The following is a 115343-nucleotide window of genomic DNA, read 5'->3' as shown; positions in this document are numbered from 1 at the left end:
CTGATCCCAGCCACTCGTGTACGGCGCGTTCCGGGTGCGGCATCATGCCGAGCACGTTGCCAGCTTCGTTGCAGATGCCCGCGATGCGCTCGATGGAACCGTTCGGGTCGCACTCGAAGTAGCGGAACACGACTTGGTTGTTCGCGTTCAGTTTCGCAATCGTCTCTTCGTCGGCGTAGTAGCTGCCTTCTCCGTGCGCGATCGGGATGTTGATCACGTCGCCTTTTTTGTAATCGCTGGTGAAGGCGGTATCGGCATTCTCCACGATCAGCGGCGAGATTTCACAGCGGAATTGCAGGTGGTCGTTGTGGCGAAGTGCGCCTGGCAGCAGGCCCGATTCGGTGAGAATCTGGAAGCCGTTGCAGATGCCGATCACGAACTTGCCTTTCTCAGCTTCGCGCTTGACAGCCTCCATGACCGGAGAGAAGCGAGCGAGCGCGCCGGAGCGCAGGTAGTCACCGTAGGAGAAGCCCCCCGGCACGAGGATGCAGTCGTAGTCGGACAGGTCTGCGGTGGTGTGCCAAACCGTGTCGACCGGTTGGCCGAGCACGTCTTCCACCGCTTTGACAGCGTCGATGTCACAGTTGGAGCCCGGGAACACCAGTACGGCAAACTTCATTTTTTACGCCTCCATCAAAACGAATTCGTACTTCTCGATGACCGTGTTGGCGAGCAGTTTTTCACACATTTCCGTGATGCGTTCCTCTGCGACTGCCTTGTCGGTGGTGTCGATTTTGATTTCGAGGTATTTGCCGATGCGAACGTCCGTGACTTCATCATAGCCCAGCGCGTGCAGGGACTTGGTGACAGCAGAACCTTGCGGGTCGAGAACGGATGCTTTGAGGGTCACGTGGATGCGTGCGATCATCATACTTCTACTCCTCCCAGTCGGCGCAACATTTCTTGGTACGCTTCTTCCACTCCACCGAGATCGCGGCGGAAGCGGTCTTTGTCGAGCTTCTCCATGGTATCTGCGTCCCAGAAACGGCAGGTGTCCGGGGAGATCTCGTCGGCGAGGATCAGGTCGCCTGCCGGGGTGATGCCGAATTCAAGCTTGAAGTCGACGAGGATGACGTTGCGTTGCTTCATGTAGTCGACGAGGATGTCGTTGATCTGACGGCCATATTGCTCCATTTTTGTGGTGATGTCCTTGGTCGCGAGTTCGAGCACTTCGATGTGCGAATCGTTGATCAACGGATCGCCAAGGTCGTCATTTTTGTAGTAGAACTCGACGACCGTTTTCGGGAGGACTGTTCCTTCCGGCAGGCCGAGGCGTTTGGCAAGCGAGCCGGCGGCGACGTTGCGCACGACAACTTCCAGCAGGACGATCTCGACTTTTTTGACGAGCTGTTCGCGGTCGTTGAGCTTCTCCACGAAGTGGGTCGGGATGCCGCGGGAGTTGAGCATTTCCATGAAGATCGTGGAAATCGCGTTGTTCAGTTGGCCTTTGCCTGTGATCTGGCCTTTTTTCTCACCGTTGAATGCGGTAGCGTCGTCTTTGTATTCCACAATATAGAGATCGTCATGTTCGGTGACGTAGACTTTTTTCGCCTTGCCTTCGTAGAGCATTGCACCTTTAGTAGCCATGAGGGGAGAACCTCCTGAGTTTGAGTTAGGATGTCGTATGAGAAACTTGCGGGACTTTCCACCCTGTCCTTCCACGGTCAAGTAAGTTAGACAGCAGCAGGGAAAGTCCCAGGGAAAACGTCCCGGTTGCGTTGCGCTCCGGTTCGATCGATTCGCGGACTCTTCGTCGGAGTCCGTTTGTTGTACTTGGGTTAGTTCGACAGGTAGGCGTCTACGCCGATCGTTTGCAGTTTCTCGTCCTTGGCTTTCACTTCCGTCGCGAGTTGTTCGCGGTAGGTGAGGAGGCGTTCTGCGAGTGCGTCATCGCCCGTGGCGAGGATTTGCGCGGCCAGCAGGCCCGCGTTGAAGGCGCCGTTGATCGCGACGGTTGCAACCGGGATGCCCTTTGGCATCTGGACGATCGCGTAGAGGGCATCGAGCCCTTGGATCGCGCCGCCTTGGATCGGAACGCCGATCACAGGCAGTGTGGTGCAGGCTGCGACGACACCCGGCAGATGGGCGGCCAAGCCAGCACCTGCGATGATCGCGCCGAATCCGTTTGCTTTTGCCTCGCGTGCGAGGCCCATCGTTTTATCCGGCACGCGGTGTGCCGAGGAGATGCGCATCTCCGTCTCGACGTCCAGCGCAGTCAACGCTTTTGCCGCTTCGTTCATGATCTTGAGATCGGAATCACTGCCCATGAGAATCAATACTTTTTTCGCCATGTTGTTGTCCCTCCGTAGTCGCATCGTAAAGTATGGTCATGCAAAAAAGCCCAGCTGGGTAGACTTCGCTCTATTGTTCTACCATAGAGTGAAACCTACCCGCCTGGGCTTTTGTCCCTTCGGTGTCATGTCCGTCCATCACAGGCGGACATTCGAATCGCTCGGTCCAAGCCTTTGCCCATGCAGGCAAAGCGGAACCCTAGATTCGCTTTCAACTCGTAGTCCGGCAATTTCCGGTTGCCAGGTAGAGACGCTCGGGCCAGATTCCCAAGCATATACGAGATATTAAGTTTTGTTGTACTGTCTACTACAAGAATACCACTCTAGCATTTCACAGTCAACAAAAACCGAACATTACGTGTGAGGTTTTTCGTAACGTTCGATATTTTGCACCTTGCTCAAAACCCGTCATAGTGCGACGGGAGCTGCCATAGACTGTAGCACTACGCTTACGGAGTGATGACAGCATGACGCGCACCTTTCGAATCCGTGATCCGCAACGCTACTTGTTCCTGTCGCTTTTGTTCCCATTAGTCCCGATGACGCTGGCGATCATCCAACCAGCGTGGACATTCAATTTAATCGTATTGATCACGTTTTTCCTCGTGTTGATGTTTCGCACGGTGTTGCGCACGCGCGAGTTCGCGGTGGGCGACCAGCACTTGCGCATCGACCGCGGGCGTTTCCAGCAACGATACCACCACGAGGAGATCTACGAATTTTTTCTGGTCAAAAACAATGCCCTCGTGATCCGGCTGGAGCAACGCAATCGAGTCATCCGTTTGCATGTCGATGATTATGCAGCCGCCCTGCGCGCACTGGAAGAGTTTTCGCGCCGGCATGCCATCCCGCTGACCGATCGGCGGCCGCGGGCGCGGGTGGAGTATTGGCGATGAGTAGAAGTCGTTTTCCTGTCGATACTGCTAGGGATCGGGCCGGAACGGAGGGGCGAGATGTTTTGGAAGCGCATTGCGAGGAAAGCACAAGTTCTAGACCATCGGTTCCTTGAAATTGCAGACGGTCACGGGATTGAGATTCTCCACATTCAAACCAGCAAGTCGATCCTCCCCGCCAAGCCAGGCTACTCCTTTGAAATCGTAACAAAAAAAGAGCCCAAGTAAGGGCTCTTTTTGTTGAGTGCAAAGTAATCTATAGTATAATGTTATTTGCACTCATTCTGATGCGGGAGGCGCACTGATGAAGCCGTTTTTCACGAAGCTTTGGGGGTTGATCCAAAGTTCCCCCATACTGGCGATTTTCGTCGGAGAGGTGATCGCTTCCTTGATCGCAGATACGAAGTCGATCGCGACGTTGTTCGGGATTCCCTTCGCCTATCTAGGCGTGGAACTGCTTCCCGGAGATACGACCCCAGACATTTTGAAGATTCTCTATTGGGTGCTCTGCACGGCGATCTACTATGCTGTGTTGATGAGCCTCTACCGACTGTTTCGACTGCTCATCCCCCAAAAAGTCCCCCCGCAGCAGCAGCCTCTTGTGGCGCCGAAATTGGAGCTCTACATAAACGAAATTGCTACCGCGATGGAGGTCATCGAACGGGATGATGTCACAGATGATCAATCTGTGGCGGCCCTCGAAGACTTGTTAAGCCATGTAGGGGATATGATCTTGGATTCCTTCAAAGGGATTCCGTTACCTAAATTTCGGTACGCTTTTCTCGTTGGCGATGACCAAGACAAATTCACAATGGTGAGTGTTGGTAGACGAAGAACTCTGGTACACCATGACATGGACGCGATCGACTGGGTCTTAACACACTTCAACGGAACCCACTATCTCAAAGGCAATTTGATGCAATCGGTTCCAAGGCACGACATGGAAGCGATCGGTCTGGTCAGGAATCAAGGCACGCGGCTCCAATTCGGGTTTGTCATTTTCATTCCCAAAGCCGAGGCCTTGACCGAAGAAGCTGTCCTGAAGTTCTATGCCTCCGTATCTGCGGTTCAACTCATTACCTACATGGACAAGCTTATGAATATAATGGTAAAATACAAAGTAAGGATGGAAGGAGGACGATCGTCATGATGGTCATTAAAAAACATAACGGTACCACCGAGCACGGAACGGAGTACGCAGTTGTGGTTGCGAGAACGTCCAAGTCCATTCTTCCTGCCCGACACACCACCTTCACCACCTTCCTAGCAAACGTCCATGAGAACCACACACCAATACCGCCGAGAAAGTCTTGGCCGCTGTTACAATGGCTGGACCACTTCTTCCGGCTCTAATTCTTTCATTGCTCGCAAAGCCCCTCGTGGGCTTTTTTTACTACGCTTAAAAAGGCTGAGTGCGACGTGCGCACTCAGCCTTTTCTCGTTTCGACTTGCTACGCTCTACACCAAGTTGATCCCGCTGGCCTGCTTGTCGATGATTTTCCGCATCAACGCGCCCAGATGCGCACCCGCCTCCAACGGTGGTGTGCCCTGCTGCGAGATGTTCGAGATCACCATGCGCTCGGCTTCGATCGTGCCCTTGCGCGGTTGGTAGCAGAAGTATGCGGAGAGCGACGCCGGGTTGGCAAGTCCAGGGCGTTCCCCGATGAAGATCACCACCGCCTTGGGCTTCAACAACTCCCCGACCTCGTCCATCAACGCAACGCGTCCATTCTCGATGTAGAATGCCTGCGGTACGGACAGCCCGTATTGTTTGCAAGATTGCAAAAAAGCAGGATACACATCGGAGATGTTCTCATTGATCGCTTCCGAACTCAGCCCATTGGAGATCAGCACTTGCACATCCGCACCTTGGGTGCCTTTTTCCACCAGCAGTTCAGCACTGTCCGGGTGCAACAGGCGGCCTAAGTCTGGACGCGCCAGGTAGATTTTCTTGGTCTCGGCAGCACGCGACTGCAACCAGACGAGGTCGAACGGCTCTAACACCTGGGGATTCACATCACCAAACACCGTATCCATCGCCGCCGCATGGTCTGCCCACATCTTGAGCATCGCCTGCGTGCTCGGTCGCATCACAGACCCGCCCACATGCAGACGGGCTGGTGTGGACTTCAACAACTGTTCCAGTTGACTCGACATCCTCTTACCTCCCTCCGACCAAGACGCGCAGGTCGCCTGCCCGCTCGGACGGTCTGCCCTCATGGAACAGCCCGCGAGCGCTCAACCAACGCGCAAAGTCGTGACCCGGTTTCTTGCCAAGCGTTTGCCGCAACGACGCGATGTCTTGGAAGGACAGCGACTGGTAGTTCAACATACAGTCATCCCCCATCGGGATCGCGATCAGATATTGCACCCCTGCTGCTGTCAGCAACACGCCGAGGTTCTCCATGTCGTTCTGGTCGGAAGCGATGTGACTGGTGTAGCAGACGTCCGCGCCCATCGTCAGGCCGTGCATCTTGCCCATGAACACATCCTCCAGCGCATTGCGGATGATCTGCTTGCCGCTGAAGGTGTACTCCGGCCCCATAAAGCCTGTCACCGTGTTCAGCAGGAACGGATTGTAGCGTCTCGCCATCCCGTAGCAACGCGATTCGAGCGTCAACTGATCCACCCCGTGATGCGCCTCGGCCGACAACTCCGAACCTTGCCCCGTCTCAAAGTACATCCGGTTCGGCCCATACGTCCGCCCACGGCGACTGTGCGCCTTTGCCAACTCATACGCTTCGTCCATCATCGCGACAGAGATCCCAAACGACTTGTTCCCCGCTTCCGTACCCGCGAGACTTTGGAAAAAAAGGTCACAGGCCGTACCGGCTTCTGCGACTTTCATCTGGGTGGTGATGTGAGAGAGCACCGAGCATTGCGTCGGGATGCCTTCCTTCTCCACCACTTCGTTCATCACATCAAAAAGTCGCTTCACGCTCTCGAAGGTGTCGATGACCGGGTTGATCCCGATCAACGCATCGCCCACGCCAAAGGACAGTCCCTCATACATCACCGCCCGCACCCCATCCGGGTCATCGGACGGGTGGTTCGGCTGCAAGCGCGAGGCGAGCGTGCCCTTGTGTCCGATCGCCGTGCGGCAACTGGTGATCGCGTTGATTTTTCCCGAGACGTGGATCAAGTCGAGGTTCGACATGATCTTGGCCACCGCCGCGATCATCTCGCTGGTCAGGCCTTTGGAGATGTGCAGGATGTCCTTGCTGTTGGTCTCTGGATGCACCAACCACTCCCGCAGACCGCTGACCGTCGTGCCCGCCCACTGCCGGTAGACGCTCTCGTCGACCGCTTCCTCGATGAGACGCGACACTTCGTCCTGTTCGGGTGGGATCAGCGGGTTGTTGCGGATGTCGGAGAGGGTGATTTCACTGAGCAACCATTTGGCCGCGATGCGCTCCTGACTGCTTCTCGCGGCGAGTCCTGCGAGCTGGTCGCCAGATTTCTCCTCGTTGGCTTTGGCGAACAGGTCTTTGAGGTCGGCAAATGTATAGTGGGCTCCTTGCAGGGCGGTCGTCAGCTTCATCGTAAAACCCCTCTCTCTTCGCGTTGGGTTTCGCTTGGAAACACGAGCGTTTTCACGACGAGCGGCACGACACCGCTCTCCAGCGGGGCTCCGACGTCGATGTAATCGCCGTGACCGAGTTCCACTTGATCCAGACAGATCAGCGTCTGCCCCGTCCGCAACGCCGCAATGCTTTGTCCGAGCACCAGACCGAGGTCCTCCTCCATCGCGATGACCTCCCAACCGCTCAAGGAAGCGAGCGCTCCCGCCAACCGGGTAATTTTCGCAAAGGACATCCGCGCCGGCAGGTCGCTCACGTACAACGCCCACGGTGCGGGAAGCAATGCGTTGGAGACGACGCTTTCCAAGTAGGTCAGCAGTTGCTCCTCCGATTCTTCCAGCGTGAAGCCTGCCAACGAGCACGGCAGCACGGGGATGTTTTTGAGCGGCAGTTCTTCTGGTGTGAGGTACACGGTTGCGCCGCTGACCTCGATGCTTTGCACGCCCGCGCCGATGACGGTGGCACGTCCGGCGTTTTCAGCGACCCGGACGTTTTTGGCCAACAGTTCGGGAGCGGTGACCAGCGCCTCGGCCAACGGGCGACCAAAATCGGTGAACGCCAGCACTTGTTCCTCCAGACTCGCCGGAACGCCGCCAGACAGCATGACGTCCTGTACGTCATCTGGCCAGTTCGGTTCATGGCCGAGCAGCAGGAGGCGGTCGGTGTCGTTCATCTGCTTGCGGATGCAACGGATCAGGGTATCGCGAACCGGAGCGGTCAACTCGTGTAGCAGAGCATCCGTCAGTTCGGTTCCAAGGGGCACGGGCAGCCCCAGTCTATCGAGATAGCGTTGGAACGGCTCGGCGATCCGTGTGACGCGCTGGGTCGTCTCGTCCCAGATCAGCATCTTGCCGCCGATGTGCAGCGTGCAGGTGCCGACCACGACTCCGTTGGTAAACACTGCCAGATTCGCCGTCCCTCCACCAATATCCACATTGACCACCGTGCGTCGGGTGTCTTCGGACCATTGGGCCGCCCGAGCACCGCGTCCGGCGAGAATTCCTTCCAAGTCTGGACCTGCCGTGGCGACGACAAAAGCGCCTGCTCGTTCGGCAAGTGAAGCGACGACCGCTTTGGCGTTGGTGCGGGTCGCGGTCTCACCGGTGATGATCACCGCGCCACTGCCAACGTCAGTCGGGACGATGCCTGCCACCGCATACTCTGCGGCGAGCAACTCTTGAATTGCGGGGATGTCTACTTCATCCGGTGTGCGCAAAGGGGTTTGAAACATCCGGCTCTGGTGGAACACGGTGCGCTGAACAACTTGCACGCGCGGCATCCCGCCAAATCTCGCTACATTTTCCAAATACAATCGGGAGATGACTAGCTTCGTGGTGGAACTGCCAATGTCCAATCCGACAGAAATGATTTCGTCCAAATCGATTCCCTCCCTGAGGGCATTTTTGATCTCATTACCTGCGTTACTAGTACGAGTCTATTATATCATTCGATAAGCATCATCTTAATACAACAATGGGCAAATTGGAATATGTACATGTGTACATTAAAGTTAATCCGACATGATACGACTTACTACGACTTTCTCCTACATAATAAATGCCATCCTCAAAACGCTACTTGTTCTAAGCCCCCTACCCGACTCATAACATTCGAGCATAGAAACTTCCGCTGGAGGGGGTCTGATATGTTGCTCTCCGAGTATCTTCATACTTTGCCGCTGTATCACATCGCTGACCTCTATGACACGCTGTATCAGCCGAGCGTACCCCATGCGTACACGGAGGACGAGTACCGCCAAGCGGTGGTGAGCTATTGGAACAACCCGCAGAATTGGGATGCGCTGGTTGGCGCGCTGTCTGTGACGGAACGGCAGACGTTGACGAGGCTGGCGTTGCAGGAGCGCTGTGAGATCGATGCCTTTCTGGAGGAATTGAACAGCATCGGGCTGGTGGTGTTGCACCGGGAAGTGAACCGCTTTGTAGTGCCGGATGATGTGCGAGTCTGGCTGTTGGAACGGCTGCCGAGTTTGCAGGATCGCCTGCAAGCCCAGGAGCAGGCAGACCCAGATGGCACAACGCCGGTTTGATGGTTTGGAGGAGGCGAACGAGGATGAAGCGGCTTTGGATCGTGCTGGCCTTTCTGGTTGTGATCGGGGTGGCCTTTTATTTGTACTACCAACCTGCATAAAAAAATCGCCCGTCACGCTCCTCGGAGCGTGCGGGCGATTCTTTTTCAACTCCTACTGCCCAGCCAAGAACACATACCGAGCAACCGCCAACACCGCGATCACCCACATCAGCCAGTGTACTTCGACTTTCTGGGTCTTGTCCTTGCCAAACGCGTTGCGCGCACCGTTCAAGATCACAAAGGCAACTACACCGATCGAGATCCCGTTTGCAATCGAGTAGGTGAACGGCATCAGCGTGATCGTCAGGAACGCTGGCATCGCGATCCCGAAGTCTTCCCACGCGATGTGGCGAACCGAACTCATCATCAGCACCCCGACGATGATCAGCGCCGGAGCGGTTGCCGCATCCGGAATGATCGCCGCAAACGGAGCCAACACCACGATCGAGAGCAAGAACATGATCCCGGTCGTCACGGCTGTCAAACCCGTGCGTCCGCCCGACTCAATCCCCGCCGCCGACTCGATGTAGGCGGTCATCGGGGTGACGCCGAGCAACGCCCCGATCGAAACCCCTGCACCGTCGACGAACATCGCACGGGACAGGCGCTTCTCCCCATCCGGGCGGTTCAGCAGACCCGCACGTTGCGCGGTGCCGACCAGCGTCCCGAAGGAGTCAAACAATTCCACGAACACCATGACGATGACCACTTCCCAGAACAGTCCGCTGCCCAGCATGCTGAAGTCCAGCTTCCCGACCGCCAGATCGGAGAAATTCGGGAGGAACGAGGTCGTGGACAGCTTGTCAATCTGCGTCACGCCCATCGGAATCCCGATCAAGGTCGTGAGCACGATCGAGATCAACAGCGCCCCACGGATGCGCAGCGTGGTCAACACGCCCGCGATCAACAGGCCGATCACCGTCAGCGCCGCCGCTTTGTTCGCAACAAAATTGGCGATGCCAATGTTCCATTCAAAGAACAGCAAGTTCACAGCCGGCGCGCCTGCTTTGATCGCCTCTGTCGACGGACCGCCAATAAACGTCACGCCGGAAATTTCCCCAAGTTTCAAACCGATGAATGTAATGAAGAGACCGATACCTACCGTAATCGCATACTTCAAGGAATCAGGTAACGCTTTGACCAGCATCTGACGGAAGCCAGAGATCGTCAACAGGATGAAGAAGATCCCCGAGACGAAAACCGCCCCCAAGGCCACCTGCCACGTCATCGTGCCCCCCTGTGCCGCGACGACTGCAAAGTACGCATTCAACCCCATACCCGGTGCCAAGCCGACCGGGAAGTTGACGAACAGACCCATCATCAGCGTGACCAGACCTGCGCCCAACGCGGTGGCAAAAAACACCGCGTTCTCGCTCATCCCCGTGCCTTTGAGAATCGACGGGTTCAAAAACAGAATATACGCCATCGTGACGAACGTGGTGATCCCGGCGATGATCTCGGTGCGCGGGTTGGTGCCATGTTCGCCAAGCTTAAAGTAACGTTCGAACATTGAGTGTGCCCTCCTCGTAGATGCCTGTACCCGTTCTCTCTATTCCCACTCAATCGTAGCCGGCGGCTTCGACGTGATGTCGAGCACGACCCGGTTGATGTCGCCCACTTCATTGACAAGGCGCGTCGACAACCGCTCCAGCACATCATACGGAATCCGAGCCCAGTCGGCCGTCATGCCATCGCGCGAGGTCACAGCACGGATGCCGATCGTGTACGCATACGTGCGTTCATCCCCCATGACACCAACCGACTTGATGTCCGGCAGCACCGCAAAGTATTGCCAGATCTCACGGTCAAGCCCGGAGCGCTTGATCTCATCGCGCACAACCCAGTCTGCGTCGCGCAGGATTTCCAATTTCTCTGCCGTCACATCACCGATGATGCGGATCGCCAGACCCGGACCTGGGAACGGTTGACGCCAGACGATCTCGTCCTTGATCCCCATCTCAGAACCTGCTGCCCGCACTTCGTCCTTGAACAATTCCTTCAGCGGTTCGGTCAGTTGGAACTGCATGTCCTCCGGCAGACCGCCGACGTTGTGGTGCGACTTGATCGTTGCGGCTGTCGCGGTGCCCGATTCGATGATGTCGGTGTAGAGCGTGCCCTGTGCGAGGAAGTCAAAGTGTCCGAGCGATTTCGACTCTTCCTCGAAGACGCGGATAAACTCCTCGCCGATGATCTTGCGCTTGCGTTCCGGGTCGGACACGCCTGCCAAACGGTTCAGGAAGCGTTCACGCGCATCAATTTTCACCACGTTCATCTGGAACTCGCCTGCAAACATCTCCATCACTTGCTCCGCTTCATCCTTGCGCAACAGACCGTGGTCGACGAACATGCAGGTCAAGTTATTGCCGATCGCCCGATGGACGAGCACAGCCGCCACCGAAGAGTCGACGCCGCCAGAAAGTGCGCAGAGCACTTTTTTGTCCCCGACTTGTTCCTTGATTTTGGCGATCGCCATCTCCACGAACGAAGCGGACGTCCAATCTCCCGACACTTCGCAGACGTTATAGAGGAAGCGGCGCAATTGGTCTTGGCCGAATTCCGAGTGGTTGACTTCGAGGTGGTACTGCACCGCATACAGTTTGCGCGCCGCATCGCTCATCGCCGCGACCGGGCACGTTTCCGTGGTGGCATCGATGCGGAAGCCGTTCGGAACGGAGACGACCTTGTCCGAGTGGCTCATCCAAACCTGTTGCTTTTGCGGTTGTTCGTGGAACAGCACACCGTCAGTCGCAACATCGATCATCGATTTGCCATACTCGCGCACGGCCGCACGCTCCACCTTCGCTTCGAAGTGATGCGCCATCAGTTGCATCCCGTAGCAGATGCCGAGGATCGGTACGCCGAGTTCAAAAAGGGCCGGGTCGACCTTCGGTGCTCCCTCGCCATAGACGCTGTTCGGGCCGCCGGAGAAGACGATGCCTTTGAGGTTGTATTTCTTCAACTCTTCTGCTGTTGTCGAGAAAGGCAGCAGTTCTGAGTACACGTTCAATTCACGAATCCGTCTGGTGATCAACTGATTGTATTGCCCGCCAAAGTCGAGCACGATAACGATCTCACGGTTTTCCACTGGGCCAACTCCTATCCATATATCTAGCTACAAAAAAAACACCTGTCCTCAACTCGATCTACCTTAGTATGGGATTTTCACCCACAGGTATACGAGGAGAACAGGTGCAGATGTCCAGTTTCGGGCCTGCACGATGTCGAACCTCGTAGTCGGCACTTTACGGGAGCCGGTAGAGACTGCCGGGCCATATCCCCGACAATATACGAGACATCTTACTACTTCGACATCATTCTACTGCAAAAGACGAACAATCGTCAACAGTTAATGTTCCATTGTTCGTTATCTGACTATTTGCGGCGTTTTTGACGACCCGCTTTGCGCACCAGACGCGTCCAGAGTTCGCGGAGTTGTCCACGATCTTTGGCACTGACTTCCCGCGCCTGTCCATAGCGGACGCGCTCGAACAGCTTCGCGAGCGGCACCATCTCCCGGCCCCCAAACCCACGGTTGCTCGTCAGATGCTCCGCGTACTCGCGCAATGTCATGTCCTTCTGGCGACGCCAGCCCAGACGATCCAAGACATAAAACAGACGCGCCAGTGCGTTGAGCACGACATCCCCTTCGCCTTTGTAGGCGCGGCGCAAGTAGTAGGCGGTGACCAGACGGCGGCGGTTGAACACGGCAGCCATCAAGCCTGTCAGCAACGCATACCCCGTGTACTGACCCACTGCTTTCCAATCGATCTCGAAACTCGAAGCCGTTGCGTTGTTGGTGTCTTGCGTTTCTTCCTTGTCCCGCTTGGGCGTGGTGTCCGGCAGCGGGATCGGTGCCAGCGTCTCTTGATCCGGCTTGTAGTTGCGCTTCATGTTGAACGTAGCGGTCGGCTCGAACGCCACCCAGCCGATCTGGTCAAAGTACAACTCCGGCCAGGAGTGGGCGTTTTTGTTTTTCACAACGTACTTGTACTCGCCCTCGACGTCGCTTTTGTACGTCAGGTCGGCGTCCCCGTTGGTGAAGCCCTTGACCCAGCGCGCCGGCATCCCGAGCGTGCGGGCGAGCACGACCATCGAAGACGAGAAGTGGTCGCAATAGCCATGCTTGGAATCGAACAGGAACTGATCGACAAAGTCTTGGTTTTCCTTGGGCACTGGCACATTTTCCGTGTCATAGGTGTAGGTTTGGCGCAGGTAGGACTCGATGGCAAGCGCTCGCTCATACGGTGTCTTGGCATCCTTGGTGACGTCCTTCGCCAGATCCTTCACCCGCTGTGGCAACGTGACCGGCAGCGAGACGTAGGTTTCCATCGCGCGGGTGATCTGCGGAACGTTCGCCCCTCGCAAGACCTTTTCATCAAAAAACGGCACTTGCGAGTCGACCGTGTACTGGTCGCCTTTTTGCAACGTCGTCAGGTCGAAGCGTGAATCGATGCCGCTGTAGCGGGTCTGCTCCGACTGGTTTTGCATGTTCTCAATGTTCGTCATCCGGTACTGGTTGAACACCACCGGCACCATGTCTTGTTCAAAGGAGAAGGTCTGCTGAACCGTCTTGGTCTCGAGCGTCGTGAACTGCGTGCTCTCCGGGCCGCCGACCACACCCTTGAAGATGAGCGACGAACTGCCCGATTCATACGCCTGAAACTGACTCAAGTCCTGATTGGCGGAGATCGGAATGCCCAGCGAGCCAGACAGCCAGCCTTTGCCGGTGTAGGTTACTTTTGCTTCCCCGCGGAAGTAGCCCTCCGCCGCGGTCGTCACCGTGAAGACCTCGGTGTCGTCCATCTCAAACGGCCCGCCCAATTGGCGGTCATCGGTGCCATAGCCGATTTTTTGATGAACAGGCCCGTCGCCGGTCTTGCCTTTGATGTAGGCGACCGGGTCCGGCCAGGACGGGGTCGCTTTTTTCGGAGCAGCCGAAGCGGTGCCGACGACGACCAGCGAAATCACCAGCGTCCAGACCAGCCATTCGGCCGGCCAGCCCTTCAAGCGCAGCGGCATCCGGGCGATGCGCTCGATCAGCGGCAGTTGCATGAAGGCGAGCACCAGCAGGCCAATCAGCAGGAACAGCACGATCTGCCACTTCGCATCTTCGACAAAAAACGTATCCAACACGCCCAGCCCGACCGATCCGAGCAACAGGAACAAAAACATCCAGATCCGGTAGCGCAGGCACTGGCGGAACGTCGACTGCAACACCATCAGGGCAAGCAAAAAGCCGGTCGTCCGCGCCGACTCGGCCAACATCGGCAACGAGACCGAGGACAGTCCGCGAATCGCGTAATACAGGTCGCGCAGCCAAGAGTTGACCCACATCGTATCGAAAAACGAACCGCCGTAGTACGACACTTTTACAAACACGACGAACGCGACCAGTTTCCCCACCGCTCGCAGGAGCCAATGCCCGAACGCATAGTCGATGAGAAACAAGATGCCGAGGAACCAAGCGAATGGGGCAATACTCGGCATCAAGGTCGCTTCGCCAAACGGGATCAAGATCTGGAGCATCCACGCCCAGACCAGTGCAAACAGCACCAGTTCGCGCATCGAGCTGCCCGTGATCCACCTAGCCGTTCGAAGCATAGCCCATCGGCCCCCTTACTACATCGTCCAATTCGTTTTCGTCGCGGATCAGATGGGTAGCGACACCGAGCGTCGCCAGCTTGCCGATCCGCACATGGTCCGCCTCTTCCAGTTGGCGGCCGCCGATCAGATAGAACAGTTCGGCTTTGATCTTGCGGTGTTCGAGGAAGCCGATCACCTGCACCAGTTTGTCATCGACCACCGGGGTCAGCAACACAGCGGTGCTCCCCCGACTGAGGTAGTTGGCTTCGCGCAGCAGGGCGTCGTGAAAATCGTCTGCGCCATCCGGCTGGACGATCGCGAGGTGCTCGATGATCCGCATGTACTGCTCCAAGTTGCGGCTTTGTGGGATCGTCATGCGCTCGCGACCGTAAGAGACGAGGCCGACAGAGTATTTTTTCGTAATCGCGTATTTGGCGAGCGAGGCACAGGCGGTGACACCCGTTTCAAACAGTTGGTTGGAACTGCCGTGGTACGCTACCTCCGACCGATTCAGGAAAAACATCAAGTCGTTGGTGACATGCAACTCGAATTCCTTGGTCTTTAACTCGCCTGTTCGTGCGGTCGCTCGCCAATGGATGCGCGACAGGCGGTCGCCCGGTGCGTACTCGCGCACGCCGATGACATTGCTGGAATCCTGCGACATGCGGTTCTGGGCAAACGAACTGCCGGCGTTGAACTTGTTGACCGTGTACCAATGTTTGATCGGGATCACTTTCGGGTAGACGGTGACATCGTCGAAGCGGTGATGGACGATTTCTTTTTTGAAAAGACCGAACAAGTCGCCCGTCGTCAGGTAGGTGTCGCCTAGCGTGTACTTGCCACGCGGCATGTTCGGCAGGGTGTAGGTCAGACGGAGTTTCTTATGGAAGCCGGGGAAATGCAGTTCGCGGTTCGAGCTGCTCTGCAACAGCAGGCGGGTCGGCAACGCATCCTCGATCACCATCCACGGCAACGGCCAGCGGCTCTCGATCTCCACCATGATGTCGACTTCGAGCGACTGCCCGGCGGAGAGCTTATGCGAGGACAGGTTGCGCGTGCTCTTGGAGCGGCGCAGGGCGAGCCGCGATGTGCCCCACTCGTAGAACGCGAGCAGGAACACGCTGTAAAACAGAAACCACGGGGCGAACCCGCCTTGGAACTTCCCGTAGGCGAAGGTCACGGCGAGCAAAGTCAGCCAGAGGAGATAGCGTCCGGTTGTTTTCCACACAGCCTATCTCACCTTCTCGCGGGTCACTGGCACCGGGATGCCCTTCAAGATATCGACCAGCACTTGGTCGACCGTCTGCCCGCCGAGCCGGGCTTCTGACTTGAGGATGATGCGGTGGCCAAGCGTCACCGGCACGAGTTGCTTGATGTCATCCGGCACGACGTAGGTGCGTCCGAGGATGAACGCCAGCGCTTGGGCAGCGCGGAACAGGCCCAGCGAGCCACGCGGGGAGGCCCCGAGGTAGACCGCTTGGTGCTTGCGGGTTTCGGTGGTGATGGTGACGATGTATTCGCGAATCGATTCTTCGACATGGACTTCGCGGACTTTTTTCTGCAAATCTTGCAGGGTTTCGAGGTCGGTGACTTGCGAGATCGAATCGATCGGATGGGCGAGTTGTTGGCGGCCGAGCATGTCGATTTCATCCTGCTGCGACGGGTAGCCGAGGTTGAGTTTTAATAGGAAGCGGTCGAGTTGTGCCTCTGGCAACGGGAACGTGCCTTCATATTCAATCGGGTTCTGGGTCGCCATGACGAGGAACGGCGACGGCAGGCGGTAGGTGGTGCCATCGACGGTGACATTGGACTCCTCCATCGCTTCCAGCAACGCCGATTGCGTTTTCGGAGAGGTGCGGTTGATCTCGTCGGCGAGCACGACGTTCGCCATGATCGGGCCTGGACGAAACTCGAAGTCGGCCGTTTTTTGGTTGTAGATCGAGATGCCCGTCACGTCGGACGGCAAGAGATCGGGTGTGAATTGGATGCGCTTGAACGAGCAGCCGAGGGTTTTGGCCAGCGAGCGCACCAGCATGGTTTTGCCAACGCCCGGTACGTCTTCTAATAGTACGTGCCCGTCACACAACAGCGCGACCAGACACAATTGCACAGCGCGGGATTTGCCGACGATCACATGCTCGACATTGGTCACCACATCCGCCAACACTTGGTGCGGGTTATCAAATTCACGATTGACGAGTTCTTTGTCACTATATTGCATCATTCGCACAGTCCTCCAATTTAGAAAACTTCCAATATCATCCTGTTTTCTACTTCTGCACGCCTAAGTCTAAATCCTTCCGATACGAAGTCTACATAATCTAAGAGTATCAGAGCGAAAGTGCCTGTGTCGTTGCACAAGTATTGGATACTAGTATAGCCGGAAAAGTTACATGAAAATTCGAAAAATCACGAGCGGAGGAAGAAATATTATTCGACATATTCGAACCAACAGTCAAAGCCCACATGTGACTCCTATCGACAAATTACTTTTTAAAATGTGAATATTTGATATACTACAACTAGTAGAAGAACAGGGGTGATCCCAAGATGGACGTCTGTACCTTGCAAGTGTTCCACTGTGGAGATGTCAACATGGATCGAGCCTTGCCCTATCGTGAGAAAACGTGGCATCCGCTCCCGCACTCGGGGCTGTTGCGCTCCAAGTCCAAGCGGGTGACCGTGCCCGTCTCAGCTTATCTCATCGAGCATCCACGCGGGCGGGTGCTCGTCGATACCGGGTGGCATGAAATCCTGCGGACGGAGCCGGAGCGTCACATCGGGTTTCCCTTCTCCTTGGTGTTTCGTGGAACGTTGCCAGCCGGTGCTGCCATTCATGAGCAGTTGGCGGCGCGGGGGGTGGAACCGCGCGATCTGGACTATGTGATTCTTACACACCTGCACGCCGATCACGTGAGCGGACTGCCGCACGTTCGCGAAGCCAAAAAAATCCTCACCACCCAAGCGGAGTGGACGGCCGCCAACAAAGAGTTCGGGTATACCAAAAAAATGTGGCAAGGGATCACGATCGACACCTTCGAACCGCAATCGATTCCCTTTGGCCCGTATCAGCAGGGACTTGACCTGTTTGGAGATGGACTGTTGCATCTCGTCTATACGCCCGGCCATACTCGCGGGCAATTGTCGATCCTCGTGAAGGTGAGCGCGGGGTATGTCCTGCTGGCAACAGATGTCGGGTATTCCACTCGATCCTGGGAAGAGATGATCTTGCCGGGGGTTCTGGCGGATGAGCAACAAGCGCGGGAGTCGCTGCAGTGGGTACGCGATTTTTCTCAACGACCTGACTGCGTAGCGGTGATCGCCAACCATGACCCGAATCTGCAAGTGAAAAGCTATTGAGGAAAAGGGAAGCCCTGACGGAGTGTCAGGGCTTCCCTTTTTTGGAGTTGCTATTTCAATCACATTATGCAAAGTAATTCTCCAATGGTAATGAAAAAGGGCTCTCTACGAGGCCCTTTTTTACTCGTGCAGTATGTACGAGAGAACTTACTGTTGGTTTTTGATGAGGCCAATGACGTTGCCTTCTACGTCGGAGAACAAGGCGAGCGTTACCATGCCCGGAATTTCCGTGATCGGTTGCACAACTTTCCCGCCGAGCGAGACCGCTTTATCCAAAGTGGCTTGCAAGTCGTCGACTGCAACGTAAACGGTAACACGCTGGTCACCCTCACCGATCCCGCCACCGACGCCAGCGTTGACCAAGCCGTAGTTCATCGGGTTATTCGCATTGATCTCCCAATTGAACAGATTTGCGTAGTACTCTTGCAGTTTTGCTCCGTCCTTACCCGTGATCTCAAAATGCGCAACAAGATTTGACATGTAGTTACACCCCTTCTGTCTGATTCTTCCTCATTATACATAAAACGACTAATAATTCCTACAAAAATATATTCGTTACTAGATGATGTTAATTTTAATGCAAGTGCCGGTTCCAGCACGACCTTTCAAGAATACACGACACCAAAAAGCGGCCCTCAGCGAGGACCGCTTTTTACTTCTTCTATTCAGCCGGGTATTGGTAGTTCAGGTCCCAATTCACGCCGTACTTGTCGGTCAGTTTGCCGTACTTGGCACCCCAGAAGGTTTTTTGCAGTTCCATGTGTACTTGTCCGCCACGGGAGAGCAGGTCGAAGGCGCGATCGATTTTGTCTTCACTCGCAAAATCGGGCGCCAAGGAGATCATATCGCCCGCGACGACCGGACGCTGTGCGTCCGAGAAATAGAGGAAGCTCTCACCGATCTGCACGCGACCATGCAAGACTTTGTCAGCATAGCCTTCGGGGACCGGCATACCTTGCACACTGGAGTAGCGATCCAGTTGGGTGACTTCGCCTCCGAATACGTCTGCATAAAAGTTCATCACTTCTTCAGCAAGGCCGTCGAAGGACAGGTAAGGAATCATTTTCATGTGGGTAACCTCCAAGTGTATGTAATAGGCGTTAACATGATTATACATCAAAAAAAGAGTCGAGACCGCATCGTCTCGACTCTTTTTTCCTATTGAAGATACCCCATCGGGTTGATGTAGCTCATCCGTCCGCCCGACACGCCGTTGGCGATGGCAAAGTGCAGGTGCGGCCCGCTTGATTCGCCGTCACTTCCGGTCGCGCCGATGACTTGGCCTTGCTTGACACGCTGTCCGGCGCTGACATAGACACCATTGCTGTACATATGCCCATAGACAGACATCACGCCGTTGTCGTGCAAGATGACAATCCAATGCCCGAATCCAGACGCGGTGCCCGCCTGCCAGACCGTGCCATCCCCGACTGCGACAATCGGTGTGCCCACTGGGGCTCCAATGTCGATGCCCTTGTGGAATTCGCCACTGCGCGGGCCGTACCCAGAGTTGATCGTGTGTGAGGTCGGCACCGGCCACGCGAACGTTCCGGTTCCCGTCTGCGGGATGATCGTCCCGGCCTGCATGCCATCCGTGTAACTCTGGTAGGCGGCAACGCCCGCCGCTTCGAGATCGGCGATCTCCTCATCCTTCACGGCAATCTGCTGGGAGATGTCGTGGTAGCGGCTTTGCAGGTCGGCCTCCACCTTGAGCAAGTCTTGCTGCTTGCTTTGGCGCAGGTCTTGTTCCGAGGTCAGGTCGACTTGCTGTTGCTTGAGTTGGGCTTGGGTGGCCTTGTACTCGTTGACAATGTTGTTGTCCTGCTCGACGATCATCGTGAGCAGTGACATCCGGTCGAGAAAATCGCTGAAGTTGGTGGCATCGAGCAACACGCTCCAAAAGGAAACATCGCCGCCTTCGTACATCGTCTTCACACGGCCTTTGAGCCGTTCCTTTTGCTCAGCGAGTTTGGCTTCGGTGACCGTGATCTGTTGCTTGAGATCGTTACTTTTGTGCATCGCGGCTTGGATCTCCGCTTCAAGTTTGTGTATGTCTGCCAGTGTTGATTGCAGCTGCTGGTCAACCTGGTCTTTTTTTTCTCGGAGTTGATCTGCTTGTTGCTTGGCGGTATTCAAGTCATCGTCCGCGGCGCTCGCGTTGTACGGGATCGCTCCCATCAACAACAGCACGGCGAGCAGACTCGTCGTGAGTTTCTGGATGCGTTTCTGTTTCAACCAAGTCGCTCCTCTCCGGCTACCCCTTGCTCTGCCTGTCGAATGTTGTCGAATTAATTGTACGACCCTCTTGATGTTCTCGACATGAGGCAAGAGTCCTGCTGGGAGTGATGAGTTGCAACAGTTTGTTCACAAAGGCAAAGTTTTCAAAATATTGTGCCCGATGGTATACTATTCCATATTTCCTAAATCAGATTTAATGGGGGCATTATCATGAAAACAACTCTACATAAATGGCTAGCTACAACGCTGGCCCTGACGATGACGATCACTCCGTTGGCGGCGAGCGCGGCGACAGGCGCACCCTATCGCGACCTCGGACAAGCAGATACATGGGCACTCGATTCGATCTACCAAGCCTTCGTGCTCGGGCTGATGTCTGGCGATGGCGATGGCAACTTCCGTCCGCAGGCGACGATTACGCGCGAGGAAGTCGCCGTCGTGCTGGCCCGCGCTGTGAAGCCACCGGCCGCTGCCAAGTCCGCCTCGACCTTCCATGATGTGCAGGCGCAAGGCTGGAGCCATGATGCGATCGAAGCGATGGTGCAGGCGGGATTGATGACCGGAGATGGCGATGGCACGTTCCGCCCGACGGACCTCATCACTCGCGAAGAGATGGCCGTCCTGCTGGTCAAAGCCTCCAACCTCACCCCCGCCGCCGGAGACAAGCTGTCGGTCGCTGACCGCACCAGCATCTCGCCGTGGGCGAAGGGCTACGTCCAGACCGCGCTGGAACAAGGTCTCCTGCACGGAGATGGCACGAACTTCAACCCGCAGTCACACGCAACCCGCCAAGAAGTCGCGGCGATGATGATGAACCTCGTCGTCTCGCTGTCTGCCAACAAAATCGGCACGATCACCAGCGTTGGCGAGGGCACCCTCGTCGTCGACGGAAGTACATTTCACGTAGCCGCATCGCTCAAGGGACTGCTGAATCCGGCCAACGCCGCCGCACTCGCAGGGGCCAAGATCCGCTATGAGACCGACATGCTGGCGCTCACCAAAGTGACGTACCTCGAACTCACATCCGGCGGAAAAGCGGTTGCCACTGGACAGCCGGAATTTAGCGGCAACCTCGTTCTCGACGGGCACGCCAGCACGATCACAGGCAAGCTGACGATCAGCGCCGACTATCTGACTGTGAAAAACCTCACCGTCCAAGGCGATTTCGAAATATCGTCCGCCGTACAAAATGACTTCTACTCAAGCCACCTCGAAGTCACTGGACGCACCACCATCCGCGGTGGGGATTCGAACACCGTCGTCTTTGAAGATGCGAAACTCCAGCAAGTGAATGTCAACAAGGAAAACGTTCGCGTTGAGTCCAAAGGCTCGACTCAAGTCAGCGAACTGGTTCTCTCCTCGAACGCGACGATCACAGCCGACGCAGGAGTGACGATCCCGAAACTCACCGTCGAGGCAGGCGTGACCCAACTGCAACTCGATGCCCCGGTGCAAGCGCTGGAAGTTAGCGGCAAATCCACCAAGCTCACACTTGGCGCCCATAGCAAGATCGACACCCTCACGCTCCCGACCGGAAGTGCGATCACCGACGTGATTCCGGCCTACGATCCGGCGAAGTCCACGATCGGCAAAGTGATGGAGAAAAAACCGGACGGCTCCACCGTTCCGGTTGTCCTCCCGACGACCCCCGGCGGTGCAGCAACGGGTGGCGGGGGCGGGGGAGGTGGTGGCGGAAGCACCCCCGCCCCGACCCCAACTCCTGACCCGCAAGCAGCCACCGTCAAAAGCGTGCGCGCCTTGAATACGACCACGGTGGAGATCACATTTACCAAGTCGCCCGGCCACCTGAAAGCAGAGGATGTGAAGTTCGACGGTGGCCTGAACGTCTACTATGTCAACGGCGATGGCGATTTTGAATTCCCGACTGTTTTTGTCGTACACACCTCGGTGCAAACGCCTACCACGTACCACCTGAGCTACCAAGGCAAACCGGCTGGAGAGCCCTTCCAAGGGATCGCGGCGCAGGCCGTCGGCCAGATCACGATGTCAGATGGCAGTCCCGCCGTTGGAAAAACGCTGTACGTCATGGTCGCTCCGTTTGGAACGAGCGAAGTCACGTACACCGATGACCAAGGCCACTATGCACTCAGCGGGCTAAAAGACGGGGAAACCTACTACCTTGATGTCGACTACGACCCGGCATCGAAGGAAGTTCCCCCGCACAGCCTGTACTTTACCTACTACAGCAGCGATCCCTTGCCGAAACTCAGCTACGTCAAACCCCAAGCGGTTGGACGTGTGATGACACCCGACGGCAGCCAGTCGGTTGCCAACGCGCATGTCTCGTTGGTGCGAGGTAATGAGGTCGTCACTGCGCTGACCGATGCAGAGGGCTACTACCGGGTTGCGTACCTGTCGCCAGGCTGGGCCTACTCGATCAAAGTCGAGCCGATGAACGCACAGGAGATTCCGTATGTCACACCGGTACCGTTCGATTGGTGGTACACGGCAGCCCCGGAAACCATTCCTACCATTAAAATGGCCCTGCCCAACGTCACCGGACTCGTGAAAGACCCACAGGGCAACCCGCTCTTCGGCGAAGTTGTCGCCTTCCGCCCGGTCAGCCCGTTTTTTGGCGACGTGATGCCGTATGAAAACTACTTCTACACCGACAAGCAAGGACAGTACCGCTTCCGCTTGCCAGACAGCTACTACACCTTGGAAGTGCAGACGTATTCCGACCAACCATATGGCGACCCACAGCCGATTCAAGTCTATGTGCGAGATGGTATCGCCAGCCCGACGAGTCCGACGACTGCGAACTTCAACCTGTCGCTAGCCCCAGTGCTGTTGCAGGGAACGATCACCTACGGCAAAGGCAGCCCAGCGCCGGCGAACACGATCAAACTGTTCGACTCCACAGGCAAGGCGGTCTATGACGGCTTCACCCGCATCGACGGCACGTACAAGATCGGCGGAGTGCCAGACGGAACCTACCAGTTGCAGATTGGAAACAGCTACACGCAGACCGTAACCCTTGCGAAAAACAAAATCCTCCAGCAAAACGCGGTGCTGAACAGCGATCACATCGCGCCGACATTGACCGTAGAAACCGGGTGGAACCACTTCCGCCGTGGCGAGCCTCTCCAAGTCAAGTCCAGTGAAGCCGGAGAAATCTACTTGGTGTCCGCAGATCTGGAGATCACGGATGCCCGTTCGCTCAGACAAGCCTTGTATGACAAAAAAGGAACCAGCCGCGACCGCGTCACCCCGAACAAGATGGTCAGCATCCAGACGGGCAACTTGAGCCCCGGTGTCTATCGAGTCTATGCGGTCGATGCTTCAGAAAACGTCTCATCCCCAACTGACACCTACTATAAATTCGATGACCAGCAGCCCGTCCAATCGTTGCTCGGCACTTCGATTGGGCAGTTGGAATACGTGGATTGGAACGAACCGATCGCGGGGATCGAATATATCCCGACTGGCACCACCGTTTCGCAACTCCTCGCAGCCGTGGAGACCGTGCCCGGCGTGCAGGTGAGCATTCGAGACTATACAGGGGCAATCGTCTCCAACCCGGATACCACTCCGGTGCAAAATGCCTGGACCTTGGTCACAGAAAGCGATGACTTCGATAAAAAGACCTATTCGCTTAAAGTGCCGTATCCGGCAAGTCCGCGCACCGTACAAAGCGTGGATCAAGCCACAGCAGAACCGCTCTATGGATACTACGGGGACATCTATAGCCTCTCGCTCAAGCCAGGTACCACCGTCGGTGCCCTATTGAAAGCGATCCAGCTCACCGAGGGGGCCACCGCCGAAGTGATTGAAGGAGCGATGCAAGTCCCAGTATCCGACCTCAAGCGAGTGCTTCCCACGGATGGCACGATGTCCCTGCGCATCACCTACAGAGGCGAAGCACAGGTCACATCGCTCAGGTTCACACAAGCGCCCCTGTCCAAGAACTTGACGAGCACCCAGATCGGCCAACTCGATAGTGCGAGCGTCAAGGAAATTCCGCTCGGCACGACGATCCAGCAGTTGAAAGCGGCACTCGCGTCTGACGCAGGTACGACCCTTGCCGTGGTCGAGCGCCAAAACGGTGCTCAGATCCAGCGGGAAAACAAGCAGGTCAACGAGGAGATGAGCTTGCTTGTCATCGCCACGGACGGCACGGCCAAGTCTTACACCTTGCGCCTCGCTGACTCGCAGCCGACGATCACCGATTTCTACTGGTTCCGGGATGTAGGCGGTGTCGAGCGCGACGACAACGGGGTGATCACGAAATTGGTAGCCAACTCATGGTCGAAAGCCACGCAGTTGAAACAGTCGGTACTTGTACCGTTTGGCAGCCATGTGGAGATCCTCGACGGACCGGGCGGTCACCCGTTGATCGACCCCGACCACACCAACCTCACCAGCCAGATGGTCGTGCGCGTCACCTCCATGAAGGGTGTCGTCCGCGAATACGCCATCGTTGTGAACTGACTGAGAAAGAGAAGAGGCCTCTTGGCCTCTTCTCTTTTTTATATCCATCAATCTGCCACCTCGACCGCATTCGCCAAGAGCTTGGCATAATACGTAGCCCCCTCAGGATTGAGGTGAACGCCGTCCGGGTAAAAGTAGGCGTCCTTGCCCTCGCTGTCATGATGCCAGTCAACGAATGTCGTATGTGGATTGGCCACCGCCACCTCTTTCAAAGTTGTGTTCACGACGCTCTCCCACGGACGCGGGACGCGGGTGTTCACGAGGATCACTTGTTGCAAAGGTCCTAGCGAGTCAAGCAACGACTGCAACTGTTCCTTGGAAAAAGGCCCGTTCGTACCAGTCTGGATGATCACACGACTGCCGAGCTTGCCCTCCGACTTGATGCGTTCCACCACGGCTGGCATCTCGTACAACTGCCGCCCGATCTGAGCGTCGATCACAATTCCAGGGAGCAGCTCTTGTAAAAAAGGTTCCGCGTCGAGCATCACCGAGTCGCCTAGTGCGAGCACCCCCTCACCCGAGGGTGGCATCAAATGTTTCGGTGGAGGTGACGCGGGCTCACTAATCGGCTCTGGTGGAGTCACGCTGGCGACGACAGCTACCGCGTCTGTGGCTGGCTTGGGCTGAGGTGTTGGCAAGGCGACCGCGAGACTGGCGATGCTGAGTGCCACGACTGCAAACGCCGTCAGAATTCGATACGAGACCACCTTGGCAGGTTCCCGATAGCGGATCGGCTTTTCAATCAACGCCCACGAGAGCGCAGCCAGTCCGATGCTCGCGACCACCTGCAAGGCAGCACGGAAAAAGTCAAACCCTCCGGTATCCACCGTCGGGCTCGACAGCACGACGACCGGGTAGTGCCAGAGGTAGATGCCATAAGATCGCACGCCTAGCCAGCGCAAGGGTTCCCAACTCAGCCCCTTCGCAAGTCGGCTCGCCGGGTGGGCGAGCATCGCCACCGTCGCGGCAGAGGCGACAGACACCAGCACCAAGCCACCTCTGTACAGAGATTCTTGGTACTGGTTGCTCCACAGCATCATGGCCAAGAGGACGAGCAGACCCGTCCCTCCCGCGAGGTCGAGCGTGAGTCGCACCTGTGGCGAGACGGTGGCTTTGAGCTCTCCACTCGGCCAGACCAAGGCCAGCGCGGCCCCGATCAGCAGAGCAAATGCCCTCGTGTCAGTCCCATAATACACCCGGCTCGGGTCGGTGCCCGGCTGGTACAGCAACGCCATCGCCAGAGCGGATGCCGCCGCCCCGGTGAGCAGGAGCGCCAGCAACCAGCCTTTTTTTCGTACAAATCGAAGTCCTACGAGCAACAGAAACGGCCAGACGAGATAGAACTGCTCCTCCACCGCCAACGACCAGAGATGACCCAACGGGGAACTCGGCCCAAACTTTTCAAAATAAGAGACGTCATGAAAAATCAACCACCAGTTGTTGATGTACAAGACCGACGCCAGCCCATCCCCCCACATCGAGGGGAGTTGAGAGCTTCGGAAGATCGCGACCCACACGAAGACCACGACCAATACAAAAAGCATCGCAGGCAGCAGTCGCCTGACCCGCCGCATCCAGAAGTCCTGCAAATCCAGCCGCCCCAACCGGTTCCACTGAGCAGCGAGGATATCGGTGATGAGATACCCAGAAAGCACCAAGAAAACTCCGACCCCGAGCAGCCCGCCGGGGGCCCATTCCGGGTTGAGGTGGTACGCGAGGACGGCCAACACAGCGAGGGCTCGCAGTCCGTCCAACCCGGCCATGTAGCGTCCGTTGACTTGACCCTGTAGAGGATGACTCATGTGAGGTTGGCTCCTTTCCTTTATGTGCCACTCCTATGGTGATATTCTGCGGGGTAGGCAAACAAGACCAAGAATTTGCAATGAACCCGTGAGCGCTGCCGATATTCCTGTATGCAAAAAGAAACCTATGGGGCCGATGCCCCAGGTTTCTGTTTCTAGAGCAAGGCTTCTCCCCATCGCACTCGATCAGAAGGTAGTCAAAAGTTGCGCTTCGGCTAGACGAAGCAGTTGTTCGAGATGGGGTACCAAGATCCAGCCTATGTACAGGATACACCCCATTTGAATCCACTTCTCCACGAAGGTGCTCCAAAAGCGACCCGTACTGAAACCAGTCGGGATACTGAAGTCGAGTTGCAAGGGCCAGAGGAGCGGGACACCGCGATCTGTCAGCATGTCTGCAAACAGATGTGAGGCGTACCCGACCGCAAAGATGATCCACGACGCACCCAGCCAGGTGTGCACCGCATAGGTTGCGGACAGGAGCCCGATCAGACTGTGCGTAATCCCTCTGTGCTTCGAGAGCGCCGCCACCAAGAGCCAGCACGCGATCGCCATCACACCGTCATAGGGGAGATGCCCTTGCCAAGCCAGAGCCATCACGCCAAGCGACATCAAGACCATCGAATTACGCCTCGAACCCCCGAGGGCAATCGGCGCGATGCTGCGGGTCGCTTTCGAGTTCGGATGATCCAAGTCTGGTACCAAACCGCCAATCGCCCCAATCAGGATTCCTTCCAAAACGCCAAGGCCTGGCGCCTGACTTTCCAATAAAGCACCTGTTAGAGCTCCCAACATCATATGTGTACGCCCCATCATGGGTAACGCCTCCGTTTCGATTTATACAAACATACGTTCGATGCGGAGGCATCAAAACCCTTTTTACGTAGAAAAAAAGACCTCCGCCAGCAGGGTCTGGTGGTGAGGTCTTTTCAAATACTACCTTACATGCAAAACTAAAGTTTTTATCGCCATCTAAGGAACGAGTGTTCCTCTTTATATTCTCCTATGGTAGAATACTACCAGCACAACTGAATAGGCTCCTCAAGGGCGGTCGGCTCATCCCCTCATGAAAGGGGGTGAGATCGGTATGACGGAATTTCAAATTCTGACAGTCGTGATTGCATTCGGTACGCTAGTAGCTGCGATCATTTTCGGAATTTTGACGATTATTCTCGGCATACTCAACCTAACCAAAAAGAAATAGACCTCCCTTGAGCTTCCCCGGCTTGGAAGAGGTCTATTTCTAAACTTTCGAGCCGACACCCTTGACGGGTATCAGTTTTGCAAACGACCGTGGGTGTATCTAGCACCTGCGGTCATTTTTTAGTTTACGGCACTGCTTGTGAATTTATTCTACCACAAGCTGTGACAGATTCTCAACTGCTTAACACGACCGTTTCAATTCCTAGAAATCCACAGTGATCGTGGCACTCGGTTCGCTTTAAACTGTGATCATTTTCAAGATCATGACGAATCTTGTGTGCCTTCAACTTGCCCATATACTCAGTCTACCTGAGACTCCCGTTCCAAAACTCCTAAACATTCTGGGTTATATGTATATATCTGGAATTGAAGTTGTGTTATGATCCAGTAATCATCTACTTTTATTTGAGTAAACTGGAGGAATTAATTTTGCGTTCAAATACCCCCAAATGGCTGCTGGCATCCTTGGTTTTAACCACATCACTCGCGCCGATTACGGCTTCTGCCAATACACCCGCTCCCTACGGCGATCTCAACCAAGCGGACGCATGGGCTTCTCTTTCCATCCAAGAAGCGCAACGCTTGGGTCTGATGACCGGCGATGCCGACCTGACCTCCGAGATGATCCTGCGCGTTACCTCGATGCAGGGTGTCACGCACGAGTATCAGCTCGTCGTAACTCCGTAGTTCGCGCTTGTGAAAAAGGGATGTGTCCACGTGGACACATCCCTTTTTTGCGTACCTGCTGTTTACTTGTACTGCACGCGCAGTTGGGTCACATCGCCGTACCGGGTCAGCACGTACTGCTCGCCCGCTTGTTTTACGGCCCATCCTGCACTGTCGACCTGCAAGCCATTGGGGGCGTAGAACTTCATCTGTTGGAGAGCCTTGCCCAGCACGTCGAGGGTGATGCGGTTTCCCTCCGTCTGCACCTCGATCGGCACATTGGCGCGGGTGAGGTGTGGCGTTTCTGCGGCGGCCGTGGGCACGATGGTGAACGTGGCCTTCTGCCAGACGCCCATGTAGAGATCGTTGCCCTTGCGCATGTAGAGGTCGGCATCCGTCTGGACTTGTTGCCCGGCGAACTTTTCACCGAGCTCGACTTTCACGCCCAGCACTTTCAAGTAGTCACCGAGCCACTTGGCATCGGCGGGCGGGGTGACGCGCAGGTTGAACTGCGTGCCGCTCGACGCTGGCACGAGCTCCACCCGCGACCCCAACACCGTGCGGAAGGTGCGGAACATCTGCTCCTCCGTCATGAAATTGTAATCGTTGTCGGTGCGGAACTTGTCCACAAACTGTGCCGTCTGCTCCAATTCCTTGCGCCCCGCTTCCTGCAACACCGGGTACTCGACGTGCTGGAACACGCTCACAGGCAGGTCATGTCGCGCAATCGACGGGTACACCGCCGCATGTGCGGTCGGATTAGGTGCCGGGTTGAACAGCAGCATCGGTTGCGTCTGCTCCCCTTGGGCGAGAAAAAACGGCACGCTCCACGCATACTCGCGCCCCTCGCTTGGCGTCACTGGATGGTTCGCAGGTTTAAAGCCCGAATTCCATGCGATCCCACCCGCTTGCTGACTGAACAACGTCTGCGCCGGATCGAGTTGGTTGATCCGCCACGTGTGCTGATTGGCGCCGACATGATCCCACGGCAGACTGTACATGGCAAATGCCCTGCGGTGCAAGTCGATCTCCGTCCGCTCCTGCTCCGCACTCTTGAAGTTGTGGAAAAAAAGATGCGGTTGGATCTCGATCCCCGCCTCTTGCATCGCCGTGAGCGAGCGCTTGAGTTCGTTTCGGTACGGAAAGGCTGGCGAGTCGATCGGAGTCGCCATGCCGTGTTCGACTTGCCCGACGATCAGGTCGGGCTTGCCGTCTCCGTTGAGATCAGCGTAGCAGGGCACGGCGTTGTGTCCGCTCCAGAGCCGCTTGTTGCCAAACGGATTGTACGTCTCGCCCTCCACATATCCCGCGTCCACCCAGCCTGTGCTGGTGTGGCGAAACTTTTGGAGGTAGCCATAGTCGTTGCCGACGACCAGATCGAGTTGCCCGTCTCCATCGAAGTCCACAAGCCGTGGGGCGGCGAACTTCCCGACATCCCCCGCGATCGGAATCCCTTTGGAAAAACGCACCCAGACGCGAGCGTCAGGTTGCGATGCGGCCCCGACAGCGTTTGCTTGGCCCTTCGCACTTGCACCCGTTGGCCTCGAAATAGCGCCTTCACTTCCGGTATCGGCAATCGCTTTGAACAACAGCACCCGCCCCTCCGCATCGCCTACGACGAGATCGGCAGCCCCGTCGTGATCGACGTCTCCGATATCAGGAGCGGCCTCGCGCAAGCCTGCCGATTGCGGGATCAGGACGCGCGGGCTGGAGAACTTCATATTCCCCGCATTCAAGTAGGCGACGACTTCCCCCTCCGCGTTGCCGACGATGAGGTCGACCTGCCCGTCCTTGTTCAGATCGCAGAGGACAGGTGCGGCATCGCGACCTGCGGAGATGTCTCGCCCAGCGGTGGTTTGCAGCTTGACCGACTTCATGAGTTGCCACGGCACCTGCGCACTCCGCCCTTGGAAAACATACACCGCCCCGTCCGCACTCCCTGCGACCAAGTCCGGGACTTGGTCTCCGTTGACGTCCGCCACGCTTGGATAGGCGCGGTTCGGGAGATCGACAGCCTCCGCGAGGTAGCGTTGCTCGGGGAGTGGATTCAAGGTCAGATACTTGCTCTCCACCAGCGGATGCCGCCCGGAGGCGTACTGCGAGTCTGCTTCCTCTCCGATGTACTTCGGGGCACTGCCGGTGCCGGTGTTGAGATGGTAGATCACGCTCTCCGTCCAGTGCGCCCATTCGTAGAGCGAGCGGGCGAGTGAATAGGACGGGATCTCCTCGTACTTTTTCACCAGTTCCAGATACTTTTCCATCGCACCATCGCGAACAGCAGAGGCGACTTCGAAGTGGTTTTGGAAGGCCACGGCCGGACGACCGTAGGTGCCGAGGACTTTTTTCACGACCAATCCATCCTGCTCCTTCGCAGCATAGGCGGCGAACTCGTTGCGCAGGAGAAAGTTCGCCGTCGCCACCGTGAAGTTGAAGTACGGCTTGCCCTGTAGATCAAACCCCGCCCCATAGCGATGGTTCGGCAACAGCGCATTGGCAAAAAACACCGAGCCCGCGCCGACGCGGTTGACGGTGAACAGCGCGAGACCTTGCGAATTCACGAGCGGTTCTGCCGTGGATGGAACCATACCGAAACCGTAACCCGCCGCAGCCACGGCTTTCGAGGTACTGCCTGCGCCGCCGTTCGCTGAACTCGTTCGGAAGGCATCGCTCTCAACCTTTGATTGCTGTGCAGTTGGTTTCCCTTGCACGACATCCCGAAAGCCCTTCCACTGTTCGTGGAAGTCCTGCACGACCGCTTGCATCCCGCGCAGGTTCTGCCGCACGACAGGGAACTCCAGCTCCAGCGGCAGACTCTGCACCTCGCGAAACTCCCGCGCCCCTAGCAACTCCGCAGGGAACGCCTCGCGCACTCCATCCTCGATGAACAGACAGCCGCCAGCGCGCACATACTCCGTGAGCTGGTTCACCACAGCACCGCGCTTGCTGTCTTGCAGAATCGACGGATCGACGTAGATCACGCGGTAGTGGGAGAGGTCTTTGCGCGCCACCTCTTGCATCGTGACGCTCTCCGTCTGCAAGTTCGCCACCAGCGACTGCTTCAAATCCTGATACGCATCGAGATACCCCGTCGTCCCTTGCTCATACAGCACCATCGCCTGCAACTGCGCCACTTCGCTATGGACGGTCGAATACACGGTCACGCTGCCAACGAGGGTGAGGATCAGCGTCAGGATCAAAAATTTCCTTTTCATGCGGCACCTCCTACCAGTGCGTGAAGCCGTGTAGAATCCGTCCAGCCGTCGCCAAGTCCTTGCTAAAATAGATCGTGCCAAACGCCACACCCGCATTCGTCACCAGCGCCCGCGACCAGTAGTACGCTGGATGCGCCTTGCGCTTGTTCACCGTGGTCAGGTTTAGCAGGTTTTCCAACAGGAGCAACACCCCGTGGTAGAGGCCCCAGCCGAGGAACAGCCAATCAAAGCCATGCCACAACCCGACCCCGATCATGATGAGCAAGGACACCCCGCCCGCAACCATGCGCGACATGTTCCGCCGCGACAACACGAGAAAAACATGATCGCGGAACCAATCCCCGAGCGACGCATGCCAGTTGCGCCAGAACACCGTGAACGTCGGTGACGAGAACGGTTTTTTGAAATTCTCCGGGATGCGGAAGCCGAGCAGCGTGCCGAATCCGATCGCGATGTCGGAGTAGCCGGAGAAGTCGAAGTAGAGCAGGATGTAGTAGGTCAGCAACACCAACGTGCTCCACCCGATGTTCAAATCCTTGGCGAGCAGGAAGTTGTAGAGCGGCCAGAGCAAGGCGACGAGCACAATTTTTTTGAACAGCCCTTCGATGATCCGCTTGGTCGAGACTTCGACGCGTGCGGCATCGGGCTTGTACGCTTTTCCGAGATCGTCGTCAAAGTCCTTCAACTTGAGAATTGGCCCCGAGGTGAACGTCGGGATGAACAGCATGTACAGCAAAAAGTGTAGCACCGCCACGCGGCGCTCCACGTAATAGGCGTAGTACTGCGCGTCGATCGCCTTCAACAGGTTGTAGATCAGCCCGACGGTCAGCAGCAAGTTCAGCTCATGCGCCAACCGAAATGTCGTCAGCACGCCGACGTTGAAGACGATGCTCGCGATGAAAGTTGTTTTTTTCCCCCTCGGCACGGAGAGGATCGCGAGAGTGAACAGGTAATTCACCGCGATGTATCCCAGATAGAACCCCAGCAACGCCGGGTCATACGCATAGAGAAACCCCACGCCAAACACCAGCAGCAGGAGTTTGCGCACCCATGCGTTCACGGAACCGCTCGTCACGCGCATCAACGCGAGCAGGACGAGCACCAGCCCGCAGAGGGCGAGGATGTACGAGACGTTCAGATACCACATGCTAGAACCCCTCGTAGATGAACGTGCCCTGCCCGGTGAAGAAGATCAGCACGAGCAGAAGCATCAGCAGATACCCGACCACCTCAAGCAAGGAGCGGGCTACTTGTGTTGGTGAAGCCATGTGTCCACATCCTTCGTAAACTTCGGCGCCCCACGGTTGACCTCCAGATGCCCAAGGTCGTGAAAATCCTCACGCGGGTAGGCATTCGTGAGGTCGAGCACATCGATGTGGTGCGCGTGGAGCAGGGGGTTGACCGCGCTTTGTAACTCCGCCAAGTGCAGCGGTGATGGATCATACGGGTTCCACGGTGTCCAGACGACTTTGAGGTTGAGGCCCTGTTCTTCACAGGTTGCGATGACCCGTTGTAGCGCGTCGAGATTGTCCTGAAAGTCGTGTGCGAGGGTCATGCTCGCGCCGTATTTGCGGGCATACTCGGTGCGTTTCTCGTCGAGTTGCGCGTCAGTCAGCGCGCCCACGTAGCGTTCACGCCAGTAGATCACGTTTTTGTCCAACGGTTTGTTGAGCGAATCGCCGCGGAGCAGTGCCTTGCCATTTTGCAACAGGTAGTCCTTCAACTGCGAGCGGTAGAAATAGACGTAGGGCTCGTAGGGCTTTTTGAACCAGAGATAGCCTGGGTTGCTCGGCAAGGGGTCCATCAGCGTGAACACGTTCAGTCCGAGCACGATGCGCTGGGGGGTGGGGATGAGTTTTTTCCTGAGCAGCGCGTCGAGGTCGGTGACTTCGCCATACGGAATCCCGAGGTTGAGACGATCGCCGGACTGCTCCGGGTAGCCGGCGATCACCGCAGAATTGCCAAAAAAGACCTCCTTCCACGGACGCTCCGGGTGGAAGTGCAGGATCTTGGCGTAGTCGGTCTTGTCAAACTGCGGGTACTTGTTGACCGGGTCCCAGGCGGCGAGCGCGGTATCTGCGAGCACCTCCAACACCAGCAGGGAGAGCACGAAGCGATTGCGTTGCCAAAAGCGAAGTCTCGTCACATCGACTCACCTTCGTCCAAGTGTTTGTACAGCACGCGCAGGACGGGTTGGTACCCGCGCGACTGCCAGAACGCCTGACCGATTTCGTTTCCTTCGAGGACATGGAGTTCGACATACGAGATGCCTTGTGCGCGAAAAGCCGCTTCGAGCGCGGCGACGAGGGCACGGCCGGCGCCGCTTTTTCGCGCAAGGGGTGGTACGTAGACGTCCTGAATGAAGCCGAGCAGGGCCTGACCTTCCAATTTATACTTGGTTGGGGTCTTCATCATGCTCCCCACGGCAAATCCGGTGACGCGATCTCCGTCGACGAGCACCAACGAGATGAAAAAACGGGACTTCACCTGCACCTCCAGCAAGTCGCGCACCGCTTCCTCCTGAAAGGACATCACCATGCCCATGCCGGATTGCTCGCGGTACATCTCCCGGTAGAGGTCCGCGACGGTGTCGAGATCGTCGGAGCTCATGCTGCGGATCGACACGTTTGGCTCAGTGGACATGCCCGTCCCTCCACGTGCGGAACTCAGCGAGCAGTTTTTGCGGCCAGCGCGCTTCGTCGAGACCGTATTGGGCGAGAAAGGCGAAGACCCAGCGTTCGAGGCCGAACGCCATGCAACCGGTGACGGCAGGGCGTTTGCCCGCTTTGATCTGAAAGGCGTTTCCGAATGTCGTGCTGTGGAAATTGGACGAAGAGACGGAGATCGTCTGGTCCAAGTACGGCACCGACATCCGCAGTTCGTACTTCATCTCTTGGTTGCGCTGGAACGATGCCTTCACCTGAAAGTCATTGGTGAAAAAGGGATCGTTGGCATTCTCGATGTAGCAATCCAATTCCCACTCCGTCACCAACTGTTGCAACAGCTCGATCGATTTCGCCCGCCGCTCCTTCACAAAGTCCGGCTTGCCGACGAAGATCACTTCGCGCATCGTGAAGTCGAGCAACCGTCCGAACTCGCGGTGGTTTTTCGACTCGTAGCGGTGGACTTTCGAGACCGCCGTCCGCACCACCCCGTCACCCGCCAGCACTTCCCCTTGCAAGCCTTCGTAGCAGTGATAGCAGGTTGCCGGGTTGATCGTGTAGCGCGGCTGGGCCATGACGTGAGATTGGTCGATCGCCGGCGCGTGACCCGCCCAACCGCCTGCTTGCCGGACATCGCGAGCGAACGACTCGATCACATCCAAGTCTTCACGCAGGTGGGTGACGAAGTGGATATGCTCCGGGAACGAGGTGAAATGGTTGGTTTTGTCGAGGGTGTCGCCGTGGATGATCGCCGGGTAGTATTCCTGTTGCGCACCGAAGTGGCGGCCGATTTTTTTCACAAAGCTCTCGTCAAAAAATTGGAGCAGCGACACGAACGGCTCGCGGAACAGAAACAGGCCCGGCTCCAGCTCTTTGACGATGTTTTGCTGGAGCAGTTCTGCGAGGATGTTGCCGGAGTAGGGTGTGGTGACGCGGTGTTCGGAGAGGATGCCTTCCTTGAACCCAAACTCGGCGTGGGTGAAGCGCTCGATGAGGGTGCTGATGCGCGCGCGCAGATCGTCCTCGCTTTTGGGCGACGTGTGTCGAATCGTGAGCTCCCCCGCCTCGTGCTGCACGTCGTGGATGAGTTCGTCGATGAAATAGGTGGAGTAGGTGAGTTGTCCGATCACTTCGGGACGCACGTGGGAGATGTCGACGCGAGTTTCGGTCATCGGGCAACCGCCACCTTGTCCGCGACGACTGCCGCGATTTCGTTGAGCGTGTTCATGGCGTGCATCATGAGGTCTTTGTTGGTGATTTCCACGCCAAAGGCCTCCTCGATGTACCCCATCAACTTCACCGCTCCGAGCGAATCGACATAGCCGTAATCAAACAGATGGACATCGTCGGTGAACTCGCCATCGTCCGCCTCAATCTCAAATTCTGCGCGGATGTAGTTCCGCAGTTGGTCGGTGATCTCATCTCGTGTGGTCATCTCATCGGGTCCCTCCATCCGGTTTCCGTATCTTTCCTCTAGCGTTGCCATCGCGTAGTGGGGGTATACGGGAGCCCGAAATGTATACGACTTTTCTGCAAGTATTAGATAACATCCACTTTCCTTCAATGCTTACTCTCTCTGAACATTCGATATTGCTTGCTATGCAACACCAACGCATTTAGAATTATAAAAAAGGGCTTTAGTAAGGATGTCGATACTTTGAAAATCTCTGCACGCATGAAAGAGATATTGAAGAACGAACTTCGGATTATGCTGTTCAGCGGCTTTATTGGCATCATTGTGGGTGTTTTGAATTCCTTTCTTAGCGAGGACAAGATTTTATGGAATGCGGTGACCGGAGCGCTCACGGGCGTGGTGACCAGTTTTAGCATCAGTGCGGCGGAAACGTTTTTGTTTGCCCGCTGGTTGCGACGGGTGCGGTTTTTCGTGGCGGTCTCCGTGCGCACCGGCTATTACGCGTCGATGGTGACGATCTGGCTGACCTTGTCGTATGGGTTTGAAAAGTGGTTGTCCCTCGGGGTCTTCGAGATCACGCTCAACCGCGCTTTTTTCGTGGTGGCCTTGTTGATCCTCGCCCTGACCTTTCTCCTCAACGTCTACAACATGTTCAGTCGGTTGGTCGGGCGCAACATGCTCCGCTACTTTTTGACCGGCAAGTACCACCGTCCCGTCGAGGAGGAACGAATTTTCATGTTCCTAGACCTCAAAGGCTCCACCGAAATTGCCGAGAAGCTTGGCGACCTCCGCTACCAGGACTTTTTAAATGACTTCCTTTTTGACATCACCAACAGCATCGTCCGCACCAAAGGTGAGATCTACAAGTATGTCGGGGATGCCGTCATCGTCTCCTGGCCGATCAAAACCGGCATGCGGCATGGCAATTGCATCCGCTGCTACAAATTGATCTCCGAGACCATCAACCGGCTGCACCACCGCTATCAACATCGCTACGGCATCTGCCCAGAGTTTCGGGTCGGCTTGCACGGCGGCCCGGTCGTCACGTGCGAGATCGGGGACAACAAGCGCGAGATCGCGTTCCTCGGCGACGTCGTCAACACCGCCGCCCGCCTGCAGGAGGAGTGCAAATTCCAAGAGGTGGACTGCCTGATCTCCGGCGAGCTCTTCCAGCGCATCCGCACCCTGTCAGACACCTACTGGTTCCGCTGGGAGCGCCTCGGGGAAGTCAAACTGCGCGGCAAGGAACAGGATACGGAATTGGTACGCGTGTGGTTTTAGGGGGACGAAAAAAGACAGTGACCCACATTCGGGGCACTGTCTTTTTTAATAGATCTCCACAAAAAAAACAGCACCTCCGAAGAGGTGCCTGTTTTTCTTACATCATGCCGCCCATACCGCCCATGCCGCCCATGTCTGGCATGCCGCCTGCGCCTTTTTTCTCCGGCTTGTCAGCGATGACAGCCTCGGTGGTCAGGAACAGTGCTGCAACGGATGCAGCGTTTTGCAGTGCGGAACGAGTGACTTTCGCCGGGTCGACGATGCCGGTTTCCAACATGTTGACCCAAGTGCCGTTCGCAGCGTTGAAACCGACGCCGATCTCTTCTTTTTTGAGACGCTCGACGATGACCGCGCCTTCGAGACCTGCGTTGGTCGCGATTTGACGGATCGGAGCTTCGAGTGCAACGCGGACGATGTTCAGGCCGGTCGCTTCGTCGCCTTCGAGAACCACATTGTCGAGTGCGCGGATCACGTTGACCAGCGCAGTACCACCACCAGAAACGATCCCTTCTTCAACCGCAGCGCGGGTTGCGTTCAGGGCGTCTTCGATGCGCAGTTTTTTCTCTTTCAATTCGGTTTCGGTCGCAGCGCCGACTTTGATGACCGCTACGCCGCCCGAGAGCTTCGCGAGGCGCTCTTGGAGCTTTTCCTTGTCAAACTCGGAAGTGGTTTCTTCCAGTTGGGTTTTGATCTGGTTGACTCGTGCGTTGATGTCGTTTTTGTCACCGAAACCATCGACGATGATGGTGTTTTCCTTGGTGACGCGAACTTGACGCGCACGGCCCAGTTGCTCAACGGTGGTGGACTTGAGGTCCAGACCGAGCTCTTCTGTGATCACTTGACCACCGGTCAGAGCTGCGATATCCGCCAGCATCGCTTTGCGGCGATCGCCGAAGCCCGGAGCTTTGACAGCGACACAGGTGAAGGTACCGCGCAGTTTGTTGACGACGAGGGTCGCTTGCGCTTCGCCTTCTACGTCTTCTGCGATGATCACCAGCGGACGGCTGGATTGCACGACGCGCTCGAGAACCGGCAGGATCTCTTGGATGTTGCCGATTTTCTTGTCGGTGATCAGGATGTACGGCTCGTCGAGAACCGCTTCCATCTTGTCGGTATCGGTGACCATGTACGGGGAGTTGTAGCCACGGTCAAATTGCATCCCTTCAACCACTTCAACTTCGGTGACGAAGCCACGGGATTCTTCGACGGTGATGACGCCGTCCTTGCCGACTTTCTCCATCGCTTCGGCAATTTGCGTGCCGATTTCTTCGTCGCCAGCAGAGATCGCGGCTACGTTGGCGATGGATTCCTTGCCGGTGATCGGGGTGGAGATCGCTTTGATCTCTTCAACCGCGACGCGGACAGCCTTCTCAATACCACGGCGCAGGCCGATCGGGTTTGCACCCGCGGTTACGTTCTTCAGACCTTCGCGGATCAGCGCTTGTGCCAGAACGGTTGCCGTCGTGGTACCGTCACCTGCTACATCGTTGGTTTTGGTGGCAACTTCCTTGACGAGTTGTGCCCCCATGTTCTCGAATGCGTCTTCGAGTTCGATTTCCTTCGCGATGGTCACACCATCGTTGGTGATCAGCGGGGAACCGAATTTCTTTTCGAGAACGACGTTGCGGCCGCGCGGACCAAGGGTCACTTTTACTGCGTCAGCCAGGATATCAACACCGCGCAGCATTGCGCGACGAGCTTCTTCGTTAAAGAGAATTTCCTTTGCCATGTTCGAAAACCTCCTACGTGGGTGTCGGTTTACGTATTTGGGAAACTACGCTGTTCTATGTCGGTGGTGCAGAGCGACTAGCGCTCGACGATCGCGAGTACGTCCGCTTCTTTCAGGATCAAGTACTCAACGCCGTCATACTTCACTTCAGTACCTGCATACTTGGAGTAGATGACACGGTCGCCGGTGTTCAGTTCCAGCGGAACGACAGCGTTGCCTACAACCTTGCCACTACCTACTGCGATGATCTCGCCCTCTTGCGGCTTTTCCTTCGCGGTGTCCGGCAGGAACAACCCGGATGCTGTTTTTTCCTCACGTTCAACTACTTTGATGACTACGCGGTCACCGATTGGCTTAATCATGCAAAACCCTCCTCAGTAAATATGGTTCTGTATGAAGAAAAATGTACTTGTTAGCACTCAGTCGTCGAGAGTGCTAATTCCATTTCTTATGATAGTCAAACATCAAATCCTTTGCAAGAGCTATCACGAAATTTTTTTTTGTAAATTTTTTCTCACCACACAAATACGTAGGCTTTCCCGGGATACTGCTCATTATACGGCTTGCCCACCATCATATCTATGAGAGACTTTCGCGAATGAGCACGAATAGTTCTCGGATCGCGTGACAAAAAAGGACAAGGCCCGCGTACGGACCTTGCCCTTTTTGCTACATCAGCGGTATGTGATCACGACATGGTAGCCAAATTGGTCGTAGAGTTTCTGCAAGGCTTGGGTGGCATTGTCCTCTGCGCTTTTGAGCAATCCTGCGTCCTGTGCCTGTTGACGCAGGCGTTCCTTCACGCTGGCTTGGGCGATCAGGTCCACGCCTTCCTGTGCGGTCGTCGCGCTGCGCAGCAAGCCGGACTCGGTGTAGAGCTTGATGTCGTTCATCTGGATCGCGTCTTCGAGGATTTCTGCATGCGGCAGGGAGATCTCGACGGTTTTCGCGCTGTCGTCCAATTTGATGTCAGACGCGGTGATCTGCTGGAGGTTCACGCCGGCGAGGATCTTCGCCGGGACGATCACCATGTAGTGGCGCTTGGTGCCGGGGAGATCGGCCGCGATGTCCAAGCCGAACAATTTGTTGTCCTGACCTTCGATCGTGGTCATCACGTAGGCTTCAGCGGTGGCGAGCTTCGCCATGCCTTGCACCCCGGTGACAAAGGAGGAGATCGTCGGCTTGTTCTGGTGCGCCAAAAACGCATACGCGCCACCACCGGCGAGTCCGAGGAGCGCAAGTGTGAGCACAGCACGCACCGCAAAACGCTTGAGTCGCTTGCGCAGGCCGAGCTTCGGCTTTTGGAACGTTGGCAGCGCGAGTCCTTGCAACAGATCGGCAGCGAGGGCGGCTGATGTTTCGGACTGCCCTTCGCGGAGTTGGTTGAGGACGGTCTCCAAGTCGCGGATCAACTGTTCGTTCGCTTTGTCGCTCAACATGGCTCCCCCCTTTCCAAGTAACGTATGTTCGTGTAGCCAAAAACAGCCTTCTTCCAGAGGGAAAAAGGCTGTTGGTCCTACTCGAGCGCGGCTAACATCGCGTTGCGTTTCTTCCATGACCATTTGGAGACGACGATCGAGAGCTCATAGAGCAGGATCATCGGCGTCGCCACCGCCAAGTGCGAAGTCAACTCGGGCGGGGAGATCATCGAGGCGATGATGACCATCACGAAATAGGCATACTTGCGCACTTTGATCAGCGTCTGCGGGGTGATGATCCCGATGCGGCTGAGGAACATCACCGCGACCGGCATTTCAAAAATCAACCCGAACGGCACGACCATCATGTTCATGAACGAGAAGTAATTGCTCGCCGTGTAGTTCAAGATAAAGCGCTGGCTGCCGAGGTCATACAGGAACTTGTACAACAGCGGGAACACCAAGAAATAGCCAAATGCGATCCCGGCGACGAACATGCCGAAGACCAGCGGCAGGTAGCGAAACGCGACTTTGGCTTCGCGCTCCTCCAGAGCAGGCTTGATGAATTTCCAGACATGATACAGGAAAAAGGGAATCGACAGACCGATCGCCGCCATCCCGGCGACGGTGAAGTAGACCTTCAGGATCTCGCCAGGGCCGAGCACGGTCAGTTTGATTTCCTTCATCTCCGGGAACATCCGGGAGGCGTCTTGCACCAAGAAGTTATAGATCGGGTCGACGAAGACAAGCGTGATGATCATGTTCAGTACGAAGATGACCAGTACCCAGATGATCCGCTTGCGCAACTCCGACAGATGGCTGACTAACGGTTGTTCCTCGAGACTCAACGGGTCATTCACTCCTTTTCAAGAGGCGGAGCGATTTGCGATTACTTGGATTCCGCCTTCACGACCGCATCGGTCGGCACGTGTTGCGGAGCTTGGAGTTGTTCGGTCTTGGTGAGTTCGATCTGCTTCGGAGCTTTGTGATCGTCGTCATCGTCGTCGGTCAGACCTTTGGTGGCAGACTTGAATTCCTTCAAGGTCTTGCCAAAAGCACGGCCGATATCCGGCAGTTTGCTCGGGCCGAAGATGATCAGCGCGATGGCGAGGATCAGGATTAAGCCCGGAAATCCAATGTTGGAAAACATGCGGTTGTCCCTCCAGGGTTGCTTGATGAGTTCGATGGTGGCGAGTCGTGGAGGACGCGACACCGGATCAAATGGAGCAGTCCTTCAATATCCTCTCTATCATACACCCCTGTCCCGCCCTCCGCAATCGGGGTGCGACGGGAATCGACAGCATACGCGAGAACGTTCGACAAGTGTTCAAGATTCTCCGAACTGGTCAGCACAAGTTTCGGCAGGGCCGAGTGTTTCCAGCCTTCGACGAGGATCAGGTCCAGACCAAGTGCCGGGTCGGAGAGTTGGGCCAGCCAGTGCTCCAACGGGGGTTCCACGGTGTACACCTGTTGCAAAAACGCCTGCTCGCGCCCGGCGACCAGCGTCACTTCCGCACCTGCCGCCCGGTGTTTGGCTGAATCGGTGCCTTCCCCATCGAGGCGCAGGTCATGTGCGCCGTCGTGCTTGCAAGTGCCGACACGATAGCCGAGTTGTTTGAAGCGTTCCACGAGCCTGATGACGAGCGTGGTTTTGCCCGAATTTTTGTAGCCGACGATGGCGAGCGTGGGGACGGTGGGGAGCAATGGGTCTCCTGCCTTCGAGGCTGGCTTGTTCACATCTGTCATGTGTGGACACCTCGTTGCAGTGGGTACACGTCCACGAGCTGTCCGTGCTGGACTGATGTGCCTCCGGGTATGCGAAGAAGCGCATCGGTGTGGGGAAGCGTGGTGAGGATGCCCGCTTTTTGGCTGTGGGTGGGCAGGACGGCGGTCAGGACGGCCTCCTGCATGATCAGGTTCACCCGCAGGAAGCGGTCGAGCCCGATGACGCGAGCGTCGATCTGGCTGTCGAGCATGGCCTTCACGGGGCGGTGTTCGGGTTGTGCGTGACCTGCGAGTTTGCGCAGGACAGGTTGAACGAGCAGCACGAAATTGATGAACGCCGCCGCCGGATTGCCCGACAAGCCGAAGACAGGGGTCGCCCCAACGCGGGCATACGTCACGGGAGTGCCCGGACGCATCGAGACTTTCCAGAAAAGCAGCTCGCCCCCGGCTTGGACATAGGCATCGCGCATCAGGTCATAATCTCCGACCGACACCCCGCCAGTGGTGAGCAGGAGGTCGCATGAAGCGGCCGCTTTTTTCACCAGACGTGCCGTGGCTTCGAGGTCATCGCCAACTTGCCCGTACAGGATGGGGTGACCGCCTTGTTCACGGATCAGCCCTGCCAGCATGGGGCCGTTGCTGTCATAGACTTGTCCCGCTTCTAACGACTGGCCCGCAGGACGGACCTCCGCGCCAGACACGATCACGCCCACGCGAGGACGGCGGTAGACGGTGACCCGATCCACGCCATTGGCTCCCAAGACGGCTAACTCTGCCCCGCCGATCTGGCACCCTGCCTCCAGCAATAGTGCCCCTGCAGGCGTGTCTTCGCCCTGGCGCGAGATCGCTTCCCCTGCAGCAACCGTAAGTAAAATTCGGACATGAGGAACAGTCTGAGCTTCGTGTGACCCATCTACGCGCTCCGTCACTTCCAGCCTGACGATCGCGTCGGCGCCTACAGGGATCGGGGCCCCTGTCATGATGCGGGTGGCCTGCCCTGTGCCGACAACTTGCGTGGGCACTTGGCCCGCTCCGACTTCTTCGAGGACGCGGAGGGTGACCGGCGCGTCTTTCAGGTCGGCGGCACGGACCGCATATCCATCCAACGCCGAGCGATCAAACGCCGGGAACGGCAGGCGGGCCGTGACCTTTTTGCCCAAAAAACGCCCGTAGGCGTCCATAAGCTCCACTTCCTCCGTACCCAGTGCCGCTGTGCGCGACATCGTCTCCTCCCACGCCGCTTCTAGCGTGAGAAAGCTCTCCATCACAACAACCCTCCATGTCCCAACTCTGCAATCTCCGCTCGCGTCACCGTCTCTCCTGCCAACACACGCGGCAAAAGCAGATCGAACGACGTGAACTCATCAAAAATCACACAGCCCGGCAACCCGAAAATCGGCATCGTCTCCCGATATGCCAACATCAGCATCGAGCCTGGCAACATCGGCATCCCATATGAAACCACCTGTGTCGCCGCCGCTTTGATCGCGCCTGGCGTCCGGTCATCCGGGTCCACCGACATGCCGCCCGTGCAGATCACCATGTCCGCCCCTTGTGCATGAAACTCCACGATCGCCGCTCGGATATCCTCCACCGCGTCACCGACAATTTTCTGTTTGAGAACTTCCGAACCAAACCGCTCCAGCTTCGCACGCACGACCGGACCGAATTTGTCCTCGATCCGGCCTTTCAACACCTCAGAACCGGTGGTGATCACGCCCACTTTCATCCGCTGGAACGGCTTGATCGTGAAGACCTGCGTTTCCCGGGCAATTTTTTCGACAAGGTTCACTTTCTCCTCCGCGACCGTCAGCGGGATCGCACGCAATCCGCAAATTTTATCGCCCACTTCGAGGACCGTGTTCGTCCGGCGCGAGACCACGGCAATTTCATCGACCGAATTGATCTGAAAAAGTCCCTCAACGTTGACTTTTAGCAGACCTTGGATCGCAGACTTCAACACCACTTTGCCTTCATGCGGCTCTTCGTGCGCCATGTGTTCCCCGCCGAGCACCGCCGCCATGCGCAGCGCGGCATCGTCCTCATGCAATTCTCCATCGCTCAGGTCGAGGACATAGATGTGTTCCTTGCCGATTTTGAGCAGTTCGGGGATGTCAGTCGCTTGGATGATGTGCCCCTTCGTGAAGGCACGGCCTTTGAAGACGCCCGGCACGATACGGGTCAGGTCATGCGCGAGACGCATCCCAATCGCTGCTTCGACGCGGACTTCCTTTTTCATGCGTAATCCTCCTCTCCAAACTGGCGTATCTCTGGCGTATCTATTGAAGTACCGGCAGTTCCTCCGGGCCTTGGTAGGGGAATTCGACCATCATCTCTGAACGGTCCTCGGTCACGTAGAAGCGACACCCGACATGTTGTTGCATCCAGACCAATGCGTTGCGCGGAACTTCAAAGCCGTCACAGTAGATCTGGTGCTCGGGCAGTTCCGACTCCGGGTCGTCCGGTTTCAGATAGAGTTTGAAGCGATTGTTTGGGTTGGTCGCGTCTTCAAGGATGTAAAAGACGAACAAGTCGCGATGCTCCTTCAACGCTTCCTTGCCAAATTCCGCAAATGTGCGGACAAAGGGAGCGCGCGGGTCCTCTGCGACAATTGCGTATTCCTGTCCATTTTCTGTGCCGGCGATGAAGTCGCGCAGGAATTTGTCGCGAGCGGCGAAGTCGCTTTTTTGCTCCTCGCCGATCTTGCACCGGAAGTTCCATTCAAACCAAGCGGACGCCTCGCGGTCGCCGCCGTATCCTAATGCCAACAAGTATTCAGTCATGATGTGGTAAACCCTCTCTCTTCCATAAGGTACACGCGATTCGGTACTCCTCAGGCGTGTTCATGTTGAAAAACGGATCGGGGGTCAGTGCAGACCACCGCTCCGTCGGGATGTTGTGTACACGCAATTTCTGCAAAAAGCGACGCATCGCATTGTCCCCACGCGCCAAACAAACCTCGGCCACCTCCCGCACCCGCGCTCGATACACCGCGCAGACAGGGTAGACATGCTCCCCATCACAGGGTACCACAGCATCGAGCTCCGGGTTCTCCTCTAGCGCGTCCAGCAGATCTCGCAACACATCTGCGCGCAGAAACGGAAGGTCGCAGCCGAGCAGCACGGCCGCAGCGTCCGGTTCCAGTCCTTGCAACCCAGCATGGAGCCCGGCGAGCGGGCCTTGGTGGGGGTAGAGATCCGCAGTGGTCCTAAGTCCAAGGTCCCGGTAGCGCAACTGCTCCGCATGATCGTTCGTCACGATCACTACATCCTGACATACCGTCCTCAGTCGATCATAGGTGTACAAAAACAAAGGAGTGTTCGCGAAGGGTAGCCACTGCTTGGGCACACCCATGCGCGTGGAAGCTCCGCCCGATAAAAAGATGCCTTGAGCGCTTGAATTCTCGTTTAAATTCTTCATAAGTGATGGATTTGTTGAAAAAATCTCCTCTAGGACTACTGTCATATATTAGAAGCGTATGCTACACTACTACTATCCCTGTTTGTGATGAAATTTGCAAATACACACCAGACAACCAGCCTCTTGACGTTATGGAAAGGAGTCGTTCCCGCTATGTTGCCCATCCTTCGATTCCTGACCAATTATGAAGCTTTTTTGGTCACGTCACGGTGTTTTTTCGCGTTGCTGTTGTTGCTGTTTATTCAGAACCCGTTCATGCAATGGGCGTTCCTCTATTACGCGGCAACGTCGCTCGCGATAGCCGTGGGGTACAACCGCTGGGGCAAAAGATGGCGCATCTGGTATGCGACCATCCTGCTCGATCCGCTCGTCGTCTCGGTGATGATCTCCGCCGATGGTGGATTTTCTAGCGATTTGTACTACTATTATTACCTCACGATGGCGATGGCGGCCTTCACCCAGCGCTGGAACAAGTGGATCAGCGTCACGTTCACGCTTGCCGTCAATGCCCTGTACCTGTGCACACTCATCCTCGCATCCGGCACATTGGAGTGGCGCGAGTTAGGATTTCGATGCGTGGTGTTTTTCGGGATCTCCATCGTATTTCCGATGTTCTCGTATGTCGAGCACCAGCGCCAACTCGTCGCTGAGCGCGAACGTCTGGCCTCCGAGGAGAAGGATAACCTCAAACGTGAGATGGAGTCGATCAATCGCCAAGTGGCCGAGTACACGAATGATTTGCACCAAAAAGCGGTGCTTGATCAATTGACCAACCTGCACAACCACAATTACTTTCACAGCCGGATCGTCATCGAGGCGGAGATCGCCAAGCAGCACGGCAAACCGCTGACTCTGGTGATCATCGATATCGACAACTTCAAGCAAGTCAATGATACGTATGGGCATTCGGTCGGCGATGAAGTGCTGCGCACGATCTCCCAGCGTCTGAATGAGTTGTGCAAGGGCACCTACCACATCCCCTGCCGCATCGGCGGTGAGGAATTGGCGTTGATCATACCGGAGACTGAGATGGAGAGCGGATACCAAGTCGCGGAGCAATTCCGTCGCGAGGTCGAACGCCTGCGGGTGCCAGTCCCGACGAGCGAGTTGTTGAACGTCTCCGTCAGCGTGGGCGTAGCTTCCTTCCCCTTGAATTGCAGCAACCACCAGCAACTCATCGACCGCGCCGACCAAGCGATGTACGTCGCCAAGCGCACCGGCAAAAACCGCACGGTGCGGTACTCGCAGGAGATGGAGAAAAGCACCGTTACAACTTGATCGAACCTGTAAAAAAGCGCGAAGCCAGCAAGTGCTGGCTTCGCGCTTTTTTTTGCGTGCTCCCTGGGTCTAGAGGTTTTTCAGGTGCTTCGACAGGTCATCGACCATGAGGTTCGCCGCCAAGACACCCCCTGCTGTATTCCAGATTGCGTCGTTGACTTTGAGAGCTTTGTTGGCTTTGACGACTTTGAGGTTTTGGAACAACGGGTCGCTCAGGTATTCTTGCTCCAGTTTGGACGCTTGCCCATTGCCCGTTTCGTAGGTGAAGTAGAACAACACATCGCCATCCATCTCCGGGATGCGCTCCTTGGTGATGTCAGCCGAGAACTCCGGTTTGTCTTGGGTCGCCGGGCGCTTGACGCCCAGTTCTTTGAAGATGATGCCGGAGAAGGTGTCGTTGTAGTAGATGCGGGTCTTGCCCGGCATGAAGCGAACCATCGAAACTTGGGTGTTGACTTTGTCCCCGACACTTTTCTTGAAATCGGCCACTTTTTGATCCCAAGCGGTCAGCACCTTGTCGCCCTCTGACGTTTTGTTCAAAGCTTCTGCATAGAGTTTAAAGTTGCTTTTCCAATCGCCGCGCAACGTCTCGGAGAACACGGTCGGCGCGATCGCCTTCAATTGCTCGTAGACTTTTTCCTGGCGCAGCTTGTTCCCGATGATCAGATCGGGTTGTAGCGAAGTGATCAGCTCCAGATTCGGCTGGCCTTCATCCCCGACGACGGTGACTCCGTCCATCTGCGACTTGATGTGCGGATACCACGGGTCGCCCGTCCAAGACTTCACGGCGCCCACCGGTTTGACCCCCATCGCGAGCAGGGCTTCCGTTCCTTCGTTGGTCAGGATGACGACTTTTTTCGGAGTGCCCTTGATCTCCGTTTCGCCCATCGCATGCTTGACGGTGCGGACTTGTTCGGGCTTGGATTGCGCAGTTGCGGTGTCTTTTGCTGCAGATGTATCCGTTCCACAACCCACGAGCAGGAGGCAGAACGACAGAAGTAGAGTAAGAATTAGAAAGCTTCTGTGCTTTCCTTTACGAACAGTATGGATCAACATACTAGACAATCTCCTCTCAATCACTGATAATGATTATCATTCCCATATCGAATATTAGCGCTTGCCCTTGTGTTCTGTCAAGCACAAAAGATTCTGTAGATGACCTGAACGAGGGAAGAAAGGTGTGCCATGACTGTGCTTTTACAAAAAAACCAATCGAAACTTGGAGGTCTGCTGCTGCTCTTGCTGTTGGTGATCGCCGGTATGTTCGCCAGCATCCTGTGGGGGGTCGTGGACACTTCGTGGCAAGGGCTTCTCCAGACCTATACACACTTTACAGGAACCCAAGAACAGCTCGTCATCCAACAAATTCGCGTACCGCGTGCGCTGATCGCCACCGCGATCGGGGCGAGCCTCGGCGTATCCGGCGTGTTGATGCAGGTGCTGATGCGCAACCCGCTCGCTGACCCGGGGGTGTTCGGGGTCAATGCGGGCGCTTCGTTTTTCGTAGTCGTCGCGATCACGCTGTTCTCGATGACCTCGCTCACGGAGATCGCATGGGTGGCGTTTCTAGGCGCAGCTGTCAGTGGCGGCATCGTCTATACCCTCGGCTCGCTGGGGCGCGACGGCCTGACCCCGATGAAACTGACGATTGCTGGAGCGGCGATGGCGGCGCTGTTTTCCTCTTGGATGCACGGCCTGTTGATCGTCAACGAACGCGCGATGGAGGATGTGCTGTTCTGGATCGCCGGCTCGGTTTCAGGGCGCAAACTTGAGTTGCTGACCTCGGTGCTGCCCTATCTAGCGGTCGGATGGATTGGATCGATCCTGCTCACTGGGCAATTGAACATCCTGAGTTCCGGCGACGACATCGCAAAAGGTCTCGGGCAGAAAACGTGGTTGATCAAGTTGCTCTCCGCGCTCTGTGTCGTCCTGTTGGCAGGCGGTTCGGTGGCGGTGGCAGGTCCGGTTGGTTTTATCGGGCTGGTCATCCCACACTTTGCCCGTGCGTTGGTCGGGTTGAACCTCCGTTGGGTGATGCTCTATGCCATGTTGCTCGGCGCGTTGTTCGTGCTGACCGCCGATATCGCCGCTCGGTTCGTCGCGATGCCCAAGGAAGTGCCGCTGGGCGTGATGACCGCTCTGCTCGGCGTTCCCTTTTTCGTCTATGTCGCACGCAAAGGAGTGACGCGTTCATGAAGCGACCCTATTTTCACGTGCGCAATGCCCGTCTGCGGTTCTCCCTGCTGCTCCATCGCCAGTCGCTGTCGATTCTGATCGGGCTGCTCCTCGCCACGTTCGCCGTGTTCGTCCTGTCGACAGGTACAGGCCAAGTCAGCATCTCGCCGCTGCGCGTCCTCAACGTTCTCTTCGGTGCTGGAACTGCGCAGGATACCCTGATCGTGCATTCCTTGCGCTTGCCTCGGACTGTGATCGCGGTGATGATCGGCGTCTCGCTGGCGATGTCGGGCGCGATCTTGCAAGGGATCGTGCGCAACCCCCTCGCCTCCCCGGATGTGATCGGCATCACAGGTGGGGCGTCGGTGGCCGCCGTGTTGTTTTTGACCAAATTAGAAGGGGTGAGCATCCAACTCCTCCCCATCGCCGCCCTGCTCGGTGCGGTCTTGGTCACCGCCCTCCTCTATCTGCTCTCATGGAAAAACGGCATCACGCCGTTGCGGTTGGTCTTGATCGGAGTCGGCCTCAACGCAGCAACCAATTCCTTGACGACGCTGATGACGGTGATGTCGCCGATCTACCTGACCGCACGAGCGGTCACGTGGATGGCAGGCTCGGTTTACGGGACGAACTGGAAAGTGGTTCTGTACCTGTTGCCTTGGCTGGTGATCTTCCTCCCGCTGGCGATGATATTCGGTCGCTCGCTCAATGCCCAGCAGTTGGGCGATGAAGTGGCGACGGGCATCGGACATCCTGTGCAAAAACACCGCGTGCTGCTGTTGCTGATCTCCGTCTCCCTCGCTGGGGCTGCTGTAGCGGCAGGAGGTGCGATCGGATTTGTCGGCCTCTTGGCGCCGCATATCGGACGCAAGCTCGTCGGGCCGTCGATGGGGATCTTGCTCCCTGTCTCCGGGCTGGTCGGCGCGTTGATCGTCCTATTGGCAGACTGGGTGGCGCGGACGGCCTTCGCCCCGCTCGATCTGCCGGTGGGCATCTTCACAGCGGCAGTCGGCGCGCCTTTTTTCATCTATCTGCTGTACACGAACCGCAATCGCTAGAAGGGAGTGCTGATGACGATGAGCCAGTTAGAAACACAAGACCTGTCGCTTGCCTACGGAACGAAATTGATCCTCGACTCCTTGAACCTCTCGATCCCCAGTGGTCGCATCACAGTGCTGATCGGCAGCAACGGATGTGGAAAGTCGACCTTGCTCCGATCGATGGCGCGCTTGCTTCCGCCCAAGTCCGGGCAGGTGTTGCTCGATGGTGCTTCGATCCAGAGCGTTTCGACCAAGCAGGTCGCCAAACACCTCGCGATCTTGCCACAGGGCCCCGTCGCACCTGAAGGCTTGACCGTCCTCCAATTGGTCAAGCAAGGTCGCTACCCGTACCAAAATTGGTTGCAACAGTGGTCGGCAGAGGATGAACAGATCGTGAACGAGGCGATGGATGCCACGCAGATCACGGAGTTGGCTCATCTGTCGGTCGATTCCCTGTCTGGCGGTCAACGGCAGCGGGCTTGGATTGCGATGGCGCTCGCTCAGCGCACGGACATTCTGTTGCTCGACGAGCCGACGACCTACTTGGACCTCACGCACCAAATTGAAGTCCTCGACATCCTGCACGATCTCAACGAACGCGAGGGCCGCACGATTGTCATGGTCTTGCACGATCTGAATCTGGCCTGTCGGTACGCGCAAAATATCGTCGCGGTAAAAGACGGGAGCGTCTATGCAGAAGGCCCGCCAGAGGAGATCATCACAACGGAGCTGGTCCGCGAGGTGTTCAACTTGGAGTCGCAGATCATTCGTGACCCGCTCTACGGCACACCTTTGTGCGTGCCCTACAGCCGGAAAGTTCGAGTTGTGGAGAAGGTCTTGGTTTGAGGAGAGGACGAGAAGACGCGAGGAAAAAACCATCGGTCGTGTGCCGATGGTTTTTTTTTATAGCTCCTCCGTGCCGTCCAAGTACACCAAGTCGGCATGCGGGTGACTGAGGAAGTCATGATGAGAGATCGCCCAGCCATACGCACCTGTATATTGAAACACGATCACGTCGCCAATCCGCAAGCGCGGGACGGTGATGTCTGTGGCCAGCACGTCCTTGGGCGTACAGAGCTGCCCGACCACGGTGATCGGAGTGTCGGTGATCTCCGTTCGCGCAAACGGGTAGTCCCAGCGCTCCATCGACAGCACCTGAAACGGATGGCTATGCTGCCAAGAGACGGGCAGTCGGAACTGATGCGTGCCACCGCGCACGATCGCATAGGTTTTGCCGTGGTTCTGCTTGATGTCCAGCACTTCGACAGCATACCAACCGCCGTGCGCGGTCAGGTAGCGACCACACTCGAAGAACACGGTCATGTCGGGCAGCGCCTCACGCTCCAGCATCGGGCCTAGTGCGCCTACGAAGGAGCCCCAGTCAAACTGCTCGTCCAACGCAGCATAGTTCACGCCGATGCCGCCCCCTGCGTTCAGATAGCGGACGTGTACGCCGTATGCCTCCGCCCATTCCCGCACCCGTCGACAGTAATAGGCCACCAGTTCGACATGTGCGGTGGCATCCAAGTTGTTGGACAACGAATGCAGATGGAAGCCTTGCAGATCGAGCGCTGGCAAGCTCTGCGCAAGCTGTATCGCTTCCGGAATTCTCGCCTCGTCGATCCCGAACTGCGTCGGGCGACCTGCCATCGCCAGCGTGGCGCTGGGCAACGGGCCTCGCAAGTTGACGCGCAACAGGATCGGCAGGGTGACGCCGCGTTGTTCCGCGATGTAGGCGGCGCGGCGCAGTTCGTGCAGACTCTCGACGTGCAACAGGGTCACGCGGTGCTCGATCGCCCCGTGGATCTCCTCATCCGTCTTGCCTGGGCCGCCGAACAAGATCGGCACCTCCTGCGAGACAGCGCGGACTTTGCGGACTTCGCCAAGCGATGCCACTTCGAAACCGTGAACGTGCGGGAGCAGGGCTTGGAGAATCGGCAAGTCCGAGTTCGCTTTGATCGCGTAAAAAAGTCGGCAGGGTGCTGGCAGTGTCGCCACGCGATCGGCAACATGGGCTTGGATGCTCTGCAAATCATAGAGATGCGCACAAAAAGGCTCTGGTTCCGCCGCTTTTCGTGAGCGGATGTAGGCGGTCACTTTTTTCATCACGTCGTCTCCTCCTGTGCAACTTGCGTGCGGAAGGTGTGGAGGTGGGCACGCAGGGCGCGAAACGCAGTCCCGCGCTCCTCACCCAAAACGAATGCGCGCACGCCTCGCCCCTGCCATGTCACCAGATCTTCTGCCGCTCGCGGGATCGCGCAGTACGGAACACCGCGTTTTTGGGTGATCTCTGCCACTTGTGCCAGTGCGTTTTGTACGATGTCAGAGCGGGTTTGCCACGGCACGCCGTAGGATTGGGAGAGGTCGGCCGCCCCTTCGAGGATCATGTCGATGCCGGGCACAGCGGAGATCTCTGCGATGTTCTCCACGCCTTCGCGGTTTTCGATCATCGGGACGACCATGATCTGCTCATTCGCATAGTCGAGATAGCTGGGCAGGTCTACTTTTGCAAAATCGGCGGGGCGACCGCCGTTTAAACTGCGCATCCCTCGTGGGTGGTATCGGCTCGCTCGCACGGCTGCTTCCGCCTCCGCTCCCGTCCGCACATGCGGGATGACCACACCATGTGCGCCGGCGTCGAGGACTCGCAAAATGGTGTTCGGGGCGGCATCTGGTACACGGACCAGCGCCGTGATGCCTGACGCGTCGGCGGCACGCAGCATGTGTTCTAGGGTCTCCGGGTTGATCAGCACGTGCTCCGTGTCGATGATTACGAAGTCATACGCAGCCGCCGCGATCATCTCCACCAGCGTCGGGTGCGGGATCGAGCAGAACAGGCCGAATACAGTCTCACCGAGCTGCAATCGCTTTTTCAAGGCGTTCTCGCGCAACATCTCGTCACACTCCCCGTCTGAGCGGGTTGGGCACCGCATGCATCCGCAATTCGGTGTCTGGGTACAGCCGGCGCTTGGTCAGTTGCTCGACTTCAATCGTAGGCGCGAACAGGTCGAACAGCTCGAAGCGCTCTCGCAATTCGGGGAAGCGCTGTTGGTACTGCTCCAAAACGTCGCGCACCAGCGCCCAGAACGCCGCCTCCTCCACGCCGTAGAATTCGTCCATCAACAGGGCCAGCTCACCGATGTTAATGAAGAAAAAGGCATCATGCATGAAGTCGCGCACCAGTCCCAGCTCATCCGTCTCGACAAATGAGTTCGCATTGACCCGCGCATGCGCGTCCGGCGTGCGATGCAGCGGTGGGCATAGCTCCGGCTGGGTGAGGAATGATCGGCAGAAGCGAATCCCATCGTGGAAGTCCTTCAAAGCGATGCGCGTCGGACGGCCCTGTTCATGGAGCAGGACGGCATTCTGCGCGTGCGTCTCCAAAGCGATCCCGTGCGCGTACAGGAAGTGTGCCAGTGGCAGGACGCTGACTGCAAACAACTGCCGCAACCAAGGGATTGCACCGAATTTCTGCACCCACAGTTCAATTATCGGGCGACCGTTCACGTCCAGCGAAGTCAGCGCGTTATAGGGCACGGCTTCCTCCCCCGCTTCGAGGTGGGGGTGCAGGCTTTCCCGCCAGATGCACCCGAGGATGCCGGCGGTTTTCGCTTGGAGCAACTCGGCGCGTGGCGGCGGGTCGTAGGAGATGCCCATCACTTCTCCGAGCAGGACCGTGCGCAGTTCGTCACGGAAAAAAGCGTCGTCTGCCGCCAGCCGCTGCAACCAATCCGTAACGAGCGGGGCGTTTTGCACCGTATGCGGCGCGAGTGTGCGACCGGTCGACGTATTGATGAGACTCATCGCAAGTTTCAGGTAGGAGCGGTCGGGCTGACTGGCGTTCGCCAGCGTGCGAATCGACTGTTGCGGACGGAAGGCATCGGGAGAGCGACCGACGCGAATCAAGCGCTTCTCCCGCAGATCGTCCATACAGGCGGTCACGATGTGCCGTTGCCACTGCCACGAGTGTACGGGCAGGAGGACAAAGTCCTCCGGGTTTTTCCCCGCAGTCCGCACAACATCCGCGAAGGCACGGATCGTCTCTTCCCCCAGTTCTTGTCGCAGGAACTCGCTGTACTCCAGCCGTTCCGAGATGGCGAGGTGCGCGAATTCCTTGTCTGCGGCTACCCAGATCGGATACAGCTCCGGCTTGAATTCTGGCCCGTACCTGTAATTGTCCGCATAGTCGAACCCGATGCGCGACTTGTAGCTCGGATGGTAGGGGTGACCGTCCATCACATCCCCTTCCCATTCATCGTAGGCACTGCCGTACTGCGCGAGGCCCGCTTGGTGGCGGTAGTGCTGAGCCAGCGTGTCTTTCAGGTGTGTCTGCTCAAGTTCATGGATGAACTGAGTCAGTCGCGATGCGTCCGCACCGAGCGCCTGACGCACGTCGAGCAAGAACTGCGCCAGCGAATCCGCCTCCGCGATCTCGCCCCCCGTCTGCCTCAGGATCGGCGCGTACCGATTCAACCGAATGCGGCCAAAAGTCAACTTGCGTTGCCCGCGTGCTGAGTATGTGACCACCTCACAACGCTCCGAACGACCCTCGATGACAAAGCCCGGCTCGCCCTCGATCTGGATCTGTTGTGCTGGCAACAACCCTTCGTAGATCAACGATTCCACCAGCTGGCGAAAAATTCGGCGACGCACTTCCACGTATTGTGCAGATTGTAGCGCGGCTACTGGCTGCTTCATTTCAACAACACCCCACAGTTCGCGAGTGGATTGACGACCTTCACGTAGGACGGCGTCTCCCCTCTATTTTGAAAGCAGCTGGTCAAATTTGCCTTGGCAGGCAGGGTGGCGGTTTCCAACAGCGCTTTTGTAGACGGCTGACCCACCTCCAACTTCTCCGCCACAACTTTCCACAGCTCGAGTTCGTCCACACCGCCGTGGTACCCGAGCGTGTGGATCAAGTGCCCGAGATGGTTGACGAAAAAGTAGTATTGCAAGCGTTCCCAGGCCTCTGCTTCCGCGAACAGCACCGGGCTCTGCGGCGGGATCGCCAATCGCTGTGCCTGTGAGCGGGCGATGCTGACCCCTTCCAAGTCGCGCACGCAAAACTGCGCAGGCCAGCCTTTGTCAAAAGCGACCATCGAGTTCTGCACATGTGCTTCGATGCTGATGCCAAATCGTGTATACAACCACATCAGCGGAACGAGTGAAAGGTCGAGGTAGCGACCGAGCCATTTTTTCAAAAAATCGGCGTCAGATGCCACACCTTGGGATCGTGCCGCTGTATGCACCGCTTCAAGCAAGGGCGGTACGTCCGCCCACGGGTGCTGTTCCAGCAGACTGGCGACCACCAGCGGCGCGTCCTCTCCAACCGGGTGTTGCGCGATCGCCGTGCGGAAGATCACACCGAAACTCGCGGCGAGATCGTCCTGCACATCTGGTGCGGTGTGCTCCAACCGCAGTGTCCGATACCCGACTTCCTGCAAGATGCAGAACTCGGGAACGGGGATCTGTGGCGCGATCTGTTTCAGCACGCGACTGGCATCCAGCGTGCGCTCCAGTTGTTCGAGCGGGTTCACGCGGACGAAGTGCGTGATCCGCACGTTCAGCGGCAGTTTGAAAAAGTACCCGTGGTGCGGGTCCCAGACGGTGCGTACCGACGACGTCGGGTACACAGGATTCCCGAGCGCGCCCAAGTTGACGAGCACCCCTTGGTCGATCAGGTCGCGAACTTCCGCGAGACCCAGCAGGTACTTCGCCTGCCAAGGGTGACAAGGCAAGAGTGGGTAGGCAGATTGAGCGGGGAGGAGACGTTCTCGCGCTGCTTGTTGCACGGCGGAAGGGATGACCGCCCCGTCGGCATTTTGCAAAAACGCCTCGCGCACCACATCCGGTGCAACGGCGAAATAGTGCAGTTGAAACGTCGCCCCCAGCTCCGGTGCATATGCGTGCAAGTCCTCCTGCGAGAACCCTTCCGAACTTTTCGGTGTTGGATGGAAGGGGTGACCAAAGAGCAGGGATTGTTCCGCCGCCGCGAGCCGCTCAAGACGTGGAAGGGACAACAGCGAGGTGTGCGGTGAGCTTTGCGCTTCTCGATGTGTCAGGTACAGGGTCGTTTTTTCAATCGAATTGATGAGGTTGGAACGCATGGTTTGGCCGCGTTGCCAACCGCGAACATTGTACTCATCTCCCGCCGCCAGCTCGTGCAGGAGCAGATCTGCCAGTTCGAGTGCACTGCGCACGCGCAGGTATGTGCCATCCGCGTGTTCCACCCCGAACAGCGGCTCGTAGCGATGGTGTCCAACTGGCGACCAATAGGCAAATTGTCCTCGCAGTGCCACCTTGGTTGTGGGCAGGTGGATGCGAAAACCTGACTCGCTCGATGCCTCATACTGCCCTGTCTGCGTCTCGCGCAGGTAAGCATTCAACAGGCGCTCGACCGCCGCTTGCTCCGCCCAGTCACGTGCTCGCCTCGCGCGCTCCTCGCTTGGATTCCCCACCTCCAACAGCGGATTCGCCGTCACGCCGACACCTGCGGGCATGCTCCCACCACCGGAGCCGCTGCGTTGCAAGAGTGGGGCGATCAAGGTGCGCGTCGGCCACGTCGCGTTTTGCAAAAGGGTCTGTTGCAAGACCGCTCGCACATCGGCGGGCGCTTGTCCCCGCAGGCAGGCTTCCACCGCATCACGCATCGCCTCCCACAACTGCGCCTCCTCCACGCCATACGCTTGAGCAACCGCATCGGCGATCGCGTAGAGATTCACTTGCAGGCCCAACGTCTGGAAATAGGACAGCAGCGCTTCAGGTGTTGGGTTGATCAAGCTGTTCGGCGTGCCCTGCTTCACCACGTAGCCTGGATCTTGGAACCCTTCGCGCTCCAACCACGGCATGTACAGGCGGATCGTGTCGTGGTCGCGCAACAACATGCCTTCGACATGGCCTGCGCGGAACGTCAGCATCACGTTCTGCCCGTGCACTTCTGGCATCATGCCGTAGCGGAAACACCCGGCCACCGTAGCGATGAAAAACTCAGCAATCTCACGGAACAGGTGTAGGGCGGCTCCCGCTGTGAGGTCGCCGCGTGCCACCAGCACGTTGTCAAAGGCAGGCATCCTCCCCTGCTGGTCGAGGACGGCCAGCGCAGACATCGAGAGCAGGTCCAACTCTTCATCAGCCAACAAATCCTGTGGATATTGCCGAATCAAGCATGCTAGATGTCCCGGTTTGTCCGCGAACAGATCGCCGTCCGGGTCGTGGAATCCCCACCACTTGCTTTCCTCGCATAGCTGGAGGCGACTTTTCAGGAAGCGATCAGCGTCGATCACTCGCTGTAGCACGCCTTGCGCTTGCTCGGCGTTGTGCAGATAGCGCAACGGCAAGATCCGCAAGGCGGCGAGTGAGTAGATGCCGATCGGAACTTTGACGTGTGACGCCCCGCCTTCCACACGCGACAACGCACGCAGCGAGGAGGTTGCGGTGTAGCGACCGACACAGGTGTCGAGATGGACGAGGATGCCCTGCGCAAATTCCTCCGCATAGACCTGCGGGAGGAGGTGTTCCATCTGCCACGGATGCACGGGAATCGCGAGGTAGGCCGCGGAGGAGAGGCCCTTTTTTGCCATCGCGGCTTGCAGGTGTTGGTTTTCCTGCTCGTTGAGCACGAGGTCCGCGATCTCCGCTGGAGCTCGATTGCCTTGTTTCAGATAGTCCCGGCGCAACGCCAGCCACACGAGATCGAAGGCGTTGCCAAATTCCGAGCTATAGGCGCGGTACTCCGCAGGGGAAAACCCGCGCTTGGCCCGTGCTGTCGGATGAAACGGACGGTCGCGCAACGCGGACAGTTGCTCCATCTGCAAGAGGTTGCCGACCCCGTTCTGGGCAAAACGCGCCCCCGCTTCCAACGACAGAGCCGTGTGCGTCACAGAGTCTTGCAGCTCTTGCAAAAATTCCGCCAAGTTCGGGAGTACCACGGCCCGCTCCTGCTCGTTGGCGAGTTCCGCCAACTTTTGCAGAAAACGGACGGGATCGAGTGGTTGCACCGCGTCTGCCTGCACCCAGAGCACCGGCAGACGGTCCAGCTTCACAGGCTGTAAAAAGCGCTGCGGACGCAGGCGCATCACCAACGTGCCACCTCCACCCAAGTCAAGCAAAAAGTACTGCTCCGCACCCGTCAGTTGGAACTCAATCCCTCGCACACGGTCTGCGAAATCGTCTGGTAATCTCGCGACCAGTTGGCCGCGCCCCAAGATTCCCAACCATTGCTCCTGTAGCAACGCATTTACCAAATCGCGTAGCACGATCTCATTCGCTCTTTGTTGCAAGTCATGGTTTCGTGCTGTATCTACGCTCTCCATCATTTCACTCCCCTTCGCTGTACTGCCCTGCAACTCGTTCACATCACACCTTAAAATGCGATTGATTATCATTCTCATTTATTCGAATTATCACTGATAACGGTTCTCATGTCAATCCTACTTTCCGAATAAAAGAAGCTGTCTGGATGATCCAGACAGCTTCTTTTGGGGGAAAAGCGCAATGCAGCAGGCTTTTTCTAGGAATCGACTCGATACACAGCAGCTTCCGTCACGACCGTGTCGACCCGTGAATCATGGTGCTCCGACGGGACTTCAGCAAGCATTTGCAGCTCGTAGGCGACGGCGATCTTGGTGACAGCGGGGCGCAATCGCGGCAGGAAGCGGTCATAATAGCCGCCCCCATATCCGAGTCGACCCCCTGCTCGGTCAAACCCTACACCGGGGAGGATCACGGCATCGATGTCATCGAGTGCGACGATATCTCGATCTACGGATCGGTCAGCAGGGTCATTCACAGTTGCCAAGGTATGAGGAGATGCGTTGTTCGACCCCGAATCCTGTTGCTCAACACGGAGGCTGGCTCCTAGCCTCGGTTCGCGAATCCCATAAGCCCCGCTCACGACATCATCCGCCGCCCGCAACCTGACTGGTATCATGCGGCGTTCCTCGACGAATGTCACCGGAGCGCAGACGGTCTTGCCCTGTGCAAGCGCCCACTCGATCAAGCCGTGGGAGCTGACTTCGGCTTTGAAGTCGAGGTAGACCAGCACCGTGCGAGCGGCTTGGAGTTCGGGGAGGGCGGTCAGGTGTGCGAGGATCTGCTGGTCCTGCTCGGCCCTTTTTTGCGCCGGGAGTGCCTGACGCGCTTCAAGCAGCCGGCGGCGAAGCGCTTTTTTGTCCAACGGGTTCATGACGGTCTCCTCCTCCGTGTTTTTCCCATGATAGCATGGAACGATTTACCCTGCTTGAATCTCCCTTGGAAATCTAAGACTACGCTCTAGGACATGAAATCAAAGGGGTGAACGAGTATGCGATTTTGCAAGCGTTTCTCGACTCTGCTCTGCCTGACGTTGCTCGTCCCGTTGGTTTGGCCCACCGCGCCAACAACCGCTGCCGCCACCGCGAACTTGGTGTACACCGGGATCGCGTGGCAAGAGCCGATCACCGGATATGAGCACACCTTTGCCGAGGGCGATACCGTGCCGCGCAACTTTGAGCGCCTGATCCTGCGCTTCGACGGGCAACCCGTCCTGCGCGCCGCCACCGTCACCGACAGCCTTGGCAACTCGGCTCCGGTCAGCGTCTACCCGTACCATCCGAGCTCTTGGTACGACACGATACTCACGCCCACAGGTCCTTTGAAAAAAAATGAAACCTATACCATCACCATCCCTGGTGGTGCCAACGGTGAACATGATACCAACGGTCATTTCCTCGCCAATGACTTGAAAGTCACCTTCCACACAGATGACCAGCCCTTTACACAATCGGTGATACTCGTCGTACACCCACCGCACAACTTCTCGCCGGAGATCCGCAGGTTCCGTTTTTACGCGCAAGCAGGTCCGCTTGAAATGAAATTGGAGTCGTTGCGCAACGGAGGGGTCGTCTATGCGCGATTGACCCGTGCGGAGACAGGCCAAGTCGTCAGCCAGCCCATTTTCAGCGGCGACCCCAACCAAGACTTCCTCACCCTGACCCAGACCGTGACCCTGCCGGAAGCGGGGTATTATGACATCCTCATGGATGTGAAGCAACGCTCCGAAGCGCAGGACATCGAGTACCAACTGACCCTGACCGCCCCCGAATTGATCGTGGCGGAGAAAAACTACGTCCCGGCGATCCGGTTGAACATGAGCGACTACGAGGTGCACACCGACCCATTTCTCCCGCTTGTAGAGCGGTACGATACCGATTATCGCGTGCGCTCCGTTCAATTCTACCTGGACAACCAGATGCAACGCGAACTCAACAACGAGAGTGCGTCCACTTCCGCGCTCCCCAACACCACCGTCGATACGAGCGGGTTGCGAGACGGCATTCATACCTTTGCGATGATGGCCAAAGGGCCATTTTCCGAAAACATGGGCGGGGATGAGAAATTGATTCAGGTCGATCGGCTGGACAATTTCCGCGATGTCCCGCACAACGCGTGGATGCATCGGGCAGTCGAATTGATGAGCGACCTGCGCATCGTCAGCGGGGTTGGCAACGGGGTCTATGAACCGGATCGAGCGGTCACCCGCGAGGAATTTGCCAAGATCATCGCGACGACGCTGGGCTTGCGGGCCGCCACCGGATTTGCCAATCCGTTTGCCGATGTCTCGACGGGGATGTGGTCGTATGCCCCGATCAACGCGCTCGCAGAAAGCGGCATGATCACGGGCGATGTCCGCAACGGCAAGCGTTACTTCCGCCCAAGTGACACGATCACACGCGCCGAGGCGGCTGCGATCATCGGGCGGCACCTCGGGGTGACCGCGGAGATCGTCGGGAGTTACCAGCCGCCATTTGCCGATTACAACGCGGTGCCGACGTGGGCGAAACCGCATGTCGCGTGGCTGCAATACTATGGGTGGCTGAATGGGTCCAACGGGTACATCTACCCGTCCAGCACGCTCACTCGTGCGGAGGCGGCGCAAATTCTCGTGAAGTACTTGGGCGTCTGAGCACACTTCTGTCCAAGCACAGGGGATTTTGATATGATGAAAAGAGCCGATCTGCGAGGTCGGCTCTTTGCTTTTTTGCGGAAACAAAGTACCACGAAGACTGCGCGACGATCCGCCGCGAGTTTATCGCCAATCATTATATGTACCGCGAGCAAGGGCTGTATGAGCTGAACCCGCAGGAGATGTGGGCGAAGTCTGAGTAACGACCTGTGACAGCAGGTGTGAGGAGGCAACCCGGGATGAAATTGCAACGAGACGGCAAGCGAGTCTCCCTCCGTCCGATGAAGTCGGAGTACGCACGAGCGCTCTATGAGTTGCGGACGCGCAACCAAGCGTTTTTCACACCCTTTGAACCGTTGCAACAAAAATTGGTGATGACGCTGGCCGATTACCAAGAGCGCATCCGCGATGATGTGCGGCATTGGCGCGACCAGACGGGGTATTCATTTGGGGTGTTTTTGCAGGAAAGTGGGGAGTTGATCGGGCGGGTGTCGTTGAGCAACATCGTCTACGGCGCGTGGAAAAATTGCACGATCGGCTACTTTCTCGACCAAGCCCACAACGGCCAAGGGCTGATGACCGAGGCGGTGGCGCTCGCCGTTGATTTTGCGCTGACCGACGGAGGACTCCACCGCGTCCAAGCGGCGGTGATGCCGTGGAATCTAGGCTCTGTGCGCGTGGTGGAGAAGGTCGGCTTTCGATTTGAAGGGCTCTCGAAGTACTACTTGCAGATCAACGGCCAGTGGGAAGATCATAATATTTACGCGATCACGCAGGAGGACTGGGTGAGATAAAAAAAGAACCGGCCGCTCCCTCACGTCCGGTTCTTTTTTCATATGAGTTACTTCCCGATCCCACTCAGAATCAAGTTGACGATCCCCTCGGCCCGATCTGAGTCGATCTCCTCCACTTCGTTGACCATCGCCCAGTGTACGTTGGCATGCATGGCACCCCAGCAGAGCAAGGCCGCATCACGGGCGTTGACCGTGCGGAACTCACCGCTGTCCATGCCGAGTTGGACGATTTGCGTCAGGAAATCCATCATGCCCTCCTGCTCGTCCTTCATGCGCCGGCGAGAACTTGGATCATTGTGGAATTTGGTCAGTTGTTCCATGTTCAATTTATGCAGCTTGACCATATTCGGAAACTGCGCCAGATGAAAGCGGGTGTAACCCAAGAGCTTGTCATACGCCGTTGTGTATCGTTCGGTCTCTTCTTCTAGACCGTGCTTGTACTTTTCACGTGTATAATGGAGAACCTCGTAGAGCAGGGTGCTTTTATCCTTGAAATAGAGGTACACCGTACCCTTGGCAACTCCGGCTACGGACGCGATCTCCTCCACTTTGGAGTCATGGAATCCCTTCGTAGCAAATGCACGGGATGCAGCTTGCAGGATGGTTTCGCGCTTGTCCATGCCTTCCAAGTGACTCCCCCCCTTCTGTACGTACTATCAATCAGGCGCAGGAAGCCGATTCCTGCTTCCTGCGCCTGGTTGTAGTTGGACGTGCTTATTCTTGCGCAGCTGGTTGTGCGGACGAAGCGGCGTCTTTTTTGCCACCTGCTCCACGCGGGTTGCCGGAGAACTTCACTTTGCCAGTGAACAGCGCGACGACCAGACCTGCGACGCAGAACCAGATCGAGACATGGTACAGCGCATGCAGCGAGTCGAGCAGCGAGTCCTTCAGAATCGGGGTCACCGACGTGTTGAACATCTCCGCGACCGGCTTCGGAAGTGCTTGCAAGAAGTCGGGCGACAACAGCGAGGAGTACAGACCTTGCGGGTTGTTGTGCGCCATGTCGAGCAGTTTTTCCGAGTTCGGACCCATCTGGCTCAGAACCGGGTCGAGTTGGTTGCCGATGTCAGCGACCGAGCGGTGGTTGAACACTGCGCCGAGCAGCGCGATCCCGACCGTACCGCCAATCGAGCGGAAGAACGTGGTCGACGAAGTGACCGTTCCGCGAATTTCCATCGGGAACGCTTCTTGGACGGCGATCCCCAGCGACGGCATGATCATCCCCATCCCGAGGCCGAGCACGATCATGACCATAGATGCGCTCAATTGCGTGGTATCGAGGCCCAGTTGCGAGAACAGCAGGAACCCGATGACCATGATCCCCATCCCGCCGATCAGCATCGGACGGAGGCCGACTTTGAGCAGGAGACGCGAACCGAGAATCGAGGTTGCGATCATCCCGAACATCATCGGGGTCATGACAGAAGCGGCCTTGGTTGCGGACATCCCGACTACCCCTTGCATCAGCAGCGGCGAGAACGTCAGGGCGCCGAACATGCCCAGCGACATCAGGAAACCGATCAGGATGACGATCGTGAAGATGCGGTTTTTGAACAGGTACAGGGGCAAAATCGGGTCTTTTGCACGCGATTCCACATAGAGGAATACCAGCGAGAACACGACGAACGAGATGAACAGCGCGATGATCTGCCACGAGGTCCAGCCATAATCCTTGCCACCCAAGGACAGGGCGAGCAACAGCGAGACGATCGCGATGATCATCGTGACGATCCCGGCATAGTCGATCACGACTTTTTTCTTCTCAAACGAGTTGCCGAGACCGATCCAGATGAAGATCGTTGCCAAGACGCCAAACGGCAGGTTGATGTAGAAAATCCAGTTCCAAGACCAGTAGTCGACGATCCAGCCGCCGAGTTGCGGGCCGAGTACGGAGGAGAGGCCAAATACGGCCATGAACATCCCTTGGAACTTCGCACGGCTTTCACCGGTCGTGATGTCCCCGATGATCGTCATCGCCAGCGGCATCAACATCCCGCCGCCGATCCCTTGAATCCCGCGGTAGATCGTGAGCTGAATCATCGAGTCAGCCGCCCCGCACAGTGCGGAACCGATGATGAAGACGACCATCCCGATCAGATATAGTGAGCGGCGTCCGAATACGTCAGCCAGTTTCCCGGCGATCGGTACGACCGATGTGGACGTCAACAGGTACGCGGTTGTGATCCAAGTCAGCAATTCGATGTGACCTAGTTGGCCGATGATCGTCGGCATCGCGGTCCCGACGACCGTCTGGTCCAACGACGAGAAAAAGAGTCCGAGCAACAGACCGATGATGACCAGTCTGCGCTTGCCGCCCTTCGCTTCCAAGTCCAATTGTCCGGCTTGGCTTGTTACTTCTGCCATGAAATTTCACCCCTAGTTTCTATACGTATGATGGCGTTGTCAGCGCTGATGATGCGGTGACTGACGGGTCAGTCGTTAGGTTCATTATAGAATGACCCACAAGTCAGTGTCAATCACTTGTGCCAAATTGGGCGAAAAGGGTACTCTAGAGGAGAGGGAAGGAGCTGTTTACTCGATGGAAAACCTACAAGCCCTCATCGCCGACCAGATCGGCGCAGGGACAATGACACAAGCAACGCTGAACAACGTGCGCAAAAAAGACCCGACGGGCTTTTCCAAAGTCGATATCAAGCCGGTTCGCTTGAAGGAGGAGCTGCACTATCAGTTCAGCTACTATTATAGTCAAAAAGTCCAGCATGAGAATCTGACGCCCGAGGAAGCCCAGTCCGCGATCCTGCGGTTGTTCGAAGAGACGTTCAAGCAAGGGTTGTTACATACGCAGGACGCCGACTACCAGATCCTGATCTCCAAAAAGTTCAAGGTCTCGATCCTGAAAAAGCAAGCCACCCGCACCAAGGTCGAACTCACGCACAACCGCAAGAAACAGTATCTGCTGGAGGAGGGCACGCCGATTCCTTTTTTGGTGGAATTGGGCGTGATGACGCCCGAGGGCAAAGTCGTGGCGAAGCGTTACGACAAGTTCCGGCAGATCAATCGCTTTTTGGAGATGATCGAGGATGTCGTGCCGCATCTGAGTCAGGAGCGGACGCTGAACATCGTGGACTTCGGCTGTGGCAAGTCGTACCTGACGTTTGCCCTGTATCATTACCTCAAGGAGATTCGCGGCCTGAACTTGAACGTGATCGGCTTGGATTTGAAGGAGGATGTGATCGCGCATTGCAACACGCTGTGTGCGCGATTTGGCTATGAGCAGTTGCGCTTCCTCGTCGGGGACATCGCGGAGTACAATGACTTGGAGCATGTGGACATGGTGGTCACGCTGCACGCCTGTGACACCGCAACTGATGCCGCGTTGGAAAAAGCCGTGCGCTGGGGCGCCGACGTGATCCTCTCAGTTCCCTGCTGCCAGCATGAGTTGTTTTCGCAAGTGGCGAATGAAACGCTCTCCCCGATGCTCTCCCACGGGATCATCAAGGAACGATTCTCCGCGCTGGCCACCGACTCCGTGCGCGCGCACCTGCTCGATCTCGTCGGGTACAAGACGCAGATCCTCGAGTTCATCGACATGGAACACACCCCGAAAAATCTGCTGATCCGGGCGGTGAAGAGCAAGAGCACCGCAGCAGAGCGCGAGAAGTTGGTGCAGAGTTATCGGGAGTTCAAACAGTTTCTGCAGATCGAACCCTATCTGGAGAAGGCGTTGGCCGATCGGCTGGGGTTGGTGTTTTAAGGCGCTGTTGCGTGCGTATACTAGAGAGAACAACATAATATGCAAAAACACCCGATGCCTCGGGTGTTTTTCATTTTTCAGGAGGTTGATGATGGACGATCACTATCGCGTAGAGCACGATTCTTTTGGCGAGATCAAAGTCCCTGCCGACAAACTCTGGGGCGCGCAAACGCAACGCAGTCGTGAGAATTTCCCGATTGGGACGGAGCGGATGCCGATTGATGTGATCCGCGCCTTTGCTATTTTAAAGCGCTGTACTGCGCTCACCAATCGCAAGCTCGGGAAACTGGGCCCGGAAAAAGCGGACGTGATCGTCCGCGTCGCTGACGAAATTCTCGCCGGCCAGTGGGATGACCACTTCCCGCTCGTCGTCTGGCAGACCGGCAGTGGCACCCAGTCGAACATGAACGTCAACGAAGTGATCGCCAATCGGGGCAATCAACTGTTGGAGCAGGCTGGGAGTGCAGTTCGTCTCCATCCGAACGATGATGTCAACATGTCGCAGAGTTCCAATGATACCTTCCCCACCGCGCTCCACATCGCCGGGGTGTTGGCGGTAGAGGACCACCTCTTGCCTGCGCTCACCACACTGAAAGCGACCTTCGGGGAAAAAGTGGAGCGGTTCGCGCAGATCATCAAAATCGGCCGTACTCATCTGCAAGATGCGACCCCTTTGACATTGGGTCAGGAGATCAGTGGGTGGCATCATATGTTGGAGAAAAGTGAGCAGATGATTCGGGTCAGTGTCGACACGATGCGCGAACTTGCCATCGGCGGGACGGCTGTTGGAACAGGGCTCAATGCACCGACCGGGTTTGGCGAGGCTGCGGCGGCGGAGATCAGCGCTTTTTTGCAAAAGCCCTTCACGTCGGCGGCGAATAAGTTTCATGCGCTGACCAGCCATGACCAAGTGGTATTTGCGCATGGTGCGCTCAAAGCGCTCGCTGCCGATCTGATGAAGATCGCCAATGACGTCCGTTGGCTCGCCAGCGGCCCACGCAGCGGAATCGGTGAGATCACGATCCCCGAGAACGAGCCAGGCAGTTCGATCATGCCGGGCAAGGTCAATCCCACGCAGAGTGAGGCGTTGACGATGGTCGTCACGCAGGTGATGGGCAACGATGCGACGATCGGGTTTGCCGCGAGTCAGGGGAATTTTGAGTTGAATGTTTTTAAGCCGGTAATCGTGTATAATTTCCTGCAATCGGTGCGGTTGCTGGGGGATTCTATGCAAGCCTTTAATGATAACTGTGCTGTTGGGATTGAGCCGAATCTGGAGAAGATCGAGCATAATCTACATAATTCGCTGATGCTAGTGACCGCGTTGAACCCACACATCGGCTATGAAAATGCGGCGAAGATCGCGAAGATGGCGCATAAGGAAGGGATTACGCTGAAGGAGGCCGCTCTTAGAAGCGGGCTACTGACGGAGGCGCAGTTTGATGAGTATGTGAAGGCGGAGAGGATGATTGGGAGGGAGTGAGGGGTTGGGTTGAGTGAGTAGAGAGTGACGTATGGCTCTGGTGTTTTGGGTTCAGTACGGTGAGCCTTATCATATTAGTAACGGCGAAACTAGAATACAGCCCGATATTTCCCAGAATAGTGGTATGATGAGCATGAGGAAGGATTCGAATGGAGTTATATTTAGATGCAAGGAAGCAGAATCAACCGGACACATTCGCACCACCTAACCACGTCATGGCCACTCCCTCTGGTCGATTAAGGTGTTGGGGCATCGTGATCGTACAAACGATATGCGCAACTTACTTCAGCCAAACTTGAATATGAGGTACACATAAGGAGATAAAACTATGGCAGAAAACAAATTACTAAGAATGGACAATGTCGGCATCGTTGTAGAGTCCCTTGATGACGCAATCTCTTTCTTCGAGGAGATTGGCTTGAAGCTCGAAGGGCGAGCCACTGTCGAAGGTGAATGGGCTGGTCGCGTAACCGGACTGGGTTCTCAGTGCGTAGAGATTGCTATGATGGTTACCCCAGATGGCTACAGCCGACTTGAACTTTCGCGATTTCTCAACCCAGCTACTAGTTCAGATCACCGGACTGCTCCTGTAAACGCTCTCGGTTATCTACGCGTAATGTTCACCGTTGAAGACCTTGACGAAATGGTATCCAGACTCACTAAATATGGTGCTCAGCTCGTTGGCGAAGTGGTTCAGTACGAGGACTCGTATCGGCTCTGCTACATTCGTGGAACCGAAGGACTTCTAATCGGTTTGGCGGAACAACTGGGTAATAAATAGAAACGGAAAAAATCACCGACTATCTGGTCGTCGAGTACTTCGACGGCCTTTTTGCACATAATTTATGGCTTAATCATAACCTTGGATCGATCTAAAAGGTTGGCTTTTATGTACCGCGGCACATAGCTCCGTTACGCTGAGCCTTATCCTAAATGAGTGTGAAATGAAGGAGAGACCTCGCCACGTATACCATTCGAGCTTGTGTTGCGACGTTGTAGCAAGATCACTGGGAATAAAGGGTGGTCCTCATATGCACTACCCATAGGGGGGGATCTCGTTTCTCCTCTAGACTCATTTGAATTGATCAGTTGTTGCACGATCTGGTATTATTTATTTGGTAACTTATTGATGAAGAATGCAACGTCAGAAGCACACAAAGAAGAGGAGCTAGATTATGAAACTTCTACTTACATCTGCAGGCATCAAAAACAAAAGCATACATGACGCGTTGGTTGACATGCTGGACAAACCGATTGCCGAGTGTAGCGCCCTCTGCATACCCACTGCGATCTACGCAAGTCCTGGTGGTGCAGACAAGGCTTGGAGGTTCCTCAATGGAACAGCCACAACACCGATGTGTGAGCTGGGCTGGAAGTCCCTGGGGCTGCTGGAGCTCACCGCTTTGCCCAGCATCGATCAAGAGCTTTGGGTTCCTATGGTCAAGGAGACTGACGTTCTACTCGTAAATGGCGGTGACCCGTTGTATCTGAGTTACTGGATGCGGCAGTCCGGACTGGCAGACCTCTTGCCGTCGCTGCGTGCAGTCTATGTGGGATTGAGTGCTGGGAGCATGGTGATGGCACCTAACATCGGGGAAGACTTCGTTGGCTGGACTCCACCCAACGGTGGAGATGAAACGCTGGGTCTGGTCGACTTTGCCATGTTCCCGCATCTGGATCACGAGATGCTGCCGGAAAACACGATGGCTCATGCGGAGAGATGGGCAGCCGGGATGCCGGGACCGGCGTATGCAATTGATGATCAAACCGCCATCAAAGTGATCGATGGAGTGGTCGAAGTTGTATCCGAAGGGCATTGGAAACTGTTTACGCCATGATCTTACTATGCTGCTAGCAATGCAACTATTGCTTCGAAAATGCATCGAAGTAAGCCTCCTGTCCTTTCCCAAACAGGAGGCTTTTTTGCGAAGCGGTAGTCTGTGTGCTATTACACCGATTGACATACGGTTACTTCGTCCTCGTTGGGGCAGAACAGTACTGGCAATCTCTCTGATCTTGGTAGGGAGCCAGCTGTTTGCTGGCTCCTTTCCCACTTAGAGCGAAACGGTGAACCGTACCACAAGTAGCACATATATTGGGAACAAAGAAGCATCGAAGACGAGTTTAATGTCTTTGATGCTTCTTTGTTTTGGGGTGGTGGATGGGGGCGTGATTTGATGAGGACGCCGGAAATACGATAATTATTTATTGCAAAACGATAAATCACTGTGTTAGTATCAAAGTGCGAATAACTGATGGAGGTGCTTGGTATGAAACGTGAAACACTTTTTTTAAAGGTAGCTGTTATTCTTATGGGTATTCCTGTTCTTGCTTTGTGTATATTTTTTGTACCTGCCATCTCAAATTTTATGGCAGAATTATATCCTGAGACAGCTTATCTACACGATCTTCTTAGGATCGGGTTGTATGCAGCGGCGATACCGTTTTACATTGCTTTGTATCAAACCTTTAAACTACTAGTCCATATTGATCAAAACAAGTCTTTCTCGGAATTGTCTTTAAAATCCTTAAAGAATATAAAATACTGTGCCACTGCAATCAGTATTTTGTATGTACTCAACATGCCACTGTTTTACCTCATGGCGAAGCGGGTCGACCCGCCAATTATCATGCCCATCGGATATGGGGTGATTTTTGCCGCACTTGTGATTGCAGTCTTTGCTGCTGTTCTTCAAAAGCTAGTAAAACATGCCATAGATATAAAATCAGAAAATGATTTAACGGTCTGAGGTGAATAACATGGCAATACTTATCCATATTGATGTGATGCTGGCGAAAAGGAAAATGAGCGTAACCGAACTTTCGGAGAGGGTTGGAATCACAATGGCTAACCTTTCTATATTGAAAAATGGAAAGGCAAAAGCAATTAGGCTTTCAACCTTAGAGGCCATTTGCAAAGCATTAGAATGCCAGCCCGGGGATATTTTAGAGTACAAAATTGAAGAGTGACAAAGACACCATTTATTGAGAATGGTGTCTTTTCACATCTGGTGGAGATCCAATCATGATCCGCACCTTCCGATCAAACACAAGGTGGAGGTGGGCTTTGAATAACCCCCCGACCCTGTGTCAGGATGTGGTAGAATGGTGGACAGAATCAGGTATGATAACGCTAAAAAAGGAAGTGTTTTTCAATGGATTTAGAAATGGTTATGCAGGAGCTCGAAGCTCTAGGCAAGGAACGAACTAAGAAAATTTACATATCCAATGGCGCTCACGAACCGCTTTTTGGCGTGGCTACAGGAGAAATGAAGCCCCTCGCCAAGAAAATTAAATACAACCAACCTTTGGCTGAGCAGCTTTACAGCACAGGGAACTACGACGCCATGTACTTTGCCGGAATAATCGCAGACCCAAAAGCAATGACTGTAGCGGATTTCGAGCGTTGGATGGATGCGGCTTATTTTTATATGCTGTCCGATTTTGTAGTTGCAGTAACTTTGGCAGAAACAGATATTGCACAAGAAGTTGCCGATACATGGATCGCAAGCGGCGAAGAACTGAGAATGTCTGCGGGCTGGAATTGTTACTGCTGGCTTTTGGGTAATCGCCCGGACAGTGAATTTGACGAAAGCAAACTTGCCACTATGCTGGAAATTGTGGAAAGTACGATTCATGATTCTCCCGAACGAACGAAATACGCTATGAATAATTTTATTTACACAGTGGGCGTCTCCTATTTGCCGCTCCATGATAAGGCGGTCGAGACCGCAAAGGCAGTTGGCCCAGTAGAAGTCAAACGGGACAAGAAAAAAAGCAGTTTCCTACTCGCTTCCGAAGTTATTCAAAATGCAGTAGATAAAGGGCGACTGGGTTTCAAACGCAAAAATGTAAGGTGTTAAACTATTGCGATGAACCAATACATGAAAAAGCAGACCCCTTTGCGCCAGATGAGCGTTGAAGAGGGTCTGTTTTTGGATGTTTGCGCACGTTCTACTACCGGACGGAGGACGCTTCGATCTGCTCGCGTAGGAATGCTTCCTCTTTATTCGTATCGAGGAGGAGGCGGAAGACCATTTTCCAGCGGCTTTTGTTTTTATCGAGGATGTACTGGTTTCCGATGTCGCGCAGTTGCTCCAGCAACACCAGCTTTTGGCGCGGATTTTTTTCCGCATGGTAAGCTTGTAACGCTTTGTCCACGAGGATGACGGTTTTACGCTGAGCCGCGTTGTTCGAATACTGCAACCATTCTTCGTTCGACATCAGATACGACTTGTTCGGACCCTCTCGACGTGCCGACATCGACGTGTTGATTCGTTCCACGACCTTCGGAACATCGCTCTGATCCTCCGCAGACGGTCTGAGTTTTTCGCTGATCTTCGCCAAGGTCGGTGCGTTGAGCTCCGGCGCTGCGGACATTTTGTCGTGTGCCGTGCGATACAGTGATTTGTACGGTTGGTCGCCTTTGCCTTCGTCGTGTTTGCGTTTGGCCATCTCCTTGACGAGATCGTCCTCTGGCAGTTTGACCTGACCTGGGATCGCACCGCCCAAGGTCGTATCATCCGCACCGCTACGCGGCGTCGTTACTTCGTCTGTCAACTTGCCTTTGCTTTCCCGGACGCTTCCCGCCATGCGGTAGCTGCCGAGCGTCCAGTTGCCCAAATTCTTGCGGACAACCTCTTTTTTGTAGAACAGGAATGCGACCAAGTCGATGACAAAGTCCAGCTTGGCTTTCAATTCCGCTTCCAGCTCGTAGCGGAAGACCACCGGATTGCTCGGGTCCTGCTCCACCATCTTGGTATCCGGGTTGAGTTTGACTTTCCCTTCAATCGCCGCGCGCGTTGCGGCGGAAAGCGTCGCGGTCGCTTGCAGATAGGCGCGCAGAGCCAGCAAGATCTCATGACCCAACTTCACCCCAGCGCCGATGGAGAAGCTCAATTCGGCTTCCAACTCTGCCATCGCTTTGATGTTGTATACGGACGCTTGAGCGATCGACTTGTCGCGCTCGATCAAACCGGCTGCCTTCGCGGAGATGCCGCCTCCGATGCCCACTTCCATAAACAGCGAGATCGGTGTGGGGGAAATCGGCAGGGTTGCCCCGACTTTGATCGGCCAGAATCCGCTATCGGACGGGAATTTGAACTGCCCGGCGATGGCGGCTTTTTCCTTTTCCTGATCGAGCAGACCTTGTACGGCACCGCCAAACAGGGAGATTTTCATCACTTTGCTCGGGCCGACCCATTTTTCATACTCGCCGACGTTGACTTTGCCGTCGCGAATCGTGATGTTCTTCGCTTTGAGATGAACTTGTGCCAGCTCACTCAGCCCACCGCCACCGGAGATCGCATCGAAGCCCATGGATTTTTTCAAGCCTTCTTTGTCCCCGCCGATCTCGTCTACATCTTTGGCGGCGACTTTGTCTTTGCCGCCTCCGAGCACGACTTCCGCTTCGGCGATCGACATCGTGCCATCCGGATTGAGATCGACTTTGGTAGCTGCGAAGGTAAACTTCCCGATCGTGAAGGTGAGTTCGTCGATCTCCCCTTCTAGCTTGCGGTTGGTATCGTAGCGCAAATGTTTGATCGAGCCATAGCCTTGGAACATCTTGTAGTCCAGTCGCACGTTCGCATCGTCCACTTGGGCATACAGGAGGTTTTCATAACCGATGGCGGCGTGACCGTTGATCGTCAAGCCCGTCAGCGGCGACCAGTCTTTGACGGTGACGCCCCCTTGGATTTTGTCGATTTTCTTGTCTTTGGAGATCTGAATCTCATCCAAGGTTGGTTTGAACGGCATGCCATACGGCGTCAAGTCGTACATCGCATTCACGATGCGCAGGTATTCGCGTGTGACGAGCGCCTGCTGGACGGTGAAGTTCTCGCCCGCTTTGAAGTTGGTGATGTCGAGCTGGCGGAAGGCACCGTCCTTCTCCAGTTGGAGCTGGGCGGCCGCTTGAAGCGTCGTATCAAAGGGCGCGGGCAGGTTGAGCTGAATGTTGCCAGCACCAAACTGGTAGCCTTCGCCTTTTTGGTATCCTCCGGAGATCTTGTCGAGTTCCAAGAGCGAGCCGACTTTGAATTTGGCGACGCTGACGACCAGCGAGTCCAATCCCCGGTTGCCGACGGTAAGCTCTTCCAAGACCAAATTCTCCATGTCAAAGATCAGGAAGTTGGAACGCCCGATGATCAGCTTGTTTCGAAGCGTCATGTCGATGGCGAACGAGAGATCCCAGCCCAAGCGAGCATGAATCTCGTCCACCGTGTATTCTTGACCGAAGAGTCGGATCGTGACTTTGGACTTGGCGTCCAGACCTCCCAACTCTTTTTGGTTGTCATCCGTTTTGCTGCGCACGATGGAGAGATCTTGCATCTCCAGCTTGATCACTTTGAGATCGAGGCTCGTCCCACTGGGTGTCTGTTCGGCTTGCGCGTCTTCCTGAGCACCCTGTTCGGGCGCTGCTTCGTCGGAGATGAGACCGAGGCGTCTCTTCATATAGTCGCCTACGCGCACCATCACGCTGGCTTTGTCCAAAAATTGCTCGGCAATTTTGAGGTACTTGATGACAGATTGCATCATCACCGTGCCTTCCGCATCGTCGGCAGCATTGGCTTCAAAGCTGGGTAGCATCTTCATCGGTGCGTAGCTGGACAGGAAGTTGTCGACTTTGTACAAGACAACCCCCATGACAAACTTCAGACCTGCGCGAACGTTGGGACCTAAGTCACTCCAGAAATTCGTGACTTTCGTGAAGGCGTTGAGGCAGGCTCCCATGTACTTCAACAACGTATCCAGATTGGGGATTGCGCTGGCCAGCAAGGCATCCGCGAGGAGCATGAAGCTATCGATGACTTTGATGGCCACTGATTTCCCGACTTCGGGCAGGATTTTATTCGTAAAGATGTCTTTGAGCACCTGTGTACCGAAATTGCTGACTTGGGCTTCCTCCTCGTCACCATCGCGTTGCACGACTGGGGAGGCGAGCACGGTGATCGGGGTTGGGTCAACAGATTGGTCTTTTTTCAATTGCTTGGCAGTCGCCTGATTCTTCAACATCTGAGTGACGGCGCGATTGCCAACCGTCTTTTGCAGTTGCATCAGTTGGGCAGCCGAATAGGAACTTTCACCACGACGGGTGGAAGCGCGATCCGTCCCACCGCCAACAATCGGGGTTGAGTTCGTAGTCTGCGTGCTAGGCGCTTGAACGGGTGGCTGGAACATCTTCGTCATCACTCATTTCCGCACAGTATTCTTCATTTATTATAACATAAATGTCATGTAAATTCGATTGATACGAAGTTTTCATCCGCTTGACAGATACAGGTATAAATCAGGTGAATGGACAGCGGGCAAAATCAACAGAATAGCAATCGAGAAGAAACCCAAACGAATGTTTGGTGGTAAAATCAGGACGAGAACGATTCAAAACTAATAAGAAGTGGAAGGTGTATGGAAAATGGCGAAACATGCAACGTATTTGAATACAGAGGACGCACGCGCACAAGCAGAGTTTTATGTATCTGCACTGGGTGGCGAGATTCTTCACGTGATGACCTTTGGGGATGCTCCCGACTCGAACGAAGAAATCAAAGATAAAGTCATGCACTTGAGCCTGATGGCGGCTGGCGTGAACTTCATGATGTCCGATAGCTTCGAACCGGTCAACTACGGTACCACCATCTCCCAATGCATGGAGTTCAAGACCCCGGAAGAAGCGCGCACCGCATTCGATAACCTCGCAGCTGGCGGCACTGTGGTACAACCATTGGAAATGCAGTTCTGGGGTGCCATGTTCGGGCAACTCGTCGATAAATTCGGCGTGCAATGGAGCATCGTCACGGAACATGCGGCGAACCCGTCCTAATCGATTTCCATCCTCAAGACCTTCGGTGCTCGATCGAGCACCGAAGGTCTTTTTCTATGGATTCAACCTGCAAGAACTTCCAATACTCAGTTGATTTTGTTAAAATTAAAATCTGTTGTAATCTTGGAAACGCACGAAATAGGTTGAAGTAGGAGGACTGTGTCGCCATGGTATCGGAACGATATCCGGAGATCGACGAAGTGATCGCATATATTCATCAGCACCTCAATGAACCGTTTTCCCTCGCTGAACTAGCGGCGCTGGTCTCGTACAGCCCCTATCATTTTACGCGCATCTTTAAGGAGACGATTGGTCTCCCCCCTCAATATTACGTTTCCTCGCACCGCTTGCAAAAAGCGAAAGATCTCTTGCTCCACACCGATTTGAGCATTCGCGAAGTCGGGTTGGAGATCGGGCAGCAGAGCCTTGGTACGTTTACAACCCGCTTCACGCAACGGGTGGGTGTGACGCCTGCGGCGTTTCGGCAATCGCGTGTGCAGGTCGACGAGCACTTGAACTCGTTGCAACAACTGCCCGATTGGTCGTCGTTGCGCCCAGTCATCGAGCAAGACGCTCGCATCGCCGGAACCATCCAAGCGGCTGTGCCGTTTGATGGGCTCATTCTGCTTGGGTTGTTCGCTCGACCGATTCCCGAGGGGCTACCGCTCTACGGCACGCTTTTGTCCTCGTTGGGCGAGTTTTGTCTGACCGGCGTCAAGCCGGGAATCTATTACCTGATGGCGACGTCCGTCTCGTGGAACATGCATGCCAACGACATCTTGCTTCCGCAAGCGACCCTGCGCACGCGCACCCGAGTGCCGATTCACGTCCAACCGTACACCGCCGTTCCGTTTCAACACGTGACGCTTCTTCCGCCAAGCCCAGACGATCCGCCGATTCTGATCTCGCTTCCGCTGTTGATGAAGAATTTTTTGAGTCAGGCGACTTGAAGCAACTCGTGCAAAGTCTATCAGCGACCAGGTGGTTTTTTCTGTCTCATGGTATTGATTCCGATTCTATGCTTTACAGAAATCGTCGAATAGAAAGACATGTGTCGATTTTGCTGGATGCCGTTCGTCGTCTTATTATAGAAGTAAGAAAAAAAACAGTCGAACGATTTTGAGGAGGATGTAAAATGAAATTTCTATGTATGGGTTACTTCGATCCTAAGAAAATGAATGCCCGCCCCAAGGAAGAGATCGATGCGGTCATGCGTGAATGTCAGCCTCACCTCGAGGAATTTTACAAGAGCGGCCAAGTGCTCATCGATGCCGGCCTTGACCTAGAGACCAAATCCATACGGCGGGTGAATGGGAAGGTAGCGGTGATCGACGGTCCTTTCGTCGAAACCAAGGAGATGATAGGTAGCGCGTTCCTCATAGAAGCACAGGATATGGAAGAAGCGATTCGGGTGGCCTCCCTGCATCCGACCACGCAAGTGGGTGCGGGCGAGCAGCTCGGCTGGGGCATTGAGATCCGCCCGATCCATTACTTTGAGCAGAAAAAGTAAAGGGTCTGCTTCGATGTGATCGTCTAACCGCCGCAAGGGGGGCGTTTTTTATGGAACGATGGGATGTCACGATCATTGACGGCGGCCACATGTTTGGCGAAACAAGGGCTTTTGAATAACCCTTCCTGGCCTCGTGTCATGGAGCATGGAATAAGTATGAAATTAGAAAAGACCTCACAACGTATACCATCGGCTGTGAGGTCTTTTTCTGTTTGTGGCGTCATTGCTTACTTACGGTTAAAAATGCCCTTCCCAGTTTCCATACTGATAGGCAGTGATGAATGTTGGTGTATGATGTTCCAAGATTCATTTTCTTTTCGTAAAACGAAAGTGAATCTTTCTGTCATTTGGCGAAGTTTCTCTCCGGATTCGTTGTACGCAGCGAATGTAACATTGCAACGAACAAAAGCGAGATTCGAATTTTCCTCTATTACTACCTCATCAAAATCTACTTTGACTAAGGCACCCTCCTCATCTAAACCATGAAACCATTCCTTCGTAAATTTCCTCCATTGGGCAATGCCGACACACTCCCAGTCATTCCAACAATCATATATATGGAGGTCAGAAGCGTATGAGGATACATACCTCTCAACATCTTTCTCATATACGGCAGATTTGTAATTTTCCAAAACTTCCTGAACTTCATGAAAACCAACACTCATAGATACATCTCCTTTGTCATTTCTAGCTACATCACGAGAGGAGGGAAATTACTCAACCCAAGAAACTTTTCAATCTTAATCGCTTCCTACCTTTATCACCACAAGAAAGTTTAACCCTAAATTACTGCGCTCCACGTAACGATACTGTACTATGATAAAATAGGGTCGTCAACTTCACTCCCAGTGCTCCCTTGCTCAACTAGAGCGATACGATGATATTGAGAAGTTGTCATAGCATGTGGTAGAATAAATTCAAATGAAACGCGTAGAATAAAAAGTGACCGCAGGTGGTGGTACACCTACGGTCGTTTGCACAACTGATACCCATCAAGGGTGTCGGCTCAATGTTTAGCTAGAAATAGATCTCCTAGGCCGTCCAAGCTCAAGGGAGGTCTATTTCTTTTTTAGTAGGTTGAGTATGCCAAGAATTATTGTCAACATGCCGAAGATAATCGCAGCTACCAGAGAATCAAATGCAATCATCACCGTCAATGTCTGAAATTCCGTCATAGAGGACGCATTTACAAATAGACAATACTATTTTATAATATAAAATCAAGCCATTTCCCCCGCTACAGGAGGTTTAAACATGCAAGTATTGATTGACCAGATGGGTACATCAAAAGTAGCCATCGTGGAAAGCTCTGACATCGTCATCAGCGATGTTCAAGGGGCACTAGATTTGATGGCTTCCGTTAGGTATACCTATGGATGCGAGAAGATATTGCTCAACAAGTCCAATCTGGCGGAGGATTTCTTCGAGTTAAAAACCAGACTTGCGGGGGAGATCCTGCAAAAATATACGAATTACAAGGTCAGACTCGCTGTTGTTGGAGATTTTGATGAGTATGATAGCAAGAGTTTGCAGGATTTCATCTACGAGTCTAATAAAGGCAAGCAAGTATTCTTCTTGAAAGATAAACAAGCTGCACTTCATGCCCTACATAGTATCGCGTAGTCACAGTAATAAAGTAAGATTTCCAAGAACAGGAGGTGTACGACGTGCCAAAACACGACGTTCAATCAAATACCCATGAACCGGAAAGTGACCTCCCCACCGAATTAGCAAAACCGGCAATACGGGCACTCACGCAGGCAGGTTACTTGCGGCTGGAGCAATTCACCCAGCTACGCGAGGCAGAGATCCTACAATTGCATGGGATGGGACCCAAAGCGTTGGATCAACTCCGTCGCGCTCTCGCCGCGAAGGGGCTTTCGTTTGCGGACTGATGCTCTCGTAGCACCCCCTAGTAGCAAAAAAGAGGACGCCCCACCCGGAGCGTCCTCTTTTCCCTACTTCCGCAAAAACGCCAAGGCTTCCTCATACGTGCCCCACTGCGTCTCCACCGTGTTCCCGGAGTTTTGCTTCACTTGATCCAACTGCGACTTCGCCAACCGTGAATCGAGCACCACGGCCGCACGCTTCATGCCTTTTTCCAAAAGCAGCTTCTGGTGTGCTGCAAACGGCTCTTGTGCCTCTGGCAACACCACTTGCATGGTGCGGGTGTCCACGAGCACATCAAACGGCTGGTTGCCAAGCGACGCGACCGCCTGCAACATCCCTTCATTGACTTCGCGGACGATGGAGTTCGTGATCACACCCGACCACACCAACTCGATGATCCGCTGGTCCGCATCGATCACCTTCACCGACCAGCAACCCGTGCTCTCCGTCTCAAACTGCCGCACGATCTCGCGCAACTCCTCCGACATGCGGCTGAGCGCTTCCGTGGAGGTCGCAATCTCTTCCATCGAAGCCAGTTGTTCCTCCGCAGCCGCTGAGACATTCTGCGCACTCGTGGAGGACTCTTCGGCAACCGCCATCACCTGATCAATCGAATCGACAACCAACAACGTCCCACTTGCCATGCGTTGCGAGTACTCGGTCACTTGGTCGATTTTCTCCTGGACGTGCAGAATGGCAGTTTGAATCTCTGCAAACGCTTGCCCCGCTTCGGAGACGATCTGGATGCCATGTGCAACTTCGCTTGTCGCGTGCTCCATCGTGAGGCCCGCCTGCGCGGTCTCCGTTTGGATTTTGCCAATCACTTGACCGATGTGTTCCGCCGAGACCGAAGACTGCTCGGCCAGCTTGCGCACCTCGTCGGCCACCACTGCGAATCCTCGACCATGCTCCCCCGCTCGTGCCGCTTCAATCGCGGCGTTGAGCGCGAGGAGGTTGGTCTGGTTGGCGATCGTCGTGATCGTCTGGGTCAACTCACCGATTTCGTTTGAACTGGTGCCGAGATGCTGGATCATCTCCGCCAACTGACCGACGCTCGTGTTGATCGACTCCATCTGGTGCATCGCTACGCCGACGGTGGCAGTCCCGTTGTCCGCTTTGTACAGAGCATCGCGGGTCGAATCCGACACATGCTTGGCGTATTCGGCAATTTTCTCAGCGCCTTGCGCCAGTTGCCGCACGATTTCCGAGGAGGACGAGACGCTCTGGATCTGCTTTTCCGTACCGGCCGCCACTTCCATGATGTTCGAGGTGATGTGATGGCTGGCTTGACTGGTCTGATCCGCACTCTGTGCAAGCTGGTGCGCCGAGTCGAACAGCGAGTCCGCGCTGGCTTTTACGCTGGCGGTGAGGGTCTTCAATTTGCCGGTCATGGTGTTGAAATCGACGGCGAGCTTGCCGAGGTCATCCTGACTGCTCACTTGAATCTCTTCGATGTCTAAGTCTCCCGTCGAGACGCGACGCACTTGTTCTCCGAGGTGGCGAATCGGCTTGGTGATCCTGTACGCGAACAGATAGGCGAGCGCGCCCCCCACGACCAGCGTCGCCCCGAGGGTTATCAAGAGCATGCTGGTCGCTTGCTCTCCATCTAAACTGTATACGGATGTTCCGATTGCAAGGTTCTGTAGAAGTAGTAGCAACAGACAAAAAAGAAAGAATTTAATTTTAATGCTCATGCAAAAAAGCTCCCTCTGTGGAAGTCCACATTTTAGTCTCAACTACCTCTAGATTTTACACGCATTGACTTCTCACTACAATAGAGGAGCTCCGCGTAAAAAACGAGCCACCTCCATTACTGGATGTGGCTCTTGCCCTTGTACCACGAGAGTTTCACCAACAACCACGGCACCAGCATCGTGGCGGTGAACCCGACCAGCGCGTAGCAGAGCAGGTCGGAGTAGCCGGTTGCGGGCAACGCCGCTTTTCCCACCATCCGCACGGCAAAGACCACGCCGAGCCCGACGAGGCTTGGCACGATACGCTGCGTCCAGCGCTTGGGCAGCTCCATGCCGACGTGTTTGCACTCGACGACATACCCGACCCACCCGCCGAGCAGGAACCCAGCGAGCTTCATCCCGTCGGTTTCGTGATAGCCGGCGAGCAGGGCCAGCGGCACCAACAGTCCGAGCCCGAGTTTCAGGTTGTGCGACAGACGCGCGACGAACTTCGCGTCCGCCCAGACCAACGCGCTGGCAAACAGCAAGCCGAACACCAACCCGCCCAGCACATCAATTGGCCAGTGTACACCCAAGTAGAGGCGAGAGAACATGATGCTCAGGATGAGCAGGCCCGCCAGCGCGACGAACCACATCTTCCTCGACACCGCCGCGAGATAGCCCCAGTAGGTCGCGGAGCCTTGGGAGTGACCGCTTGGAAACGACAGGCCCGGCGCCGAGGAGGTGTACAGGTTGCGAACGCCCTCGACCCCGATCGGGCGCGGGGCTTGAAAAAGGAACTTCAACCAAGCATTCACGAACATCGAAAGTGCCAACACGATGGCTAGTCGCACACCCAGCCGCTTGTTAACCGCGTAATAAATCAGCGGCACCGTCGCGATGTAAAACTCCTCGTCCCCGACGAACGAAAAGCCGATCATCAACTTGTCCAGCCACGGTGTCGCAATCGATTGAATCGCTTGTAGGATCTCAATCTGTGTCATGTGCTGTCCCCCTAGCCCGTCAACGTCTGTTCATCTCATCCTATGTGGACGGGCGGGTGGGTAGACTTAGAGGACTTCAAACACCGGCACGGTAAAGCAGGCGAGGTTCTCCGGCAACGCATCCAGCGAAAACCATTGCACATCACGAAGCGCATCGGGTTCCCGATTCTGCACGGTGCCACCGACGATGCGCACCACGTAGAGGATCGACACCCAATGCTCCTCCGTCTCTGGAGAGACCGTCTCCGCGGTGCAGAGCAAACGGTCGATCTCTACATCGAGATTGACCTCCTCCTTGATTTCGCGGATCACCGCTTGCTCCAGCGTTTCGTAGGGCTCGACCTTGCCACCGGGGATGCTCCACGTACCCGCTTCCGGGTGGCGATTGCGCAGGACCAGCAAGATCCGACGGTCGTCGTCGAGGATCACAGCCCCGACGCCGATGCGCGGGAGGATGGGTTGTTGAGTAGAGGTTGTCATTTTCATCTCGCTCCTAAAAGATACCGAATTAGATTCTGCTCTCATCATAACAAAAGAGCCAATGATCTGCCGAGACCTACGCAATTGCAAGGGTGTCCCTTGGTCTGTACTTCTTTTTTCCAGCTTCATAAGGTACACTAGTAGGAACCAGTTTTGAAGAGAATAGGTGATCAAACAGATGATTCTCGTGCAAGCGAATGACATACGCAAAGCTTATGGTACTGATGTCATCCTCGATGGGACGTCGATCGTCGTCCAAGACCGCGAACGCGTCGGGCTGATCGGTGTCAACGGGGCTGGCAAGTCCACCCTCTTGAAGATCATCGCCGGGGAGATGACGCACGACTCCGGCACCGTCCACATCGGCCGCGAAACCACCGTCGGCTACCTCGCCCAGCACTCGCAGATCGATTCCGAAGCGACGATCTGGGATGAGATGGTCTCCGTCTACGCCGACATCAAACAACTCGAATCCAAGATGCGTGAACTTGAGCAAAAAATGGCCGAGCCATCCGTCTATGAAAACGAAAAGCTGTTCCAACAGCACTCCGAACAGTATGCGCGGCTCACCCAAGAGTTTACCGACCAAAACGGCTATGCTGTCGATGCCAAAGTCCGCTCGATCCTGCACGGTCTCGACTTCCCGGAACCGATGCACGGACGGCTCGTCAACTCGCTCTCCGGTGGGCAGAAAACCCGCCTGCTGCTCGGCAAACACCTGCTGACCCAGCCGAACTTGCTGATCCTCGACGAGCCGACCAACTATCTCGACATCCGCACCTTGACCTGGCTCGAAGATTATCTGAAAAACTACCCTGGTGCGCTGCTGATGGTCTCGCATGACCGCTACTTCCTCGACTCGCTGATCACGGTGATCTACGAGATGGAGCGCGGGCGCACCCGTCGTTGGAAGGGCAACTACTCCGACTTCCTCGACCAAAAAGCGGCTGATCTCGAACAGCACATGAAACGCTTCGACCAACAACAGGCAGAGATCGCCAAGCTGGAGGACTTCATCCAGCGCAACATCGCCCGCGCCACCACGACCAAGCGCGCCCAATCGCGCCGCAAGCTGCTGGACAAAATCGACCGCATCGACCGTCCGATGCTCTCCACCGAGCAAGCGCACTTCTCGTTCAACATCGACCGTCAGTCGGGCAACGAAGTTCTGACCGTCGACAACGTCGCGCTCGGGTATGGGGAAAAAGTGCTGTCCCGCAACATCTCGCTCAATGTCTACCGCGGCGAACGCATCGCACTGATCGGGCCGAACGGGATCGGCAAGACCACCCTGCTCAAAGCGATCAATCAAAAACTCGACCCGCTCGCCGGTCGCCTCAAACTCGGCACCAACGTCTCCGTCGGGTACTTCACCCAGCAACAGGAAGACCTCACCGCATCGAAATCGATCCTCAACGAAGTCTGGGATGCGTTCCCGAATCTCGACCTGACCCGTGTGCGCACGGTGCTCGGCAACTTCCTGTTCTCTGGCGATGATGTGACCAAGCCGATCTCCTCGCTCTCCGGCGGTGAACGCAGCCGGGTCGCGCTGGCGAAGCTGATGCTCCAGAACGCCAACTTCCTGATCCTCGACGAGCCGACCAACCATCTCGACCTGTTGAGCAAGGAAGTCTTGGAGAACGCGCTGGACAACTATCCGGGCACGTTGCTGTTCATCTCGCATGACCGCTACTTCGTCAACCGCCTCGCCACCCGCGTGGTCGAATTGTCGGAGGACGGCGTGGCTTCGTACCTCGGCAACTACGATGACTTTGTGGAAAAAGTCGAGGAACTCGCCGCGGAAAAGCGCGAGCAAGAAGCTCTGCTCGCCGCGTCCACAAAAGCCAAAAACAGCGCGACCGATGCCCCGCTCGACGACGCCCAAGCCCGCCGCCAAGCGGACAAGGAACAGAAGCGGATCGAGAAAAAACGCCTCGAACGCCTCGCCAAAGTCGAGGCGCGCATCGCGGAGTTGGAAGAGTTGATGGCAGCGATTGAAGCCGACCTCTGCCTCCCCGAAGTCTTCTCCGACCACGAGCTCGCCGCCCGCAAAAACGACGAGCTACTCACCGCGAAAACCGAACTCGACGCGCTCCTCGAGGAGTGGGCCGAGTTGGAAGCAGCGGGTGAATAGAATAGCAGTACGCCTTGCGAATCGACCGCTTCTCGATCTTCCATCGAGGAGCGGTCGTTTTTCCGAATTTCCAAAATTGGTACTTGCGAAGGAGACGTTCATCATGCAACTCGTGGAACAGATTAGCCCGCATGTCTGGATCTTGCCTGCGGAACACAAATCAGACCGACCGATTCTGGCGGCCATCGTCGGGTCGCGGCGGACGCTGTTGATGGATGCGGGGAACTCGCCCGCGCATGCGCGGCTTTTTCAAGAGCAATTGCAGGCTCGTGGTGTGCGCTTGCCCGATCTGCTGGTGTTGACGCATTGGCACTGGGATCATTCCTTTGGCATGTCCGAATGGAACCTCCCTGCGGTCGCTCATCAGCAAACGGTGGACGCCTTGCGCAAGCTCGTGGGGTTGGACTGGTCCGCTCTGGAGTCAACGCTCCAAGCGTTGACTCGACAAGGGATGGCAAGCGCTGAAACCCTCCAGCACATGCAGGAGGAATACGGAGCAGATCGCAACATTCAGGTGGTGGTTCCAGATCTGATCTTCGCGCACTCGCTGCATTTCGATCTAGGCGATGTCACCTGCGAGATTCGACATGTCGGAGGCGACCATACGAGTGATTCGTGCTTCCTCTATGTGAAGGAGGACAAAGTCCTGTTTTTAGGAGACTCGTTGGGTCCATCTGTGTATGGCGGGCCGCGCACGTACACCGCGAACCACTTCCTGCGCCTGCTGGAATCGATCTATGAGTACGATGCCGATCTGATCGTGGAATCGCATGGCCAGCCGCTGGCGTTGACGGCGTTTCGCGAGGATTTGAACGAGTGGGAACAGCTAGCACGACTGGTCGAGCAGTTTGGGCGAGATCGGGAGCGCATCGTCGCGGGACTGCAAGGGCTGACACAGGTCCATGATCTGACCCAAGCGGTAGACTGGTACATGGCTGGACTCGAAAAAAAACCACGCAACCTGTAGGTTGCGTGGTTTTTTTACTTCTGAAGTTTGACTCGCTTGATGAAGAAGGCGAGCACCAGCGCGATCATCGCGAATCCAGTTGCGTACAAGAAGGCGTCGTTGATGCCTTGGATCGTCGAGAGTTTCATCGCGTTACCGTAGAGCATCTGGGTGGCGACCGTCTGTCCCGCAGAGGCCGGAAGTCCCGTGCTCGCGGCGAGGCCTTGGCCGAGCGCACTCATTTTTTGTGCCAACAACGGGTTGGCGGTGGTCACTTCGTTGGTGAAACTTGCCATGTGGAACGTGGCGCGGTTGGTCATGATCGTGACGAGCAACGCCGTGCCGAGCGATCCGGCGACTTGTCGGGCAGTGTTTCCGGTCGCGGTGCCGTGGGCGTGCAGGTGGCGTGGCAATTGGTTCATCCCCGCCGTCTGAATCGGCATCATCATGAACGACATCCCGAACATCCGCAGGCAATACAGCACGAGTATGGTGTTGTACGTCGTGTCTGAGGTCAATTTGGTGAATTCATACGTGGTCGCGACGGTGATGATCAATCCGATGACCGCCAGTGCGCGCGCTCCGAACTTGTCGAAGATCGCACCGGAAACCGGCATCATGATCCCCATCAGAATCGCGCCTGGCAACATCAGCAACCCTGCTTGGAGCGGGGTGAAGCCTCGGATGTTTTGCAGGTAGATCGGCAGCAGGATCATCGCGGCAAACATCGCCATGTTGATCAGCGACGAGATGATCGTCGTCAGCGTGAACACGTCAAACTTGAACACGCGCAGGTTGAGCATCGGTTGTTCGGTGGTCAGTTCGCGCCAGACGAACAGCACCAACGAGATGGTGCCGATGATCAGCGTGGACAGCACGGGGAAGGACGTCCATCCATCCGAACCCGCTTCGGAGAACCCGTACAGCACACCGCCGAAGCCCACGGTGGAAAACAGGAAGCCGAGGAAGTCGAACTTCGGGCGCGAGGTCTTGGTGATGTTGCGCATCCAAGCGGCGGCCAGACCCAAGTCCAGCAACCCGATCGGGATGACGATCCAGAACAGGATGCGCCACGTGTAGTTCTGGACGATGTAACCGGACAGCGTCGGCCCAATCGCTGGAGCGAAGATCATGGCGATGCCCATCAGGCCCATCGCTTTCCCGCGTTTTTCCGGCGGGAAAACGGTCAGGAACACGGTCATCATCAGCGGCATGATGATCCCAGCACCCGATGCCTGCACGAGACGGCCAAACAGCATGATCCCGAAGTTTGGCGAGATCGCACAGATGATCGCGCCGAGCGTGAACAAGAACATGGCGGCGAGGAACAGCTTGCGCGCCCCATAGCGCTCGATCAGATAAGCGGTGATCGGGATCAGCACGCCGCTGACCAGCATGTATCCGGTGACCAACCACTGGACGACGTTCGCCGACACGTTGAGGTCGTTCATCATGTGCGGCAGCGCAACGTTGATCAGCGTCTGGTTGAGGATCGCGACGAAGGCGCCGAGCAACAGCACGGTCAGCAGGCGTCCGACGTGAACATCATTATGTTTCGAGGCTGCCGAGGTCTCCGGCTTCACTTCAGGACTTACTTCCGGTTCGGCCTCCCCGACGATGTTCGCGTGGATCGAGGTAGGAACCGGAACTTCCTCTTTTGGCGCGGCGGATACATTTTCCTCCACCGCTTCGATGAAGTCTTCGGTCAGCTCCGGGATCGGTTCGTAGCTGTCGTCAGTCTTGAGTTCCTCCACGGGAGGTTGGCGGAGCACGGTCACCGCAGGGGCTTCCGGCTCGACGGCTGGTTTTTTCGAGCGCATCATCCTGTTCGCCACGACCAGCACGAGCAACGAGAGGACGATGTACCCGATCACGTAGGCGGTGTTCATTCCCTCACCGCCTCTACTTGTGGATGCGGACGGTTACGTTCATGCCCGGTGCGAGGTCGAGACCTTTGTAGCCGTCCAGAGCGATCGTGACCGGCAGCACTTGCGTTACTTTGGTGTAGTTGCCCGTGGTATTCGAGGTCGGCAACAGCGAGAACGTATTTGCCGTCGCGAGGCCGATTTTTTCCACATGGCCTTTCAAGGTCGTGCCCGGATATGCGTCCATGTAGACGTCTACGTCTTGGTTGACTTTTACATCGTTGATATCGGTTTCCTTGACGTTCGCGGTGACCCATAGGTGGTCGAGGTCAAACGAGTACGCCAACGGCATGCCCGCCCCGACAAAGGCGTTTTTCACCGCGCTCTGTTGCACGAGCGTCACGTCTTGCGGTGCGGTCACGTCGACATCGATCGGTTTGCCGCCCGGGCCGTTCGGAACTTCCACGACGCCGACGCGGTCACCCGCTGCGTAGTGCTTGCCAACCTCGCCGTTCCAATCGACGAGTTTACCAGCCGCTGCTGAAGCGATGGAAACGGACTGCCCATCGATTTTGGCGTTATCTGTGCTCAAGTAGGTGGTGGATTGATTATAGAAGTAATACCCGGCAAAACCGCCACCGACAAGTACCACTAACAACAGTACGTTGACGATGACCAAACGACGAATGCTATTCATTGCTCTGGTTCCCCTTCCTCTATGGTCAGTAATTTGATATAGGCCTGATGCAGTCGCAACAGTTCCTGGGTGTCCTGCTCCGAAAGTCGATTCTCACCGGTCAGACGTCGGTAGATGGTGGACTGTGGTCCGAAAGCGATCTCCAATTTCCCGCGCCCCGCCTCCGTCAGATGCAACACCAGCGCCCGTCGATCTTGGGTGGAACGGTCGCGCTCGATCAACCCTGCCTTGGCCAGACGGTCGACCACACCGCTCATCGTGCTCGGAGTCAATTGCATCCCTTCGGCCAGTTCGCTGAGCGTGAGGCTCTCGTGTTGCGACAATTTCCGCATCACCATCAACTGCAAAGTCGTCACACCCACGGCCTCCGCGTCCAGTTGCACCAAGCGGTAGTACGCGCGCTTCAGTTCACGAAACGAGGCGATGATCTCGGTGATGTCGTCCATAGCAGCCCCTTCCTCCCAGATCAGAAACGTTCGCAGGTCAGAATCTTACGGACTCAAATCATTCGCATACGAATCATTCGGTATAGAAAACATTATAGGCGCCTGACAGCAGATGTCAACCCACCACGGACACTTTTGGCTGTTTTTACGTTCCCCGTTGCCGACCAGCGCCATGCGTTGTAAAAAAAGACCTGCCCCGTGCGGTCAGGTCTTTTTTCCTAATAGGTTCGGTAGGTTAGGCCTCTTGTGCAGTTGTGTTCGGGAACATCACATCGGAAACGCTTACATCGATCAAGGCAGGTCCGGGCAGTGACATCGCCTGTTGGAGCACGCTGTCGAGATCAACAGTGTCCGTCACACGGAAACCCGCCACTCCGCACGCTTCGGCAACTTTGACAAAGTCGGGGTTGGTCAGGTCGGAGCCCAGCTCCGTGTGCTGACCGACTTTTTGCCGATCGGTCTCCATCTGGAGGTGTCCGTTGTTCACGACGACCACGGTGATCGGCAGTGCGTATCGTGCTGCTGTGGAGAGGTCTGCCAAGCTCATGCCGAGGCACCCGTCACCGACCAGTGCTACGACTTGGCGGTTTGGTGCGCTCAACTGCGCGGCCATCGCCGCCGGGAGTCCAAAGCCCATGCTGCGCCATGTGCCGGAAAACAGCACGTCCTGCTGCTGCCCACGGAACTGGCGGTTGAACCACACGGTGTGGTCTCCGGTGTCCACGCACAGCACGGCGTCCGGCTGGACGGTACGCTCAAGGGCGCGGATCAGACGGGCGGGGTGGATCGGTGTTCCTTCCATAGAAGCTTCCTGCTCCAGCTCCGCGTACCACTTCTGGCGCGCTTGTTGGATCTGGCTAAGCCACTGTTGATTTGGCTGGTGGCCTTGGAGTTGCTGGGCCAGTGCCGGGAGGATCACTTTCGTATCCCCGACCAGACCGAGTTCTACGTTGAATTTGGTCCCGATGTTGGTCGCCGCATAGTCGACTTGGACGATGCGGACGTTTTCGGGAACATAGTCCTGCGGCCACCACGTGTCGCCGGCGAGCAGCACAACGTCCGCTTGCTTGAGCAGTTCGGATGCGTAGGGACTGCCCCCTTTGCCGATGCCGCCGAGCAGATGCGGGTTGCTCTCGTCGATCATGCCCTTGGCACCGAGCGAGAGGATCAGACCTGCGCCGAGCGCTTCACAGATGTGTACGACATCCTGTGCGGCTGCGCGGGCGCCGACGCCTGCGACGACGACCGGCTTTTGTGCGGATTGGAGCAGTTGTGCCACTTGTTGAATGTCTGCGGGATTGACTTGCATCGTGCCGCGCATCAAGTGCGGCTGTGTGCGGATCGGCGTCGACTGTTGCTGGGTGAACAGATCCTTCGGCACGGAAACGTGTGTGACGGCCCCTTGTTCCAAGGAAGTGTGGATCGCTTTGGCAAAGACCTCGACTGTTGCGTCCGGCGAGGTCAGGAGCGCGGAGTAGGCGGCGAGCGGCGCGATGAACACTTGTTGGTCGAGGTATTGCTTGGTGTCGGTGCCGATTTGTGGGGTTGGCACTTGGCCGGTGATCGCGAGCACGGGCGCTTTGTCTTGGTAAGCGTCACCGAGGCCGTTGAGCAGATTCGCCATCCCTGGGCCGCTGGTGGCGAGGCAGACGCCGAGTTTGCCGGTCAGTTTCGCTTCGGCAGACGCCATAAACGCGGCGGTCGACTCATGCTTGACCGCGATGAATTGCAGCCCTGACCCATTGATCGCGTCCAAAAAGTCGAGGAACGTATCACCCACGACGCCATAGATGCGGGACACACCCCAAGCCTGCAATTGTTGCACGATCGTGTGTGCGACCGTCATCGTCTGTTGCGTCGGTTTTGTTTGTTGTGGGTTCATTGAAGAAAAGCCCTCCCTACCTGAATCAAAAGTCACGGTTAGGATGACCTTGAAATAGGTGTTACATACCGTGCTCAATTCTGCTTTTTCTGGTACAATAGTCTCACTTCCCTTAATGCATCCACTATTATTAATAGATTAACGAAAGAGGGGAGACAGATGATGACCCTTCGTGAAACGATTGACAAAGTGGAGGCCAAAATTCTGCCGATCAACCACATTGATCACCGGTTCCGGCTGGAGCAGATCGCCTTCGACCTTGAAGGTATATCCGTACACGCGAGATTGTTGACCAGCAACGATTCCGACTACAGCATCCTCTGTCACTACTCACCGATCACCAAGTCGATCACCGGTTGGTTGATGATCGACAGTCATGGTACGGAGTATCAGGTGTTGGGGATTGTCTCGAAGACCCTGTTCTACTTCGCTCGGAAGTCCTGTATTCAGGTCTTGGAGACGCTGGGGTATGAGGTTGAGGTGTAGATGTGAGAAAAAGTAAAAAGGGTCAACCCAATGGGTTGACCCTTTTTTCGAGCTTTATTTCATTAGCAGTTGCAGTTGTTGTTGTTGGAGCTAACTTTGGATTGGCGCTCTGCTTTTACGACCCATTTCATTATGTATCACCTCCTGGTTAGATGTGCAGCACCGGTTCATTAGCAGTTGCAGTTGTTGTTGTTGGAGCTAACTTTGGATTGACGCTCTGCTTTTACGACCCATTTCATCTGTATCACCTCCTTTACAGGACATGCTGTGCAGGTTGATTAGCAGTTACAGTTGTTGTTGTTGGAGCTGACTTTCGATTGACGCTCAGCTTTTACGATCCATTTCATCTGTATCACCTCCTTTACAGAGTGACTTCACCGGTGCTTTTTGGGGTCGGGGGATGCTCGTAGATGGAACGAGTCCGGCGGAACCAGGGGGAGAAGAACCCGAGCAGACCAGTGAGGGCATACCCGATGCTGGCGATCAGGTACACGTTGCGCACACCTGCTTGCTCGGCAAACAGTCCCGTCATCACCATCATCACCATCGACAAACTGTTCACCGTGGAAAAATACAGCCCACTGACGCGCCCCATCAGGTGATCCGGGATGTTCTCTTGCCGGAGCGAAGCGTTCAGCGGATTGACGAATCCATTGAAAAACGCACCCCCTGCATAGAACAGCAAGGCCAGATAGATGTTCGCGGACTTGGCGAGACAAGCCGAGGCTACCCCCATCAAGAACAGACCGATCAAGATCAGGTGTACGCGGTTGAATCGCTTGTTGAACAGCGGCGACACGAGCGTGCCCGTCAGCGAACAGATGCTGAACAACGACAGCGCCACCCCGATCTGCCAACTCGACGCTTGCATCTCCCCTTGGAACAGCGGATAGAACAACACGTTCATCGGCATCGCGAACGTCATCACGAACAGGAACAACGTCATGCTGAACAGCAGCGGCGCACTGGTTCGGATGAAGGACAACCCTTCCCGGAAATTGCTGCGGGTCTTCTCCCAGAATCGCTCCGTGCTGGCGGTGCGCGCTGCCAACTGGGGCAAGGAAACGCAGGCCAACAGGACGCCTGACAGCGCGTAGGTGATCGTATCGATGTAAAACGGCCAGTGCAACCCGGTGAGCGCAATCACAAGTCCAGCCAGCGCCGGACCCCCGATGTTCATAAATTGATCCAGTCCTTGTACGAGCGAATTCGCGGAGACGAGGTTTTCTTTGGCGACCAATTGCACGGTCAATCCCATTTTGGCTAAGTTGAACAACTGGTTGGTACAGGCCAGCAGAAAACAGATCGCGAAGAGCATCAGGACAGACGAGAACGGGATGGCGAGGACGAGCAGCCCGCGAACGAGATCCATCAACACCATGACGCGCTTGCGGTTCCAACGGTCGACGAGCAGCCCCAAAATGGGAGACAGGAGCAGGTTCGGCAACCAGAACGTCACCATCATAAAAGCCATCGCGGAAACGGATTGGGCCTCTGAGTAGATCAACAAGGGCAATGCCACACTGGTCAGAATATCCCCGACCTTGGAGAGCAACTGTGCGACCAACACCGCACTGAATCGTCGATTGGCGAGCACGACTCGGTAACTCATCGCGAAACGGACTCCTCTTGAATCCAGATCTTTTTCCAGCGGATCAAGGTGTCGGGGTGCGGTTCGATCTGGTGGATGTTGCTCCGTTTCGCGATCATCGACAGGCCGCTGCGGGTGAAGACAAAGGGACTGTCCTCCACGACGATCTGTTGCGCATGCCGGTAGAGCGCGATCCGTTGCGCTTGGTCGGTGACCAGGCACGCCTCCTCCAGCAACGCGTCCACGTGCGGGTTGCTGTAGCCGGTGTAGTTTTCACCACCGCGAGAATGGAATGTTTCAAAAAGCAAACTGTGCGGGTCTGTGCCCCCAGCAAAGCCCAGAAACATCGCTTGGTAGTTTTGGCTCACCAAACTCTCGACCAACTCCGGGAACTCCACGACTTCGAGGTGCATGGTGATGCCCTGCTCCGCCAACTGCTCCTTGATGCAGGTCACCATCCGGGCAATCGGACCTGGGGGAATCTTGATCGTAAACTCAAACCCCGTCGGACAGCCGCCCGCGAGCAGGAGCGTTTGAATGCGATCGCGATCAGGCTTGTAGGGACGAAATTCTTCATCAAACGCCCAACTTGCCGGTGCGATCGGGCCATGTGAGACATAGCCCACCCCCAAATTGACTTTCTCCAGCATCCACTCGCGGTCGATGGAGGCAGCGACCGCTTGGCGCAATGGTTTTTCTGAAAAGGGAAACGTGGTGACTTGTAACCGAATCCCGTTGTAGCTATGGGAAGCAATCCCGACAAATTGCAGGTCTTCGCGCTGTGCAAGCGCGGGGACTTTGGCATAGGGCACTTCATTGATGAAGGACAACTCCCCGCTCTCCAAGGCGTTCAACATCTCGGTCCCGTTTTCCAACCAAGGAAGCTCGATGTATTGCGCGTAGGGCAACGGCTGACCGGATTCGTTCACATCCCAGTACGAGGGGTTTCGCTGGAGACAGAACGCGCGAGCTGTCTTTTTGATCGGGACAAAGGGCCCCGTTCCCACGAACAGGTGCAGCGTCTCGCCTGTTTCATTCTCGACGGCCACCGTGTTGGAGGAGAGGATCATCCCCGTGGTGGAAGCGAGTTGCGACAAAAAGGGCGCGTGCGGCCTCGTCAGTTTCAGGACAAAGGTGAACTCGTCGAGCACCTCGACCTCCTCGATCAACTGGACCGTCTCCCGCAGGATGGAGTCCTCCCGTTGGTAATACTGGAAGGTCCAACGGATGTGAGCGGTTGTCAAGGGCGTTCCGTCTTGGAACAAGACCCCTGCGCGAAGCTTCATTTTGTAGCGAGCAGGAGAGAGGATCTCCCAGGATTCCACCAAGCCGGGCTGTACGTTCAGTTGGTGGTCAATTTCCAACAAAGTGTCGTAGAGGGTCGACATGACGTGGAGATCGCTCAGGGTGTTCACACCTGATGGATCGAAACAGTTCGGTTCACAGTCAAGGGCAAAACGTAACGTTCCTCCGTACAAGAGATACACTCCCTCCCACTGCTTTGGCTATTAGGTCGTAATCACGTCGAGGACGTGCTTGAGATGCGTTTTGCTCGGCGGACAGGGCTGGACATTGGATTCGATGCGCTCCAAGGGGCAAGCCGCTCCTTGGCAAGACGGTCGGAAGAAACATTTTTGACAGCCGCTATCGATCGTTTCATTCGATCCGACCCAGAGTTGGAAGCGCTCTTCGTGAAGTTGGAGATGGCCGTCCGCATCGATGTGGCCGACTTTGTTGTAGTCCTTATCCAGTGCTACCGTACATTTGTAGATCGTACCGTCTGCACCCACAACTAGCGAATACGGCAGTGCCGCGTAGCAGACGCTGTTCGACGGACCTAGATTTTGTTCGATCGTCGCCAGCGGCAGGCCCTTTTCCTTCGCCGTCTTGTGCAAGGCGTACATCGAGCGCAGGCCCGCGCTGCCATCGCACACTTGCAACTGGTCGTCGTTTGGACCGCCCCATTTGCCGATGTTGCGGTAGTAGACCGGGAACCGCTCATCCCCTTCGAAGGTGTCCGCGATGTAATCCATCAATTTCGGGATCTCCTCGACACTCTCTTGGTCGAAGTTGGTCCGCAGTTGGCAGTAAAACTCATGTGTCGAAGCTTTCATCTGTTTCAAGTTCGACATGATCCGCTCGAAGGTTTGCCCGCCGTGCTTGAGGATGCGGCGTTTGTCATGCTCTGCTTCCAGACCATCGAGCGTGATGTTAAAGTGCGAAACTTGGCAAGCGGTGACCAGATGATCTACGTATTCGGGGGTGAGATTATAGCCGTTTGTCGTCATCCCGGCATAATACTGAATCCCGTATTGTTCGCAAATTTGCAGGAAGAACTCCGAAAGTTCCGTGATGACTTCCGGCGCTTCGGTCGGTTCGCCGCCAAACCACGCGATCGAGAGGACCGATAAATTCGGGGCTCGCTGCGCCACGAGCTGCTTGATGCCATCGAGGACGGCGCGTGGCATTTCTTTTACTTTGAAGTCTTCGTAGCAATAGACGCAACGGAAGTTGCATTCCTCTGTCGGCATGATCGTCAGCCACAATCTGTCGGTGGCCTGAAAAACTTCGTTGTGAAAGTTTGCGGCTTTCTCGAACTCGTCAACCTCGCTCGGAACCAGGATGCCGCCCTCGACCAAGTCTTGGAGGGTTCCGGCGAGCGGTGCTTGGAGCACTTTCGAGGACAGAGCGGATTCTACGAGACCTTCGTCCTCCTTGGAAACGACACCCACTGCACCTGTGAAACTGTTGTAAAGGACCAGCTCGTTGCGGGAGTTTCGAGTACGAAATGTAAAGCGGGAGGGTTTATAAGAAGCTACGAGAGTCATCTCGAATCACACCTACCTTTGTTGTTTTGATGTGCAACTCAGTCCGCGTTTGATAGCGTTTTCATTTGTTACTTCATGATACTTTGGTAACGCTTTGAATATGTCTGTTTTTAATTTCGATTTGCGAAAAAAGAAAACAGGGACCCACGAGGGGCCCCTGTTTCTTTTTTAACGTGACAGCGGTCGGATTGCTCGAATTCGTTCATCGAGCAAGTGGAAAACGTGTGCAAGTTCGGCTCGGGGGATCGTCGCATACCGATCTCCGATGCTCACTTCAAAGGTACAAGAGTGGTCGTCAGATTCCCTGAGATAGGGGGTTAACCCGATGCCCGTCTCCTCGTAGATCGACACCAAGATCGGCTCAAGTTGCGCTCGGGGCACCTGCATGTGGACGTGGAACATGTTCGATACCGGTTCTAGCGGTCTGGTTGCCACGGCCTGGCATTGGTTGTAGAAGCTCGCGAGTTCTCGCGCTTCTGTAAAGTATTGTTCCATTTTGGGCAGCCTCTGATCGAAGTACAGATCCGCGCTGATGATGTACGGATACAGGCTGATCAGATCGCCGCCGTGGCGTCGCTTCCATATCTTTGATTGCTGGGCAAACGCTTCATCCCCTGCGAGAATCGCTCCGGCGATCCCACCGATCCCTTTGTAGAACGAGACGTACACGCTGTCAAAAAGGCTGCAGAGCTCTTCCGCCGTCTTTTGATAGTAGGGCAGGATTTCAAACAGCCGGGCGCCATCCAAATGCAGCTTGATTCCCTTTTCCCGGCAATGGGCGGAGATCGCTTCGAGCTCCTGATAGTCAGGGAGTTGTCCGCCAATCTCGCGCTGCGGCAATTCGAGCAACAGGCAGGCGATCTCCTCCTGCATGTTCAGCACATCTTGCAGGTGGATCACGCGGTTCTCGTCGCCTAGCAGAACAGGCTCGATCTGGTGCAATTCCTTGAGCCCATCCTCTTCATGGATCTCCAAGTGGGACAAGGGGTGGTAGGCGACTCGCTTCAGCCCCTGCTGATCACACCAGATCCGCAAGGCGATCTGCTGGGCCATCGTGCCACTGGGGAAAAAGACGGACGCCTCCTTGCCCAGAAAGTTCGCCATCTTGGTCTGGAAGTCTTCCATGACTTTACCCGTCCCATACATATCGCTAGGTAAACTTCCATCAAGGTCTGCCAAGGCGTCTTTTAGAACTTGGAGGTTGCGCTTGCCATGACCCCCGACTTGGTGGGTTGTATGATTGAAGGCTTGTAACAAGCGGTTCGTTTCACTCATCTGGTGTGTGGCTCCTCTTCTTGGGTGACTTGCTTGGTCTCGTCGTGCAGGATTAGCGATTCGTCGATCGCTTGCATGAACGCCGGGTCGAACACGACCAATATCCAAAAGCCGACCCCGTGCAAGTTGTAGCGCTTGGCGAGGCCGATTTTTTCCTTCACCGTCTCGGGCGTCTCGCTGAAGGCGTTGATGCCGAGCGTCAGTTTTTCCCGTGGCACGTCTTGCAGCGCCAACTCAATCGCCTCTTGGATGCGGTCGTTCGGCTGTGGCAGCTTGTCGTCGACATAGGAGTAGGCCATCACGAACAGTTGGTCGGCCGACTGGGCGATGGCCTTGTAATCGTAGCCTTTGTACCAGCCGTTGGGCGGGGCCATCACGACGCTGAGTTTCTTGCCGGACTTGTGCAGGGTGTCAGCGATCGTTTTGACCAATGCCGCGTACTGGGCGCGGACGCTCTGCACATCTGCCTGCGGATCGCCGAGCGTTTCGAAGTCGAGCATCGCGCTGTCGAGACCTTGGTCTTGCAGTTTTTTCACGAGGTCGCCCGCGAACTTTTGTTGCAGCGCGGGGTTTTGCATCAATTTGGTGATCTCACCACTTTTGTTTTCGGAAAAGACCATCAGTTGCGTGCCGACTTTTGCAGACTTCACTTCCTGTAAAAAGTCCTCTGCACCCGCCGTCGGCCAGTGGTATTCGGACTTGTTGACGTTGAGCGTGCCGTCCGCGTCGAGGATGCTCCACGTCAAAGTCGCCTGATCAAATTTCGGTATGTAGGTGCGCTTTTCATAGGAACCCAGTCCGTAGAACACCATCGTATCCAGCTTGCGCGGCTGGGAGCTGATCAACACGGTGCGGGTGCTCTCCTCCCAGCCGACTTTGGCCCCGAACTGTTCGCTCAGGAAGCGCACCGGGATCAGGACGCGATCGGATACTGCAATCGGCTCCGCATCGAGCGCAACCGATTGGGCGTTGACCGTCGCCGTCGTGTTGCCGACTTGCAGACGGATCACCTTGCCCGCTCCTGTGGCAACCACCGTCTGTGTCGCTTCCTCCCACTGGACGGTGAGGCCCAGCGCTTCGCCAATCGCGCGAAATGGCACCATCGTGCGGGTCTTGTATTGGATCGAATCGACAGGAGTCGTCAGCTTGATGCCGTCCAGTTTGATGTCGATCTTCGGTTGTACATCAGACGCGACTGGCGCTGCGTAGACCGCATGCGGGCCGCCGACCAGCAAACCGAGTGTCAGCAAGCCGACCATCGGCGCATGGAACCATGATTTCGTCATCGCTCGATCTCTCCCAAACCCATTTGGTAGTTTCTAGTTTCTTACATGTTACCACACAAAACGCAGCAGGGAATGGGACTGACAGACTAGTCGAACATCTGTAACAGAGTTGTAAGGATGACAAAAAAAAAGCGAACGGCCGCTGTTGCGGACGTTCGCTTTTTGCTACTTCTGCTTAAAGAACGATTCACTCTTGCTCTTGCCGACACCTCTGCCAAACAGCACCCAGAGACCTGCAAGGACCAGCACCACGCCAAGCCCGCCGCCGAGCAGACCGCTCAGGACGTTGAAGCCGAGGAACAGCAACGCGAGCACCATCAGGATCGAGGCCGGAATCAGCAGACCTGGCTGACGCGAACCGAACAGATACGATTCGAAGAGGCCCACAGACGGACCAATCAGGAAGACCGGCCACAAATTCTCCAACGAATCCCACCCAAAGATGTTGCAGAACAGGAACAACAAACCGTAGACGATCAAGACCCCACCCGGCACGAGCAACCCGGAACGCGATTGTTTCGGATTGGAGAAGAACGTCACGTGGAACATGATCCCTGGAACGAGCATGAACAGCGGCCAGAGATAGGCGACCGAGACGGTGACGACCCCCAGCGTGCCAAACGCGAGCACCGCGCCCACCAACAACAGTAAGATACCAGCAAATTTACGCTCCATGTTTTACCCTCACCCTCACGATTGAAAACTTTGAGTTTTCATTTTCTATTTATAGTATACATCGCGGTCGGGTGTTTTTCCTTCCGACCCGAGACGGAATGATCACGCAACTAGAGGCTGATCCCCCACTTGCGTTCATGGTGTTTGCGAATGCCGTCCGCCAGCGTATGAAAGGACAGGATCGCAAACGACAAAGCAAAAACCGGATACAGCACCATCATCGGGTGCGAGCGGAACGCTTGGTACGAATACCCGATCGAACCCGCCCACTCCTCCGGGTAGCGCATGTTGATCGGGCCGCCCTGTTCAAGGATCGAGCCGCCGAGAAACACCGACATCACGCCAAGTTGCCCCGCCAGCCACAAGGTCTGCGCGATCTCGCTGACCAGCAACACCATCACATATGTCGAGAGGTGGGGCATGATGTGTTTGCGCAGGATGCGCCAGCGCCCGGTGCCGATGGCGCGCTGGCCTTCCATGAACGGGCTTTTCAAGATGCTGTCCATCTTGCCTTGGATGACATAAGCGGTTGGAAACAGTCCGACCAGCGCGATCAACAGGCTCATCAGCAACAGAATCTGTGTCGGTGAGATCGCGTCGCTGAAGATAAAGACGATGACCACGAGAAACACGATCAGCACCGCCGGGATCGTCGTGAAGGCGAGGCTGAGTTTCTCATTCAACCAGCCGACCGTCCGCGGGAAGCTGGCTCCCAGATAGGCGAGCGGCAGGCCGACCACCACGCGCAGGAGCGCGACCAGCACGGCAAATGTGACCGTGATCCGCGCACCGCGCAAAATTTTCGAGAGCACGTCACGCCCGTTTTGGTCGGTCCCGAGCAAGTTCGTGCCATCGGGCGCTTGCGGGGCGGGTTCGATCTTCACCGTGCCATCTGCTTGCGGAATTTTTTTGAATAGATGCAGTTCGTCCATCGAGTAGGGCGCAAGCGAGGGGCCGAACACGATGGTCAACAACAGCAGGATCGAGCCGAGCAGCCCGAACAGCAAGGATTTGTTTATGACATTCACCCCCTATTTGCGCAGCGCCGGGTTGACCCAGAGGCGCAACAGCGATGCGATCAAGTTGACAACCACCACGAAGGCGGCGAGGCACATCAGTATCGTCGCGAGCAATTTCGTGAGCTCGGGAATGTTCGCCCGCGCTTGGAACCACCACGTCACGCCTTGAATGTTCAGGAAGCGTTCGACGATCACGAGACTGGACGCGGCAAACGCCACGACCTTCGGGAGCACGGCGAGGATCGAGTCCAGCGCGGGGCGCATCACGTATTTGCGGAACACATGGTGCTCCGGCAGGCCTTTGGCGCGTGCCGTTCGCACACATTCCTGTGAGTAGGCTTCGTAGCAGGCGTTGACGGTGTACCGATAGACCAGCGCCGAGACGGGAATCAGCAGCGACAACATCGGCAGGGCGAAGATCTTGTTCTCGCCAAAGTCAGCGACCCCGATCAGGTACTTGCCCAGTAGCTGGTTGAATTTGACCACCCCGAGGGACAGGAGCAAGATCAACAACAGATCAGGCATCGAAAAAATCACGTGGTTGAAGCCACCGATCAGCTTCCGCGCCCACGTGGGGACAAAAAACTGCACAGCGCCCAGCAGGATGCCGCTGAGTGTGCCGAGTGCGACGGCGGACATCAGAATCGACGCCGAACGCGAGGCCATCCCGGCGACAAAGGAGAGGATCTGCTTGTTGAGCTCCGGCGTCATGAAGCCGCGAATCCAGTTCATCTTGATCCGCAATTCCCCGAAGTCGCCGTGTGTGAGGTTGACGAGGAACGACCCGACCGATTTGAAATAGAACGACCAGTTCGTGGTCATCAGGTCTGGGGTGGTCGCATGCGGCGTGACTTTGATCGCCAGCGGCAGGAAGGTGATGAGGATGATGACGAGCGAGATCGCCGCGAAGCCGATCAGGTTGCGAAGCAACACCGACGTGATACTGCGCCATGCGCTCATGTTGGATTCCCCCCTTCGACGTGATGGCAGGCGACGAGGGTTCCTGCCGCTGACGGAGCGAGCGCGGGCACTTGTTCCTGACAGCGTTGTGTTGCGATCGGACAGCGCGTATGGAACGCACAGCCGGACGGCGGGTTCATCGGGCTCGGCACTTCGCCTCGCAGGATGATCCGTTCGCGGGCAACCGCCACTTCCGGCTGCGGAACAGCGGAGAGCAACGCTTGGGTGTACGGATGCTGCGGGTTGTCAAAAAGCTCGTCGGCCGTTCCCGTCTCGACGATTTTTCCGAGATACATCACCGCGACGCGATCCGCGACGTGGCGCACGACAGACAGGTCGTGTGAGATGAACAGGTAGGAAAGTCCGAACTTGTCCTTGAGGTCTTGGAAGAGGTTCAGGACTTGGGACTGCACGGAGACGTCCAGCGCCGAGACCGGCTCGTCAGCGACGATCACTTTCGGGTGCAGCGAGAGGGCGCGGGCGATGCCGATGCGCTGGCGTTGCCCTCCGGAAATTTCGTGCGGGTAGCGACCTGCATAGCTGTCGTTCAGCCCCACGATGTCGAGCAGTTCGGAAAGTTTGTCGGCGCGCTGTTGCTTGGTGTGCAGGCCGTGGACTTCCATCGCTTCCAAAATCGATTCCCCGATCGTCAGGCGCGGGTTGAGGAACGAATAGGCGTCTTGGAACACGATCTGCATCTCGCGGCGCAGTTGGAACAGTCGAGAGCGCGACATCTCGCGGACTTCCTCGCCTTGGAATTGAATCGAGCCGTCCGTCGCATCGATCAAGCGCAACACCGCCCGTCCGGTCGTCGACTTCCCACAGCCGGATTCACCGACCAGCGCGAGGGTTTCACCTTCATAGAGGTCAAAAGACAAGCCATCGACGGCGCGGACGGTGCCGAGCTGGCGGAGTCCTTTTTTGACCGGGAAATGCATGTTCAGGTCGCGAACTTGGAGAATTGGACGGCTCATGCGCGCACCTCCTTGGGCAACGTCGACTGCAAGTCCGGTGCATACCAGCACCGCACATAGCGCTGACCGTCCATCCGAGAGAGCGGCGGCATCTCGCCACAGGTGTCGGTCGCCTGTTCACAGCGACTGCGGAATCGACAGCCGGTGCCCCATTCGGTCGGGGCCGGCACGGAGCCGGGGATCGAGTAGAAGCGCTCTTGCTTGCTCGACAGCCGTGGAGTGGCGGCGAGCAGGGCGCGGGTGTACGGATGTGTCGGGCTGGCGAACAAGGCTTTGGACTCCGCCTGTTCGATCACTTGCCCGGCATACATGACCACGACGCGTTGACACATCTCCGCGATCACGCCCAAGTCATGCGAGATCAGCACCAGCGACATGCCCTTCTCGCGCTGCAAATCCCCGAGCAATTCGAGGATCTGCGCTTGGGTGGTCACGTCGAGCGCTGTGGTCGGTTCGTCAGCGATCAGCAGATCTGGCTCGCAGGAGATCGCGATGGCGATCATCACGCGCTGACGCATGCCACCGGAGAGCTGGGCCGGGTAGTCGGTAAACACGCGCTCCGGTTCAGGGATGCCCACTCGGCGCAACAGTTCGATTCCGCGTTCCTTCGCCTGTCGTTTCGTCATCGCGAGGTGGTAGCGCATGCCCTCCATCAATTGGTTGCCGATCGTATAGTACGGGGAGAGCGACGTCATCGGGTCTTGAAAAATCATCCCGATCCGCACGCCGCGCACTTTGTTGTGCTCCGCTGCCTTCAAGGCGAGGAGATCCTCCCCGTCAAATACCAACTGCCCGCTCTGCACCCTTGCAGACTCTGGCAACAAGCCCATCACCGCCAGCGAGGACAGCGTCTTGCCACAGCCGGACTCTCCGACCAGCCCGAGCGTCTCGCCGCGCTTGATCGTGAATGTCACGGAGTCGAGTGCTGGGATCAGCGACTTCGACTTGTCCTTGCTCTGGAACGCAACCGTCAGATCGCGCACGTCCAGCAATTCGTTCACAGCAACCCCCCACTTTCTCGTGGTCTCCATTAATAGACTGACTTCTATCTGTAATGGTTCCTAATATTCTGAATTCATAAGACGGACTTCTACGCTGCACAAAAGAGTAGACACACGAAGAAGTTGTTGGTTACACTCGGGAGGACGCAAATGTACGGCACTTTTTGAATCGAGGTAGTTCTCCTCTGTGGCGCAATCGCAATCTCTGGATTCTGATGACAAGGTTTTTTTCTATTGTTTGTTATACTAAACTTACATACTAGTAGAAAAGGGAGACGACCGTACCCATGACCCACCAACAGGTCTCCATCGGAGCAAAAATCAAACAACATCGAGAAGCGAAGGGCTGGAACCAAAAGGAACTGGCGGAAAAAGCGGACGTGTCACCGTCCACGATCTCCGGTGTGGAGAATGGCCGCTTCACCCCCTCGCCCGACATCCTCCAACGCCTCTCCACCGCGTTGGGCATTCCCTTGCAGGACGCAGAGGAGCAACGCGCTGACCTCCCTGTCAACACGAGGCTCGATCTCGCCCGCATCCACCTCTACCGTCGTGAATATGAGCAGACGATGGCGGTGCTCACCGACATCAAGCAACGCGCAGAACTCCTCGATTCCCAACGCGATGAGATCACCCTGCTCGAAGCGCGAGCGCTTTTGCTGCATGCCGATGACCGGATGCCGGCGATGGAGTTGCTGTATGCCCTGTCCCACAAGCTGGAATCGGCGGTGCAGAGCGATCCGATTTTTACAGCGGCGGTGCAGAATACGCTCGGGGATGGGTGGTCGCTCAACGGAGATTTCGTGACCGCCAGTCATCACTTCAAGCGCGGTCTGGAGATCCTGACCAGCCTCGCCCTGCCTGACCATCCGTTGCTGGGGACGCTCCATCAGAACTTGGGCGTGGCGTCTCGGATGTTGCGCCATGATGCGGATGCGTTGGCGTACACCCATCAAGCGAGTGAGCTGTTCTCCAAATACAACACCCCGCGCAAGGTCGGGGAGATGTTTTTTGCCCTCGGCGAGACGTACAAGGGCCTCAACCTCTCCAAGCAATCTGCAGAAGCGTATCGCAAGTCGTTGTTGTTTTATGAGTATGCAGATGTGCGGCAGGTCGGCGTGCGTTCGATCAGCGACGCCGCGTTTTTTGGTGGAGCAACGCCGCAACAGGCGATTGCTTTTTTGCAGATGGAATTGCAGGTCCTGAGCGAACATGAGAAACACCTCGAACGAGCGCAGGTGCTGGCACGGATCGCGAAGCTGTACCTCGATCTGGAGGACTTGCCCCAAGCGCAAGCCACGATTGCAGCGGCGGTTGACCTGTCATCGAGCTACGAGCCCTGTGCCGAGCGGGCGTACATCCTGCTGATCTATGCCAAAGTGCTCTTGGAGGCGGGCGCGTATGAGCAGGCGAACGACTATGCGTTTCAAGCGTCTGATATCTACGCGACGCTGCTCTACTACCATCTCGACCTGAAGGAATCACTTCGGGTGGGCAAGGAAGCGATTCTCAGACTGCGCGATTCCCTCACCACCACATAAAAGGAGACGACACCTACCATGTCTGACCATCCTGTCTCCATCGGAGTCAAAATCAAACACCTCAGAGAAGCTCTAGGCTGGAACCAAAAGGAACTGGCCGACAAGGCCAGCGTGTCCCCTTCGACGATTTCCGGCACCGAGAACGAACGGTTCCTGCCCTCACCCGATGTGTTGCATCGCATCGCCAAGACGCTGAAGGTCCCTTTTCATGAACTGGTCGACCTGATCCCGCACCTAAAAGTCGAAGCGATGCTGGAAATCGCCCAGATCTACCGCCGAGGGATCGACCTCGACCGCGCGCTGGCGATGATCGCACGGATCAAGCAACAGGAGGCCACCCTGCACGATTACCAACGCGACGAGCTGACGTGGGTGGAGGGCAATGTCTTGATCGTCAAACCGGACACGCGCATGCAAGCCGTCGCGATGCTCTACGCCCTCGCGAACAAACTCAAGGACTCCGCCCAGTTCAATCCCTTGTTTTTTGCCAAGGTACATAACGCCATCGGCAACGCGTGGGCACTCAACAAGGACTTCGTCACCGCCAAGCATCACTACCAACGCTCGATCGACATCCTCCACAGCCACCCGATGGTCGATGACCTCATCGTGCCAGGGCTCTATTACAACATGGCCGATTGTCTGCGGATGATGAGTCAGGAAAAAACCGCCATCGAGTACCTCAACAAGGCGATTCCGCTGTTCCAACGCCATCCCGTGCCCTATTACTTAGGAAGTTGTTACTTGAATGTGGGCAACTGCTATCAAAATCTAGGCGATGCACAGAGCGCCGTTCCGTTTTTCCGCAAAGCGATTCCGTATTATGCGGAAGCGGGAGCCAAGCGGCTCGAGTATGCCACCCGCAGTCTCGCCGCGTGCCTGAGCGACGACCCGCCCGAGGAGATCATCGCCGTCTTGGAAGAAGAACTGCGTGTTATGCAAGACGAGTTGCAACCGCATGAGATCGCGCTGATCAAAGCCCGCATCGCCAACGTGTACCGCAACAGGGGCGACTACGCCGTCGCCACCCACTTGTTTGCAGAAGCGGTCGAACTGTCCGCCACGGGACAGGTGACGGAGGAGCGGGGATTCGTGCTGCTGCACTATGCCAAGCTGCTCTACGCGATGGGGGAGTATGAAGCTGCCAGCACGTATGCGTTCGAGTCTTCGGATGTCTACTCCTCGATGCGGCTCTTGCACACCGATCTCCGAGAAGCGTTGCACATCGGACAGCAAGCCCTGCTGCGCTTGCGTGAAAGCTGTGGACAAAAAAAGGGCTCGTGATGTCACTCACGAGCAAAAATGGGAGAGCGTTCTCAAAAAAACGCTACGAAAGTTTTGTCATGAACATCGTACCAATGACGCGACGCAATAACAACGGTACAACGCAACATTTTGAATGTTGTGTTACTGTTGCGAAGTCTGCCCCTGAGACGGACCGATAACCAAAGCCCCCGCACATCGTGTGCGAGGGCTTTTTTGCAGAGGGAAGGGCGCTTAGCGCACCGCAGTGCTCATCCAGCCGACGAGGTGTTGCTGATGCGTTTCCCGGATCGTTTCGACGTCTTCGAGCGCGACGAGCTGGCCGTTGAAGATGAGCATGGCCATGTCGAGCATCGGCTCGATCTCGCTGACTTCGTGCGTGGAGAGCAGAATCGTCTGCTCCGGGTCGAAGTAGGAGATGATGCTCTGGATGATCGTCTGGCGCACCATCGGGTCGAGGCCGGACAGCGGTTCGTCGAGCAGCAACAACGGCACGCGCCGCGAGATCGTCAGCACCATTTTCAACCGCCCGTAGTTGCCCTTCGAGAGTCCGCCTACTTTTTGATCGGGGGCCAGTTGCAGGAACTTCAACATGTCTTCCGCCTTCGCGAGATCGAAGTCTCCATACACGCTTTTGTAAAAGGCGAGCGTCTCGCCAATCGTGTAGAACGGGTACAGCTCCTCACGGTCTGACAAAAACGCCATGTGCTGGTGCTGCGTCGGGCGACCGGCGATCTCGCCGTTGACGAGCACCTGTCCAGCGTTCGGGCGCAACAGCCCCGCCATCAGTTTCAGCGCGGTCGACTTGCCGCTGCCGTTGGGTCCGATCAAGCCGATCACCTTGCCGCGCGGCAGGGTGAAGGAGACGTTGTGCAACGCTTCCCGACCTGGGTACTTTTTGCTGACGTTCTTGAATTCGACGATGTGCTGACTCATGATGACCCCTCCTCCGACTGTTGGTGGTGCTGGATGCCGGCCACGATCTCCGCATCTGTATACCCCATCTCCCGCATGTCTTGCAAAAACGCTTGGATGCGCTCTGATTTGAGCGTATCGCGCAAGGACTGGAGTTGCGACTGGTCTTCGGTGACAAACGTGCCCTGTCCGCGCCGCGTCTCCGTGATGTGCAAGCGTTCGAGTTCGGTGTACACGCGTTGGGCGGTGTTCGGGTTGACGCCGCTCTGCACAGCGAGTTCGCGGACGGATGGTAACTTGTCGCCCGCCTGCACCTCGCCGCGCACGATCTGGCGGCAGATGCGCTGGAGGATCTGGTAATAGATCGGCTGTGACGAGTTGAAATCCTCGACCATGCCTTACACCTCCACTTTGCGGTCGATCAACCAACCGGAGAACAGGAACAGCGCCACCGTCAACAGCAGGTCGATCAGCACCGCACCTGTATAGATGTGGCCGAGGCTGATTCCGTGCGTCGAGAAGCTGATCTGACCCCAGCGCGTGAGTTTGTCATACACCGTGGTGTCAGCGATCAGGAGCAACAGCCAGATGAAGCCGACACAGACGAGGAAGGTGATCAGACCGGCCGCCTTGCGAATCGTGTTGCGCACCCATTGCACGACGACCGAGAAGAGCGTGGTGAACGCGACGAGCGACAAGTTGGCGTATAACAACGCCCCCAGCAGGTAGAGGTAAGCTTGGGTGGTCAGCGATGCGTATTGGCTGAACACCATCAGATTCTCGCCATCAGCGGCTCCGAATTCCCATTGCACGCGCTGCCAGAAATCCGCGTCCGGTCCGACCCGGAACGCGATCCCGCAGACGACGAACAAGATCGTGAACGAGATCAAGAAGTACAGCAGTCCGCTCACCAGTTTCGCACTGAGCAGTTTCCAACCGGAGATCGGCATCTGCAAGAACGTCGTCGACGTGTGCTTCCACTCTTTCTGTATGGAGTTCAACATGTACAGCGGAAGGAAAAACACGTGTAACGCCAGCGGGATCAGCAGGAACAGACCCGATGCCACCTCATTTTTCGTAAACGCGAACCACATCCCCAACGAACTGACCAGCACCAACGCCGCCAAAATCACGAGCGCCACGCCACGCTGCATGCGCAGTTCCTTTTTCACAATCGATAACCAAACGTTCATCAGCTCACCCCTTAGGTGTTGTAGTGTTCTAGGTACATAATACACACGAACACCAGAAGTTGTCAAACGAAAAAATGCCCGTGCGCTCAGCACGGGCTTTTTACGAGGGTAGGTGAGGTCTGGTTACGGTTGGGCGACAGGCGTGATCACTTCCTGCAACGCCTGTTCGAGCAGCTTGATGCCGAGGTGGATGTCTTGCGAACTGACGGTGAGCGGCGGCAGCAAGCGCAGCGTTTTCTCCCCGGCGGAGAGCACGAGCAGGCCGAGGTCGAGGCACTTGGCGACCAGCGGCGCGACCGGTCGATCCAAGACCACACCGCGCAGGAGACCGAGTCCGCGCACTTCGCTCAGGCAGTCGTAGTGCTCGAGCAGATCTTGTAGGCGCAACGCCAACTGTTCGCCCATCTCGACCGCCTGTTGGAGCAGACCCTCCTCCTCAATCGTCTGCAGCGTAGCCAACACGGCCGCCATCACCAGCGGAGTGCCGCCAAACGTACTGCCATGCGTGCCGGGCGTGAACGCCGAGGCGACTTGTTCCGTCGCCAGCGTGGCTCCAACCGGGATGCCGTTGCCCAGCGCCTTCGCCAGCGTGAGGATGTCCGGCTGGATGCCGGCTTGTTGGAATGCAAACATCGTCCCTGTGCGCCCGATGCCCGTCTGCACTTCGTCGAGGATCAGGAGCAGGCCGTGCTGGTCGCAGAGGTTGCGCACGCCTTGTAGAAACTCTGGGGTCAGCGGCAGGACGCCCCCCTCGCCTTGGACCGGTTCGAGCAGGATCGCACAGGTCTGCGGGGAGATCGCCGCTTCGAGGGCGGCGAGGTTTTTGGCAACGTGTTGAAACCCCGGCATCAGCGGCGCGAATCCTTCGTGGAACTTCGGGCGCGGTGTGGCCGAGACGGTGGCAAGCGTCCGTCCGTGAAACGCATCCTCGAGCGTGAGGATCTCAAACTTGTGCTCGCCGTAGACTTCCTTGCTGTGCTTGCGCGCCAGCTTGATCGCCGCTTCGTTGGCCTCTGCACCCGAGTTGCAGAAAAACGCTCGGTCCAGCCCGGAGAGCTGGCAGAGCTTTTGCGCGACGGCTTCCTGTCCGGGGATCTGGAACAGATTCGAGGTGTGTACGAGCGTCTCTGCTTGCTGCTGAATCGCCTGCGTGACGTTCGGGTGGCAATGGCCGAGGTTGGTGACGGCGATGCCGGAGGTGAAGTCGAGGTATTCGCGCCCCGCTTCGTCATAGAGCCGCGTGCCAGCGCCCTGCACAAAGGCGACGGGGAAACGACCATAGTTGCTCATCAGGTGTGTCATGCTGTAGGTTCTCCTCCTTGCACCAACGTGCCGATGCCATTTTTCGTGAAGACTTCCAACAGGAGCGCGTGGCGCTCGTTGCCGTTGAGGATGTGGACATGACGGGCGCCGTAGCGCAACGCTTCGAGGCAGGCTTCCACTTTCGGAACCATGCCGCCGGAGACTGTACCGTCTGCGATCAGATCGTCAATCTGTGCGGCGGTGACCTCGGAGAGGACGACGCCGTTTTTCAGAATGCCCGGTACGTCGGTCAACAGGATCAATTTCTCCGCCTGCAAGGCACCGGCGATCGCACCGGCGGCACTGTCCGCATTGACGTTGTAGCGCGTCCCCGCTTCGTCCACGCCGATCGGGGCGATCACGGGGATGAAGCCACTTGCGAGCAGCGCTTGGAGGACTTCGGTCTGGACGTTCGTCACTTCACCGACGAGTCCGAGGTCGCCGCTGGCGTGGTGTTTTTTCTGCACCTGCAACAGGTTGCCGTCGACGCCGGTCAATCCGACCGCCGCACAGCCAGCCGCGCCAAACGCTGCCACCAGTTGCTTGTTGACTTGTCCGCCGAGCACCATCTCCACGACTTCCATCGTCGGTTCATCGGTCACGCGCAGGCCGTCGACGAACTGGGCTTGGTGTCCAAGTCGGTTCAGCAGTTTGGTGATCGCTTTGCCTCCTCCATGTACGACGACAGGCAACAGGCCGACTTGCTTGAGCCAGATGATGTCGAGGATCACCGGGTCGATTCCGTCGCGGTCAGCCTCTGCGGAGATCGTGGAGCCGCCGTATTTGACGACGACGATCTTGCCGCTGAACTTTTGGATGTAGGGCAGGGCTTCGATGAGGATCTGCGCTTTGTCCGCGCTGGAGATTTCTGTGAGCACATTCATCTCCACCACCTCAAGTCCGGTAGCTGGCGTTGATCCGCACATAGTCATAGGTCAGGTCGCAGCCATACGCCGATGCCGTCTCCTCGCCTTGGTTGAGGTTGACGGTCAGAACGACATGGTCGCCCAGCAAGTACTCCCTCGCCGTCTCTTCATCAAAGACCAGCCCCATGCCATTTTGAGCCACTTGCACCGACCCGATGTAGATGTCGAGCAGGTTCGGGTCAAACTGAGCCCCGGAGTAGCCTGCCGCCGCGAGGATGCGGCCCCAGTTCGCGTCGGCGCCAAATACGGCCGTTTTGACCAGCGAGGAGCCGATGACCGACTTGGCGATCACCGAAGCGATGCCTTCGGTCGGGGCACTGTTCACGACGACTTCGAGCAACTTGGTCGCGCCTTCGCCGTCGCGTGCGATGTCCTTCGCCAGCTTCTCCGAGACATAGCGGAACGCGTCCGCAAATTCCGTCCACTGCGGGTGCGTTTCATCCAGCGTGTCGTTGCCCGCCATCCCGTTCGCCAGCACCAGCACCATGTCGTTCGTGGAGGTGTCGCCATCCACGGTGATGCGGTTGTAGGTCTGGTCGGTCGTGCGCGACAGCAACCGCTTGAGCGCCGCCGGTTCGACTGCCGCATCGGTGGTGACAAACGCCAGCATCGTCGCCATGTTCGGGTGGATCATCCCCGACCCTTTCGCCGCGCCGCCGATCGTCACGGTCACGCCGTCGAGGAGCAGTTGCACCGCCACTTCTTTTTTGCCCGTATCGGTCGTCAACATCGCTTCGGCAAAAAAGTCACCGCCCGCTTGTGCAAGCGTTGTCGCCGCTTGCCCGATCCCCGCGAGCAGTGGGGCCATCGGAAGCGGGACGCCGATCACGCCCGTGGAAGCGATCGCCACTGCGTCATCCGCCAGTCCGAGCGCTTTGGCCGTCTCTGCACGCATGGTTTTCGCATCTTGGTCCCCTTGTACGCCGGTGCAAGCATTCGCGTTGCCCGAGTTGACGACGATCGCTTGGAGGTAGGGCTGTGCGAGCAGTTGGGCTTCATTTTGCGTCACACAGGCGGCGCGCACGAGGTTGGTCGTGAACACACCTGCTGCTACGGCCGGCACTGCGCTGACGAGCAAGCCGAGGTCTTTGCGTTTTTTCTTGATCCCGCTGTGCAAGCCGGTCGCTTTGAAGCCTTGCGCTGTGGTGACACCGCCTGCGGAGAGCACGGTGCAGGTGGTTTTCTCGATGGTTTTCATGTCGCTCTCTCCCTTGGGTTATAAGTAGACGGGCGCTGTCGTCAGCCCGGTTGTCTGTGCCAGTCCGGCGAGCAGGTTGAGGTTCTGAATGGCTTGCCCTCCTGCGCCCTTCACTAGATTATCAATCGCGCCGATCACCGTCACACGCTGTGTGCGCGGATCGACACGCAGTCCGATGTCACAATAGTTGCTCGCCGTCACATCGCGCGTCTGGGGCCAATGGCCCGCCGCATGCAGACGGACGAACGGAGCGTTGCGGTAGAATTCGCGGTACACGGCCAACAGGTCCTCCGTGCTGTAACTCCCCGTCAGTTTCGCGTAGCTCGTCGTGAGAATCCCGCGGATCATCGGCACCAAGTGTGTCGTGAACGAGATCGTCACCGGCTCGCCGCTCGGGTTGACGTCGGTCAGCACCTGTTCGATCTCCGGGATGTGCTGGTGCTCCCCGACTTTGTAGGCTTTGAAATTCTCGTGAACTTCGACGAAGTGCGTGCCTGCGGAGAGGGCTTTGCCTGCACCGGAGAGGCCCGACTTGGCGTCGATGATCAGCGATTGCGGGTCGATCAGTCCGTGCTTGACCAGCGGGAGCAACGAGAGCAGCGTCGCGGTCGGGTAGCAACCGGGGTTGGCGATCAGTTTCGCATCGGCGATCTGGTCCGCGTAGAGCTCCGGCAGTCCGTAGATCGCGCTGGCGAGGACGGAGGACGATGGCGGCGTTTTTTGATACCAAGCGGCGTATACTGCACTTGGCAAGCGGTGATCTCCTGCGAGGTCGATCACGCGCACACCCGCTGCCAACAGCCCTGGCACCACGTTCGTCGACACGCCCGATGGCAACGCCACCAACGCATAGTCGGCTCGCTTGGCGATCTCCACTGGGTCGGCCACCTCTAGCGTGTGCGCGAGAACTCCGCGCAGATGTGGGTACACATCCGCCAAGTGCGCCCCTGCTTGTGAGTCGGAGGACACGTAGGTCACTTCCGCCTGCTCGTGGTGCTGCAACAAGCGCACCACTTCCAATCCCGTATAACCTGTCGCGCCCAAGATGGCGATCTGCATCTCTTCTCTCACCTCTGTTTTTTATGCTATGGATCATTATACGGTCGTATGCATAAACTTGCAATACATATACGAAAAAAACCAAGCAGTTGGATGCTTGGTTTTTTTCCTATACGGATTCGTGAACGCCACCACGTCCCCCTCCTACTCCACCGTCTCCACGGGGAGTTGCAGGATCGTCGCCGTCACGTCGTCCCCGTTGACGGTGGTTTGCAGGCGCACCGGGGCTGCGGTCGAGTTCACGAATTTGAAGTCGAGTTCCGGGTAGGACACGGTCGCGTCTTGGCCCGGTTCGACGTAGCCGACGGGCAGGCTGTGCGTGTAGCGTTCCGTGACTTTCAGTCCCGCGTGCAGGACGCTGTTGTACAACGTGGTCGAGACTTGGCAGATGCCACCGCCGTAGCCGTTTTCGTATTTTTTGCCGACGATGACCGTGGCGAGTTGCCAGCCAGCTCCCGGATCGTTCGAATCGCCGAGCACATCGTTGAACGACAACTGCTCCCCTGGCAGCAGGACTTTGCCGTTGAGCTTGTGGCTGGCGAGCACGATGTTCTGCACGCGACCCGAGGCATTGTGTCCGGCAAGCGAGGTGCGGAAGCTGCCGATCTGCTTGCCCGGTGCCGTGGCGAGCCCGGCGAGGTACGCCTCGTGCCGGGCTTTTGCGCGGCGGAGGTCGAGATTGCGTTGCTGGGTGAGCGCATCCTCGCGCAGTCCTTTCATCTCCTCACGTAGCGGATCTGCCGGCCACACCGGTTGCTTCGGCCCCGCTTCGGTGGTCGCCGCCTCGACGGGCTTGCGATCTTGCCACTGGCTCACCCCGACCAACACCGCCCCGGTCATCACCACGGTCGAGAGGAGCACGCCCCACCAAACCTTCTGTTTTTTCCCCATGTTGTGTAACCCTCCATCCTTCACGATCATGTATATGAGGATGGACGCTGGAAGTTTTGTCCAAGTTACAGAGGAGGAAAAAAAAGACCCTGCGGTCGCAGCCGCAGGGTCTTTCGTGGGTGATCGATGCGTGATCGGTTTCTCGATCGGTGTGACTTGAGCGTTGTAAAGGGAAGCTTACTCGGTCACTTTCAGCGTGGTCTTCATCGTACCGTGACCCGTGCCGCACATGATCGAGCACACGAGGTTCAGGTCGCCCGCTTTGGTCGGGGTGAAGGTCGCGGTTTCTTCCTTGCCGGACATCGCGTGTACGCCTTTTACGTCGGTGCCGTCGATGGTCAGGCCGTGCATGCCTTCGGTAGCGGTGATGATCAGCTTGACCGGCTTGCCGACTTTGACTTCGGTCTTGTCGAGTTCCCACGCGTAGTTTTTCGCGGAAACGTGGATCACTTGCTCATCACCCGAAGCAGCCGGGGTCGTCGTTGCAGCCGGCGTGGTGGTAGCAGCCGGGGTGGTCGTGCTCGCTTCATTCTTGGTTTCGGTGGAGCCACAACCCGTGAGAATCATACCAAAAGCGACAACTGCGGTGGTCGCGAGAAGAGTGAACTTTTTCATTGGTAATCCGCCTCCTAGTGTTTCTTACACCCCTATCATACACCCGCCAGCAGCCTATTGTGGCGATCAAATACAGATGAAGAATGAACGATTTGTGAAATGCGTCACAAGCAAGTTGGCAGGCTGGCGGAGAGTGAAAAACGCCCTCCACGTGGGAGGGCGTTCGTGAGTGTTTATGGACGTTTTTGGGCTTTCACAGGAATCGTGAGCTTAGCCGAGGACTTTTTTTACATGGTCGAGAACGTTCTCGACGGTGAAGCCGTACTCCTTGATCACGCGCTCCCCCGGTGCGGAGGCGCCAAAGGTGTCGATGCCGATCACGGAGCCATCGGTGCCGACGTACTTGTGCCAGCCGAACGTGACGCCCATTTCGATCGCGACGCGAGCTTTGATCGACGGCGGGAGGACGGAGTCTTTGTACGCTTGGGATTGCTGCTCGAACAGGTTCTGTGCCGGCATCGAGACGACGCGCGCGGCGATGCCTTGCTCGCCAAGCGCTTTTTGCGCCTCGACAGCGAGGGCGACCTCTGAACCTGTCGCGATCAGGATCACTTGCGGAGTAGCGCCGTCAGCCGGATCTGCGAGGACGTATGCGCCCTTCGCGATGCCGTCGCGCGCTTTTTCACCCGTGCCTTGGAGTTGCGGCAGTTTCTGACGGGTCAGCACCATCGCCACCGGGGTCTCGCGCTGGGAGATCGCCCAGCGGTAGGCTTCGTTGGTTTCGTTGCCATCAGCCGGACGCAGCACGGTCAAGTTCGGGATGACGCGCAGAGCAGCCAGATGCTCGACCGGTTCGTGGGTCGGGCCGTCCTCACCGACCGCGATCGAGTCGTGGGTCAGCACGTAGAGGACCGGTTGGCCCATCAAGGCCGCCAGACGGATCGCCGGGCGCAGGTAGTCGGAGAAGACAAAGAACGTACCGCCATACGGACGGATGCCGCCATGCAGCGACAAGCCGTTGAGCGCAGCACCCATCGCGTGTTCACGCACGCCAAACCAGACATTGCGGCCGGAGTAGTCCTTGGTGTCAAACACCGGGAGGCCTTTGAGCGTGGTGACGTTGGAACCCGCGAGGTCTGCAGAACCGCCGAACAAGGTCGGCAGGTTTTTCGCGATGGCGTTCAGCGCCGCACCCGAAGTGTCGCGAGTGGCCGCCGCCGGACCATCCGGGGTGTAAGTCGGGAAGTCAGCATCCCAGCCCGCCGGAAGTTCGCCGTGGATCGCTTGCTTCAGTTGCGTGGCAAGTTCCGGATGCGCTTTTTCATACGTCGCGAACTTGTCGTTCCACTGCGCTTCGAGCTTTTGACCCTGTGCTTTGACTTGGTTGAAGTGCTCGCGGATGTCCTGCGGGATCTCAAACGGTGCATGTTCCCACCCGTAGGCTTCCTTGGTCAGTTTGGCTTCCTCCGCGCCGAGCGGGGAGCCGTGTGCCTTGCTCGTCCCTTGGCGGTTCGGAGACCCGTGACCGATGATCGTGCGGACTTCGATGAGGGTCGGGTGTTGAAGGTCGGTCTGTGCTTGTTGAATCGCTTCGCCGATCGCGTGGATGTCGGTGCCATCCTCCACGCGCAGGTACTGCCAGCCGTAGGACTCGAAGCGCTTCTGCACGCTCTCGGTGAAGGCGAAGCTCAGGTGACCATCGAGCGAGATGTCGTTGGAATCGTAGAGCACGACCAGCTTGCCGAGGCCCATGTGCCCGGCCATCGACGCCGCTTCTGCCGATACGCCTTCCATCAGGTCGCCGTCGCCGCAGAGTGCGTAGGTGTAGTGGGAGATGATCTCATAACCATCCTTGTTGTATGTAGCTGCCAAGTGCGCTTCTGCCATCGCCATGCCGACTGCCATGCCAATCCCTTGGCCGAGCGGGCCGGTGGTCGCCTCAACGCCTGGGGTGTGGCCGAATTCCGGGTGACCCGGCGTCTTGCTCCCCCATTGGCGGAACTCTTGCAGTTGCTCCAGCGGGAGGTCGTAGCCGGTCAAGTGCAGCAGCGCGTACAGCAGCGCAGACCCGTGGCCCGCCGAGAGGACGAAGCGGTCGCGGTCGAACCAAGTCGGGTTCGCCGGGTTGTGTTTCAGATGTTTCGCCCACAGTTCATAAGCCATCGGAGCAGCACCCATCGGGAGTCCGGGGTGGCCAGAGTTGGCTTTGTCGATCATATCGATCGAGAGCGTGCGGATTGCCGTGATGGCGAGTTGGTCAAGGTTTGCGGACATTGTCAGGGGCTCCTTTCGTCTGTGCGTCCATCGGTCAAGGCGCTCGTTTCATGGGCATAAGTGAACCCTTCCCCTAGCACTTCCTGCACATCAGAGACGATGACAAACGCGCGCGGATCGATCTGGCGCACGATTTCCTTCAAGCGCGAGACTTCGCTGCGGGAGACGACGGTCATCAACATGTTCCGTTCAACTCCCGTGAAGCCACCATAGGAGGGGAGCTTCGTACAGCCGCGATTCAAGTTAAAGAGGATGGCCTTGGAAACCGCCTCTTCGTCATCCGTGATGATGTAGGAGATCTTGCCGACAGTGACGCCTTGTTGGACGAGGTCGATCGTCTTGCTCGTAATAAACAGGGAAATCAGCGCGAACAACACGCGCTCGATACCAAAAATCACGCCGGCAGCTGCGATGATGCTACCGTCGATGACCAGCAAGAGAGTCCCGGCTGAGATGCCGGTGTAATTCTGAATCAATCGCGCCGCCAAGTCGGTGCCACCTGTGGTAGCACGGCCTCGGAACACGATGCCAAGACCCGCCCCGAGCAACAGCCCGCCGTAGATGGAAGCGAGCAGCGTGTTGGTGGTCAACGGATGTTGTTTAAGTGGTTCCGTGAGCGACAGAAAAAACGTTAGCGAGATGATGCCGTACAGTGTCTTGAAGGCAAACTCGCGACCGCCGAGGAAGCGAAACCCCACCCAGAACAGTGGTATGTTGATGAGAAACGACGTGATGGAAACCTTCCACCCGAACAAGTAGTACAAGAGGATGGAAATCCCTGTAACGCCCCCGGTTACGGTCTTGTTGGGGACGAACACCCAGGAGATGGCGAAAGCGACAAGAAGTGAGCCGATCGTGATGTAGAGGTAGTCTAGAAATAGAAGTCGTCGTGGTGAGTAGCTTTTCTTTTGTCTCTTCATGCCTCATGTCTCCACCTTAGTATGTGATTATCGACAAGAGTATAACACTTGCTGATGCAAGAAAAAAGACCCGATCCGCTAAACCGGTTCGGGTCTTTCTATCTTGTTGCCTCGCGACGTCCTACTCTCCCAGGACCCTGCGGTCCAAGTACCATCGGCGCTGGAAAGCTTAACTTCTGTGTTCGAGATGGGAACAGGTGTGACCTTTCCGCCATCATCACGAGACTGTGACAACTGGGTAGCGCAACTTTGTGAGTTCAAGACAATGTATTGCGTAGGATAAGCCCTCGACCTATTAGTACTGGTCAGCTAAATGCCTCGCGGCACGTACACACCCAGCCTATCAACCCAGTCTTCTACTGGGGGTCTTACCACGTTGACCGTGTGGGAAGTCTTATCTTGAGGGGGGCTTCGCG

At 56.4% G+C, this 115343-nt stretch carries 104 protein-coding genes, 2 rRNA genes, 1 pseudogene and 2 riboswitches (1 of these 109 running past the window's edge); of the genes and pseudogenes, 34 read left to right on the top strand and 73 right to left on the bottom strand.

Annotated features, from left to right (window positions below; all coding sequences use genetic code 11):
* The 4 genes from purQ to purE all read right to left on the bottom strand — a co-directional run.
* On the bottom strand, positions 1 to 619 hold the 5' portion of the coding sequence (purQ, locus tag C7459_RS15305) for a phosphoribosylformylglycinamidine synthase subunit PurQ (protein WP_109690176.1). The gene continues 62 nt to the left of window position 1, outside the view; 619 of the gene's 681 nt are visible here — the first part of the coding sequence; its start codon is at positions 617 to 619; its stop codon lies beyond the left edge, outside the window.
* Between the two features lie 3 nt (positions 620 to 622).
* A complete protein-coding gene (gene purS / locus C7459_RS15300; protein ID WP_109690175.1) occupies positions 623 to 871 on the bottom strand; it encodes a phosphoribosylformylglycinamidine synthase subunit PurS in 249 nt (82 codons plus the stop codon).
* Complete coding sequence (purC, locus tag C7459_RS15295; RefSeq protein ID WP_109690174.1) at positions 868 to 1587, bottom strand: phosphoribosylaminoimidazolesuccinocarboxamide synthase; 720 nt, start codon at positions 1585 to 1587, stop codon at positions 868 to 870. The genes purS and purC overlap by 4 nt, the downstream gene beginning before the upstream one ends.
* Before the next feature lie 191 nt (positions 1588 to 1778).
* Positions 1779 to 2291, bottom strand: a complete 513-nt coding sequence (gene purE / locus C7459_RS15290) for a 5-(carboxyamino)imidazole ribonucleotide mutase (protein WP_109690173.1) — start codon at positions 2289 to 2291, stop codon at positions 1779 to 1781.
* Between the two features lie 199 nt (positions 2292 to 2490).
* Positions 2491 to 2592: riboswitch (purine riboswitch) on the bottom strand.
* 166 nt (positions 2593 to 2758) lie between these two features.
* On the opposite strand from purE, the gene C7459_RS15285 reads away from it, so the two are divergent.
* From C7459_RS15285 to C7459_RS15275, 4 genes are all read left to right on the top strand, one after another.
* Entirely contained in the window at positions 2759 to 3187 is a 429-nt protein-coding gene (locus C7459_RS15285) for a hypothetical protein (protein ID WP_109690172.1), read from the top strand.
* 57 nt (positions 3188 to 3244) lie between these two features.
* A complete protein-coding gene (locus tag C7459_RS23400) occupies positions 3245 to 3412 on the top strand; it encodes a hypothetical protein (RefSeq protein WP_170119490.1) in 168 nt (55 codons plus the stop codon).
* Between the two features lie 76 nt (positions 3413 to 3488).
* Positions 3489 to 4334, top strand: coding sequence for a hypothetical protein (locus C7459_RS15280; RefSeq protein ID WP_109690171.1), 846 nt, complete (start codon positions 3489 to 3491; stop codon positions 4332 to 4334).
* The gene (locus C7459_RS15275; protein WP_109690170.1) at positions 4331 to 4537 is read left to right on the top strand and encodes a hypothetical protein; all 207 of its coding nucleotides are present in this window, start codon (positions 4331 to 4333) and stop codon (positions 4535 to 4537) included. The genes C7459_RS15280 and C7459_RS15275 overlap by 4 nt, the downstream gene beginning before the upstream one ends.
* Positions 4538 to 4642: 105 nt before the next feature.
* Here the strand turns inward: C7459_RS15275 and eutC are convergent, their stop codons facing one another.
* Genes eutC through C7459_RS15260 form a run of 3 tightly spaced genes read right to left on the bottom strand, consistent with a single transcriptional unit; the run spans position 4643 to position 8143 of the window.
* Entirely contained in the window at positions 4643 to 5341 is a 699-nt protein-coding gene (gene eutC / locus C7459_RS15270) for an ethanolamine ammonia-lyase subunit EutC (protein WP_109690169.1), read from the bottom strand.
* A 4-nt stretch (positions 5342 to 5345) separates the two neighbouring features.
* Positions 5346 to 6725, bottom strand: coding sequence for an ethanolamine ammonia-lyase subunit EutB (gene eutB, locus C7459_RS15265; RefSeq protein ID WP_109690168.1), 1380 nt, complete (start codon positions 6723 to 6725; stop codon positions 5346 to 5348).
* A complete protein-coding gene (locus C7459_RS15260) occupies positions 6722 to 8143 on the bottom strand; it encodes an ethanolamine ammonia-lyase reactivating factor EutA (protein WP_170119489.1) in 1422 nt (473 codons plus the stop codon). Before C7459_RS15260 ends, eutB begins: the two co-directional genes overlap by 4 nt.
* A gap of 267 nt (positions 8144 to 8410) precedes the next feature.
* Here C7459_RS15260 and C7459_RS15255 point away from each other — a divergent pair, with 267 nt between their 5' ends.
* Positions 8411 to 8812, top strand: coding sequence for a hypothetical protein (locus C7459_RS15255; RefSeq protein ID WP_109690166.1), 402 nt, complete (start codon positions 8411 to 8413; stop codon positions 8810 to 8812).
* Positions 8813 to 8965: 153 nt separating this feature from the next.
* Here C7459_RS15255 and C7459_RS15250 read toward each other — a convergent pair whose 3' ends face one another.
* From C7459_RS15250 to C7459_RS15230, 5 genes are all read right to left on the bottom strand, one after another.
* Positions 8966 to 10363, bottom strand: coding sequence for an NCS2 family permease (locus C7459_RS15250; RefSeq protein ID WP_109690165.1), 1398 nt, complete (start codon positions 10361 to 10363; stop codon positions 8966 to 8968).
* 39 nt (positions 10364 to 10402) lie between these two features.
* Positions 10403 to 11938, bottom strand: a complete 1536-nt coding sequence (gene guaA / locus C7459_RS15245; protein ID WP_109690164.1) for a glutamine-hydrolyzing GMP synthase — start codon at positions 11936 to 11938, stop codon at positions 10403 to 10405.
* Between the two features lie 126 nt (positions 11939 to 12064).
* Positions 12065 to 12164, bottom strand: a riboswitch (purine riboswitch).
* Between the two features lie 61 nt (positions 12165 to 12225).
* The gene (locus tag C7459_RS15240; protein ID WP_109690163.1) at positions 12226 to 14454 is read right to left on the bottom strand and encodes a transglutaminase domain-containing protein; all 2229 of its coding nucleotides are present in this window, start codon (positions 14452 to 14454) and stop codon (positions 12226 to 12228) included.
* Entirely contained in the window at positions 14438 to 15664 is a 1227-nt protein-coding gene (locus C7459_RS15235; RefSeq protein WP_109690162.1) for a DUF58 domain-containing protein, read from the bottom strand. Before C7459_RS15235 ends, C7459_RS15240 begins: the two co-directional genes overlap by 17 nt.
* Before the next feature lie 3 nt (positions 15665 to 15667).
* The gene (locus C7459_RS15230) at positions 15668 to 16660 is read right to left on the bottom strand and encodes an AAA family ATPase (protein ID WP_245884565.1); all 993 of its coding nucleotides are present in this window, start codon (positions 16658 to 16660) and stop codon (positions 15668 to 15670) included.
* Between the two features lie 326 nt (positions 16661 to 16986).
* Here C7459_RS15230 and C7459_RS15225 point away from each other — a divergent pair, with 326 nt between their 5' ends.
* Positions 16987 to 17796, top strand: coding sequence for an N-acyl homoserine lactonase family protein (locus C7459_RS15225; protein ID WP_109690161.1), 810 nt, complete (start codon positions 16987 to 16989; stop codon positions 17794 to 17796).
* Positions 17797 to 17943: 147 nt separating this feature from the next.
* Here C7459_RS15225 and C7459_RS15220 read toward each other — a convergent pair whose 3' ends face one another.
* From C7459_RS15220 to C7459_RS15210, 3 genes are all read right to left on the bottom strand, one after another.
* Positions 17944 to 18276 carry a VOC family protein gene (locus C7459_RS15220; RefSeq protein WP_109690160.1) on the bottom strand — a complete coding sequence of 111 codons (333 nt, stop codon included), beginning with the start codon at positions 18274 to 18276 and terminating at the stop codon, positions 17944 to 17946.
* A gap of 181 nt (positions 18277 to 18457) precedes the next feature.
* A complete protein-coding gene (locus C7459_RS15215) occupies positions 18458 to 18865 on the bottom strand; it encodes a VOC family protein (protein WP_109690159.1) in 408 nt (135 codons plus the stop codon).
* Between the two features lie 89 nt (positions 18866 to 18954).
* On the bottom strand, positions 18955 to 20031 hold the full coding sequence (locus C7459_RS15210; RefSeq protein WP_109690158.1) for a murein hydrolase activator EnvC family protein: 1077 nt from the start codon (positions 20029 to 20031) through the stop codon (positions 18955 to 18957).
* A gap of 213 nt (positions 20032 to 20244) precedes the next feature.
* Here C7459_RS15210 and C7459_RS15205 point away from each other — a divergent pair, with 213 nt between their 5' ends.
* Positions 20245 to 24486 carry an S-layer homology domain-containing protein gene (locus C7459_RS15205; protein ID WP_109690157.1) on the top strand — a complete coding sequence of 1414 codons (4242 nt, stop codon included), beginning with the start codon at positions 20245 to 20247 and terminating at the stop codon, positions 24484 to 24486.
* Positions 24487 to 24533: 47 nt separating this feature from the next.
* Here C7459_RS15205 and C7459_RS15200 read toward each other — a convergent pair whose 3' ends face one another.
* Both C7459_RS15200 and C7459_RS15195 read right to left on the bottom strand, forming a co-directional pair.
* Positions 24534 to 26288, bottom strand: a complete 1755-nt coding sequence (locus C7459_RS15200) for an acyltransferase family protein (protein ID WP_109690156.1) — start codon at positions 26286 to 26288, stop codon at positions 24534 to 24536.
* Between the two features lie 186 nt (positions 26289 to 26474).
* On the bottom strand, positions 26475 to 27104 hold the full coding sequence (locus tag C7459_RS15195) for a metal-dependent hydrolase (protein WP_109690155.1): 630 nt from the start codon (positions 27102 to 27104) through the stop codon (positions 26475 to 26477).
* A 250-nt stretch (positions 27105 to 27354) separates the two neighbouring features.
* Here C7459_RS15195 and C7459_RS24230 point away from each other — a divergent pair, with 250 nt between their 5' ends.
* Positions 27355 to 27492 carry a putative holin-like toxin gene (locus C7459_RS24230; protein ID WP_484419014.1) on the top strand — a complete coding sequence of 46 codons (138 nt, stop codon included), beginning with the start codon at positions 27355 to 27357 and terminating at the stop codon, positions 27490 to 27492.
* A gap of 428 nt (positions 27493 to 27920) precedes the next feature.
* Entirely contained in the window at positions 27921 to 28178 is a 258-nt protein-coding gene (locus tag C7459_RS15190) for a hypothetical protein (RefSeq protein ID WP_109690154.1), read from the top strand.
* Between the two features lie 62 nt (positions 28179 to 28240).
* On the opposite strand, the gene C7459_RS15185 is transcribed toward C7459_RS15190, so the two are convergent.
* From C7459_RS15185 to C7459_RS15160, 6 genes are all read right to left on the bottom strand, one after another.
* Entirely contained in the window at positions 28241 to 31369 is a 3129-nt protein-coding gene (locus tag C7459_RS15185) for an FG-GAP repeat domain-containing protein (protein WP_170119488.1), read from the bottom strand.
* A 10-nt stretch (positions 31370 to 31379) separates the two neighbouring features.
* Positions 31380 to 32516, bottom strand: coding sequence for an MBOAT family O-acyltransferase (locus tag C7459_RS15180; protein ID WP_109690205.1), 1137 nt, complete (start codon positions 32514 to 32516; stop codon positions 31380 to 31382).
* Positions 32517 to 32615: 99 nt separating this feature from the next.
* Positions 32616 to 33515 (bottom strand): hypothetical protein, encoded by a 900-nt coding sequence (locus C7459_RS15175; RefSeq protein WP_109690152.1) that lies wholly within the window; start codon positions 33513 to 33515, stop codon positions 32616 to 32618.
* Entirely contained in the window at positions 33512 to 34012 is a 501-nt protein-coding gene (locus C7459_RS15170; protein WP_109690151.1) for a GNAT family N-acetyltransferase, read from the bottom strand. The genes C7459_RS15175 and C7459_RS15170 overlap by 4 nt, the downstream gene beginning before the upstream one ends.
* Positions 34002 to 35204 carry a class-II aminoacyl-tRNA synthetase family protein gene (locus C7459_RS15165; RefSeq protein ID WP_109690150.1) on the bottom strand — a complete coding sequence of 401 codons (1203 nt, stop codon included), beginning with the start codon at positions 35202 to 35204 and terminating at the stop codon, positions 34002 to 34004. Before C7459_RS15165 ends, C7459_RS15170 begins: the two co-directional genes overlap by 11 nt.
* On the bottom strand, positions 35201 to 35467 hold the full coding sequence (locus tag C7459_RS15160; RefSeq protein ID WP_109690149.1) for an acyl carrier protein: 267 nt from the start codon (positions 35465 to 35467) through the stop codon (positions 35201 to 35203). Before C7459_RS15160 ends, C7459_RS15165 begins: the two co-directional genes overlap by 4 nt.
* A gap of 222 nt (positions 35468 to 35689) precedes the next feature.
* Here C7459_RS15160 and C7459_RS15155 point away from each other — a divergent pair, with 222 nt between their 5' ends.
* Positions 35690 to 36727: an adenylate/guanylate cyclase domain-containing protein gene (locus C7459_RS15155; RefSeq protein WP_109690148.1), complete on the top strand. Its 1038-nt coding sequence runs from the start codon at positions 35690 to 35692 to the stop codon at positions 36725 to 36727.
* Between the two features lie 97 nt (positions 36728 to 36824).
* Here the strand turns inward: C7459_RS15155 and groL are convergent, their stop codons facing one another.
* From groL to mobA, 10 genes are all read right to left on the bottom strand, one after another.
* Positions 36825 to 38456 (bottom strand): chaperonin GroEL, encoded by a 1632-nt coding sequence (groL, locus tag C7459_RS15150; RefSeq protein WP_109690147.1) that lies wholly within the window; start codon positions 38454 to 38456, stop codon positions 36825 to 36827.
* Between the two features lie 77 nt (positions 38457 to 38533).
* Positions 38534 to 38818, bottom strand: a complete 285-nt coding sequence (gene groES / locus C7459_RS15145) for a co-chaperone GroES (protein WP_109690146.1) — start codon at positions 38816 to 38818, stop codon at positions 38534 to 38536.
* A 312-nt stretch (positions 38819 to 39130) separates the two neighbouring features.
* Complete coding sequence (locus tag C7459_RS15140; RefSeq protein ID WP_170119487.1) at positions 39131 to 39892, bottom strand: DUF4230 domain-containing protein; 762 nt, start codon at positions 39890 to 39892, stop codon at positions 39131 to 39133.
* Positions 39893 to 39972: 80 nt separating this feature from the next.
* Positions 39973 to 40722, bottom strand: coding sequence for a twin-arginine translocase subunit TatC (gene tatC, locus C7459_RS15135; protein WP_109690144.1), 750 nt, complete (start codon positions 40720 to 40722; stop codon positions 39973 to 39975).
* A gap of 41 nt (positions 40723 to 40763) precedes the next feature.
* On the bottom strand, positions 40764 to 41024 hold the full coding sequence (gene tatA, locus C7459_RS15130; protein ID WP_109690143.1) for a twin-arginine translocase TatA/TatE family subunit: 261 nt from the start codon (positions 41022 to 41024) through the stop codon (positions 40764 to 40766).
* Positions 40994 to 41620, bottom strand: coding sequence for a molybdopterin-guanine dinucleotide biosynthesis protein B (gene mobB / locus C7459_RS15125; protein WP_109690142.1), 627 nt, complete (start codon positions 41618 to 41620; stop codon positions 40994 to 40996). Before mobB ends, tatA begins: the two co-directional genes overlap by 31 nt.
* On the bottom strand, positions 41617 to 42864 hold the full coding sequence (locus C7459_RS15120; protein ID WP_109690141.1) for a molybdopterin molybdotransferase MoeA: 1248 nt from the start codon (positions 42862 to 42864) through the stop codon (positions 41617 to 41619). The genes mobB and C7459_RS15120 overlap by 4 nt, the downstream gene beginning before the upstream one ends.
* A complete protein-coding gene (locus C7459_RS15115) occupies positions 42864 to 43838 on the bottom strand; it encodes a molybdopterin-binding protein (protein WP_109690140.1) in 975 nt (324 codons plus the stop codon). The genes C7459_RS15120 and C7459_RS15115 overlap by 1 nt, the downstream gene beginning before the upstream one ends.
* Positions 43839 to 43878: 40 nt before the next feature.
* Positions 43879 to 44382 (bottom strand): hypothetical protein, encoded by a 504-nt coding sequence (locus tag C7459_RS15110; RefSeq protein ID WP_109690139.1) that lies wholly within the window; start codon positions 44380 to 44382, stop codon positions 43879 to 43881.
* Entirely contained in the window at positions 44375 to 45019 is a 645-nt protein-coding gene (mobA, locus tag C7459_RS15105; RefSeq protein ID WP_281272781.1) for a molybdenum cofactor guanylyltransferase, read from the bottom strand. Before mobA ends, C7459_RS15110 begins: the two co-directional genes overlap by 8 nt.
* A 153-nt stretch (positions 45020 to 45172) precedes the next feature.
* On the opposite strand from mobA, the gene C7459_RS15100 reads away from it, so the two are divergent.
* Positions 45173 to 46297 carry a GGDEF domain-containing protein gene (locus C7459_RS15100; RefSeq protein WP_170119485.1) on the top strand — a complete coding sequence of 375 codons (1125 nt, stop codon included), beginning with the start codon at positions 45173 to 45175 and terminating at the stop codon, positions 46295 to 46297.
* A gap of 69 nt (positions 46298 to 46366) precedes the next feature.
* Here C7459_RS15100 and C7459_RS15095 read toward each other — a convergent pair whose 3' ends face one another.
* On the bottom strand, positions 46367 to 47353 hold the full coding sequence (locus C7459_RS15095) for an ABC transporter substrate-binding protein (protein ID WP_109690136.1): 987 nt from the start codon (positions 47351 to 47353) through the stop codon (positions 46367 to 46369).
* 129 nt (positions 47354 to 47482) lie between these two features.
* On the opposite strand from C7459_RS15095, the gene C7459_RS15090 reads away from it, so the two are divergent.
* Genes C7459_RS15090 through C7459_RS23690 form a run of 3 tightly spaced genes read left to right on the top strand, consistent with a single transcriptional unit; the run spans position 47483 to position 50358 of the window.
* A complete protein-coding gene (locus C7459_RS15090; RefSeq protein WP_109690135.1) occupies positions 47483 to 48493 on the top strand; it encodes a FecCD family ABC transporter permease in 1011 nt (336 codons plus the stop codon).
* On the top strand, positions 48490 to 49530 hold the full coding sequence (locus tag C7459_RS23695; RefSeq protein WP_211320404.1) for a FecCD family ABC transporter permease: 1041 nt from the start codon (positions 48490 to 48492) through the stop codon (positions 49528 to 49530). Before C7459_RS15090 ends, C7459_RS23695 begins: the two co-directional genes overlap by 4 nt.
* An 18-nt stretch (positions 49531 to 49548) precedes the next feature.
* Complete coding sequence (locus C7459_RS23690; RefSeq protein ID WP_211320403.1) at positions 49549 to 50358, top strand: ABC transporter ATP-binding protein; 810 nt, start codon at positions 49549 to 49551, stop codon at positions 50356 to 50358.
* 57 nt (positions 50359 to 50415) lie between these two features.
* Here C7459_RS23690 and C7459_RS15080 read toward each other — a convergent pair whose 3' ends face one another.
* The 5 genes from C7459_RS15080 to C7459_RS15060 all read right to left on the bottom strand — a co-directional run bounded on the left by C7459_RS15080 (position 50416) and on the right by C7459_RS15060 (position 58696).
* Positions 50416 to 51618 (bottom strand): type III PLP-dependent enzyme, encoded by a 1203-nt coding sequence (locus C7459_RS15080; protein ID WP_109690134.1) that lies wholly within the window; start codon positions 51616 to 51618, stop codon positions 50416 to 50418.
* A complete protein-coding gene (locus tag C7459_RS15075; protein WP_109690133.1) occupies positions 51618 to 52406 on the bottom strand; it encodes an HpcH/HpaI aldolase family protein in 789 nt (262 codons plus the stop codon). Before C7459_RS15075 ends, C7459_RS15080 begins: the two co-directional genes overlap by 1 nt.
* A 4-nt stretch (positions 52407 to 52410) precedes the next feature.
* Positions 52411 to 54210, bottom strand: a complete 1800-nt coding sequence (locus C7459_RS15070; protein ID WP_109690132.1) for an IucA/IucC family protein — start codon at positions 54208 to 54210, stop codon at positions 52411 to 52413.
* Positions 54207 to 57824 (bottom strand): IucA/IucC family protein, encoded by a 3618-nt coding sequence (locus C7459_RS15065; protein ID WP_170119484.1) that lies wholly within the window; start codon positions 57822 to 57824, stop codon positions 54207 to 54209. The genes C7459_RS15070 and C7459_RS15065 overlap by 4 nt, the downstream gene beginning before the upstream one ends.
* Before the next feature lie 197 nt (positions 57825 to 58021).
* A complete protein-coding gene (locus C7459_RS15060) occupies positions 58022 to 58696 on the bottom strand; it encodes a 5-formyltetrahydrofolate cyclo-ligase (RefSeq protein WP_109690130.1) in 675 nt (224 codons plus the stop codon).
* 117 nt (positions 58697 to 58813) lie between these two features.
* On the opposite strand from C7459_RS15060, the gene C7459_RS15055 reads away from it, so the two are divergent.
* The 3 genes and pseudogenes from C7459_RS15055 to C7459_RS15045 all read left to right on the top strand — a co-directional run bounded on the left by C7459_RS15055 (position 58814) and on the right by C7459_RS15045 (position 61248).
* Positions 58814 to 60454, top strand: coding sequence for an S-layer homology domain-containing protein (locus C7459_RS15055; protein WP_109690129.1), 1641 nt, complete (start codon positions 58814 to 58816; stop codon positions 60452 to 60454).
* A gap of 86 nt (positions 60455 to 60540) precedes the next feature.
* A pseudogene (locus tag C7459_RS15050) lies at positions 60541 to 60657 on the top strand (DUF2087 domain-containing protein); the annotation flags it as partial.
* Positions 60658 to 60693: 36 nt separating this feature from the next.
* A complete protein-coding gene (locus tag C7459_RS15045) occupies positions 60694 to 61248 on the top strand; it encodes a GNAT family N-acetyltransferase (protein WP_109690128.1) in 555 nt (184 codons plus the stop codon).
* A 47-nt stretch (positions 61249 to 61295) separates the two neighbouring features.
* On the opposite strand, the gene C7459_RS15040 is transcribed toward C7459_RS15045, so the two are convergent.
* Together C7459_RS15040 and C7459_RS15035 are read right to left on the bottom strand one after the other, a co-directional pair.
* Positions 61296 to 61868, bottom strand: a complete 573-nt coding sequence (locus C7459_RS15040) for a TetR/AcrR family transcriptional regulator (RefSeq protein ID WP_245884570.1) — start codon at positions 61866 to 61868, stop codon at positions 61296 to 61298.
* A gap of 94 nt (positions 61869 to 61962) precedes the next feature.
* The gene (locus tag C7459_RS15035) at positions 61963 to 63612 is read right to left on the bottom strand and encodes an MDR family MFS transporter (RefSeq protein WP_146201014.1); all 1650 of its coding nucleotides are present in this window, start codon (positions 63610 to 63612) and stop codon (positions 61963 to 61965) included.
* A 175-nt stretch (positions 63613 to 63787) separates the two neighbouring features.
* On the opposite strand from C7459_RS15035, the gene C7459_RS15030 reads away from it, so the two are divergent.
* From C7459_RS15030 to C7459_RS15000, 7 genes are all read left to right on the top strand, one after another.
* Positions 63788 to 64963: a class I SAM-dependent methyltransferase gene (locus C7459_RS15030; RefSeq protein WP_109690126.1), complete on the top strand. Its 1176-nt coding sequence runs from the start codon at positions 63788 to 63790 to the stop codon at positions 64961 to 64963.
* Positions 64964 to 65054: 91 nt separating this feature from the next.
* Positions 65055 to 66446 carry a class II fumarate hydratase gene (gene fumC, locus C7459_RS15025; RefSeq protein ID WP_109690125.1) on the top strand — a complete coding sequence of 464 codons (1392 nt, stop codon included), beginning with the start codon at positions 65055 to 65057 and terminating at the stop codon, positions 66444 to 66446.
* Between the two features lie 328 nt (positions 66447 to 66774).
* Positions 66775 to 67227 carry a VOC family protein gene (locus C7459_RS15020; protein ID WP_109690124.1) on the top strand — a complete coding sequence of 151 codons (453 nt, stop codon included), beginning with the start codon at positions 66775 to 66777 and terminating at the stop codon, positions 67225 to 67227.
* A 394-nt stretch (positions 67228 to 67621) separates the two neighbouring features.
* Positions 67622 to 68284 carry a Type 1 glutamine amidotransferase-like domain-containing protein gene (locus C7459_RS15015; protein WP_109690123.1) on the top strand — a complete coding sequence of 221 codons (663 nt, stop codon included), beginning with the start codon at positions 67622 to 67624 and terminating at the stop codon, positions 68282 to 68284.
* 432 nt (positions 68285 to 68716) lie between these two features.
* Complete coding sequence (locus tag C7459_RS15010) at positions 68717 to 69196, top strand: DUF2975 domain-containing protein (protein WP_109690122.1); 480 nt, start codon at positions 68717 to 68719, stop codon at positions 69194 to 69196.
* A gap of 10 nt (positions 69197 to 69206) precedes the next feature.
* Positions 69207 to 69416: a helix-turn-helix domain-containing protein gene (locus C7459_RS15005; RefSeq protein WP_109690121.1), complete on the top strand. Its 210-nt coding sequence runs from the start codon at positions 69207 to 69209 to the stop codon at positions 69414 to 69416.
* Positions 69417 to 69601: 185 nt separating this feature from the next.
* The gene (locus C7459_RS15000) at positions 69602 to 70309 is read left to right on the top strand and encodes a DNA alkylation repair protein (RefSeq protein WP_109690120.1); all 708 of its coding nucleotides are present in this window, start codon (positions 69602 to 69604) and stop codon (positions 70307 to 70309) included.
* 94 nt (positions 70310 to 70403) lie between these two features.
* On the opposite strand, the gene C7459_RS14995 is transcribed toward C7459_RS15000, so the two are convergent.
* Entirely contained in the window at positions 70404 to 73634 is a 3231-nt protein-coding gene (locus C7459_RS14995; protein ID WP_146201013.1) for a hypothetical protein, read from the bottom strand.
* 226 nt (positions 73635 to 73860) lie between these two features.
* On the opposite strand from C7459_RS14995, the gene C7459_RS14990 reads away from it, so the two are divergent.
* The 3 genes from C7459_RS14990 (at position 73861) to C7459_RS14980 (ending at position 75778) form a co-directional block, all read left to right on the top strand.
* Entirely contained in the window at positions 73861 to 74268 is a 408-nt protein-coding gene (locus tag C7459_RS14990) for a VOC family protein (RefSeq protein ID WP_109690118.1), read from the top strand.
* A gap of 167 nt (positions 74269 to 74435) precedes the next feature.
* A complete protein-coding gene (locus C7459_RS14985; RefSeq protein ID WP_109690117.1) occupies positions 74436 to 75218 on the top strand; it encodes a helix-turn-helix domain-containing protein in 783 nt (260 codons plus the stop codon).
* A 185-nt stretch (positions 75219 to 75403) separates the two neighbouring features.
* Positions 75404 to 75778 (top strand): YciI family protein, encoded by a 375-nt coding sequence (locus C7459_RS14980; protein ID WP_109690116.1) that lies wholly within the window; start codon positions 75404 to 75406, stop codon positions 75776 to 75778.
* Positions 75779 to 76005: 227 nt separating this feature from the next.
* Here the strand turns inward: C7459_RS14980 and C7459_RS14975 are convergent, their stop codons facing one another.
* On the bottom strand, positions 76006 to 76443 hold the full coding sequence (locus C7459_RS14975; RefSeq protein ID WP_109690115.1) for a YybH family protein: 438 nt from the start codon (positions 76441 to 76443) through the stop codon (positions 76006 to 76008).
* Positions 76444 to 77032: 589 nt separating this feature from the next.
* On the opposite strand from C7459_RS14975, the gene C7459_RS14970 reads away from it, so the two are divergent.
* Together C7459_RS14970 and C7459_RS14965 are read left to right on the top strand one after the other, a co-directional pair.
* Positions 77033 to 77401, top strand: coding sequence for a DUF4180 domain-containing protein (locus C7459_RS14970; RefSeq protein ID WP_109690114.1), 369 nt, complete (start codon positions 77033 to 77035; stop codon positions 77399 to 77401).
* 44 nt (positions 77402 to 77445) lie between these two features.
* A complete protein-coding gene (locus C7459_RS14965; RefSeq protein WP_211320402.1) occupies positions 77446 to 77673 on the top strand; it encodes a helix-hairpin-helix domain-containing protein in 228 nt (75 codons plus the stop codon).
* 63 nt (positions 77674 to 77736) lie between these two features.
* On the opposite strand, the gene C7459_RS14960 is transcribed toward C7459_RS14965, so the two are convergent.
* The 3 genes from C7459_RS14960 to C7459_RS14950 form a co-directional block, all read right to left on the bottom strand.
* A complete protein-coding gene (locus C7459_RS14960; protein ID WP_170119483.1) occupies positions 77737 to 79254 on the bottom strand; it encodes a methyl-accepting chemotaxis protein in 1518 nt (505 codons plus the stop codon).
* A gap of 224 nt (positions 79255 to 79478) precedes the next feature.
* The gene (locus C7459_RS14955; RefSeq protein WP_109690111.1) at positions 79479 to 80345 is read right to left on the bottom strand and encodes a phosphatase PAP2 family protein; all 867 of its coding nucleotides are present in this window, start codon (positions 80343 to 80345) and stop codon (positions 79479 to 79481) included.
* A gap of 66 nt (positions 80346 to 80411) precedes the next feature.
* Positions 80412 to 80825 (bottom strand): NUDIX domain-containing protein, encoded by a 414-nt coding sequence (locus C7459_RS14950; protein ID WP_109690110.1) that lies wholly within the window; start codon positions 80823 to 80825, stop codon positions 80412 to 80414.
* Between the two features lie 178 nt (positions 80826 to 81003).
* Here C7459_RS14950 and C7459_RS14945 point away from each other — a divergent pair, with 178 nt between their 5' ends.
* Both C7459_RS14945 and C7459_RS14940 read left to right on the top strand, forming a co-directional pair.
* Positions 81004 to 82959 carry an ABC-F family ATP-binding cassette domain-containing protein gene (locus C7459_RS14945; RefSeq protein ID WP_109690109.1) on the top strand — a complete coding sequence of 652 codons (1956 nt, stop codon included), beginning with the start codon at positions 81004 to 81006 and terminating at the stop codon, positions 82957 to 82959.
* Positions 82960 to 83062: 103 nt separating this feature from the next.
* Positions 83063 to 83926, top strand: a complete 864-nt coding sequence (locus tag C7459_RS14940) for an MBL fold metallo-hydrolase (protein WP_109690108.1) — start codon at positions 83063 to 83065, stop codon at positions 83924 to 83926.
* A 14-nt stretch (positions 83927 to 83940) separates the two neighbouring features.
* Here C7459_RS14940 and C7459_RS14935 read toward each other — a convergent pair whose 3' ends face one another.
* The 4 genes from C7459_RS14935 to C7459_RS14920 all read right to left on the bottom strand — a co-directional run bounded on the left by C7459_RS14935 (position 83941) and on the right by C7459_RS14920 (position 88795).
* On the bottom strand, positions 83941 to 85794 hold the full coding sequence (locus C7459_RS14935) for a DHA2 family efflux MFS transporter permease subunit (protein WP_211320401.1): 1854 nt from the start codon (positions 85792 to 85794) through the stop codon (positions 83941 to 83943).
* 13 nt (positions 85795 to 85807) lie between these two features.
* Positions 85808 to 86467 (bottom strand): HlyD family secretion protein, encoded by a 660-nt coding sequence (locus tag C7459_RS14930; protein ID WP_109690107.1) that lies wholly within the window; start codon positions 86465 to 86467, stop codon positions 85808 to 85810.
* Positions 86464 to 86913: a MarR family winged helix-turn-helix transcriptional regulator gene (locus tag C7459_RS14925; RefSeq protein WP_109690106.1), complete on the bottom strand. Its 450-nt coding sequence runs from the start codon at positions 86911 to 86913 to the stop codon at positions 86464 to 86466. The genes C7459_RS14930 and C7459_RS14925 overlap by 4 nt, the downstream gene beginning before the upstream one ends.
* 235 nt (positions 86914 to 87148) lie before the next feature.
* The gene (locus C7459_RS14920; RefSeq protein WP_245884564.1) at positions 87149 to 88795 is read right to left on the bottom strand and encodes a thiamine pyrophosphate-binding protein; all 1647 of its coding nucleotides are present in this window, start codon (positions 88793 to 88795) and stop codon (positions 87149 to 87151) included.
* A gap of 159 nt (positions 88796 to 88954) precedes the next feature.
* On the opposite strand from C7459_RS14920, the gene C7459_RS14915 reads away from it, so the two are divergent.
* A complete protein-coding gene (locus C7459_RS14915) occupies positions 88955 to 89281 on the top strand; it encodes a hypothetical protein (protein ID WP_109690105.1) in 327 nt (108 codons plus the stop codon).
* 361 nt (positions 89282 to 89642) lie between these two features.
* Here the strand turns inward: C7459_RS14915 and C7459_RS14910 are convergent, their stop codons facing one another.
* From C7459_RS14910 to C7459_RS14865, 10 genes are all read right to left on the bottom strand, one after another.
* Positions 89643 to 90893: an MFS transporter gene (locus C7459_RS14910; protein ID WP_109690104.1), complete on the bottom strand. Its 1251-nt coding sequence runs from the start codon at positions 90891 to 90893 to the stop codon at positions 89643 to 89645.
* Positions 90890 to 92350: an ABC transporter substrate-binding protein gene (locus C7459_RS14905; RefSeq protein WP_109690103.1), complete on the bottom strand. Its 1461-nt coding sequence runs from the start codon at positions 92348 to 92350 to the stop codon at positions 90890 to 90892. Before C7459_RS14905 ends, C7459_RS14910 begins: the two co-directional genes overlap by 4 nt.
* A gap of 30 nt (positions 92351 to 92380) precedes the next feature.
* Complete coding sequence (locus tag C7459_RS14900) at positions 92381 to 93700, bottom strand: radical SAM/SPASM domain-containing protein (RefSeq protein ID WP_109690102.1); 1320 nt, start codon at positions 93698 to 93700, stop codon at positions 92381 to 92383.
* Positions 93701 to 93868: 168 nt separating this feature from the next.
* Positions 93869 to 94975, bottom strand: a complete 1107-nt coding sequence (locus tag C7459_RS14895) for a threonine aldolase family protein (RefSeq protein WP_109690101.1) — start codon at positions 94973 to 94975, stop codon at positions 93869 to 93871.
* A complete protein-coding gene (locus C7459_RS14890) occupies positions 94972 to 96261 on the bottom strand; it encodes a stalk domain-containing protein (protein WP_109690100.1) in 1290 nt (429 codons plus the stop codon). The genes C7459_RS14895 and C7459_RS14890 overlap by 4 nt, the downstream gene beginning before the upstream one ends.
* Positions 96262 to 96426: 165 nt before the next feature.
* Complete coding sequence (locus C7459_RS14885) at positions 96427 to 96936, bottom strand: LiaI-LiaF-like domain-containing protein (RefSeq protein ID WP_109690099.1); 510 nt, start codon at positions 96934 to 96936, stop codon at positions 96427 to 96429.
* Positions 96937 to 97046: 110 nt separating this feature from the next.
* Positions 97047 to 97964, bottom strand: coding sequence for an ABC transporter permease subunit (locus C7459_RS14880; protein WP_146201012.1), 918 nt, complete (start codon positions 97962 to 97964; stop codon positions 97047 to 97049).
* A gap of 3 nt (positions 97965 to 97967) precedes the next feature.
* Entirely contained in the window at positions 97968 to 98915 is a 948-nt protein-coding gene (locus tag C7459_RS14875) for an ABC transporter permease subunit (protein WP_109690097.1), read from the bottom strand.
* Positions 98912 to 99889 carry an ABC transporter ATP-binding protein gene (locus C7459_RS14870; protein ID WP_109690096.1) on the bottom strand — a complete coding sequence of 326 codons (978 nt, stop codon included), beginning with the start codon at positions 99887 to 99889 and terminating at the stop codon, positions 98912 to 98914. Before C7459_RS14870 ends, C7459_RS14875 begins: the two co-directional genes overlap by 4 nt.
* On the bottom strand, positions 99886 to 100920 hold the full coding sequence (locus C7459_RS14865) for an ABC transporter ATP-binding protein (protein ID WP_245884562.1): 1035 nt from the start codon (positions 100918 to 100920) through the stop codon (positions 99886 to 99888). Before C7459_RS14865 ends, C7459_RS14870 begins: the two co-directional genes overlap by 4 nt.
* Positions 100921 to 101177: 257 nt before the next feature.
* Here C7459_RS14865 and C7459_RS14860 point away from each other — a divergent pair, with 257 nt between their 5' ends.
* Together C7459_RS14860 and C7459_RS14855 are read left to right on the top strand one after the other, a co-directional pair.
* Entirely contained in the window at positions 101178 to 102431 is a 1254-nt protein-coding gene (locus C7459_RS14860) for a helix-turn-helix domain-containing protein (protein WP_109690095.1), read from the top strand.
* 18 nt (positions 102432 to 102449) lie between these two features.
* Positions 102450 to 103715 (top strand): tetratricopeptide repeat protein, encoded by a 1266-nt coding sequence (locus tag C7459_RS14855; protein WP_109690094.1) that lies wholly within the window; start codon positions 102450 to 102452, stop codon positions 103713 to 103715.
* Positions 103716 to 103928: 213 nt separating this feature from the next.
* On the opposite strand, the gene C7459_RS14850 is transcribed toward C7459_RS14855, so the two are convergent.
* The 13 genes from C7459_RS14850 to C7459_RS14790 all read right to left on the bottom strand — a co-directional run.
* Positions 103929 to 104630: an ABC transporter ATP-binding protein gene (locus C7459_RS14850; protein ID WP_109690093.1), complete on the bottom strand. Its 702-nt coding sequence runs from the start codon at positions 104628 to 104630 to the stop codon at positions 103929 to 103931.
* Complete coding sequence (locus C7459_RS14845) at positions 104627 to 105004, bottom strand: GntR family transcriptional regulator (protein ID WP_109690092.1); 378 nt, start codon at positions 105002 to 105004, stop codon at positions 104627 to 104629. Before C7459_RS14845 ends, C7459_RS14850 begins: the two co-directional genes overlap by 4 nt.
* A 3-nt stretch (positions 105005 to 105007) precedes the next feature.
* The gene (locus C7459_RS14840) at positions 105008 to 105802 is read right to left on the bottom strand and encodes a hypothetical protein (RefSeq protein ID WP_109690091.1); all 795 of its coding nucleotides are present in this window, start codon (positions 105800 to 105802) and stop codon (positions 105008 to 105010) included.
* A gap of 123 nt (positions 105803 to 105925) precedes the next feature.
* Positions 105926 to 107104: an aspartate aminotransferase family protein gene (locus tag C7459_RS14835; RefSeq protein WP_109690090.1), complete on the bottom strand. Its 1179-nt coding sequence runs from the start codon at positions 107102 to 107104 to the stop codon at positions 105926 to 105928.
* On the bottom strand, positions 107101 to 107988 hold the full coding sequence (argB, locus tag C7459_RS14830; protein ID WP_109690089.1) for an acetylglutamate kinase: 888 nt from the start codon (positions 107986 to 107988) through the stop codon (positions 107101 to 107103). The genes C7459_RS14835 and argB overlap by 4 nt, the downstream gene beginning before the upstream one ends.
* 10 nt (positions 107989 to 107998) lie before the next feature.
* Positions 107999 to 109228: a bifunctional glutamate N-acetyltransferase/amino-acid acetyltransferase ArgJ gene (gene argJ / locus C7459_RS14825; protein WP_109690088.1), complete on the bottom strand. Its 1230-nt coding sequence runs from the start codon at positions 109226 to 109228 to the stop codon at positions 107999 to 108001.
* A gap of 18 nt (positions 109229 to 109246) precedes the next feature.
* Positions 109247 to 110287 (bottom strand): N-acetyl-gamma-glutamyl-phosphate reductase, encoded by a 1041-nt coding sequence (argC, locus tag C7459_RS14820; protein ID WP_109690087.1) that lies wholly within the window; start codon positions 110285 to 110287, stop codon positions 109247 to 109249.
* 144 nt (positions 110288 to 110431) lie between these two features.
* Complete coding sequence (locus C7459_RS14815) at positions 110432 to 111178, bottom strand: VanW family protein (RefSeq protein WP_170119482.1); 747 nt, start codon at positions 111176 to 111178, stop codon at positions 110432 to 110434.
* Between the two features lie 177 nt (positions 111179 to 111355).
* Positions 111356 to 111793, bottom strand: coding sequence for a cupredoxin domain-containing protein (locus C7459_RS14810; RefSeq protein WP_109690085.1), 438 nt, complete (start codon positions 111791 to 111793; stop codon positions 111356 to 111358).
* Positions 111794 to 112003: 210 nt separating this feature from the next.
* Complete coding sequence (gene tkt / locus C7459_RS14805; RefSeq protein ID WP_109690084.1) at positions 112004 to 114007, bottom strand: transketolase; 2004 nt, start codon at positions 114005 to 114007, stop codon at positions 112004 to 112006.
* Between the two features lie 2 nt (positions 114008 to 114009).
* Positions 114010 to 114927 (bottom strand): YitT family protein, encoded by a 918-nt coding sequence (locus tag C7459_RS14800; RefSeq protein WP_109690083.1) that lies wholly within the window; start codon positions 114925 to 114927, stop codon positions 114010 to 114012.
* A gap of 108 nt (positions 114928 to 115035) precedes the next feature.
* Positions 115036 to 115152 (bottom strand): 5S ribosomal RNA (rrf, locus tag C7459_RS14795).
* Between the two features lie 50 nt (positions 115153 to 115202).
* A 23S ribosomal RNA gene (locus C7459_RS14790) occupies positions 115203 to 115343 on the bottom strand; the annotation flags it as partial.

The organism is Tumebacillus permanentifrigoris (genome assembly GCF_003148565.1).
Taxonomy (GTDB): domain Bacteria; phylum Bacillota; class Bacilli; order Tumebacillales; family Tumebacillaceae; genus Tumebacillus; species Tumebacillus permanentifrigoris.
Note: the sequence above shows the minus strand (reverse complement) of the source record. Positions and strands in the feature narration are given on the sequence as shown.

Coding starts and splice junctions, on each gene's coding strand:
- purS (WP_109690175.1), bottom strand. CDS start 871: ATGATGATCGCACGCATCCACGTGACCCTCAAAGCATCCGTTCTCGAC.
- purC (WP_109690174.1), bottom strand. CDS start 1,587: ATGGCTACTAAAGGTGCAATGCTCTACGAAGGCAAGGCGAAAAAAGTC.
- purE (WP_109690173.1), bottom strand. CDS start 2,291: ATGGCGAAAAAAGTATTGATTCTCATGGGCAGTGATTCCGATCTCAAG.
- C7459_RS15285 (WP_109690172.1), top strand. CDS start 2,759: ATGACGCGCACCTTTCGAATCCGTGATCCGCAACGCTACTTGTTCCTG.
- C7459_RS23400 (WP_170119490.1), top strand. CDS start 3,245: ATGTTTTGGAAGCGCATTGCGAGGAAAGCACAAGTTCTAGACCATCGG.
- C7459_RS15280 (WP_109690171.1), top strand. CDS start 3,489: ATGAAGCCGTTTTTCACGAAGCTTTGGGGGTTGATCCAAAGTTCCCCC.
- C7459_RS15275 (WP_109690170.1), top strand. CDS start 4,331: ATGATGGTCATTAAAAAACATAACGGTACCACCGAGCACGGAACGGAG.
- eutC (WP_109690169.1), bottom strand. CDS start 5,341: ATGTCGAGTCAACTGGAACAGTTGTTGAAGTCCACACCAGCCCGTCTG.
- eutB (WP_109690168.1), bottom strand. CDS start 6,725: ATGAAGCTGACGACCGCCCTGCAAGGAGCCCACTATACATTTGCCGAC.
- C7459_RS15255 (WP_109690166.1), top strand. CDS start 8,411: ATGTTGCTCTCCGAGTATCTTCATACTTTGCCGCTGTATCACATCGCT.
- C7459_RS15250 (WP_109690165.1), bottom strand. CDS start 10,363: ATGTTCGAACGTTACTTTAAGCTTGGCGAACATGGCACCAACCCGCGC.
- C7459_RS15240 (WP_109690163.1), bottom strand. CDS start 14,454: ATGCTTCGAACGGCTAGGTGGATCACGGGCAGCTCGATGCGCGAACTG.
- C7459_RS15230 (WP_245884565.1), bottom strand. CDS start 16,660: ATGATGCAATATAGTGACAAAGAACTCGTCAATCGTGAATTTGATAAC.
- C7459_RS15225 (WP_109690161.1), top strand. CDS start 16,987: ATGGACGTCTGTACCTTGCAAGTGTTCCACTGTGGAGATGTCAACATG.
- C7459_RS15220 (WP_109690160.1), bottom strand. CDS start 18,276: ATGTCAAATCTTGTTGCGCATTTTGAGATCACGGGTAAGGACGGAGCA.
- C7459_RS15215 (WP_109690159.1), bottom strand. CDS start 18,865: ATGAAAATGATTCCTTACCTGTCCTTCGACGGCCTTGCTGAAGAAGTG.
- C7459_RS15205 (WP_109690157.1), top strand. CDS start 20,245: ATGAAAACAACTCTACATAAATGGCTAGCTACAACGCTGGCCCTGACG.
- C7459_RS15200 (WP_109690156.1), bottom strand. CDS start 26,288: ATGAGTCATCCTCTACAGGGTCAAGTCAACGGACGCTACATGGCCGGG.
- C7459_RS15195 (WP_109690155.1), bottom strand. CDS start 27,104: ATGATGGGGCGTACACATATGATGTTGGGAGCTCTAACAGGTGCTTTA.
- C7459_RS24230 (WP_484419014.1), top strand. CDS start 27,355: ATGAAAGGGGGTGAGATCGGTATGACGGAATTTCAAATTCTGACAGTC.
- C7459_RS15185 (WP_170119488.1), bottom strand. CDS start 31,369: ATGAAAAGGAAATTTTTGATCCTGACGCTGATCCTCACCCTCGTTGGC.
- C7459_RS15180 (WP_109690205.1), bottom strand. CDS start 32,516: ATGTGGTATCTGAACGTCTCGTACATCCTCGCCCTCTGCGGGCTGGTG.
- C7459_RS15170 (WP_109690151.1), bottom strand. CDS start 34,012: ATGTCCACTGAGCCAAACGTGTCGATCCGCAGCATGAGCTCCGACGAT.
- C7459_RS15165 (WP_109690150.1), bottom strand. CDS start 35,204: ATGACCGAAACTCGCGTCGACATCTCCCACGTGCGTCCCGAAGTGATC.
- C7459_RS15160 (WP_109690149.1), bottom strand. CDS start 35,467: ATGACCACACGAGATGAGATCACCGACCAACTGCGGAACTACATCCGC.
- groL (WP_109690147.1), bottom strand. CDS start 38,456: ATGGCAAAGGAAATTCTCTTTAACGAAGAAGCTCGTCGCGCAATGCTG.
- groES (WP_109690146.1), bottom strand. CDS start 38,818: ATGATTAAGCCAATCGGTGACCGCGTAGTCATCAAAGTAGTTGAACGT.
- tatA (WP_109690143.1), bottom strand. CDS start 41,024: ATGTTTTCCAACATTGGATTTCCGGGCTTAATCCTGATCCTCGCCATC.
- mobB (WP_109690142.1), bottom strand. CDS start 41,620: ATGACAGATGTGAACAAGCCAGCCTCGAAGGCAGGAGACCCATTGCTC.
- C7459_RS15120 (WP_109690141.1), bottom strand. CDS start 42,864: ATGGAGAGCTTTCTCACGCTAGAAGCGGCGTGGGAGGAGACGATGTCG.
- C7459_RS15115 (WP_109690140.1), bottom strand. CDS start 43,838: ATGAAAAAGGAAGTCCGCGTCGAAGCAGCGATTGGGATGCGTCTCGCG.
- C7459_RS15110 (WP_109690139.1), bottom strand. CDS start 44,382: ATGACTGAATACTTGTTGGCATTAGGATACGGCGGCGACCGCGAGGCG.
- mobA (WP_281272781.1), bottom strand. CDS start 45,019: ATGAAGAATTTAAACGAGAATTCAAGCGCTCAAGGCATCTTTTTATCG.
- C7459_RS15100 (WP_170119485.1), top strand. CDS start 45,173: ATGTTGCCCATCCTTCGATTCCTGACCAATTATGAAGCTTTTTTGGTC.
- C7459_RS15095 (WP_109690136.1), bottom strand. CDS start 47,353: ATGTTGATCCATACTGTTCGTAAAGGAAAGCACAGAAGCTTTCTAATT.
- C7459_RS15090 (WP_109690135.1), top strand. CDS start 47,483: ATGACTGTGCTTTTACAAAAAAACCAATCGAAACTTGGAGGTCTGCTG.
- C7459_RS23695 (WP_211320404.1), top strand. CDS start 48,490: ATGAAGCGACCCTATTTTCACGTGCGCAATGCCCGTCTGCGGTTCTCC.
- C7459_RS23690 (WP_211320403.1), top strand. CDS start 49,549: ATGAGCCAGTTAGAAACACAAGACCTGTCGCTTGCCTACGGAACGAAA.
- C7459_RS15080 (WP_109690134.1), bottom strand. CDS start 51,618: ATGAAAAAAGTGACCGCCTACATCCGCTCACGAAAAGCGGCGGAACCA.
- C7459_RS15075 (WP_109690133.1), bottom strand. CDS start 52,406: ATGTTGCGCGAGAACGCCTTGAAAAAGCGATTGCAGCTCGGTGAGACT.
- C7459_RS15070 (WP_109690132.1), bottom strand. CDS start 54,210: ATGAAGCAGCCAGTAGCCGCGCTACAATCTGCACAATACGTGGAAGTG.
- C7459_RS15065 (WP_170119484.1), bottom strand. CDS start 57,824: ATGGAGAGCGTAGATACAGCACGAAACCATGACTTGCAACAAAGAGCG.
- C7459_RS15060 (WP_109690130.1), bottom strand. CDS start 58,696: ATGAACCCGTTGGACAAAAAAGCGCTTCGCCGCCGGCTGCTTGAAGCG.
- C7459_RS15055 (WP_109690129.1), top strand. CDS start 58,814: ATGCGATTTTGCAAGCGTTTCTCGACTCTGCTCTGCCTGACGTTGCTC.
- C7459_RS15045 (WP_109690128.1), top strand. CDS start 60,694: ATGAAATTGCAACGAGACGGCAAGCGAGTCTCCCTCCGTCCGATGAAG.
- C7459_RS15040 (WP_245884570.1), bottom strand. CDS start 61,868: ATGGACAAGCGCGAAACCATCCTGCAAGCTGCATCCCGTGCATTTGCT.
- C7459_RS15035 (WP_146201014.1), bottom strand. CDS start 63,612: ATGGCAGAAGTAACAAGCCAAGCCGGACAATTGGACTTGGAAGCGAAG.
- C7459_RS15030 (WP_109690126.1), top strand. CDS start 63,788: ATGGAAAACCTACAAGCCCTCATCGCCGACCAGATCGGCGCAGGGACA.
- fumC (WP_109690125.1), top strand. CDS start 65,055: ATGGACGATCACTATCGCGTAGAGCACGATTCTTTTGGCGAGATCAAA.
- C7459_RS15020 (WP_109690124.1), top strand. CDS start 66,775: ATGGCAGAAAACAAATTACTAAGAATGGACAATGTCGGCATCGTTGTA.
- C7459_RS15015 (WP_109690123.1), top strand. CDS start 67,622: ATGAAACTTCTACTTACATCTGCAGGCATCAAAAACAAAAGCATACAT.
- C7459_RS15010 (WP_109690122.1), top strand. CDS start 68,717: ATGAAACGTGAAACACTTTTTTTAAAGGTAGCTGTTATTCTTATGGGT.
- C7459_RS15005 (WP_109690121.1), top strand. CDS start 69,207: ATGGCAATACTTATCCATATTGATGTGATGCTGGCGAAAAGGAAAATG.
- C7459_RS15000 (WP_109690120.1), top strand. CDS start 69,602: ATGGATTTAGAAATGGTTATGCAGGAGCTCGAAGCTCTAGGCAAGGAA.
- C7459_RS14995 (WP_146201013.1), bottom strand. CDS start 73,634: ATGACGAAGATGTTCCAGCCACCCGTTCAAGCGCCTAGCACGCAGACT.
- C7459_RS14990 (WP_109690118.1), top strand. CDS start 73,861: ATGGCGAAACATGCAACGTATTTGAATACAGAGGACGCACGCGCACAA.
- C7459_RS14985 (WP_109690117.1), top strand. CDS start 74,436: ATGGTATCGGAACGATATCCGGAGATCGACGAAGTGATCGCATATATT.
- C7459_RS14980 (WP_109690116.1), top strand. CDS start 75,404: ATGAAATTTCTATGTATGGGTTACTTCGATCCTAAGAAAATGAATGCC.
- C7459_RS14975 (WP_109690115.1), bottom strand. CDS start 76,443: ATGAGTGTTGGTTTTCATGAAGTTCAGGAAGTTTTGGAAAATTACAAA.
- C7459_RS14970 (WP_109690114.1), top strand. CDS start 77,033: ATGCAAGTATTGATTGACCAGATGGGTACATCAAAAGTAGCCATCGTG.
- C7459_RS14960 (WP_170119483.1), bottom strand. CDS start 79,254: ATGCTCTTGATAACCCTCGGGGCGACGCTGGTCGTGGGGGGCGCGCTC.
- C7459_RS14955 (WP_109690111.1), bottom strand. CDS start 80,345: ATGACACAGATTGAGATCCTACAAGCGATTCAATCGATTGCGACACCG.
- C7459_RS14950 (WP_109690110.1), bottom strand. CDS start 80,825: ATGACAACCTCTACTCAACAACCCATCCTCCCGCGCATCGGCGTCGGG.
- C7459_RS14945 (WP_109690109.1), top strand. CDS start 81,004: ATGATTCTCGTGCAAGCGAATGACATACGCAAAGCTTATGGTACTGAT.
- C7459_RS14940 (WP_109690108.1), top strand. CDS start 83,063: ATGCAACTCGTGGAACAGATTAGCCCGCATGTCTGGATCTTGCCTGCG.
- C7459_RS14935 (WP_211320401.1), bottom strand. CDS start 85,794: ATGAACACCGCCTACGTGATCGGGTACATCGTCCTCTCGTTGCTCGTG.
- C7459_RS14930 (WP_109690107.1), bottom strand. CDS start 86,467: ATGAATAGCATTCGTCGTTTGGTCATCGTCAACGTACTGTTGTTAGTG.
- C7459_RS14925 (WP_109690106.1), bottom strand. CDS start 86,913: ATGGACGACATCACCGAGATCATCGCCTCGTTTCGTGAACTGAAGCGC.
- C7459_RS14920 (WP_245884564.1), bottom strand. CDS start 88,795: ATGAACCCACAACAAACAAAACCGACGCAACAGACGATGACGGTCGCA.
- C7459_RS14915 (WP_109690105.1), top strand. CDS start 88,955: ATGATGACCCTTCGTGAAACGATTGACAAAGTGGAGGCCAAAATTCTG.
- C7459_RS14910 (WP_109690104.1), bottom strand. CDS start 90,893: ATGAGTTACCGAGTCGTGCTCGCCAATCGACGATTCAGTGCGGTGTTG.
- C7459_RS14900 (WP_109690102.1), bottom strand. CDS start 93,700: ATGACTCTCGTAGCTTCTTATAAACCCTCCCGCTTTACATTTCGTACT.
- C7459_RS14895 (WP_109690101.1), bottom strand. CDS start 94,975: ATGAGTGAAACGAACCGCTTGTTACAAGCCTTCAATCATACAACCCAC.
- C7459_RS14890 (WP_109690100.1), bottom strand. CDS start 96,261: ATGACGAAATCATGGTTCCATGCGCCGATGGTCGGCTTGCTGACACTC.
- C7459_RS14885 (WP_109690099.1), bottom strand. CDS start 96,936: ATGGAGCGTAAATTTGCTGGTATCTTACTGTTGTTGGTGGGCGCGGTG.
- C7459_RS14875 (WP_109690097.1), bottom strand. CDS start 98,915: ATGAGCGCATGGCGCAGTATCACGTCGGTGTTGCTTCGCAACCTGATC.
- C7459_RS14870 (WP_109690096.1), bottom strand. CDS start 99,889: ATGAGCCGTCCAATTCTCCAAGTTCGCGACCTGAACATGCATTTCCCG.
- C7459_RS14865 (WP_245884562.1), bottom strand. CDS start 100,920: ATGGAGACCACGAGAAAGTGGGGGGTTGCTGTGAACGAATTGCTGGAC.
- C7459_RS14860 (WP_109690095.1), top strand. CDS start 101,178: ATGACCCACCAACAGGTCTCCATCGGAGCAAAAATCAAACAACATCGA.
- C7459_RS14855 (WP_109690094.1), top strand. CDS start 102,450: ATGTCTGACCATCCTGTCTCCATCGGAGTCAAAATCAAACACCTCAGA.
- C7459_RS14850 (WP_109690093.1), bottom strand. CDS start 104,630: ATGAGTCAGCACATCGTCGAATTCAAGAACGTCAGCAAAAAGTACCCA.
- C7459_RS14845 (WP_109690092.1), bottom strand. CDS start 105,004: ATGGTCGAGGATTTCAACTCGTCACAGCCGATCTATTACCAGATCCTC.
- C7459_RS14840 (WP_109690091.1), bottom strand. CDS start 105,802: ATGAACGTTTGGTTATCGATTGTGAAAAAGGAACTGCGCATGCAGCGT.
- C7459_RS14835 (WP_109690090.1), bottom strand. CDS start 107,104: ATGACACACCTGATGAGCAACTATGGTCGTTTCCCCGTCGCCTTTGTG.
- argB (WP_109690089.1), bottom strand. CDS start 107,988: ATGAATGTGCTCACAGAAATCTCCAGCGCGGACAAAGCGCAGATCCTC.
- argJ (WP_109690088.1), bottom strand. CDS start 109,228: ATGAAAACCATCGAGAAAACCACCTGCACCGTGCTCTCCGCAGGCGGT.
- argC (WP_109690087.1), bottom strand. CDS start 110,287: ATGCAGATCGCCATCTTGGGCGCGACAGGTTATACGGGATTGGAAGTG.
- C7459_RS14815 (WP_170119482.1), bottom strand. CDS start 111,178: ATGGGGAAAAAACAGAAGGTTTGGTGGGGCGTGCTCCTCTCGACCGTG.
- C7459_RS14810 (WP_109690085.1), bottom strand. CDS start 111,793: ATGAAAAAGTTCACTCTTCTCGCGACCACCGCAGTTGTCGCTTTTGGT.
- tkt (WP_109690084.1), bottom strand. CDS start 114,007: ATGTCCGCAAACCTTGACCAACTCGCCATCACGGCAATCCGCACGCTC.
- C7459_RS14800 (WP_109690083.1), bottom strand. CDS start 114,927: ATGAAGAGACAAAAGAAAAGCTACTCACCACGACGACTTCTATTTCTA.